The sequence below is a fragment of the Stappia indica genome, from assembly GCF_009789575.1.
GTDB classification, from domain to species: Bacteria; Pseudomonadota; Alphaproteobacteria; order Rhizobiales; family Stappiaceae; genus Stappia; species Stappia indica_A.
Window position 1 is genome coordinate 1235285 of sequence record NZ_CP046908.1, and the last position, 114182, is coordinate 1349466.

Sequence of the window (114182 nt, forward strand, 5' to 3'; positions counted from 1 at the left end):
CGGCACCGCGAGTGGCGTTTTCAAGCTCCGGCTCGCTGTCGTCGATCATCGCCGCCCATTGGGCCGCCATATCGTCGCCGCCGGCGACGCCCTGCTCCTCGAGCGCAGCACCCCAGGCCGCGGCAAGGTCTTCTTCCTCGCCGTCGCCGTCCATCTGCTCGGCCAGGGCCTCGCCCCATGCCTCGTCGAGATTGCCGAGATCGTCGTCGTCAGCCATTGGAGACCTTACTGGACCAGAATTTCCTTGAAGAGCACACCCTCAATGCGGGCCGGATAAACCGCCGTATTGATGCGTCGCAGCAACTCTTCCTTGAGTCGGAACAAACCGGAAGACCCTTCGAGATCCGCCGGGCGAAGCTCGCGCAGATAGACCTGGAAGGCATCGAGAATGCGCGGCAGGTAAGGCTCGATCTTCTGCACCATGTCCCGGTCGGAAACCTCCAGCGAAATGCGAACGCGCAGATAGGTCGCACGCCCCTCGCTCGACAAGTTCACCGTCATTTCCGGCAGGTCGAAGAACACCGCAGGGCGCTGCTCGACCGCAGCATCGGGTGCCGCAGTGCCATCGGGAGCCACCGACTCGCCGCCGCCCATGAAGAAGTAATAACCGCCGCCTCCGGCCGCGGCCAACAGGACCAGACCTGCGACCCCGAAGATCAGCAGCTTCTTTTTCGACCGGCCGGCCCCCTCTTCCGGGGCGCCGGCTTCGGCTGCATCCGCATCCGCCGTCATGGTGGCTTGACCTCTCTGCGCTGCCCCTCCCGCGCGTATGATTAATTTCTAAAGCCACAATGGTTAACGAGAGGTTACCGAACCGTTAACGCCTCGCAAAATGCGGCAAATTTTGCCGGGCGGTAACCATCGATGGGGACAAACCTGCCGCCCCACCCTTTAGCCAACCCGAAAACACCAACAAAATCAAAGTACCACAAACTGGCACGCTCCCTGCAAGAGGGTTAACGAGCATCCGCTCTGGGGAGGGTGGATGTTCGCTGGGGAGCACAGGAACGGTACGTTATGGAGAATTCACTGCTCATCGGGCTGTCGCGCCAGACGGCCCTGCGCAACCAGTTGAGCGTGGTGGCCAACAACCTGGCCAACATGAACACGACGGGCTTCAAGTCCCAGCGTCTGCTCTTCGAGGAATACCTGATGCCGGTGGCCGAGGCCTCGTCCTTCGAGCGCCCCGACCAGAAGTATTCCTACGTCCTCGACTACAGCGCCTCCTCGGACTTCGAGGCCGGCGCGATCTCGCTGACGCAGAACACCTTCGATGTCGCCATCGAGGGCGAGGGCTTCTTCGTCGTCGGCGATCCCGAGGGCGAGCGCTACACCCGGAACGGTGCCTTTCACCTCGACGCGACAGGCCAGTTGGTGACGGCCGACGGACGCCCGGTCATGGGTGACGGAGGCCCTCTCGTCTTCACCGCAGACGATGGCGACGTGACCATCGCCGAGGACGGAACCGTCTCCACCGAGCTCGGCGTCAAGGGCCGCCTGCGCGTCGTCCGCTTCGAGGACCCGCAGACGCTGGAGCGTGTCGGCGACAACCTGTTCGCCGGCGAGGCGCCGCTGGCGGCCGAGCGCGTGCGGGTCCAGCAGGGCGCCATCGAGAAGTCGAACGTCTCCGGCGTCGTCGAAATGACCCGGATGATCGAAGTCACCCGCAACTACACGACCGTGTCGAAGATGCTGTCTGACGGCGACGAATTGCTGCGCAAGGCAATCGAACGCCTCGGCTCCGTCCAGGCCTGAGCGAAGCGGAAGAAGGAACACTCGTCATGAAGGCACTTCATATCGCCGCCACCGGCATGCGCGCCCAGGAGCTGAACGTCGAGGTCATCTCGAACAACGTCGCCAACATGCGCACCACCGGCTACAAGCGCCAGCGCGCCGACTTCCAGGATCTGCTCTACCAGAACCTGCGCCGCATGGGCACGAACTCCTCCGCAAACGGCACGATCGTGCCGACCGGCGTGCAGATCGGCTCGGGCGTCAAGACGGCCTCCACCGCCCGCATCATGAGCCAGGGCAACCTGGCCCCGACCAACAAGGAACTGGATGTCGCGATCCGCGGCGAAGGCTTCTTCCAGATCCAGATGCCGGACGGCGGCACCGCCTACACCCGCGACGGATCCTTCGAACGCGACCCCAACGGCCAGCTCGTCACCATCGACGGCTATTCCGTGCTGCCGGGCATCGTCATTCCCGAAGACGCCCGCGACATCACCATCTCGAACGATGGCCAGGTGCAGGTGCTGGACGCCAACAATGCCGTGCAGGTGCTCGGCCAGATCCAGATTGCCCGCTTCATCAACAAGTCGGGCCTGGAAGCCATCGGCGACAACCTGTTCCTGGAAACGGAATCCAGCGGCGCGGCCATCGTCGGCAATCCCGGCGAGGCCAGTTTCGGCGACCTGATGCAGAAGCATCTCGAAATGGCGAACGTGGAAGCGGTCAGCGAGATCTCCGATCTCATCGCCGCCCAGCGCGCCTACGAGATGAACTCGCGCATCATCAAGGCGGCCGACGAGATGTCCGCCACCACCTCGAACCTGCGCTGACGCGCCGGCTGACCGGAAGGATATCCGCGATGTTCGCCAAACTCCTCCTTGCCGCCGCGCTGGCTGCCGCCTCTGCCGTTCCGGCACTGGCGGGCACGCTGCGGTCCGAAGTGGCAGTGACCGGCCCGGTCGTCACCATCGGCGATTTTTATCCCGATGCCGGCGCCCATGCCGCAACCCCGCTGTTCCGCGCCCCCGATGCCGGCACCCGCGGCGCTGTGCCGGCCCACATGGTGGCCGAGCGGGCCCGCGACGCCGGCTATGCGGCGGCCGGCACCGACGGTCTGCGTCAGGTCGTCGTCGAGCGCCTCGCCGTGACCGTCGGCGAGAACGAGGTGACCGAGGCCGTGCGCCATGCACTGCTCGCCCGCGAAAGCGATCTCGACGCCGAGGCGCTGGACGTCACGCTGACGGGATTCCGCGGCCCGCTGCTCGCCGATGCCGGCGGCACCGAGCCGGTCAGCGTCTCCGACCTTGCCTGGGACCGCTATTCCGGCCGCCTGTCCACGACGCTGCGCATCCGCACAGTCGAGGGCACCACCACGGTGCGCCTGACCGGCGTCGCCCGCGAGATGGTGAACGTGTACGTGGCCGCGCGACCCATCGAGCGCGGCACCATCATCGCCGCCTCCGACCTCGAGCCGCAGCGCGTTCCCGGCAACCGCCTGACGGCCCGCCAGATCACCGACCCGGCACAGGTCGTCGGCCAGTCCGCGCGCCAGGCCCTCCAGGTCGGCCGGCCGCTGCGTGCCGCCGATTTCGAGCCGCCGGTGCTGGTGCGCCGCGGTGCCAAGGTCACCCTGGTCTATCGGACGGCCGGCATGACGCTGACCACCGTCGGCCAGGCCATGTCCAACGGCGCCGCCGGCGACATGATCGACGTCCTCAACCTCCAGTCCCGCCGTACCGTCACGGGGATCGTCCGTGGCCGCGACCAGATCGAGGTCGGTTTCGCACGGCAGCGCCTCGCCCAGCTCCAGGAGACGAACTGATGGCTCCTCGCATGACCTTCGTGAAGCCCGCGCTGGCCGTTTCGCTGGCGCTCGCCACCGCCGCCTGCGGCACCGCCGACAAGCTGTCCCAGGTGGGGCAGCCCCCTGCCCTGTCGGCGATCCAGGACCCGACCACGACGGCCGGCTACCGCCCTGTGCAGATGCCGATGCCCATGCCCCAGTCGGACCACTACAACTCGAACTCCCTGTGGCGGTCCGGTGCCCGCGCCTTCTTCAAGGACCAGCGCGCTGCACGGGTCGGCGACATCCTCACCGTGCTGGTGACGATCTCCGACAAGGCCGAGTTCGACAACAAGACCCAGCGCAGCCGCACCGGCTCCTCGTCCTCCGGCACCGGCGGCGCCGTGGGCGCTGCGATCAACACGTTCCTGCTGCCCGGCGGCACCAGTGCCGATAACCTCGCCTCCGCCGAAGGCGCGTCCACGTTCCAGGGCAGCGGCAAGGTCGATCGCGAGGAGAAGCTGCAGACGCGCGTTGCCGCTGTCGTCACCCAGACCCTGCCGAACGGCAACATGGTGATCGAGGGCCGCCAGGAAGTGCGCGTCAATTTCGAGGTGCGCGAGTTGATCGTCGCCGGTGTGGTGCGACCCGAAGACATCGCCGCCAACAACACGATCGAAAGCGAGAAGATCGCGGAAGCTCGTATCGGCTATGGCGGCCGCGGCCAGATCACCGACGTCCAGCAGCCGCGCTACGGCGCCCAGGTGCTCGATATCGTCCTGCCGTTCTGACGCTGCCTCTACGGTCCGCGGCCCAGCTCCCCGAAAGGCGCCGCGGACCTCTCCCCTCCCCAAGCCGCTCCACGCTCCCCAGGCACAGGACGGCAGGCGGGCACGGGATCCCCCCGCTCCCCAGCGGACCCGTGCCCGCCGCATTTGCTTCCCGCACGCACTACCGGAGGTTCTTGAAAATCAGCAGTGCAGATCGGCACTCACGCTGCCTGTCAGGCTGCGTCTTCCCGGTTCGCCCGGTCGAGCGGGTGCCTACCGCTCTTGAGGCAAGGCATCATGACGCCGTCACCCTCGCCCTGCTCGCCGCGCTTGGTCGTGAACACCGGCGCCAGCACCATGGAGCGGAACGCGGTGAACAGACGGGCATCCAGCTTGCTCTTCATCTCGCTCATAATCGCCAAGGCCTGACGCGGCGACATCGCCGCCTTGTAGGATCGTTCCTCGGTCAGTGCGCTGTAGATATCGGCAATGGTGACGATGCGGGTCAGCGGTCCGATCGAGCTGCCGCCGATGCCGTTGGGATATCCGCTGCCGTCGAGAAACTCGTGATGGTCGCGCACCGCCTGGATGACCTCGACCGCGCTGCGGCCGCCACGCTGAAGCGCAAAGGCCCCGCGGGCCGGGTGAGTGTTGATCAGCCGCTTTTCCCCATCGCTGAGCGGGCCGTCCTTTTCCAGGACGGTGATCGGGATGAACAGCTTCCCGACATCGTGCAACAGGCACGTCTCGGTGATCATCGCGATATCCGTGTCATGCAGCCCCAGGAACTGGCCGAAGGCACTTCCATTGCCCGCAACGCTCAGCATGTGACGACAGGTGCCGCTGTGATGCAGCTTCACCGCGTCGAGCCAACCGCCGAGCCCCTCCCGGCGCGTCGCCTCGCTGATCGCCCGGGTGGTCGCGTCGAGGATCTCGGGCGGCAACGGCCGGTCGGCACGCATGGCGGCGCCGATCTGGCGATACAGCACGTCGCCGTTCTCGATCGCCTTGGCCACCTGGGGAGAGCGCCCCGCGAGGTGGATCGCCAGGTCTCTGTTGAGAATGGACTGCACTGCCGTGCGGATATCGCCCGGCGGCCGAAAACTCGGAATGATCCTCTCGATCCCGAGCGCCTCTGCCTGGACCAGCCCTGCCCGGCCGCTGCACGGAGCAACGTAGATCGTGTCGCTCTTGCGACGCTCCTCGGGGAGGATCGAGGCAAGCAAAGACACCTCGCTCTGGCGTCGCAGAGAACTGTGGAGGATCACGACGCGGGCGTCCGCGAGCTGATCGGCATTCGCGGTGGCAAGCGGGATACGCGCAACCTTGAAGGCGAGCGCCAATGCATTGGCGAATGCCGGCTCTGCGTTGTCCTGGTCCAGGAGAATGATGACGTCGATCATGACAACCGCCAAACTGGAGTGACGCTGAATTTCCTCTGCGTCACTCTTACCCGGCGCAACTTGTCGAACCCTTAATCAACTCAAACAGAAAATATTAACGAGCTGTGAACGCCGCCCCCTCGCGAGGCCCCCGCCCGAAATGAAAAGGCCCGGACTCTGCCGGGCCTTGCAAGTTGGTCAGACGAATGCCGTCGGCAATGCCGGTGCGGCATCAGTCGTCGCGATAAACTTTTTCACGGCGCTCATGGGCTTCCTGCGCTTCAAGCGACAGGGTCGCGATCGGGCGGGCTTCCAGCCGCTTGATGGAAATCGGCTCACCCGTTTCGATGCAGTACCCGTAAGATCCGTCCGCGATACGCTCCAGCGCTGCGTCGATCTTTGCGATCAACTTGCGCTGACGGTCGCGGGCCCTGAGCTCGATCGAACGATCCGTTTCGGAAGACGCCCGGTCGGCAATATCGGGGTGATTCTGGCTTTCCTCCTGGAGGTTTGCGAGCGTTTCGCGGCTTTCCTTTAGGAGCTCTTCCTTCCACCGCAAAAGCTTGTTCCGGAAATACTCGCGCTGACGCTCGTTCATGAAAGTCTCGTCCTCGCTGGGACGATACTCGGCATCCAGCTCAACCGTCATGTTCTACTCCGGCTCCCGTTAGGCCGCGCGGAATATAGCGATCCTGCGGGCGATGGACAACGCCGCCGACGTCGAAAAGTGCGCCAAATTTCTGTAATATTTTTCATATACTTAGACCGGCTGCCTCGAATTTTGGCACAAGTCCGGCCCGATAGGGCGGCATCAGCGGGCGTTCAATTCCCGTACAGTCCCAGCTTTGCCAGCTCCACTTTAGCGCGAAGCTCGATCTCGTCGATCACCTTCTCCAGCGCAGGATTGCCGCTGTCAGCCCGTCGCTCCAGCATCATCGCAAGGCGATTGAGCCGCTCCGGCGAAACCCGTCCGGCCAGCAGATCCGCCTTCATTCCCTCCAGCGTGTCGAGCAAGTCGTGGCCCCGCGCCGTCGCCTTGCGCCGGCCGGTCAACGGGTCGTCCACCTCCTGCAGCGCCAGCAGCGCATCGATGCCGGCAATGCCGCCAGCCCCTCCTGCGGAAGAGGCACTCTCCGAACGTCCCGTGCCGCCGAGATCGAAACTCGAACCCGAACCGTCGGTCCGCTTCTTCTGGTTTCGTCCGCCGACCCCGGACAGGGGCGCGTAGCCTGAAATTCTCATGGTCGAAAACCGGATCCTGCTGGAGGAACTCTCAAGGCTACACAATTTTCCGAGTTGGTAAACGAAGCGTTAACAACCCGGCAAATCCTGCCGGGTGAGCCGATGCGGATCATCGCAGACCTGCGCGCCATATGAAAGGCAAATTAAATTCTTTCATTGAAAACAATTAGATAAGAAATATGTCACAGCAGCAGACATTCTGGCACGCCGCTCGCATAAGGAAACGCGGGCAAGCCGCCCACGCCATCTGTCGAGCGATCGAGACACGCAAGAATGACCCTGCCCGGCCTCCTTTCACGCCTCTCCGGCCTCCTGCAGATCCTCTGCCTGGCCTGGACGCTCGCCCTTGTGATGATGCTGGCAACCCCGGCAAGCGCCGCTTCGCGGATCAAGGACATCGCGGATTTCGAAGGCATTCGCGACAACCAGCTGATCGGCTACGGCCTCGTGGTCGGCCTGCAGGGCACCGGCGACAGCCTGCGCAATGCACCGTTCACCCGGCAGAGCCTGGAGGCCATGCTCGAGCGCCTCGGCGTCAACACCCGCGGCTTCAACCTGAACACCCAGAACGTGGCGGCCGTCATGGTCACCGCGAACCTGCCGGCATTTTCTACCCAGGGCACCCGGATCGACGTTTCGGTCAGCGCCCTTGGCGATGCCGACAGCCTGCAGGGCGGCACGCTGCTGGTGACGCCGCTGCTCGGCGCCGACGGCGAGGTCTATGCCATCGCGCAGGGCCCGCTCGCCATCGGTGGCTTCTCGGCACAGGGCGACGCGGCCTCGGTCGTGCGCGGCGTGCCGACTTCCGGCCGGATCGCCAACGGCGCCCTCGTGGAGCGCGAGATCGACTTCAAGCTGGCCTCGATGACCAGCCTGCGCCTTGCCCTGCGCAACCCAGACCTCACCACCGCCCGCCGCATGGCCCTGGCGGTCAACGAGCTGATCGGCCTGCCCACCGCCGAGCCGCTGGACCCGGCGACCGTTCGCATCGACCTGCCGCGCCAGTTCAACGGCAACATCGTCGACCTTTTGACCGACATCGAGCAGCTGATCATCGAGCCCGACCTGCCGGCCCGCATCGTCATCGACGAAAATTCCGGCATCATCGTCATGGGCCAGAACGTCAAGGTCTCCACCGTTGCGATCGCGCAAGGAAACCTGACGGTCACCGTCGCGGAAAGCCCGGAAGTCGTGCAACCGCTGCCCTTCGCGAACGGCCAGACAGCATTCGAGCCGCGCACCGACATCCTTGTCGACGACCAGAGCGACAACAAGCTGGCGGTCGTGCGGGAGTCTGTGACGCTGCAGCAGCTGGTCGACGGCCTCAACGCCCTCGGCATCGGTCCCCGCGACATGATCTCGATCCTGCAGGCGATCAAGGCCGCCGGCGCGCTCCAGGCCGAAATCGAGGTGATGTGATGAGCATGCCCGGCATCGACACCGTCCTCGCCGGCGCCCAGGGCCTCTACGCCGCCAAGGGCGGCGCCCTCAACGCCAACCCGGCAAATCCTGCCGCCCTGACCCGCGAAAACGCCGAGCAGTTCGAGGCCGTGTTCTTGAACACCATGTTCCAGACCATGTTCGCCGGCCTGGAAGAAGGCGGCGCCTGGGGCAGCGACACCGGCTCCGAAGCCTGGAGCGGAATGCTGGTCGAACAATACGCCAACACCATCGCCAAGGCCGGGGGCATCGGCATCGCCGACTCGGTCCAGCGAGAACTTCTTGCCCTTCAGGAGACGGCCGGACAATGAGCCTCGACACCAAACAGCTCGCAGAAATTGCCCCAGAGTTCTTTTCCGGCTCGATAGCCGACCGCCAGGCGGCGGAAGCCACCTGCAACCGCCTCGAAGCCGCGATGGGGGACCTCCTGGCCGTCATCGAGCGCGAGACCGAGTTGGTTCGCCTCGGCAAGCTGGACGCGGCCGGCGACCTCCAGCCGGAGAAGGCAAAGCTCGTCAGCATCTACATGCGCGGCATGACCTTCGTGCGCGACCAGACCACCTCGCTCGGCAACCTCGCCCCCGAGGCTGTCGACCGGCTGAAGCGGCGCCATGCGGAGTTCCAGCCGGTGCTGCGCATCAACCTGGCGGTGCTGGCCACGGCCCGCGAGGTTGCGGACAACCTCTTGCGCAAGGTGGCGCAAGGGGCGGCAAGCACCCGCACGCCCTCCACCTATGGCCCCGGCGGCAGCGCTCCGCGCACGCCCGCCCTGGCCGACGGCATCGCCGTCAACCGGGCGCTCTGACTCCCTTCCGTTTCCCTTCGCGTCAGCCCCGGATCCAGTCCCGCCGCCCGCGCCCATGCGCGGGCGGCGCTGTCGTTTGGCGCGGAGCCTTGGTCCTGCCTGTTAACTCTGACGGAACGAATCAGGATCAGACCGCATCAAGCGCAAAACCTAATGAATTCGTTAACACGGGATTCACAGTTTTCCGATAAGATGCTTGCCACGATATGGAAGTTGATCCTCCTGAATGCAGTCGATCGACCTGCGTATCGAAGAACCTGAACAAGGTTAATGTGTGAAAGGCGATATGCTCGACGAACGACGTTGATACCGGGCGCGTGGCGTTCGCGGATATGTCCGGTGGAGAGGTAAGCAAATGGAAGCGACACCTATCAGGACTGCGTCCTATACGCTCGTGCCGACGGCGCCGAGACCTTCGGAGGCCAGCGCATCCCCGGCCGCGCGAACGGACGTACCTCCCGAGAAGGCGGTGCAGCCGCCGAACGAGACAGCGGCAAGCCGCCCGGCGGCCGAGAACAGCTTCGCCAAGGCCGAGGCCAACATCAAGCGCGAGGAATTTCGCGACAAGGTCACCGATTCCATCGTCTTCCGGGCGGTCGACCTGACCACCGGCGAGGTGGTGCAGCAGATCCCGGAGGAATCGATCCTGCGGCTGCGCCGGGCATTCGCCGAGACGACCCAGAAGAACATGACCGGCCTCTCCTTCAGCCGCAGCCTTTGACGAGACGCGGGGCGTACGCTCGCCCCGCCGGCACCCCGCAGGGGTTTTCGAATCGGCTATAGTCCGCGCTCACTGACCTCGAGCCGGACACGCGGATGCCGCCCTCCCCCCAGACGATCCTGGACCAGATGCGCAAGGCGCTGCTCCTGCAGCGCGACGGAAAGTCGGCGCGCGCGCGGCCGATCTACGAAAAGCTCCTCAAGCAGGACCCCGGCAATGCCGAGGCGACCAGCCTGCTCGGCCTTTGCTTTCTCGAGCAGGGCTATCCGAAGCGCGCTGTCGCCCTCTTCGAGCGCGCCATCTCCCTTGCCCCCAGCGAACCGCGCTACCGGATCAACCTGATCGATGCGCTCGAGGCGCTTGGCGACACCGAGGCATTGCTCGCCGCCTCGTCGCAGGCCGCAAACGCGATCCCCGACCCGGCCCTGCTGCATCGCCAGGCCAGGCTCTTCAGCCGGGCGGGCCGGTTGCCGGAAGCTCTGGCCGCCTATGACGCAGCCTTGCGCGCGGCGGCCAACGCCCTTCCCGACAATCTCGACATGCTGGTGGAGTTCGGCCAGACGCTGATCCTGGCCGGCAAGCACGAGGAAGCCGTCCGCGTGCTGCAGTTCGCAGTCTCGTCCGCACCGGAGCACCGCCTCGCCCTTCTCAGCCTTGCCGATGCGCTGAACCAGCTGCACCGCGGCGATGAGGCGCTCGAGCTCCTGCTCGGCAGGTCGGATGCCTTCGAGGCAGAGACCGACGCCGCCTACCGGCTGAGCCTTGCCAATGCGCTCTGGAGCACCGGCGACTATGCCAGGGCGCTCTCCGAGACCGACCGTGCGATCGCGCTCGGCATCGGCGGCAGCGATGCGCGCCTGCTGCGCGGCAAGGCGCTCTATCATCTCGGTCGCTTCCCGCAGGCCGTCAAGGAGCTGGAGCAGGCACTGGCCATCGACCCCGCTCGCCACGAGACGGCGATGACGCTCGGCCTCGCCTGCCTTGCCAGCGGTGATCTGGCGCGCGGCTGGAAGCTCGCGGAGCGCCGCGTCGAGGCAAATCTCAAGGGACTGATCCAGCGCCGCTTCTCGCGCCCGACATGGCAGGGCGAGCCGCTTGCCGGCAAGACCCTGATGATCTGGGACGACCAGGGCATCGGCGACGTGTTGCGATCCGCATCCATGTTTGCCGAACTGGCGGAGCAGGCAGGCCGGCTGATCGTCGAATGCCATCCCAAGCTGGTGCCGCTGCTTGCACGCAATTTTCCGCAAGTGACCGTGCGCCAACGCGGCCATGAGGGCCTCAACGCCTTGATGGGCGGCGAGGACTTCGATTTCCAATGCGCCTTCGGCGGCCTGCCTGCCCTTCTGCGCCCGGACATCGCCGCTTTTTCGGCAACCGCTGCGACCCTGTCGGCGGACGCAGGGCGCGTCGCGGCCTTGCAGGAACGCGCGCCGCTCTGCACCCCGCGGCCGAAGGTCGGGCTGTCCTGGACCAGCGGCAACCGTGTCGGCCAACGCGGCCGTTCCTATCTTGCCCTGGAAGACCTGCTCCCGCTGCTCGCCATCGAGGAGGTCGATTTCGTCCTTCTCGATTATACCGACCGCACTGCGGAGATCGCGGCGCTGCAGGAGCGAACGGCCTTCACCCTGCACCGGTGGGACGATCTCGACCTGTTCGACGACCTGGAGACCGTCGCCGCGCTGACCGCCTGCATGGATCTCGTCATCTCGGCGAACACGTCCGTCGCCGACATGTCGGGAGCGCTCGGCGTTCCGACCTGGCGCTTCGGCCCGGTCACCGGAACGATCCTGCTGGGCCAGGAGAACCCGCCCTGGGCACCGGCGACACGCTACCTGCGGCTCGATCCCGAACGCCCGGCCGCCGATATCGTCCCGCAGCTCGTGGCGGACCTTCGCAACTGGCTCGGCGGCCGCTGACGGACCGCGCGGGCTCGCGCCGTTACATCTGGATCGGATGCACCGCGAGATTGCGCTGAAGCCGCTCCAGCATCAGTTCGGCAACGGCGATGTCCTGCGGCTCGTCGATCTCGACGACTTCCTCGTCGCTGGTTTCCCAGAAGCCGATGCGGCCGGTCAGACGGCATCCGGTCTGCTCGAAACTTTCCGTGCGGAACAGGTAGAAGTTGCCGGTCTCGCGATAATAGCGGTCCTCGGCCGGGATCTGCTGCCGCATCAGGCGATTGTGCGGATCGTAGAGCGGCTGCGGCTCCGGCATGTTGCGCCAGATATAGTTGCGGATGAGCCTTGCCGAAAAGAGCGAGTCGTAGCCGCCTTCCGTGAAGTGCCGGAAGGCATCGGCCAGCGTGTCCTTGCGCCGGACCGGCGAGGTCACCTGCGGAAACAGCACCGACTGCGGCTTCTCGTCCCGGCACATGTGGGCAATCGCATGATGCAGCGAGGCTTCGGCGGGGGAGGTGTCGGTGGCGAACTCGTCGGGACGCAGCACCGGCACCCGCGCTCCGAAGGCGCGCGCGGTGTCGGCGATTTCCTCGCTGTCGGTCGAGACGATGACATCGCGCACGAAGCCGGCGGCCTGCGCCGCCTCGATGGTCCAGGCGATCAGCGGCTTGCCGAACACCGGCACGAGGTTCTTGCGCGGGATCCCCTTCGAACCGCCGCGGGCAAGCACGATCGCATCACAAGTCATCATCTCTTTTCCGCAAAAACCGTCACGAAGGAGCCCCAGAAGGCCGGCGAAACGCCGGTCTCCGGCGCCTGCATCCGCTCCCAGGCCTCCTGGGTGGCAAACCGCGTCCCGAAGAACGGATACTCCACCGAGGCGATCCGGAAGCCGCTGTCGCGCAGCAGGCGCATCAGCGAGTCGTCGGTAAAAAGGCTGACATGCGTCGGATCATGGAGCAAGCGGAAGCGCTCGCCGAAGATACGCGCCGCAGCACTGGCGAAATTGGGCGTACCGACCACGAAAAGCCCGCCGGGCCGAAGCGCTTCGTGGGCCAGCCTGACGAAGGAAACCGGGTCGTCGACATGCTCGATGACATGATGCGCGACGATGGCATCGCAGGACGCCGGCTGAAAGCGGCCGGGTTCCAGCACGCCGCGGATCGTCGTGGCGCCGCTGCGCTGCGCCGCCATCTCCACCGCCTTTTCGGACGGATCGAGCCCGATCCGCTCGTGGCGCAGGTCGATCTGCTCCAGCAACTCGCCGAGGCCGCAACCGATGTCGACCACCCGGCCGGGAGCGCGCGCATTCACGGCCCTAGCGATATAGGCAAGATCCGCCTTGCGCATCTCGCGCTCGGCGGCGATGTCCCGCAGCCGCCCGTCCGGATCGCGCTTTTCGTCCCAGTACTCACCGGCTGCGACACGGGCCGGATAGGGCACGAAATAGTCCGCCGAGCCATAGAGCGCGAGGCAGCGGTCGATGATCGAGCTCACGCCTGCCCCTCCACGCGCGAGGAAAGCCAGACGGCAAGATCTTCATGATGCCGTTTCAGCACGTCCCGTTCGCGCGCCCGCGCCGCCGCCAGCTGCTTTCGACTCGCATCGGGGGCGGCAAGGTCGCGCGCAACCGCCTCGAACAGCGCCGCAAGGTCGCTTCGTTCATCGAAGGCATGGCAGCGGTCGGAAAACCCCATCGCCGCGAACTGGCCCTCGATCTTGTGATGGGTGGAAATGCCGAAGACCGGCGCACCGAAGCCGATGGAGGCGAGCCCCGCGTGATAGCGCATGGCGATGACGGCCGAAGCGCGGCGATAGAGATCGAAGCTGGCCGACCAGCCCCCCTCCCCCTGTGCGAGGCCGGCGACGACGACACGCTCCCGCCGCAGCCTGTCGCCGAGCACGTTGAGCACGGCTCCGATCGGTCCGAAGTCGCTATAGATATGAGGCACGAAAACGCAGGTGAGCGTTTCATCCGCCGCCAGAAGCTCCTCGATACCGGATGCGATCGCGGCAGCGAAGCGCTCCATGAGGTCTTCGCCATCCACCCCCGTATAGCGCTTGTCCGGCATGTCGCCGGCAAGGTTCACGGCAATGAAGCGGCTGCCCTCGGGCAAGCCGGGATGCGGCCAGGCCTGCGGCGCGGCGAAAAGACCGCCGTCCGGCACCACCTGCATGGCGTCGGCATAGGCTGCGCCCAGATGGTCGCGAATGAAGTCGCAGGACCCGTCGTTGCGCAGCGAGAAGCGGCAATGATCGAAGCCGAGCATCTCGTCGAGAAACGCCCGGGTTCGCGCCACGGCCACGGGACTGATGCCGCGCGTCGCATCGACGCCGAGCCCGTGGAACAGGATCGGCCGGCGGATCGCCGCAAAGAGATCGGGGCCGGCTTCCAGATAGGTGCCGGAGGACGTGTTCTCGCGCCAGAGCTGGAACAGGCTGAACCCGCCGACGACCACGATGTCGGCGGCGTTCGCCTCCGCGACGAACGTCTCGTCGAAGGCCCGTCTGCGCCAATGGATGAAGTCGCGCACCTCGCAGGCGCGATGCGCCAGCGTCCAGGGAAGGTCTTCGTCTCTCGTGCGGTACTCGCCGTCATGCATGGCATTGTCGCCGAGATTTCCGACGAAGGAGGCCAGATGCAGAGCGGAAAGCGGTCGCATGCGGGCGGCAGTCACGGCGCGGCGGTCAAAGCGACGCCAACGTGTCCTTGCGGCGCAGCTTCTCCATCACCGGCCGCTCGCGGGCATAGATGTCGATGACCCCGTCGCCGCGCACCTTCTCGGCCAGACGAATGCCGGCGATCATCTCCTTCATCTGCGCCACGTCGATGGACGCCGACTGATCGGAGCCCCACATGGTGCGATCGAGCGTGAAGTGACGCTCCACGGACACTGCGCCGAACGCAATCGACAGGATGCTCGGCAGGATCCCGTCCTCATGGCCGGAATAACCGATCTTGAGATGGGGAAACCGCTCGCGCAGGGTCGAGATGCCGGCAAGGTTGATCTCTTCCGGCAGGGCCGGATAGGTCGAGGTGCAATGATAGAGGCACGCGATCTCGCCGCCCGCGTCCTCGATGGTTTCCACCACCGCTTCCACCATCTTGAGATTGCACATGCCCGTGGAGATCAGCAGCGGAACGCGGCTGCGGGCCGCATGCACCAGCAAGGCGCGGTCGGTGACCGACGCCGAGGCGATCTTCAGATAGGGCACGTCCAGCGCCACCAGGAAGTCGACCGACGCCTCGTCCCAGGGCGAGGCGTACCAGGTGATGCCGAGCTCGCCGCACAGCGCGGCGATGCGCTCGTAGTCCTTGCGGCCGAATTCCAGCCCGCGCTTCAGGTCGCCATTGGTCTCGCCGAGCGGCGACTTGCGCGGCTTGGCCAGCTCCTCGGCCGAGTAGACGACGTCGACGGTGCGCTTCTGGAACTTGACCGCATCGCAGCCGACGCGGTGGGCGGCGCGGATCATCTCCAGCGCAAGGTCGATGCTGCCATTGTGATTGATGCCGATCTCGGCGACGACAGTGCAGCTGTCGAATGTAAAGAGGCTCATCTCGCGATCTTTTCGGGCTCGCGGCAAGCGCTGAACCGCCTGTTGGCGGCCTGAAGCGCTTGCGGGTTTCGCTGTCCGTCCCTCGCCGCACGGCAATCCCTTAACCGCCGGGAGAGGCAGGCCGGCGCCGATCCATCGGCGGCAGCCTTCGAAGCACGCCCGCAGTATCCCCGTTTCGGCGTGATTCGGCGAGCAAATTTAAGGACCTGTCGCAAGATGCGAGACTTTGCGGCACCGGTAACCAGCCATTTACCTTAACACCGGTTAACCACTTGTTTTTACGAATGATTCCGAAACGGAAACGTAGGTTGGCGGGGCAACGAGGATGCGTTGCGTTAGTTGTTACCAGAAAGGTACACCACAATGAGCGTTACTCTCTCCGCTGGCGTGCGCCAGAACCTCCTGTCGCTGCAGAAGACTGCCGACATGATGTCCCAGACGCAGAACCGGCTCGCCACGGGCAAGAAGGTCAACTCGGCCCTCGACAACCCGACCAACTTCTTCACCTCGCAGAACCTGAATTCGCGCGCCAACGAGCTGTCCAGCCTGCTCGACGGCATCTCGAATGCGACGAAGACCCTGGAAGCTGCCGACAACGGTATCAAGGGCATCACCAAGCTGGTCGAGAGCGCCCAGTCGACGGCTCGTCAGGCGCTTCAGGCCGGCGGCGGCGGTTCCGGCACCGTGGTGGAGAGCTCCTCGTCGATCTCGACCAACGGCCTGACCCCGGCCTCGGGCGAGACGATCCAGGACCAGGCCAAGCGCCAGACCCTGTCCAACCTCGGCTTCACCAACGGCGACACGATCACCGTGCAGGCGACCGACACCGACACCGGTGCCGTCTCCGAGATCGAGATCACCGTCGGCACCACCCAGAAGGCTGACGGCACGGGCGCGGTCGCGACGGTTCAGGACGCTGTCGACGTCATCAACGCCTCGGGCGTTGCAACGGCGGAAGTCAGCGATGCCGGCAAGCTGAAGATCTCCGGCTCCGACACCGAGACGGTGAACCTTCAGATCGGCGACAACGACGGCGACGCCGACACGGCGACCACGCAGGCGACCTCGCTGGCCGCGTCGCTCGGCTTCGGCACCAACACCTCGGTCGACCTGTCGAGCCCGGCGGACGGTGACTACACGGATGCCGGCGAGACGGCCGTCACCTTCACCAATGGTGCCTCTGCCGGTGCAGCCGACACCTTCTCGATCACCACCACGGCCAACCCGGCCTCGAACTCGTCCTCGCGCCAGAAGCTGGTGTCGCAGTTCAACGAGATCCTGGGCCAGATCGACAAGCTCGCTGCCGACTCGTCCTACAACGGCGTCAACCTGATCGACTCTTCGTCCTCGAAGCTGACCGTCGCCTTCAACGAGAAGCGTGACGCAGCCAACAAGTCGGAGCTGTCGATCAGCGGCAAGGACCTCACCTCCTCGGGCCTGGGCCTGGGCAGCGTGTCGAGCCTCAGCGACGCCGAGGCGAACGCCACCCTCGACAAGCTGAGCGGCGCCCTGACGTCCCTGCGCGAGACGTCGTCCACCTTCGGTTCGAACCTGAACACGGTCACGATCCGCAAGGACTTCACCAAGGACCTGATCAACACCCTGCAGACGGGCGCTGACAACCTGGTGCTGGCCGACACCAACGAGGAAGGCGCGAACCTTCTGGCCCTGCAGACCCGCCAGTCGCTGTCCACCACGGCGCTGTCGCTGTCCTCGCAGGCCGACCAGGCCGTGCTGCGTCTCCTCTAAGACGCCCGCCGCAAGGCACGAAACAACAAAGGGCGGCGGGTCGCGACTCGCCGCCCTTTTTCGTGCCTCTTTCGATATGGTTAACGAACCTCTTGGAAGGACAGGCAAATTGAGAACGGGGACAAGGAGCCGTTAACCTTAATTTAGCGTTTCCGGGACAGTCTGGCTGCGAGCCTCAGGACGAGGCCATGCATAGCTTTGGGCAGCCAGAAAGGATTTCCGAATGTCCGACATCACTCTCTCCGCCGGTGTGCGTCAGAACCTGCTGACGCTGCAGAACACCGCCGACATGATGGCCACCACCCAGAACCGCCTTGCCACCGGCAAGAAGGTCAACTCGGCCCTCGACAACCCGACCAACTTCTTCACCTCGCAGTCGCTGTCGGCCCGCGCCAAGGACCTGACCAACCTGCTCGACGGCATCGGCAACGCGATCAAGACGATCGAGGCCGCCGACAACGGCATCACCGCCATCACCAAGCTGGTGGAGAGCGCCCAGTCGACCGCCCGCCAGGCGCTGCAGGACGGCTCGGCCGGTTCGGGCACCGTGGTGGAAAGCTCTTCGTCGATCTCGACCAACGGCCTGTCGCCGGTGGCCGGCGAATCGATCCAGGATCAGGCCAAGCGTCAGACCCTGTCCAACCTCGGCTTCACCAACGGCGACACGATCACCCTGCAGACGACGAACACCGACACCGGTGGCGTCGCCCAGATCCAGATCTCCGTCGGCACCACCCAGAAGACGGACGGCACCGGCCCGGTCTCGACCGTTCAGGACGTCCTCGACGTGATCAACGCCTCGGGCGTTGCCACGGCTGAGGTCACCGACGCCGGCAAGCTGAAGATCACCGGCTCCGATTCGGAGACCGTCAATCTCAACATCGGCGACAACGACGGTGACGCCAACACGGCGACCACGCAGGCGACGTCGCTTGCCGCTTCGCTCGGCTTCGGCACCAACACCTCGATCGATCTGTCGAGCCCGGCGGACGGCGACTATGTCGACGCCGGCGAGACGGGCGTCACCTTCACCAACGGCGCCTCTGCCGGTGCAGCCGACACCTTCTCGATCACCACCCAGGCCAACCCGGCTTCGAACTCGTCCACCCGCCAGAAGCTGGTGTCGCAGTTCAACGACATCCTGGGCCAGATCGACAAGCTCGCTGCCGACGCCTCGTTCAACGGCATCAACCTGATCAACTCGTCGTCCTCCAAGCTGACCGTTGCCTTCAACGAGAAGCGCGATGCGGCGACGAAGTCGGAGCTGAAGCTGCAGGGCGAGGACCTCACCTCGTCGGGCCTCAACATCACCAAGACGTCGAGCCTGAACGACACCGAGGCGAACAACGCGCTCGACGAGCTCTCCGAGGCGCTGATCACCCTGCGCGAGGCCGGCTCCAAGTTCGGTTCGAACCTGTCGACGGTGCAGATCCGCAAGGACTACACCAAGGCTGCGGTGAACACGCTGCAGACCGGCGCCGACAACCTGGTGCTGGCCGACACCAACGAGGAAGGTGCGAACCTCCTCGCCCTGCAGACCCGTCAGCAGCTGTCCACCACGGCTCTGTCGCTGTCCTCGCAGGCCGATCAGGCGGTCCTGCGTCTGTTCTGATCAAGAGCGATACGAAGCAACAAGCGGCGGGCGAAAGCCCGCCGTTTTTCGTTTCAGAATTCCTTTTTGAATCCCTAACATTTTTATCGCGATATGCGACATGGTTAACCACTCGTTAGGAATTTCGCGCCAATTATTAACGCGTTCTCAGGATGAGATGCGCCTGACTGCCAGGCGGTGCGAAAGGATTTCCGAATGTCTGACATCACTCTCTCCGCCGGTGTGCGCCAGAACCTGCTGACGCTGCAGAACACCGCCGACATGATGGCCTCCACCCAGAACCGTCTCGCCACCGGCAAGAAGGTCAACTCGGCCCTCGACAACCCGACCAACTTCTTCACCTCGCAGTCGTTGTCGGCCCGCGCCAAGGACCTCACCAACCTGCTCGATGGCATCGGCAACGCGATCAAGACGATCGAGGCCGCCGACAACGGTATCACCGCCATCACCAAGCTGGTGGAGAGCGCCCAGTCGACCGCGCGCCAGGCGCTGCAGGACGGCTCGGCCGGTTCGGGGACCGTGGTGGAAAGCTCCTCGTCGATCTCGACCAACGGCCTGACCCCGGTTGCCGGCGAATCGATCCAGGACCAGGCGCGTCGTCAGACCCTGTCCAACCTCGGCTTCGCCAACGGCGACGTGATCGAGCTGTCCACCTCGAACACGGGCAACGGCGCGATCGCAGGCATCTCGATCACCATCGGCACGACCCAGAAGACCGACGGCACCGGCCCGGTCTCGACCGTTCAGGACGTGCTCGACGTCATCAACGCCTCGGGCGTTGCCACGGCTGAGGTCACCGACGCCGGCAAGCTGAAGATCACCGCCTCCGACGCGGAAGATCTCTTCCTGAACATCTTCGACACGGGTGGCGACGGCAACACGGCGACCACGCAGCAGACCTCGCTGGCCGCGTCGCTGGGCTTCGGCACCAACACCTCGATCGACCTGTCGAGCCCGGCCGACGGCGACTATGTGGATCCGGGCGAGACGTCGGTCTCGTTCACGAACGGCGCCTCTGCCGGCGACCAGGACTCGCTCATCATCGCTGCACGCGCCAATCCGGCCGCGAACTCGTCCACCCGCCAGAAGCTCGTGGGGCAGTTCAACAACATCCTGGGCCAGATCGACAAGCTCGCTGCCGACGCCTCGTTCAACGGCATCAACCTGATCAACTCCTCGTCCTCCAAGCTGACCGTTGCCTTCAACGAGAAGCGCGATGCGGCGACGAAGTCGGAGCTCAAGCTCCAGGGCGAGGATCTCACCTCCTCGGGCCTCAGCATCACCAACGTGTCGAGCCTGAGCGATACCGAGGCCAACCAGGCGCTCGACGAGCTCTCCAACGCGCTGATCACCCTGCGCGAGGCCGGCTCCAAGTTCGGCTCCAGCCTGTCGACCGTGCAGATCCGCAAGGACTTCACCAAGTCCTCGATCAACACCTTGCAGACGGGCGCCGACAACCTCGTTCTGGCCGACACCAACGAGGAAGGTGCGAACCTTCTCGCCCTGCAGACCCGTCAGCAGCTGTCCACCACGGCTCTGTCGCTGTCGTCGCAGGCCGATCAGGCGGTGTTGCGTCTGTTCTAAGGTAAATACTAGGCAACTATTTCCAGGCGGCGGGTCTCCCGCCGCCTTTTTTATTCTGGAAGCGCTTAAACTCTTGCTTGAATCACTGCGCTATGAGAGTATTCGACCATGGCACTGAAGATCGAACTACGCCCCAAGGAAAGGTTTATCGTCGGGTCAACCGTGATCACCAACGGCGACCACCGAACGCATATCTTCATCGAGGGCAGCGAACCGATCCTTCGCGAGAAAGACATCTACACCGCCGAAACTGCGAATACGCCCGCGAAACGGATCTATCTTGCGGTGCAGCTCATGTATCTCAACCAGGATATCGAGCGGCACAGGAAGGTCTATTTCGATCTGATCAACGACTTCATTCAGGCGGCACCGAGCACCATCGGCCTGATCGACGCCGTCAACAATGAGATCTTAACCGGTTCTCTCTACGCTGCCTTGCGACGGGCTAAGGAACTGGTCGAGTACGAACGGGAACTGATCGCACATGCACAATCTGGCCACCGCAGCATATCAGCAGACGACGCAATCGACCGTGAGCCCGCGCGAGCTGGAGGCCACGCTGCTTCTCAAGGCGGCAGCCAGGCTTCAGGCCGTCAAGGATGATTGGGGCAACGACGGCGGTCCGGTGACGCTGGACGAAGCGCTGTCCTACAACCGTCGCCTCTGGACGATCCTCGCGACCTCGGTCACGAGCAACGACAATCCGATGCCGATGGAGATCAAGCAGAACCTCGGTTCGCTCGGCGCGTTCATTCTCAAGCACACGCTTGATGTGATGACCAATCCCAGCCCCGAGCGGCTGACGACGCTGATCCAGATCAATCGCAACATCGCACAGGGCCTGCGAGGCACCTGACGCCGGGAGCCTCTGGGCATCCCCTCCCTGCCTTCCGAACGCCGGCCTTGTGCCGGCGTTTTGCGTAGCGGCAAACGGGCGCCGCATGGCCGGCGCCAGACGTCACGCCAACAAGCAGAAACCCCGGAGAACAGTGTTCCCCGGGGTTTCTGCTTGTATATTCAAGCCACTGCGAAAGAGCGCGGCAGACCCGATCAGCGTGCGGTACTGTTACAAGTACTTCGACAGCGACATCTGCAGCGTGATGCTCGTCGCCTGATAGCTCACTTCGAGGTTCGTCCGCAGGGTGAGAAGCTTGGCCGCGACCTCTTCCCGGTTGATGCCTTCGATCTCGTCGATCATCAGCTTCAGCGAGCCTTCCTCGACCCGATGGCGATCCTTGGCATCCGCCATGGTCCGCTGAACGGCGGCAAACTCCATGTGGTTCTTGCGGATCCCCGATGCCTCTGCGCCATCCGGGGTCAGCACCGCGTTCGACCGGTCGGCCATTGCCTGGTAGAACTCTTGGTTCTCGGGCTGCGACGACGAGAAGTCGGACGCCACGAAGGCGGCCAGCGCCTGCACCACCTGGCGATAGCCGTCCTCGTTGGCACGCGCTCCGTAGCTGACCGTGAGGTTCTCGTCGATGGTCGCGCGCATGTCCGTGCGCGGATCCCCGCCCGAGTTGTCGCCGACATACCAGGAGACCGTGTCGGACGTGCCGTCGCGCAGCGAGGTGGCGGTCGCAAAGTCGCCGGCATTCGGCACGACCCGCGCCTGCGGCAGGTAGCCGGGCGGCACCGGCGACTTCGGAGCAGTGTCGAAGAAGCTGTCCGACGCCCGGACGGTCGAGGCGGCCTTCAGCTCGGTGCTGGCCACCTTCTGGAGCGCGGTGTCCAGCGTCGCCTTGAAGTTTGCCGCCGTATCGGCCGGCGTCGCGCCGCGCTGGAAGGTGAATTCGGGATCGTTCTCGCTGCCCTGGACGCCGATGGTGATCTCGGTGCTGGTTCCGTCGGGCAGGTCCATGAAGATACGGATGCCCTGCCCCGGCTCGGGCTGGCCGGTAAAGTCCACATCGAGCGATGCCGGCGGTCCCGCGGTCTGCGTCACCGTGGCATTGCTGAGACCCGAGGAAACGTTGTCGATCTTGAAGCCGAACGGGTGTGCCCCGTCCTCCGACAGCGTCGCCGTGGTGCCGGCAACGGCAGTGGTGGTGCGTCCGTTGCCGAGCGCGCCGAGATCCGCCTGATTGTACTCGCTGATCACCGTCTTGAGGCCGGCATAGTTGCCGTCCCCCGCCAGGACGTAGTCGAGGCTCTGGACCGGCAGCTTGTCCGCCGTCTTTCCGGAAAACAGATAGCGCCCGCCGACATCCGTGTTCAGATGCGCCATGAACTCGCGCAACGAGATCTCCGCAGACGTCTGCGAGGACGTTCGGCCATTGCTGAACAGCTCGAAATTGTTCCTGTCCGTGGAGGCTTTGGACTCGATCCGGATGGCCTCCATCCGCGCACTGGTCTTGTCGAGCGTGTCGAGCCGCAAATCGGCGATCTGGATCGTCTGGTTGTACACCCCGACCGAGGTGAGCTGCTGGCGCAGCGACAGGTCGAGCACGCGCTCGGAGCCGAGCCCGCCATAGGTCTGCGACTTCAGGCCGGTACCGAGCTGCCGTTGCAGATCGTCCATCTGCGAACGCAGCGAAGTCAGGTAGCTGGCCTGCCGCGGCATGTTGAAGCTGCTCGAATAGGGATTGATCGCCATCGCTCTCGCTAGCTCCGCATCAGGATGTCATAGAGTTCCCGCACCACCTGCATGACGCGGGCGTTGGCCGCGTAGGCATTTTGCAGGGTCACGAGCTGCGCCAGTTCCTGGTCGACATCGACCTTCGAGCTGTCATCCAGCCGGGTCTTCAGGTTGGCGGTCACCACCTCCTGGCCGGCAAGGGTTGCCTTGGCCTGGGCGGAGCGGCCGCTCTGGTGCGACACGCTGGCCGTCACGAAGTCGGCGATCGAGCCCTTGAAGACGGAACTTGCGCCGCCGATCTTCGTGCCCGGCGAAAAGGCCGTGGAGGTGCCGGTCAGCTTGTCCAGAATCGCCTGCGGCCGCGTCGTGTCGCCGCTGGCGACGCCGGGCGCATACTCGACCAGCAGCGACGGGTCGTTGAGCAGGTCTTCGGAAATGCGGATGCGCGATGCGAACCCGGTGACATTGGGACGCCCATCCGCCATTCCCGTGAACGGCTGCCCCGCATCATCCACGAAGAGCGAGAACGCGTCGCCATAGGCGGACGGACCGCTCGCCGTCTCGAAGGCGCTGAGGCCCTCGATGCGCTGGCTCGCGGGCGCCGTGCTCTCCAGACGCAGCGTGGACCCCGCCGGATTGGAGGCGGCGAAAGCGCCTGCGCCGATCCGCGGATCCCCGTCCAGCGCCGCCTGGATATTGCCGGCAATGGTGTTGTAGTCGCCGCTGGAGAAGTCCACGGCGAGGAAGATGTCGTTGGAATCGTTGGTCGAGGTCAGGGCCGGCGGAACCGGGCCGTCGCTCCGGTAGATCGTCACCGACTTGGTGCGCCCCGTCGCAAGGTCCTTGAACTCGAAGCTGAGATTGTCGCCCGGCTGCAGGTTGCCAAGGTCCACCTCATAGCCGGTCTGGACGCCGGCATTGACGTAAGGGGTTCCCTGCTGCTCATGGGTGGAGAAGGCCCTGGCGATCGAGCCTGCGAGCTCGTCGAGCTGGTTCTGCGCGTGCACCAGCGCCTCGTCGCGCATGTTGACGAGGCCCGCAATGGAGCCGCTGCGCAGCGTCCGCGTCGACAGCAGGTCGATCCGGCTGCCTTCCGAATTCTCCAGAACCAGCGTTCCGACACCGCGCTCGTTCGAATTGAGCGAGTAGAGCGAGTCGGCGTTGACGCTGCCCCGGGCGTCGAACTTCAGCTTCATCACGTCCACATCGTAGAGCAGCGTGCCGCCGCCCATGTGGATGCGCACGCCGCCCTGCTCGGTCGGCTTGACGGTGATGTCGATATAGCCGGAGAGCTCCTCCAGCATCATGTCGCGCTGGTCCATCAGGCCAACGGGATCGGCGCCGTCCTGGGACGAGGCCACGATCTGGCGGTCGAGTTTCTGGATATCGCCGAGCAGCTCGTTGACCCGGTCGACCTGATCGGAGATCTGATACTCGACTTCCTGCCGCATCGACTGGATATCGGACGACATCGCGTTCAGCTTGCCGGCAAGCTGGTCTGCCATTCGCAGGACTTCCAGCCGGTTGGAATAATCCTCCGGCCCGGAAACCAGGTTCGACATCGACGCGACGAATCCATTGTAGGAATTCGACAGCGATCCTGCATCGCCGATGGTCCCGAACATCGTATCGACGCGGGACAGATACTGCTGCGAGACGGACGCATACTGGTTTTCGGCAAGCGACGTGCGGTACTGGCTTTGCACGGCAACATCGAGATAGCGCCGCATGCTGTCCACGTCGACGCCGGTAATGCGCCCGTTGCCGTCATAGGACGCGGACGCACTGATCGACTTGCGCGTGTAGCCGACATTGCCGGCATTGGCGATGTTGCCCGCCGTCACATCGAGCTGGCGCTGGTTGAACCCCAGCCCGATCAATGCAGTGTTGAGAGCGCTGCCCAGTCCCATGATCTCACCCGGCGTCTAGTCTTCGCGTCCAAAAGACCGGGCGGCGCGTTTCGCGCCGGCCGGCTGGTCCCTGGCCCACGTCAGCGGATCATGTTGATCGCTTCCTTCAGCATCTGGTCGCTGGAGCTGACGATACGGGTGTTCGCCGAATAGGCCTGCTGGGTCACGATCAGCTTGGAGAACTCGTCGGCGATGTCCGTGTTGGACGCCTCGAGCCGCTTGCCCACGATGCTGCCATTGGCGCCCGCAATCGGCTCGCCGGACGCCGGCGTCACCTCGAAGGCGCCGCCGTTGACGCGCTCCAGCCAGGCTTCGCCCGAGAACGACACGAGCGAGATCTCGTAGAGCTCGCGGGTACGGCCGTTGGAGTAGGAGGCAACCAGGCGCCCGGCCTCCGAGACGGCCACGCCGGTCAGGTCGCCGGCCGGATAGCCGTTCTGGCGCAGCTTGGAGATCTTGGCAGCGCCGTTGCTGTCGGCAAACTGCGTCAGCGCATTGGTGCCGAAGTCGAGCGTCACGTCGCCCACGGGCTGTCCGTCGACGGTGAGGTTCGTCATCGTCATGTTGCTCGTCGCCGGGACCGCCATCCGGCCGTCGGAGCCGAACTGGGCGTCGGAGACCTTGGTCCACTTGGGGTCGGTGCCGGTCGCATCGGAATCGGAGAGATAGTAAAGCGACCAGGTGTCGGACTGCGCGCCGTCATCCTCGAAGGTCTTGGCCCAGCGCATCTGGACGTTCACCGGCGTGCCGCTCGAGTTGTAGACCGTGATGGCCTCACCGGCGATGGAGCTGTTCAGGAAGTTGACCTCGTCATCGGCGGAAATCGCGTTCACGCCGACCACCTGGGGGGCAGGAACCGCATCCGGAGCCGCACCGGTCGAGGCCTTGGTCAGGGACGCATCGAGCAGATCCGACCCGCCGGCCAGACGGGCGCTGGTCTGCGGCGTGGTCGGCAGGTTGCCCTCATAGGTGATCCGGTCGGTCACCACCGCCGGGATCACCGAGCTGTCGATCGTGATGATGGACGGCACCGAACCGGACACGTTCTTGGTGACCGGGTCGATCGGCTGGCCCATCAGGTAGTAGCCGGCGCCGTTGACCAGGCGGCCTTCCTTGTCGATCTCGAAATCGCCGCGGCGGGTGTAGAGGTCGTTGCCGGTGAAGATCGACCGCCCGTCGACCTCGCCCGCGCGGCCCTGCACCACGAAATAACCGCTGCCGTTGATACCCATGTAGGTATCGACCTGGCTCTGCTGCAGGTCGCCCTGGATACCGTTGGTCGCCCGCGAACTCGCCGAAACCGTGCCGGCGATCTGGCCGGGCTGGGCGCCCTTGCCGCCGCCCACCAGGTCGGAGAACGACGTATCGAGCCGCTTGTACCCGACGGTCGCCGAGTTGGCGATGTTGCCCGAGATGTTCTCCAGCGCATAGGCCTGCGCGGAAAGGCCGGACACGGCCGCATTCAATGCACCAAAAACACCCATGTGAACCTCCAGAACGGATCGGATGGCGTGACGGGCCCACCAGGCGGACCACGATCTTGATGTCTGGAGTTGGCAAGTGTCGTGCCAGTTTCGGAACAGCTCGCAAGCCCTTGAAAAACAACGACCCAGCTTTTCAACTCGGCGCGATCGGGGGTTCAGGGCGGCAGCTTTGTCCCTGCCTCCCGGCAACAAATGCCGGGCGCCGGCAGCAACCGGGCAGGTCTTGCGCAGCCCCGCACCGCCCCATACTGTGCAGCGCAACGAGATCAGTCTTGCGGGGAAATCCATGCGCTTCGAAGGCACGACCGGCTATGTCGCCACCGAGGATCTGCGGATCGCGGTCAACGCGGCGATCGCGCTGCAAAGACCGTTGCTGGTGAAGGGCGAGCCGGGAACGGGCAAGACCGTGCTGGCGCAGGAGATCGCCTCCGCCCTCGGGGCGAACCTCATCGAGTGGCACATCAAGTCGACCACCAAGGCGCAACAGGGCCTTTACGAGTACGACGCCGTCTCGCGCCTGCGCGACAGCCAGCTCGGCGACGACCGCGTCCACGACATCGCGAACTACATCCGCAAGGGTCGGCTGTGGGAGGCCTTCACCGCGGATGAGCGCCCGGTGCTGCTGATCGACGAGATCGACAAGGCGGACATCGAGTTCCCGAACGACCTGCTTCGCGAGCTCGACCGGATGGAGTTCCACGTCTACGAGACCGGAGAGACCATCGCCGCCCGCCAGCGCCCGGTCGTGATCATCACTTCCAACAACGAGAAGGAGCTGCCGGACGCCTTTCTGCGCCGCTGCTTCTTCCACTACATCACCTTCCCCGACAACGGGACCATGTCCGAGATCGTCGAGGTGCATTTCCCCGGCCTGAAGCAGGAGCTGCTGCGCGAGGCGCTGAAGGTGTTCTACGACATCCGCGACACGCCGGGCCTGAAGAAGAAGCCCTCGACCTCGGAGCTGCTCGACTGGATCAAGCTGCTGCTCAACGAGGACGTGGATGCGGCGACGCTGCGCGAGCGCGACGGCCGCAAGCTGATCCCGCCGCTGCACGGCGCACTGCTCAAGAACGAGCAGGACGTGCAACTGTTCGAGAAGCTGGCTTTCCTCAACCGGCGCGACGGACGCTGAGCCATGGGCGGGCCGACGGTGCGCAGGGCTTCCGTCGCCTTCGCCGCGCTGGCGCTCGCCGGGGCATGGACGCCGCCTGCCGCCGCGCAGGAACGGGGAACCGATGCCGGCTGGACCAATGTCGTCGACGGCATGCGGCATTTCACCGGCCTCGTCTGCCCCGACACGCTGGCCACCCTCAACCGCACGCGCGTGCTCGTCGGCTCGGCCGACCGGCTGGCCGGCTGCGTCTACCAGAACGCGGAAGGGATTTCGGCCGTCCTGCGCAGCCATCCTTCGGGAACCGGGGAACAGGCCGCACGGTCGTTCCGCGACCGCTTCCGCGCCGCCGGTTTCAAGCTGGTCGCCACCACCGGCGCCGCAGCCTCGGGGATTTCCTTCCTGACCGGCAAGCGGGGAACGACGGATCGCTGCGAGACCCTCTGGCGCTTTAGAAACGGCAGCGCCGACTACACGCTGTGGATCTCCTACTCCCTTCCGGACGAAGCCGGCGAGATCGGGCCGCTGGTCACCGCCTTTGCCGGACTGCTGGCCTCGCGCTGAGGCGAGGCTCCAACCTGGAGATTTTACCGAGGCATTGCAGGCGGCATGCCGCTAGACTTGCCGACATCGACACTGCCGGGGAGCCAAGCCTGCCATGCTGCGACTGCTGTTGCTGAGACACGCAAAATCCGACTGGGGCCATCCCGGCCTTTCAGACTTCCAGCGCCCGCTCAACGAACGCGGCCGCCAGGCGGCCCCCGAGGTCGGCGCCCATATGGCGCGGCACGGCCTGCAGCCCTCGCGCATTCTCTGCTCCACCGCCCAGCGCACGCGCGAGACCCTCGCCGCGCTCCTGCCGGCCCTTGCGGGCGAGACCGATATCCGCCTGACGCGCGCGCTCTATGACGAGTCCGATCTCGACTACCTGAAGATCATCCGCAGCCATGGCGGCACGGCGCGCAGCCTGCTCGTGGTCGGGCATAACCCGGCAACGCAGGACACCGCCCTGTCGCTGATCGGCACCGGAAATCCGGCGCTGCGCGAGGCGATCGCCGCGAAATATCCCACCGCTGCCCTGTCAGTGATAGACTTCGATGCAGCGGACTGGTCGGCGGTCGAACCGGGCTCGGGGCGCGTCGTCGCCTATTGTCTGCCGCGCCATCTGGCGGCCACCACATCCATGTCCGCCCTGCCCGAGGCGGCGAACGACGGCACGCCCGCGCAAGACCGCTGATCCGGGACGCGCTTGCAAGCCCCGCCTCGCTTCCCCACATGGGTCGGCGGAGAACCATCTTGACGAAACGCAGCTTTCTGACCCGCGTGACCGACGAGGTCCGCTATTCCATCGAGAACATCACGGAGACCGCATCGACGCTCGGCACGCCGACGCTGCGGCTCGGCGTTACCGGCTTGTCGCGCGCCGGCAAGACGGTGTTCATCACCGCGCTGGTGCACAACCTGATCCATGGCGGACGGCTGCCCCTGTTCGAGGCCGCGGCCGGCGGGCGGATCGCCCGCGCCTATCTCGAGCCGCAGCCGGACGACAACGTGCCCCGCTTCGACGTCGAGGCGCATGTGGACACGCTGCTGAAGGAGCGGATCTGGCCGCAATCGACCCGCCAGGTCTCCGAGCTGCGCCTGACGGTAGAGTTCGAGTCCGCCCATTTCCTGTCGCGCGCCCTCGGCCGCGGCAAGCTGCATCTCGACATCGTCGACTATCCGGGCGAGTGGCTTCTCGACCTGCCCCTGCTGGAAAAGGACTTCCGCACGTTCTGCGCAGAAGCTCTGGTGCGGGCGCGCGAGCCCGGCCGCGAGACGGTCGCGGCCCCCTATCTCGCGATCCTCGGCGAGACCGATCCGGGCGCGGAAGCGGACGAGCAGCAGGCCCGGCGCCTTGCGGCGGCCTATACCGACTATCTGCGCGCCTGCCGCGAGGACGAGCGGGCGCTCTCCATGCTGCCGCCCGGCCGGTTCCTGATGCCGGGAGACCTGGAGGGCTCGCCCGCCCTCACCTTCGCCCCGCTCGATCTTTCCGGCCACGACGGCCCGCTGAAGCCCGGCTCGCTGGGTGCGATGATGGAACGCCGCTATGAGGCCTACAAGAAGCACGTGGTCCGCCCGTTCTTCCGCGATCACTTCGCCCGTCTCGACCGCCAGATCGTGCTGGTCGACGCTCTCAACGCGTTGAATGCGGGCCCCGAGGCTCTGGCGGATCTCGAAGCCGCGCTGGCCGAGATCCTCTCGGCCTTCCGGCCCGGCAAGGTCGCGCGGATCTTCTCGATCTTCGCCCGGCGCATCGACCGCATCCTGTTCGCCGCGACCAAGGCCGACCACCTCAATCGCGCCGATCACGACCGGCTGGAGGCAATTCTCAAACGTCTCGTCGGACGGGCGATCAATCGCGCCGAATACGGCGGTGCCGAGGTCGACGTGCTGGCGCTCGCCGCCATCCGTGCAACGCGCGAGGCGAGCCTCACCCATGACGGCGAGACCATGCCGGCGATCCTCGGAACCCCGCTCACCGGCGAGCGCGTCAACGGCGAGACCTATGACGGGCGCACGGAAATCGCACTGTTCCCCGGAGACCTGCCGGACGATCCGGACGTGCTGTTTGCCGCCGATGCGCCCGCCTCCTCGGTCCGCTTCGTGCGGTTTCGCCCGCCCGAGCTGCAGGTGACCGCCGAGGGCGTGAAGCTGTCGCTGCCCCATATCCGCCTCGACCGCGCGTTGCAGTTTCTCATCGGAGATCGTCTGGCATGACCTCAAGGAACGACAGGCCACGGCAGGACCGCAAGCCGGCGGCCTTCCGCCTGGACGACGCCCGCGTGCGCATGACCGCCGACGAGGACCCGCAGCCGACGCTGGCCGGCGAGGCAAGGATCGTTCCGACCCGCGAGGGGGATGCCGCCGGGCTGCCCGCGCCCGAACGCAAGGCCGGCATCCGCTGGGGTCGCTGGTTCGCCGTCGGCCTCGGTGGGCTCGTGTCGCTGGCGGTGGGACTGTCCGTCGACGCGCTGATCCGCGACCTGTTTTCCCGCAACGACTGGCTCGGCTGGCTCGGCATCGGCCTTGCCGCCCTTGCAGCGCTCGGCGCATTGGGGCTGATCTTCCGCGAAATCTTCGGGATCCTGCGCCTGCGCCATATCGAGGGCCTGCGCAAGACCTTCGCCGAGGCGGCGGAGGCCGACGACCAGGACAAGGCGCGCGCCGGCATTCGCGAGCTCATCGCCCTCTACACGGCGCGTCCGGAAACCGCACGCGGGCGCAATGCCTTGAGCGGCCACATGCGCGAGATCATCGACGGGCGCGACCTCGTCGTCCTGGCCGAGCGGGACCTGCTGAAGGAGCTGGACGCACGCGCCGTGCGCATCGTCAGGGACAGCGTCAAACGCGTGTCCGTGGTCACCGCCGTCTCGCCGCGGGCCGCGCTGGACCTTGCCATCGTGCTGATCGAGAACCTGCGGATCATGCGCCGCCTCGCCACGCTCTATGGCGGGCGCCCCGGCCTCATCGGCTTCCTGCGGCTCGCCCGCCATGTCGGTGCGCATCTGGCCATGACCGGCGGCATGGCGGCCGGCGACAGCCTCGTCTCGCAGCTGCTCGGCCATGGCCTTGCCGCGCGGCTCTCCGCCCGCCTCGGCGAGGGCGTCGTCAACGGGCTGCTGACCGCCCGCGTCGGCATCGCCGCCATCGAGGTCTGCCGTCCCATCCCCTTCATCGGCAGGTCCGGCCCCGGCGTGTCCGAAGTGATGGGCGAGTTGTTCCGGGCCGATCCCGAAGCCAAGGCCTTGCTGGAAAAGGCGGAAGGCCGCCCGCAAGGCGAGCACCCCTGATCCGCCCCTCCCCCCCAAACGTCCGCTCGACAAGCCCGCGCGTTGTACTTAACCTTCGCTCATGTTCCTGACCTTCCTCACCAATCTGCGCGCCGCCGGCCTGCCCGTCTCCTTGCGGGAATACCTGACGCTGATGGAGGCGCTGAAGGCCGACCTCGCCGACAAGAGCGTGGATGATTTCTATTATCTCTCGCGCGCCTGCCTGGTGAAGGACGAGGCCAATCTCGACCGGTTCGACAAGGTGTTCGGCCAGACCTTCAACGGGCTGGAGCTGGGCGGCGGGAGCGGCACCGAGGCGCGCGAGCTGCCCGGGGAATGGCTGCGCAAGCTCGCCGAAAAGCACCTCACGGAAGAGGAAAAGGCGCAGATCGAGGCGCTCGGCGGCTTCGAGAAGCTGATGGAGACGCTGCGCGAGCGCCTCAAGGAGCAGAAGGACAGGCACCAGGGCGGCAGCAAGTGGATCGGCACGGCCGGCACCTCGCCCTTCGGCGCCTACGGGTACAACCCGGAAGGCGTGCGCATCGGCCAGGCGGAAAGCCGCCATCGCCGGGCGGTCAAGGTCTGGGACAAGCGCTCCTTCCGCGACCTCGACGGCACGGTGGAACTGGGCACCCGCAACATCAAGGTCGCCCTCAAGCGGCTGCGCCGCTTCGCGCGCCAGGGCGCCCACGACGAGCTCGATCTCGACGACACGATCCGCGCCACCGCCCATCGCGGCCTGCTCGACATCCGCATGCGGCCTGAGCGGCGCAACGCCGTGAAGGTGCTGCTGTTTTTCGATATCGGCGGGTCGATGGACGACCATATCCGGGTCTGCGAGGAACTGTTTTCCGCGGCCCGTTCCGAATTCAAGGTGATGGAGTATTTCTACTTCCACAATTGCCCGTACGAATTCGTCTGGAAAAACAACGCGCGCCGCCATTCCGAGCGTATCCCGACCTGGGACGTGCTGCACAAGTACGGCCCCGACTACAAGCTGATCTTCGTCGGCGATGCCTCGATGAGCCCCTACGAGATCGCCTATGCGGGCGGCTCGGTGGAACACTGGAACGAGGAAGCCGGCTCGGTCTGGATCGACAGGCTTGCCAGCCACTATTCCAGAAGCGTCTGGCTCAACCCGGTGGCCGAGCGGCACTGGGGCTATACCCACTCGATCCAGATGATCAAGGAGCTGATGGACGGGCGCCACTATGCCCTGACGCTGAACGGGCTCGAAGCGGCCATGAAGGAGCTGTCGCGCTAGCGCAGAACGAGCTGTTCTCTCGCCGAGCCCCGCGCATTTATCAGAATATTTTGCCCTGCTAGTTTTACCGAGGAAATTAATTCTTACGCAACGGAAATTCGCCATAACAGACAGTGTCACCAATCAGCGTGGTAGCACTGGCATGAAGTCCCTCCGCATCTCCCACAAAATCCCCCTGATGGTGGCAGTTGCCGTCGCCATGGCGACGGCCATCACGGCCGTCGTCGGGTATGACGCCTCCCGAAAAGAACTCTACCAATCCTCTCTCGAGGCGATGCGGGCGACGGCCGCCTCTCGCAAGTCGGAGCTTTCGAGCTATCTGGAAAGCATCGACGAAGATATCGCCGTGCTGGCCAGCAACGCGACCGTGCACGATGCGCTCGCACGCATGCGCGATGCCTATGGCGAGGTGCTTGCCGCCTCCGGCTCCAACGACGCGCTCCGCAAGGCCTATATCGACGGCAACCCGCATCCCGCCGGCGAAAAGCAGAAGCTCGACAACGCCGACGACGGATCCGCCTACTCGCAGCTCCACGCTGCATTGCATCCGTGGTTTCGAAAGGTCCAGGAGGCCCGCGGCTACTACGACATCTTCCTGATCGATGCGTCCGGCAACGTCGTCTATACCGTCTTCAAGGAGGCGGATTTCGGCACGAACCTGCTGAGCGGCGAGTGGCGCGGCACCGGGCTCGCCGAGGCGTTCGCGAAGGTGCGCGACAACCCGCAAGCCGAGAATGCGGCATTCGTGGACTTTGCGCCCTACGCCCCCTCGGCCGGCGTCCCGGCCAGCTTCATCGCCTCCCCGCTTCTTGACGCAAACGGCGGTTTCGACGGCGCGCTGGTGTTCCAGATGCCGATCGACCGCATCAACGCCGTGATGACGAACGCCATCGGCCTGGGAGAGACGGGCGAGACCTACATCGTCGGTTCCGACTTCCTGATGCGCTCCGAGAGCCGGTTCCGCAAGCAGGGAGAACCCTCGGAAATCCTTGTCCGGAAGTCGGACACGCCCTCGACCCGCGCCGCTCTGGCCGGCGAGACCGACGTTGCCGTCTCCACCGACTATCGCGGCCATCCGGTCGTGGCCTCCTACACGCCGGTGCGCTTCCACGAGGCACAATGGGCGCTTCTGTCCGAGATCGACCTTGCCGAGATCCAGGCTCCGATCAATGCGATGGCCCTGCGCTTCACGCTGATCGGTAGCGTCGTGGTCCTGGTCATGGGCATCGGCGGTTTCCTCTTCGCCCGCACGATCTCCCGGCCGATCACCCGCATGAACGTTGCGATGCGCGAGATCGCCGGAGGCGACCTGTCCATCGAGGTGCCCGATACCCATCGCAAGGACGAGATCGGCGAGATGGCTGTGGCGGTCCAGGTGTTCAAGGACAACGCGCTGGAGGTGAAGCGGCTGGAAGCGGAGCAGGCGGAAACCCAGGCGCGGATCGATGCCGAGGCGCGCGCCGCACGGGCAAAGCTGGCGGACGATTTCCAGAGCGCGATCGGCGGCATCGTCGAGACCGTCGCCTCCGCCGCAACGGAGATGCTGGCGGCCGCCAACAGCTTGTCGGAAGGGGCGGCGGATACCTCGCAGCGCTCCCAGGTCGTGGCCTCCGCGGCCGAAGAAGCCAGCAGCAACGTGCAGGCCGTCTCCAGCGCGGCAGAGGAACTTTCGAGCTCGATTTCCGAGATCGGCCGCCAGATGGAAGAATCCCAGTCGATCTCCCAGACGGCCGTCGAGAGCATCGATACGACAAACGCGAAGGTTGGCGAACTTTCGACGGCCGCCGACCGGATCGGCGAGGTCATCGCCCTGATCCAGGCGATCGCCGAGCAGACCAACCTGCTGGCGCTCAACGCCACCATCGAGGCGGCGCGCGCGGGCGATGCCGGCAAGGGTTTTGCGGTGGTGGCCGCCGAGGTCAAGTCTCTCGCCAACCAGACGGCGCGTGCGACGGAAGAAATCGGAGACCAGATCAAGGACATCCAGAACTCGACCCGAGGAACGGTGTCGGCGATCACCGAAATCGGCAGAACAGTGCGCGAGATGAACAAGGTCTCGACCGCCATTTCCGGCGCCGTTACGCAGCAGGATGCGGCGACGCAGGAGATCGCCAGCAACATCTCCCAGGTCTCCTCCGGCATGACCGAAGTCAGCTCGACCATCGTCATGGTCAATACGGCCGCCCAGGAAACCGGCGCGTCGAGCAGCCAGCTCCTGGCCTCGGCCAGCGAGCTCTCGAACCAGGCCGAAATGCTGAGAAGAGAGGTCGACACCTTCCTGTCGACCGTACGCGCGGCCTGAGACAGGACGTGAGGAAAGCCGGCAACCGCGGGGCAACGCGGTTGCCGTAATCCCCGTTTGGTGCGGCTCGCGGCAGCCGGCTATCCCCGTTTTCGCGCTGAAACCGCGAATAACGAGTAATCCCCGGTGAGGAGCCCTATGCCCGCGCAACGCCCGCCGGAACCTTCAGGTGCCGCCGGTCCACGCGATCCTGTCCCCCGCCAATCCCCGCCGGCGGGCAGAGGCGTGATCGCGCGGAATTGCCGGAATTTCGGCGAATTTCGAGACTCCGACATCAAAATCCGTCTCAATTCGCTGCAAACCGGCGCAATTTTCGAGAAACCGGCGCGTTTCGCCCGAAGGCGCCGGGGATAAGCCGCAAGCGCGCTGCAAACAGCATCGGCGGGGCGTCGACAAGGCACTCTGACCGATCCGTCAGTCCCCGAAATAGCGCCCCGGCGTGACGCCGAAGGACTTCTTGAACGAGGCGACGAAGGCGCTCGGCCCCTCGTAGCCGAGCCGGTCGGACACCTCGCCGACAGACAGACCCTGCGACAACCACTCGACGGCCTTCATCAGCTTGGCCTGCTGCCGCCAGGCGCGGAAGGAGAGGCCCGTCTGCGCCGGGAAATGCCGCTCGAAGGAGCGCAGCGACAGATTGGCCCGCGCCGCAAGCTCGCTGGCCGAAAGATCGACGGCCGGATCGTCGATGAGCGGACGGATCGCCTCGCGCAGGCGCGGCTCCTCGGGGATAGGCAGATGCAGCGGCGCGACACGCGAGGCGGCGATCTGGTCGACGAGCACGGCAGCCAGGCGCCCGGTCGGACCGTCCGAGGGATAGTCCGGCGCCGCCCCCATGAAGGCCAGGATCAGCTCCCTCAGCAGCGGCGTCACATGGACCACGAAGGGCGTGTCCGGCATCGTCGGCAGGCCTTCGGGGCGCATGTAGAGAAACCGGACGTCGGTCTCGGTGTGGTAGTTGGAGTGATGGACGATGCCGGGCGGGATGAAGATCGCCCGCTCGGGCGGCACCACGAAACTGCCGCCCTGCGTCACCACGGTGACGGAGCCGCGCAGGATGTGAAACAGCTGCGCCCGCCCATGCGCGTGCGGCCTGGTCACCGCACCGGCCGCTTCGGTCCCCACGAAGGAGATGATCGGGTCCGGATGCTCTTCCGGAAACTGGTTGAGGCGCAACGGGTGTATCATGGGACCGCGGATCTCGGGATGCCGGCCAGGCATCATACAGGCAATGCACCGCCCCTGCCACGCCCCGAAAATGCGGCGCGGCACCCGCTTTTCGCCCCTCGTGCGCCCGAAATACGAAAATAAAAACGCGGAACGGCCGGCAAAAATATTTCAGGCCTCAAAATAAAAAGTCAGAAAATCTCAGAAAAATACGATCCAGCCTTGATTGAAACTCAATTCGGCAGCATGATGGATTTCGCAATTCAAAAGATGCCCGGCAAAAAACGATAGCCATCGGGCTCATCGCAGCGGCACCACCAGAAAAATCACGACGACCGTTCCCGGATCGCCTGGCCCGACCCGGAAGAAGCCGGGATTGCATTCCAGGCCCGTTGAGGTCGTTCCCATGACCACGCGCACCACGCAAACCGTCGTCCATTTCCAGACATCCTTCCTTGTGTCCGACGTCGTCGAGCCACAGCCGCCGGGCGACTACCAGGTGGACCGGGAGGACGAGTTGATCGAGGGACTTTCCTGGATCGCCTGGAGACGGGTCGGCACCTTCATCCACTTGCCGGCAATCGGCGTGCGGGCAGCGATACGGCAGTTGGTGCCGATCGACCCGGCCGAGATCGACGCCGTTACAGAAAAGGACCCTTTCAGATGACCGCAACACTCTTCACCCGGCGCAGAGCCGGCCCGCCCGCCGCCGAACAGGGGCAGCACCTGCTGACGATCGGACAGGACGTCCGCCTGAGGAGCACGAGGGGCAGGCAGGCCACCAAGGGCGATATCTACCGCATTACCGGCGTCATGCCCGTCGAGGCAGGCGCCCCCCAATACCGCATCCGCAGCGCCGAAGAGAACCACGAGCGCGTGGCGATGCAGGACGAACTGGAGCCGCTCGATGCGTCGGGCTCCGGCGCACAGGCAACCTTGATGGAAAGGACATTTGGATATGGCCAAAGGACAAAAGCGTAGCACCCGGGAGATCCGCAAGCCCAAGCAGGTGAAGGCGGAGGCGAAACCCGAAGTCCCCTTCGCCAACCGGGTCAAGCTCTCCGCCATGGAGGCCGCCCCGCGCCAGAAGGGCAAGAGCTGACGAACCGGCGGCCTGCCTGCGAGACGCGGCGATGAAGATCGTCATCAGGTTCTTCCGGGTCCGCGAAGCGGACGGCGCGCATGCCATCGTCGGCTGCGAGATGGCCGAGGCCGTGGACCGGGACGATGCGATCGCGCTTGCAGCACGCCTGCTGGCCAGCCTCGACATGCCCCAGCGCCCCGACGGCGTCACGATCACCGATGCCGCCGGCGCGCCCCTCCATTCCGCCCTTTTCACCACCGGGCGCGAGACCACAGAGGCCGACAGCCATGAGCACCATCAGGCATGACCCAGGGCACGACACAGGCCGCATGGCGATCAGCGTCTGGGAAAACGAAGGCGGCGCCGCTTGCCGCAGCCGGATGGACGAACAGTTCGGCCGGCGGATCGAACAGGACCGGACCTGGACGATCTACCACGTCTATACCGGCGTGCCCGCCTCCTCCGACGGCAGCGACATGACCGGCCTGAGCCGCATGGACGCCACCGACGGCATGCTGTTCCTCAACAATCGCAATTCCGAGCGCAGGCTGCGCCGGAGCACCCGGCGGGAAACGCCGCAGAACAGGCTCTCCGCCTTCCTGCTGTCAGCCTGGCGCAAGACGGGAGGCCTGTCATGGCATTGAACTTCCCAAATCCCAGCCGCAGCTTCGATGAGGGCCGCAAGGGCGTGCGCTTCGTCGGTCACGACGGCGTCTTCGAGGTGCCCTTCTTCATCGAAGCCGACGCCCTGGTGAAGGCGAGCAAAGCGGCCCGCCCGCTCGATGCTTCGCAGGACGACTGCCTTTCGGCCTTCGACCGGCTGAGGCCCGCCATCCACGACGTCGCGCGGGAGATCCATGGCAACCGTCGCCGGTCCTCCTACACGCTGAACGCCTCCGACTTCCGCTAGTCACCCGAATCTGAAGTTCGTCACATTTGGCAGCAAGCTCTGTACGAACTTCAGATTCAAAAGGGTGACTAGCATGTTTATGTTTCTAGTGTGGTTTTCGAATTTGAAATACGCTCCGACGGTTGCCGCAAAATGAGGCGTATTTCAAATTCACCACACTAGGTCGTGGACTCATAATTGTGCCGGAAACGGCGTCTGGCCCGGCAATGATATGCCAGGAGGAGCGTGATGGCCGGGGCAAGTCCCCCGGCCGAGCGGTCCGACGCCGCAGATCGAAGTCGGGCCGACGCCCTTCGGGTCTGCGCAAACCTGCCGGCAACAGCGTCGCAACACCTTGAAAACCGGACGGTTTCCTGCGGACTTGCTCCTTGTATCCGATCAGGTTCGCGCAGACCGTTTCTCGCCAGAATCATGAGTTCACGACCTAATGGAGGGAGCGATCCCGAACATGCTCATTCGCTGCGGCTACGAGATCAGGCTGGAATGCCAGCAACCGACCGCGCTGGTCTGCCTGATGTCCATCGAGGACGCGCGCACCGCCGACATCCGGTCTGCGGAGACCTTCGACACCTCTCCCGCCGTGCCGACGGCCCTTTATCGCGACCTTTTCGGCAACCGGTGCCGCAGGATGATGGCACCAAGCGGCGAGTTCACCATCCGCAGCGATGCAACGGTCGCAGACAGCGGCCGCACGGACAGCATCCGGCTCGGCGCCCGCGAGATGCCGGTCGAGGACCTGCCCGACGGCTGTCTCGTCTTCCTGATGGGCAGCCGCTACTGCGAAACCGACCATCTGAGCCAGACGGCGTGGGACCTGTTCGGGTCGCTGCCGCCGGGATGGCAGCGGGTGCAGGCGATCTGCGACTACGTCCACCAGCACCTGCAGTTCGACTACATGCAGGCCAGGGCCACGCGAACCGCCTTCGAGGCCTTCAACGAGCGCGTCGGCGTGTGCCGCGACTTCGCCCATCTCGCCCTGACATTCTGCCGCTGCCTGAATATTCCTGCCCGCTATGTGAACGGATATCTCGGCGACATCGGCGTGCCGGTGGTCGATCCCATGGACTTCAGCGCCTGGATCGAGGTCTTCCTGGACGGGGAATGGCACACGTTCGACCCGCGCAACAACACGCCCCGGATCGGCCGCATCGTCGTGGCAAGAGGCAGGGATGCCGCGGACATTCCGCTGATCAACTCCTTCGGCCCGCATGTGCTGAAGGAATTCCGGGTCTGGGCCTACGAGGACCGGGTCCCGGCATAGCCGCTCACCCCTGCCGGAATGCCCTCGCCTCGCGCGAAAGGCCCGCCAAAACCCGGTCGAGCTCGGCCTCGTCGCAGCAGGCGCGCAGCGCCCGCGCGACATCGCGGATGCAGGTGTCGGGTGCGAAATTGTGATGCCGGCGCAGGGCCTGCACCTCGCGGGTCAGGGTCTCGCGATCCTCGAAGGGACGCGGCGGCGCCTCGACGTCCCAGTCGGCGACGAACAGGGCACGGGCGAGCGCCGGCAGGACCTGCGAGAAGCGGATCGCATCGGCAAGCGCCAGCCGGCGCCGAAAGACGATAAAAACACCCTGGACCATCGTGTAGGTCTGGTTGCGGGTGGCGAGCCCGGCATTGTCGCGCGCGATCTCGAGCAACCGGTCGAAATCGGCCGCGGCATGCTGGTAGTCCGGCGGCATCGGCATGGCAGCTCTCTTACCACGCCTTTCTGGCCTGGCCGGGCGGCATTCCGGCAATGCGCTTGTAGGCCCGGCTGAAGGCCGCCTGCGACTGATATCCCAGACGATGGGCGATCTCCTCGACCGGCACCCGGTCGCGGGTCAGCCACTGCGCGGCAAGACGCATCCGCAAGGCGGCGACATAGCGCAGAGGCGTGGTGCCGGTGGCCGCGGCGAAACGCTCGGCGAAGACCGAGCGCGAGCTGCCCATCGTCGCGGCCATGTCCGCAAGCGTCCAGTTTCGCCCGGGATCGCGGTGCAGCGCCACCAGCACCCGGCCGAGCCGCTCGTCGCGCAAGGCCGCGACCCAGCCCGTGGCATCGCCGCACCCGCACTCGACCCAGTTGCGGATCACCGACACGGCCACCACCTCGGCCAGCCGCGCCAGGATGCTCGCCGATCCCGCCCTGCTCGCGGTCATCTCGCGCTCCATCGCATCCAGCAGCGGCCGCACCTCGGGCTGCTGCCCGCACGGGGCGCTGACCAGCAGGAAATCGGGCATCAGCTCGATCAGGGGATGCAGCGTGTCGAGCTCGAGCTGCATGCGGGCGGAAAACACCAGCACATCGCGCGAACGGCACTGCTGCTCCTGCAGCGCATCGACGCAGTAGATGTCCGGACACAGCGGCACCGATTCGAAACTGTCGAACGGGCGGATGCCGACGCCGGGACCGGAGGCGATGGCATGCGCGTCCCCGCGCGGCAGCAGCAGGGCATCGCCGCAGGAGACGGGAACCATCGTGCCGGAGGGCGTCTTGAGAACGGCCTGACCGGCGGCAACGAAATGGAACCGGGCTTCCCGCGCCTCGGCAAAGCCGATACCGAAGGGCGGGGAAAACCGCATCTTGCTGTAGCTGGCACCGCGCAGCCGCATGCCCATCAGCAGTTCGCTGACGGGGTCGGGGCCGGAGGAACCATCAATTTCGGACGATCGATCAAGCATGACGGAAATTGTGTCATGGATCGTCCGGCAATTCCAGCCATCTTGTGGTCAACTCTCACCAAGTGTGGATCACACAGATGACTGACAGAAACCTCTCCGCCGGCGCGCCGGCGGCCTCGACCGTGCCCGCATGGTCTGCCGTGTTCGCCATGAGCCTCGGCGTCTTCAGCCTTGTCGGGGCGGAATTCCTGCCCGCCAGCCTGCTGACGCCGATGGCCGAGGACCTCGGCATCACCGAGGGGCTGGCCGGCCAGGCCGTGACGGCAACGGCCGCAATGGGCGTGGTCGCCAGCCTGCTCGTCGCCGCCCTCACCCACCGGATCGACCGGCGCACCGTGCTTGCCGGCTTTTCGGTGCTGCTGATCCTGTCCAATCTCGTCGTCGCCTTCGCCGGCAGCGTCGAGGTGCTGCTGGCCGGCCGGCTGCTGCTGGGCGCAGCGCTCGGCGGCTTCTGGTCGCTGTCCACCGCCGTGGTCATGCGCCTGGTGCCGGAGGCGAGCGTGCCCAAGGCCCTGTCGATCATGGTGTCCGGCGTCTCGGCCGCCACGATCTTCGCCGCGCCCGTCGGCAGCTATCTCGGCGATCTGCTCGGCTGGCGCTACGTCTTTGCCGGTGCGGCCGGCCTCGGGGTCGCCGTGCTCGCGGTGCAACTGGCGACGCTCCCGGCTCTGCCGCCGCGCGGCCGGTCCCGCCTGTCGACGCTGGTGGAACTGATGTCGCGCCGGCATATCGCGCTGGCGATGCTGGCGGTGCTGCTGGTCTTCGCCGGCCACATGTCGCTGTTCACCTATATCCGGCCGTTCCTTGAGACGGTGACCGGCATCGGCGTGACGGCGATCTCGGCAACGCTGCTGGCCTTCGGCATCGCCAACTTCCTCGGCAACTACCTCGGCAGCCTGCTGGTGGCCCGGTCGCTGCGGCTGACGCTGGCGCTGGCGCCGCTGGCCATCTCGGCGCTGGCCTACCTGCTGACCAACCTGGGTGCCTCGTTCCCCTCCGCGCTCGTCATCATCACCGTGTGGGGGCTGGCCTTCGGCACCGTGCCGGTCGCCTGGTCGGCCTGGGTCTCGCGGGCGGTCGCGGACGAAGCGGAAAGCGCCGGCGGGCTGCTCGTCGCCGCCATCAACCTGGCAATCGCCGCCGGGGCCGCCGTCGGCGGGCTGGTGCTGGATCTCAGCGGCGTGGTGAGCGTCTTTCTCACCAGCGGCGCGGTGCTGGTGCTTGCGACCCTGACCGTGCTGGCCGGGGTCCAGACCGCAAGGGTCCCCGCCCGGGCCTGAGCCTCAGACTGAGCTTGGGCCTTGAGCCAAACGCCTGCCGCGCAATCGTGCGGCAGGCGCCTGGCGTCTCAAGAACATAAATTGACAAAATAGCGATAACACGCAAGCCGCAGCTCGCGGTAAGGAAGGACAACAGGGGCCGGCATCCTGTCGGCCCGCGCTTGCGGACCGGACCGTTGCCGGGTCCCGGTCCCTCCTTCTTTCCTCATGTCTTGCGGATACCTGCGATGCGAGAGCCTGCCCCCAACACCCCGCCGGACCCTGTTCCGGCCTTCGCCGCCGCGGAAGCGGGCGCCGCCATTCCCGGCACGAGGCCGGCCGGCGGAGCGCCGACCGGCACCGGCTGGCGATCGCCGCTGATCCTGCTGATGATCATGGCGGCGGCGATGCAGCTGTCCTTCGCCGCCTGGTGGAACCTCATGAACAATTTCGCGGTTCATGAACTCGGCTTCACGGGCCGCGAGATCGGCATCCAGCAGTCGATCCGCGAGATCCCCGGCCTGCTCGCCTTCACCGCGATCTACCTGCTGCTGTTCCTGCGCGAGCAGACGCTGGCCTATCTGTCGCTCGGCCTGCTCGGCATCGGCGTCGCCGCGACCGGCTATTTCCCGACGATCTGGGGCTTCTACCTGACCACGCTCGTGATGTCGGTGGGCTTCCACTACTACGAGACGATGAACCAGTCGCTGTCGCTGCAGTGGCTGCCGAAGGAACGGGCGGCGGCCGGCATGGGCAAGATCCTGTCCGTCGGCGCGGCCGCGCAGCTCGTCGCCTACGGGTTGATCTTCGTCGCCTGGAAGACGTTCGAGCTGAGCTTCACCACCGTCTTCCTGGTCGCCGGCCTGCTGACGCTGGTGGTGCTGGCGTTCCTCGTCGTCGCCTTCCCGCAGTTCCGCGAGGGCGTGCCGCAGCGCAAGCAGCTGGTGCTGCGCAAGCGCTACTGGCTCTACTACGCCCTCACCTTTATGGGCGGCGCCCGCCGGCAGATCTTCACCGTCTTCGCCGGCTTCCTGATGGTCGAGCGCTTCGGCTACGATGTGCACGAGGTCGCCGGGCTGTTCCTGCTGAACGGCGTGGTAAACATGCTGCTGGCGCCGAAGATCGGCGCCTGGATCGGCAAGGTCGGCGAGAAGACCGCGCTGACGATCGAGTATATCGGCCTGATCGGGGTGTTCACGACCTATGCCTTCGTCACCAACGCCCATCTGGCCGGCGCGCTCTACGTGATCGACCACGCCTTCTTCGCGATCGCCATCGCCATGAAGACCTATTTCCAGAAGATCGCCGACCCGGCCGACATCGCCCCGACCGCCGGCGTCGCCTTCACCATCAACCACATCGCCGCGGTGTTCATCCCGGCGCTGTTCGGCCTGATCTGGCTGGTCTCGCCGGCCGCCGTCTTCCTGATCGGCGCGGCCATGGCCTGCGTCAGCCTGGTGCTGTCGCGGCTGGTGCCCGACGCGCCGGTCGAAGGCAACGAGGTGGTGTTCTTCTGGCGCAAGCCGGCGGCAGCTCCCGCGGAGTAACCCTCATCCGGCGGCATTGCGCCGGCGAGAAACGACAGAACGGCCGGGCCAGGTGCCCGGCCGTTTCGTTGTGCAAGGGTGTTTCGTTTGCAAAGGCCGTTTTGTTGCAAAGACCCCGCCGGCTGCGACAGGGTGATCTGGTGGTGATCTGGCGGCCGGCAAATGCGCAAGTTCTGTCAGGCGGCATCCTGTAGCACTCGTCCCTGCACCAACCGGGATCGGACAGACATGCAACGCCCCTCGACCGGCCTCGACTACGCCCAGCGCATCGCCCGCGTGGTCGACCACATCGCCCGCCATCTCGATACGCCGCTGGATGTGGCGAGGCTGGCGGAGATCGCCTGCTTCTCTCCCTTCCATTTCCACCGGATCTACCGGACCCAGACGGGCGAGACCATCGCCCAGACGGTCAGGCGCTATCGCCTGCACCGGGCAGCGGCGGAACTGGTGGGGGAGGCGTTGCCCGTGCCCCGCATCGCGCGGCGCGCCGGCTACGCCAGCACGGAGGCCTTCACACGGGCGTTCGCCGCCCATTACGGCATCCCGCCGGCGGCCTTCCGCGCCCTGCCCCGCGACCCGGTGCTGTGCTACCAGACGCAACAGGGAGACGAGACCGTCATGGAAAACCTTCAGGTCCGGATCGAGGACATGGACACGCTGCGCCTTGCCGGCATCGCCCACAAGGGGCCGTATATCGAGATCGGCAGCACCTTCGAGAAGACCTTCGCCTTCGCCGGCGGGGCGGGCCTGCTCGGCCCCTCGATGCGGATGATCGGGCTGTATTACGACGACCCGAACTCGGTGCCCGCGCGGGAGCTGAACTCGTTTGCCGCCATCACCCTGCCGGATGGTTTCGGGGACGGGTTCGCGGGCGACCTGCCCGCGGGGCTGGAACTGCGGGAGATGCCGGCCGGGCGCTACGCGGTCGCGATCCACAAGGGCCCTTATGCGGACCTGCACGTGACCTGGGACAGGCTGTTCTCGGCCTGGCTGCCGCAGAGCGGCGAGGAACCGGACGACAGGCCGACGATGGAGGAATATCTCAACAATCCGCGCGAGACGCCGCAGGCGGATCTTCTGACAGCCGTCTGCCTGCCCCTGAAAGGCTGAGGGGCGCGCAAGGCGCAAAGAAAAGCGCGAAAGAGAAGACGAGGGGCCGGGCGCGCGAGCACCCGGCCCTTTCGTCAGGCCTGGCGCTCGGGAATGCGGACGACGAGGCCGTCCATCGCGTCGGTCACCTTGATCTGGCAGGACAGGCGCGAGCTCGGCTGGACGTCATAGGCGAAGTCCAGCATGTCCTCTTCCATCGGCTCGGGCGAGCCGGTGACGCCGGTCCAGGCATCGTCCACGTAGACATGGCAGGTGGCGCAGGCGCAGGCGCCGCCGCACTCCGCCTCGATCCCCGACACCATGTGCTTGATGGCGTTTTCCATCACGGTGGAACCGACGGGAGCATCCACGACAGTTTCGGCACCGTCGGCGGCGATATAGGTGATCTTGGGCATTGGCGGCTGGTCTCGGCGCTGGAATGGCACGGGAATATCTCGCCTTCGACATAACCAATCGCGCCGAAACGTCAAGCATCCTGCCGCAGATCAAAGCCGCCGCCGCTCAATCGCGCAGCAATGCCTCGATGAAGGCCTCGGCCTCCTCGACGGTGCCGGCCAGCACCGGCAGGTCGGCCGGCGCGCCCTCGTCGAGCGCCGCCTGCTGCCGTTCTGCCGCTCCGGCAACGCTCCAGGCACCGATCCCCTTGGCGGATCCCAGCAGCGTGTGCAGCAGGCGCCGCAGCACGGCCTCGTCCTGCGCATCCTGCATGCGGGCCACCAGCATCCGCGCCTGGACGGCGAAAAGCCGCAGCACCTCGCGCTCCAGGTCGCGATTGCCGAGCGTGTGGCGGGTCAGGTGAACCAGGTCGACCGGGGCATGCGTCCCGGGCTCGGGGTCGGCATGCCGGGCGTCGGCATCGGACTGTCTCGCTATTGCCTGCATGACGGCAGCACCTCCTGTGGCTGGACGAGGCTCGCGGGAGCGCTCGCGCATGGATCTGCCATCCAGGATCGTCAAAAGGCGCGAAAACCGGGTTAAGCATGCCGGCGATTTCCACCGGCCCGGCCAACAAAGTGAATCCTTGGTTAACGCGCGTAAACACTCAGGCTGCGACCAGGCGCCGGCCGGGCCCGGCCTTGCCGCCCCGCATCGCCCCGAAGCGCCGCAATCGCGACAGGCCGGAGACGCGCAGCCCGCCGCCCTCAGCCTCAGCTTTCCAGCGCGTTCTCGGCCACCGCCCGGCCGGCCTCCGTCAGCCGGCAGACGAGCCAGTCGGGCTTGATCGGGTTGCAAAACCAAGGCTCTGCCCATCCTGCGGCTATGCAGGCGCGGATGGTCTTTTCCGCAACGCGGCGTCCGTCCGCATCGAAAAGCGGCAGCTTGCCGCCGGCCTGATCGAGCCCCCTGGCGAGCCACGCGGCCTGCACTGCGGACGGCGCCCGGCCGCCCCTGTCAGGCGCACTGCGTGCATCATCGCTTCCTGTGGAGGATCCGCGTCCTCCCCTTGCCGCTGCCCTCGCCATCCCCCTCATCTCCTTGTCATGACTCTGCAAATTGTTGTTCGCCTCGGCAGATTGTGTCATTAGCTTTAGGTGTGCGGCAAGTTTGGGAGAGCCGCGCCCAGCGACCAGAGGCCGGTCGGCGGCGCGAACAGCAGTCCTCTTCCAGAAGCGATTCAGGCGCATCGCCGAATCCATGAAGCCGTGCAAGGTCTTGCGGCGACGTGTTTTGCGCCGCGGCACCCGATGTGTAACGAGTACGGACGCGAGGCGAGTTAGATATGGCACATCCCCCGAAGGCGAAGGATCCCGCCGAGGCTGCCCTGTCGGCTGTCGAGGAGGCGCTGAAGATCGATTTCGGCGACCTGGACGAAAGCGACAAGGCCAGCGGCAGCGGGTCCGAGACCGCGAGCGCGGGACCGGCAAGCTCCGAGCGCAGCGACCGCGAGCGCTCCGGCGACCTTGCCGCGACCTCTACCACCTCCGACAGCCAGCGCGCGCCCGCCAAGCGCGGTCGCGGCGGCGGACGGCCGACATCGGCGGCCAATGACGACCGCCGGACCATCGGCAACCTCATCTATGCCCTGCAGCGGCGGCCGAGCTCGGCCCCGTTCTGGTTTGCCCTCGCCCTCAGCGTCGTCTGGGTGGCCGTCGGCTGGTGGCTGGCCTCCGCCATCTTCAGCACCGAACTGTCCAGCGTCCAGAGCGCCGGCGACATCGCGTCCTCGCCCTCGCTCATCCTGCTGTCGGTCGCCGTCGTCGTGCCGGTGCTGTTCTTCTGGGCCATGGCCCTGATGATCTTCCGCGCCCAGGAAATGCGCATCGTCGCCCGCGGCATGACCGAGGTCGCCCTGCGCCTCGCCGAGCCCGAGGACGTCGCCAAGGAGTCCATTCTCAGCGTCGGCCAGGCCATCCGCCGCGAAGTCGCCGCCATGGGCGACGGCATCGAGCGCGCCATCGCCCGCGCCAGCGAGCTGGAAGTGCTGGTGCACAACGAGGTCTCCTCGCTGGAGCGCTCCTACAACGACAACGAGCTGAAGATCCGCGCGCTGATCGACGAGCTGGTCACCCAGCGCGAGGCGGTGGTTTCCAACGCCGACCGCGTCCGCGACAGCATCACCGGCGCGCATGAGAGCCTGGCGGCGCAGCTGCAGGCCACCTCCGAGAAGATCGGCGAGATCACCGACACCGCCACCGACCGCCTCACCGGCGCCATCGAGGCGCGCGTGAGCGAGTTCAACGCGACCGTCGACGGCCGCGTGCGCGAGATCACCGACACGTTCAGCACCGCCGGCGGCGAGCTGATCGAGAACCTCGCCTCGCATGGCGAGAGCTATGTCGCCCGCCTCACCGGCACCGGCGAGACGCTGGTCGACAGCATGAGCCGCACGGGCCGCGAATTCGCCGAAACGCTGGAGACGCGCGGCGGCGAGATCAACGACCGCTTCGCGGCGACCGCGACCGAGTTCGTCGAGACCCTGTCGCTGCGCGGCGGCGAGATCAACGACCGCCTGGCGGAAACCTCGTCCAACCTCTTCGAGACGCTGGACAGCCGCGGCACGGAGATCAACGACACGCTGGCGAGCACCGGCGCGTCCATCGTCGACACCCTGTCGATGCGCGGCCACGAGATCACCGAGGCCCTCACCTCCACCGGCCAGACCGTCGGCGACACCATCACCCAGCGCGGCGAGGAGATCACCGCCAGCCTGTCGCTGACCAGCGGCAAGCTGATCGACACGATCACCACCCGCACCGAGAACCTGCTGTCGACGCTCGACAGCCGCGTCACCGGCCTCGACGCCTCGCTCGCCGAGACCGGCGACCGGGTGGTCGAGAGCATCTCGCTGCGCGGCCAGGAGGTCACCGACACGATCTCCGTCAAGGGCGCCGAGATCGTCGAGACCCTGTCCTCGCGCACCAACGAAGTGGCGGAAATCCTGCGCGGCACCGGCGAGTCCATCGTCGTCGACCTGTCGCTGCGCGGCGGCGAGATCGCGTCCAAGCTGGACGAGACGGCCGGCAGCCTCACCGAGACGATCACGGTGCGCGGCACCGAGCTGGCCGACCGCCTCGGCTCCGTCGGCGACAAGATCCACGAAGCCATCTCCGTCAACGGCGAGGCTTTGGACCACCGCCTGGAGACCCGCAGCCAGGAGATGGCCAAGCTCATCGACGGGCAGACCCGCGCCTTCCGCGCGGCGCTCGACGAGGCCTCCGCGACGCTCGGCACCTCGCTGTCGATGCATACCAGCGACTTCGCCCGCACCCTGTCGGAGACCGGCACGGAGCTCGCCCATCTCATCGGATCGCGCGGCGAGCGCGTTGCCGGCGAGCTGACCTCCATCGGCGACCGCCTCAGCCAGACCCTGGACGAGCGCGGCACCAGCCTGCAGAGCGGGCTCGGCAGCCATCTTGAGCAGATGGAGCACCTGATCGGCGAGCGCGGCACCGAGCTGGTCGCCTCGTTCGAGCGGCGCACCAGCGAGCTGGGCGAAACGCTCGACGGCCGCATCGAGTCGCTGAACTCGACGCTGGACCTGCGTGCCTCGACCATGGCGGAAGCGCTCGACACCCGGATCGAGGGCTTCGACCGGACCCTGTCCGGCGGCATCGAGACGCTGAGCTCCACGCTGGACCTGCGCGCCTCCACCATGGCGGAAGCGCTCGACACCCGGATCAGCGGCTTCGACCAGACGCTCACCGGCGGGATCGAGACGCTGAGCTCCACGCTGGACCTGCGCGCCTCCACCATGGCGGAAGCGCTCGACACCCGGATCAGCGGCTTCGACCAGACCCTCGCCGGCGGCATCGAGCGCCTGTCGACGACGCTCGACGCGCGCACCGGCCAGTTCGAGAAGACGCTCAACGAGCGCACCGTCGCCCTGTCCGACCTTCTGGAAGACCGCTCGCAGGCGATCACCCTGCAGCTGTCCGACAAGGTCGACCAGGTCGGCGAGACGCTGGGCAGCCGCGCCGAGGAAATCGGCACCAGCCTGTCGGAGCGTTCGCGCCTGATCGGCGAGGCGATCGAGCAGCACCTCGTCACCTTCGAGGGCTCCATCGGCTCCAAGGTCGAGCAGGCGGCCAACGCCATGTCCGACAAGGCCGAACACCTGGCCAACACCATGTCGCTCGGCACCGAGCGCATCGACCAGGCGCTGGATGCGCGTGCCCGCCAGATCAGCGAGACGCTGATCGCCCGGACCCGCGAGATCGCCGCCGCCTTCGTCGACGGCCAGACCGAGATGTCGAAGTCGCTCGACCAGCGCCTCACCGATGCCGGCGAAGTGCTGTCGCGCCAGAGCCAGGACCTTACCGACACGCTGTCCGACCGCATCGCGGAGATCAACGTGTCGCTCGGCTCCAAGGTGTTCGAGGTTGCCGAGACGCTGGACAGCCGCTCTGCCGAGCTGGAGCGGATGCTGGCCGAGCGCCTTGCCGCGATCACCGGCACGCTGACCAGCGAGACCGAGCGCGCCCGCGAGACCCTCTCCGAGGTCGTCATCGAGGCCGGCGGCACGGTGGATCGCCTGAGCGGCACGCTTTCGGGCGAAAGCAGCAAGCTCAAGGAGATCATCGAGACCACGCTGGACGAGGCGACCACCAAGCTGGAAGGCGAAGGGGCGCGTCTGCGCCAGATCGTCCTCGGCTCGGTCGGCGAGGCCCGCGGCGCCCTGCAGAGCGAGAGCGAGAAGGCCGCAGAGGCCATCGTCGCATCGCTCACCGGCGCCACCGGCAACCTGTCGAGCGAGAGCGAGCGCCTGCGCGAGCTGCTGCTGTCGGCGGTCGGTGAAGCCGCCCGTTCGCTGGCTGCGGAAAGCGAGAAGGCCCGCACCCTGTTCGTCGGCACGCTCGGCGAGATGAGCGGCGCCCTCGGCAGCGAGAGCGACAAGGTCCGCGAGGACCTGACCCGCACCGTCGCCGATGTCGCAGGCACCCTGTCGGCAGAGAGCGAGCAGGCCCGCATGGTGCTGGCCCGCACGGTCGAGGAGATCCGCAACACCGTCTCCGGCGAGGCGGACAGCGTCCGCTCGCAGGTGGCCGGCGCCGTGCGCGCTGCGGCCGACCTGCTGGCCGAGCGCGGCAACGCGGTCGCCGAGGACCTGGTGTCCCGCGCGGATGCGCTCAACCAGGCGCTGGACGAGCGCGCCGGCACGCTGTCGCAGCTGCTCGGCACGGACGGCAACGCCATGGTCAACGCCATCGAGGAGCGGGCGCATGCCCTCACCTCGCGCGTGTCGGAGATCCACGACGCGATCCTGGAGGCGATCACCGTCAAGGGCCGCGACGTCACCGACAACTTCGCCCGCACCGGCCTCGACGCCACCCGCAAGCTGGTGGAAGCCGGCGACGCGCTGGTCGCGACGCTGGACGAGCGCAGCGCTTCGGCCGCGGAGGTGCTCGGCAGCACCAAGACGCAGCTGGAGAGCGACATCACCGCGCTGCTGGACCGCCTGACCGAGTCCAACGCCCTGCTCAGCGACGTCGTCGCCAATGCCGGCGACAATCTCGGCAAGGTGGAGACGTCCCTGTCGCGCAGCGCCGGCGAGTTCCGCACGGCCATCGACCGGGCGCTCAGCGAGACCACGGCCTCGGCCGGATCGCTCGACGCCCAGACCTCGGTGCTCAAGCAGGTCTCGCAGGAGGTTCTCTCCGACATCTCCTCGCTGGCCAGCCGTCTGGAAGACCATGGCCGCATGCTCAGCGAGGCGGCGCAGCACCTGGACGAGACCAACCGCGAGGTCGACGCCCGCGTCGGCGAGCGCAAGACCGCCATCGAGGAAGTGGCGGACACGCTGCTCGCCAAGACCGAGGCGGTCGACAGTCTGATGCGCACCTTCTCCAAGCAGCTCGAATCGGCCCTCACCGGCGCCGACCAGAAGAGCCGCGAGGTGACCAGCATGCTGACGGCCGCGGCCGAGGCGGCAACCGCATCGGTGAGCGAGCAGTTCGAGTCGATGCGCCTGTCGGCAGGCCTGGAAGGCCAGAAGGCCCGCGAGGCCGTGCGTGCCGCCCAGGACGACATCGTCGCCGAAATGTCGAAGACCCTGTCGGACGCGTCCGAGCGCTTCACCGAGGCGACGACCCGCATGCGCGACGTCGCCCGCGACGTGCACCGCGAGCTGGAGAAGACCCGCGCCGAACTCAAGCGCGGCATTCTCGACCTGCCGGAAGAGGCGGAGCAGTCCGCCTCGGCCCTGCGCAAGATCGTCAGCGAGCAGGTTCGCGCGCTGACCGAGCTGTCGGAAATCGTCGCCCGCCAGTCGAACGTGCTGGACACCTCGCGCGCCGGTGAGCGTGCAGCGACCGGAACGCTCGCCAATGTCGCGGCGGCTGCAGCACCGGCCCGCCAGGCCCCGGCTCCGGAGCCGGCGGCCCCGCGCCAGCAGCAGCCTGCGGCCTCCGCACGCGGCGGAGAGCTCCGCGGCGAGCTGCGCCGCAAGACGCTGAGCGACTTCGACGCGCCGAAACAGCAGGCCCCGCAGCAGGCCGAGGCCCCGCGCAGCGGCGGCCAGAGCAAGGGCTGGGTCTCCGACCTGCTCCGCCGCGCCTCGCAGGACGAGGCCCCGGCCGGTGACGAGCCGCAGGGCCGTTCGCCGCTGCAGATGGTCGAGTCGCTGAACTCGCTGTCGATCGACATTGCCCGCGCGATCGACCACGAGACGTTCATCGACCTGTGGGACCGCTACAAGCAGGGCGAGAGGCACGTCTTCACGCGCCGCCTCTACACCCTGCAGGGTCAGCAGACCTTCGACGAGATCCGTCAGAAGTATGCGCGCGATGCCGAGTTCCGCTCGGCGGTCGACCGCTACCTCGCCGATTTCGAGCAGCTGCTGTCCCAGGTCGCCCGCAACGACCGCGACAACATCATGAGCCAGACCTACCTGACGTCGGATACGGGCAAGGTCTACACCATGCTGGCGCATGCCAGCGGCCGGCTCGACTGATCGAAGCGGGCGAGCCAGCGGGGCGGCCGGGCCGCCCTGCCCTTCGCAGTCACGGTTTCACGACAAGGCGAACGCGGTCCCTCGGGGCCGCGTTTGTCGTTTGGGGGGTGGGGCACAACCTCTCCCGCGTCTTCCCGGAGGGCGCGAAGCGCCTTGCCCGGTGTGACGAACGGAGAGGGCTGTGTCCCGGAGGGTGCGGGGAGAGGCGGAAAGGCGGAAAGCCTTCGCAGCCGCTCTGGGAACGAATGGCCCCCGGCGCGCGCTGCGCTTGGCCGGGGTGACGGCAGAGGGGAAGCCAGGGCCGGCGCCTCCCCTCCGAGGTCATCAACTCTGTTGTTGGCTTTGGTCTCGGAGCCTTGCGTTGAGGATGACGACGATCTTTCTCATGAGCGCGGCGATGGCGACGATGGGCTTCTTTCCGTTCTGGACAAGGCGTTGATAGAACAGGCGCAGGTCGCCCTTGGCGCGGCTTGCGGCGAGGGCTGCCATGAACAGGACGGGACGGATGGTTGCCCGTCCGCCGCGCATTCGCCGGTAGCCTTTGAGGGTGCCGCTATCCCTGGGATGCGGGGCGACGCCCGCAAGCGAGGCAGCCTGCCGGCGTGTGAGGCTGCCGAGTTCGGCATCATGGCGGCGAGGGTTATGGCGGTGCGCGGTCCGACGCCCGGCAGGGAGCGGGAGACGGCGATGCGCCGGGCCAAGGACGGGCTCTTGGCCAGCAGCGCTTCGATGGCGGCATCGATCCGGGCGATCTGGCCTTGCAGGCAGCGCAGGACGACCTTGCAGGACGCCCGCACCGCCTTCATGCCCGGCGCCTTGAGGCGGTTGGTCTCCGCCACCTTGAGATCGACGAGATCCTTGCGGCGGGCGACGAGGGCGGCCAGTTCGGCCTGCCTGGCCTGCGACAGGGCGACCAGGGCGAGGAGCTGCCACCGCTCCTGGGCATAGCGGGCCAGGGCGCGGGCATCGATGGCATCGGTCTTGGCCAGAGTGCCGAAGGAGCGCAGGAAAGCCTTGACCTTGAGGGTGTCGGCCCGGTGGCAGGCGATGCCTGCGGCAGCGAGCTCTGCCAGCACCGCGGCCTCGTATCCACCCGTCGGCTCGCAGACGACGAGCGTGCCGGGGCGAAGGTCTTCGCACAGCGCCTTGATGGCGGGGGCTGTGTTGTCGATGACAGAAAGCGTGCCGGCCCGGCTGTCGAACACGGTGAGCGTCGCCTTGCCGACATCGATGCCAAGCACCCGGTCGGGAGCGTCCTTGAGTCTGGTCATGGGACTGGTATCCTGATCGTGCTTCGGATTGTTTGCGGGCGTGGTGTTGGCCAGAGGCCCAATCAACTCTCCAAGCGGGAAAAGGAAGCGGCCGGGAACCTTGATGACTACGGGTACAAACCCGATCCCGGCACGGTCGCCGGCCGCTGGTCTCCCGGACGGGCGTGTCCGGGAGACCACCCAAACTCTACCACCAAAGCAAACAAACAATCCCGGCCGCAGGCGAAGCCGGAGAGCCGGGGGCCATTGGCAACCCCGGCAGGTGTGAGGCAGAAGGCGTTCACCCCACCCTCGGCTGTCATGCCTGCGAAGGCAGGCATCCAGTATCCGCCGGGGCGGGCAGGTTTGCGCAAGCAGGTCCCCTCGACGAGGGGGCTCGCGGCGACGCCGAGGCCCGAGCCGACCGTTTGGGGGTTACTGGATCCCGGTCTTCGGCTTCGCCGAAACCGGGACGACAGGCCGAGTGTGGGCGCGCGGGCGTGTCCTTACCGCCGCTCTGGGAACGACTAGGTCGTGAACTCATAATTCTGGCGAGAAACGGTCTGCGCGAACCTGATCGGATACAAGGAGCAAGTCCGCAGGAAACCGTCCGGTTTTCAAGGTCTTGCGACGCTGTTGCCGGCAGGTTCGCCCAGACCCGAAGGGCGTCGGCCCGACTTCGATCTGCGGCGTCGGACCGCTCGGCCGGGGGACCTGCCCCGGCCATCACGCTCCTCCTGGCATATCATTGCCGGGCCAGATGCCGTTTCCGGCACAATTATGAGTCCACGACCTAGGCCCCGGCGCGCGCTTCGCTTGGCCGGGGTGACGGCAGAGAATGGAGGAACGGCCGAGGAGATTCGGGCGGTGCGCGCCGGTCAGACGTTGGACAGGACCCAGGCCGAGATCTCGCGCAGCACGCTGTCCGCCGCCGCGTTCATCGCATCAACGGCATCGCGCACATTGGTGCTGCGGGCCGGGGCTTCCGCCCGGAAGACGCGGCTCGCCTTGGTGCGGCCGTTGCGGTCGTTGACCAGGCGGGCCATCACCTCGACCACGGCGCGGTCCTGGCCGTCGATCTGCAGCTGGAAGGACCTGAGGTCCGTCTGCAGCTGGTAGTCGATCAGCAGCCCCTCGCCCGGCAGGCCGACGCCGCGCAGGCCGCGGGTGTTCTCCAGCGACTGCACGATCTTCGACTGCACCACCTTGGGCAGCGTGTCGGTCCAGGCGGCCTTGGGGAAATAGGTGTAGACGGGACCGGCATCGACCACGGCGATGGACGCCGTGTCGAGCGCCTGCAGGGCGCGCGGCGCCGGCACCAAGACCTGGATGGTACCGCTGCGGCCTGCCGCCGCCTTTTCGGCGAGCGCCGGCGTGGTCAGCCCGTAATAGGCATCCGGCGTGCTCGCCGAGCCGCACCCGGCAAGCACGAGCGCCAGCGAAAGCCCCGCGGCCGAGACCGCCCCCTTGATGCGACCCTTCCCGCGCATCCGCAACTCCAGTTTTCGCATCATCGCCGCTGTGCCCCTCCGAAGGTCGGCTTGTCCGGCCCGCCGAAGATCACGCGCTGCGGATCGCGGTTGAGATCGGACGCCGTGCGCTGGATCTCCAGCAGCGTGCGGCTGAGCTGCGCCATGGCATTCGAGAAATCGGTCGAGCCGCGCGCGGTGAAGCGCTCGAGCCCGCTGGTGATCGGCCCGACCCGCTCGGCCAGCACGTCGGCGACCTTGCGGATCGAGGCGGCGGCCTGGGTCGCCTCGGCGATCAGGCCCTCGCCGTCCCCTTCCACCATCGCGTCGACCTTGTCGACGACGCTCTGGACACGGGTGCCGGTGGCATTGAGCTTCGACGCCAGTTCCTGGGCATCGCGCACGATCTGGTCGATCTGCGGGCCGCGCCCCTTCAGGCTCTGGCTGAACTCGTTGACATTGTCGACCGCCTCGCCGGCCTTCGCGATGGCGTCGGTCACGATCTTCGTCTTGCCGGCGATCTCGCCGGAAAAGCGCTCCACCGATGCAACGAGGCTCTTGACCTGCTCCGGGTCGACGGCGGCAACGACCCGGTCGATCCGGTCGACGGTGGCGACGAGCTGCGTGCCGATGGTGCGGGCATCCGCCAGGACCTGGCGAATGTCTTCCTTGCCCTCGGCGAGCGACGTGCTGACCTCGTCCAGGTTCTCCATCGTGCGGGTCGAGGACACCACCAGCCGGTCGATATCCGCGGAGCGCTCCTGAAGCACGGTCGCGAAGGCCGACGCCCCGTCGACGATCCGCGTGACCGCCTCGGGCCGGACGGTGTCGATCACCGCGTCGACCTTGGCAAGGCTCGAGGTCAGGCCGGAGGCGAACTGCTGCAGGTCCTGCGCCGCGGTCTCGGCATTGGCGACCATACCCGTCAGCCCGTCCGCGGCCTCTGCCGCCTTCGACGTGACCTCGGCGGCATTGTTGACGATCTCGGTCACGCGGCCGGGGGGCACCGCATCGACCACGGCGGTCGCGCTGTCGACCAGCCCTTCAAGCCGGCCGGACAGGCTCTGCAGCGCCTCGCCGGTGCTGGCGACGCTGGCCATGAAATTGTCGACGCCATCGGCATTGCTCGCCAGCGCATCGGAGAAGACGCGGGCATTGACGATGATCTTGTTCACCTCTTCGCGGTTGTCGTTCACCACGCGCTCGATGGAGGCGAGCGTCGTGTCGGCGCGGCTGAGAATGTCCCGCGCGCCCTCCACGATATCCTCGAAGGCGGATTTCTCGGCATAGATGACCGGCGGTTCCTCGGCATCGGGATCGAGCAGCAGCGGCGCATTGGTCGACCCGCCGGACAGGTCGACATAGGCGATGCCCGACAGCGTCTGGAACCCCAGCGTCGCCTTGACGTCCGTGCGCAGGGGCGTGTTCGGGCTGACGCGGATCGTCGCGATCACCACGCGCGGGTCCTTGGGATCGAAGCCCAGTTCGCCGACATCGCCGACCTTGATACCGTTGAAATTCACCGCCCCGCCGACGGACAGGCCGGTCACCGCCCCGTTGAACACGACCTTCAACGGCAGCGCACGCGGGCCTTCCGCGCGGGCGCCGAGCCAATAGATGAAAACGAAGCCGATGATGAGCGTCGCGAAGACGAACGCACCGATGGCAATATAATTCGCGCGGGTTTCCATGCTTACGCCTGTTCCTGCCTATACCCGCCGCAACGCCCGTTCGCCGTTGAAATAGGACTGCACCCAGGGATTGTCGAATTCCATCAGTTCGGCGACCGTCCCCGTCTTCAACACTCTCTTTTCTCCTAATACCGCGACGCGGTCGCAAATGGAATGCAAGCTGTCGAGATCGTGGGTGACCATGTAGACCGTGAGGCCGAGCGTGTCGCGAAGCTTGCGCACGAGATCGTCGAACGCAGCGGCACCGATGGGATCGAGACCGGAGGTCGGCTCGTCGAGAAAGACAAGGTCCGGATCGAGGGCCAGCGAACGCGCAAGGCTCGCCCGCTTGATCATGCCGCCGGAGAGTTCGGAGGGGAACTTCTCCGCCGCATTGCGCGGCAGGCCGACCATTTCCAGCTTCAACAGGGCGAGCTCGTCCATCAGCCGCTGCGACATGCGCATGTGCTCGCGCATCGGCACCTGGATGTTCTGCCGCACGGTGAGCGAGGAGAACAGGGCACCCTGCTGGAACAGCACGCCCCACCGGCGCTCCACCGCCTGCCGCTCGTCCGGCGAGGCCTTGTCGAGATCGACGCCGAACACCTCGATGGTGCCGGCCCGCTTCGGCGTGAGGCCGAGAATGGCGCGCATCAGCACCGACTTGCCGGTGCCCGATCCGCCGACGAAGCCCAGGATCTCGCGTGTCCGCACGTCGAGGTCTAGATCCTTGAGGACCACCGTCGAACCGAAGCCGACCGTCACGCCGCGGGCGCGCAGGATCACCTCCTCGCCGGGCGCGTTGGTCTCGTCCGCGGTCGGCGGCGCAAGGGTTGTCTCGGACGGCATTCAGATCCCGATCGAAGAGAAGAAGATGGCGAACAGGCCGTCGACGACGATCACCATGAAGATCGCCTTCACGACGGACATGGTCGTGTGATGGCCGAGCGACTCGGCCGAACCCGAGACTTTCATGCCTTCCACGCAGGCCACAAGGCCGATGATCAGCGCCATGAAGGGCGCCTTGACGATGCCCACCATCAAGGTATCGACCGTGACCGACTGCTGCATCAGGTTGATGAAGACCCGCGGCGCCATGTCGAGATAGAGCCAGGAAATCAGCCCGGCGCCGAACAGAGCAGCAAGGTTCGACAGGAAGGTCAGGATCGGCAGGGCGAGAATGAGCGCGAAAAGCCGCGGCAGGATCAGCACTTCGGTGACCCGCAGCCCGATGACATGCAGCGCGTCGATCTCCTCACGCATCTTCATCGAGCCGATCTCGGCGGTGAACGCGGAGCCGGACCGGCCCGCGACCATGATCGCCGTCAGAATCACGCCGATCTCGCGCAGCACCAGCACGCCGGACAGGTCGACCACATAGACCTCGGCGCCGAACTGCCGGAGGTAGAAGCCGCCCTGCTGGGCGATGATCGCGCCGATGAGGAAGCTCATCAGCATGACGATGGGCACCGCGCCGATGCAGGCCCTGTCGAACTGGGTGGCGATGGAGACGATGCGAAGGCTGCGCGGGCGCAGGAACACGCCCGACAGCACGCTGACCAGCGAGCCGACGATGTGCAGGATGGCGAGCGAATCGCGCCCGATGCCGACGACCTCGCGCCCCGTCGTCTCGAGAATGCTGAACAGCGACAACTTGTGACGCGCCGGCGCCCAGGGAGTCGGGTGGTGCTGCTCGACCTCGGAAATCAGCGCATCGAAGGACGGCCGCACCCCTTGCAGGCTGACGCGCGCGCCGTGGAACTCCAGGTCGCCGCGCAAGCGGTGGATCAACCAGGCGCCCGCCGTATCCATCCGCCCGACCTGCGACAGGTCGAAATGAATGCGCCGGGCGTCGGGCACACCGATGCCGTCGACGGCCTGCTCCAGGATCTCGCTATGCTGGATCGTCCAGGGCCCGGCCAGCACGAGGATCAGGTCGCCGTCCTTCTCCTTCGCCGAGATACGCGGTATCTCCTGTGCTGCCTCAACGGTCATGCCAGCTGTCGTCCCGTCCCGGTTCATCCTGCATCCGGCAGCAAGGCTGCCTGCCCCCTCGCGTGACGGGGCGGATTCGGGACGCCCCGCCCCCTTGCCGAGCCTCCCAAGGTCCACGTATACCTTGGCGCCGATGCAAGCGTCCAGCCGGCCACCGCTTTCGCCCCCGCACATGTGTGCCAGCGACGGGCCAGCCAGACCGGAAATTCCGACTGTCAGGAGACCATGATGGAAATTGCCCATCCCTATCTGCTGTTTCTCGGCGACGTGCCGGACGCGCTGGCCGCCAAGACGGGCCTCGGCATCGTCGACTGGCGCCGCGACTGGTGCATCGGCCAGCATCGGCTGGAGGGGTGCAAGGCGGACGCGAAACTGCCCGAGATGTCGCCGCAGGACGCCGCCAAGGCCGGCGCGCGGACCATGGTGATCGGCGCGGTGAATGCCGGCGGCGTGCTGCCCGAGCACTGGGTGGCCTCCATCGTCGCGGCGCTCGATGCGGGCATGGACGTGGCGAGCGGGCTGCACATGCGCCTCGGCGCCGTCCCCGCCATCCGCGAGGCGGCCGAGCGCAACGGCCGCAAGCTGTTCGACGTGCGCCATTCCGACATCCGCTTCGACACCGGCAAGGGCACCAGGCGCAGCGGCAAGCGGCTGCTGACGGTGGGAACCGACTGCTCGGTCGGCAAGAAATACTGCGCGCTGGCGCTGGAACAGGCGATGCGGGACAAGGGCTTCGACGCCGACTTCCGTGCCACCGGCCAGACCGGCGTGTTCATTTCCGGGCGCGGCGTCTCGCTGGACGCGGTGATCGCGGACTTCATTTCGGGCGCCGCGGAATGGATCTCGCCGGCCGCCGACGAGAACCACTGGGATCTGGTCGAGGGACAGGGCTCGCTGTTCCACCCGTCCTTTGCCGGCGTGACCCTCGGCCTGCTGCACGGGTCCCAGCCCGACGCCTTCGTCGTCTGCCACGAGCCGACCCGCACCAACATGCGCGGCGTCAAGACGCCGCTGCCGACGATCCAACAGGTCATCGACATGACCGTGGCGCTCGGCAAGCTCACCAATCCGGACATCCGCTGCGTCGGCATCAGCATCAACACGGTGGCGCTGGACGAGCCGGAAGCGCGCAAGCTGCTCGCCGACACGCAGGCCGAATACGGCCTGCCGGCGACCGATCCCGTCCGCTTCGGCTGCGAGGCCATCGTCGAGCGGATCGCGGCCGAGTTCGGCAAGCCATGACGCTCAAACTGAGCGTTGCCACCGACAGTTGGCCGATCGAGGGCGGCTTCACCATCTCGCGGGGAAGCCGGACCCACGCCAATGTGGTGATGGTCACGCTGAGCGAAGGGCCGCATCGCGGCCGGGGCGAATGCGTTCCCTACGCCCGCTACGGCGAGACGGTCGAGGGCGTGATGGCCGATATCGAGCGGATCGCGCCCGACATCGCCCGCGGGCTCGACCGCGCCGGGCTGCAGCAGGCGATGCCGGCGGGCGCGGCGCGCAACGCCATCGACTGCGCCTTCTGGGACCTGGCCGCCAAGCAGGCCGGCACGAGCGCGGCCAGCCTCGCCGGCATCGGAGAAATGAGGCCCGTCACCACCGCCTTCACCATCAGCCTCGGCACGCCGGAAAAGATGGCCGCCGACACGGCGAAGGCGAAGCACCGCCCGCTGCTGAAGATCAAGCTCGGCGGCGACGGCGACGACGAGCGGATCGCCGCGGTGCGCGCTGCCGCACCGAACGCCCGGCTGATCGTCGATGCCAACGAGGCCTGGAGCGAGGCGCTGTTTGCGCGCAACATGGAGGCCTGCCGCGCGGCCGGGGTGGAGCTGATCGAGCAGCCCCTGCCTTCCGACGCGGACGGGGCTCTTGCCCACCTGCCGCGGCCCATTCCGGTCTGTGCCGACGAAAGCCTGCACACTTCGGCGGACCTGGAACGCCTTGCCCCGCTCTACGACGCGGTCAACATCAAGCTCGACAAGACCGGCGGCCTGACCGAAGCGCTGCTGCTTGCCCGCAAGGCCCGCGAGATGCGCTTCAAGGTGATGATCGGCTGCATGCTCGGCACGTCGCTGGCAATGGCGCCGGGCGCGCTGATCGCGCAAGGGGCCGATTATGTCGATCTCGACGCGCCGCTGCTGCTGTCCAAGGACCGGGAGCCTGGGCTCGTCTTCGACGGCAGCCTGATGCATCCGCCGCGCCCCGAGCTCTGGGGCTAGCCGGCGCGCTTCGCCCGGTTCGAGACGACGAGGCCGGCGACCAGGCACACCCCGCCGATGCCGGACAGCACCGACATCGCCAGGAAAGCCGAGACCGGGCTGGAGGCGTAGAGCACGCCTGCGGCGGCGGAGGCCAGCGCCGTCACCGCACCGATCACCATCGAGTTGACGCCCTGGGCAGCGCCCGCCCACTGCGGCGGCGCCATGCGCGCGACGAAGGCGACGGCGCCGAGATGGGTCGCGCCGAAGCTGAGCCCGTGCAGCAGCTGCACCAGGACGATGGAGACGGGATCCTCCACGAAGGGAAACAGGATCCAGCGCAGGATGGCGCCGGCAATGCCGATGGCCAGCAGGCCGTTGACGCCCAGCACCGCCCGCACCCGCGCCGAGGCGGCGAACAGGCCGATCTCGGTGATCACCCCCAGCCCCCAATAGATGCCGACGGCCGCACCGGAAACGCCGGTCTGCGACCAGTGGAGCGCGCTGAAGGCGTAATAGGCCGCATGGCTGGCCTGCGCGCAACCCGCCGCCAGGATCACCAGCAGGAAGCCGGGCGTCACGAAGGCGCCCTCGCGCAGCAGCGCGGCCAACCCCTTTCGGCGGGCAGGAAGGGCGCGCGGCGCGCCCTCTTCCATCACCTCGGCGAGCGCGGTGTCGGGCGAGGCGATCGAGACCGATTCGTTTTCATCGACCCGGATTCGCGGCAGCTTGACGCTGAGCGCGGCGACCCCGGCCGCAACCAGCCCGGCGACGATGCCGCCGACCACGACCCCGGTCGTCCACTCGCCGATCAGCACGCCGCCGATCACGTTCGCCACGATGAAGGAGACCGAGCCCCACAGCCGCATGCGGCCATAATCGCCCTTGCCCTCGCGCTCGACGCGGGCCGCCAGCGCGTCCCCCAGCGGCATCAGGGGCGACCAGGCGATGGAGATGACCACCAGCAGCACGGCGCTGGCGAAGAAGCTCTTGGCGAAGAAAAAGCCTGAAAACGCAATGGCGGCGAGAATGCTGAGCAGGGCCACGGCCCGGCCCGGCGTGCCGAAGCGGTCGACGGCCGCGCCGATCAGGGGGTTGGCCGCAAGCCGCACCAGCATCGGGATGGCGAGCAGCGTGCCGATCTCTCCGGGGCTCAGGCCCGCCTCGGACAGCACCAGCGGAAAGAACGGGAGAAACAGGCCGAGGCCGAAGAAATAGGCTGCGAAGATCGCCGCAACCCTTGCGTGAAGGGGCATGTGGAAGCATCCGCCATCCGTGGGGAACTGCCTTCTATACCGATTTTAAGGATTTGGCGATTAAGCATGACCGACGGTCTTCGGACGAGCCGAAACCGAGACGGATCAGGAACGCGGAACGACAGTTATGGCTGAAATGGGCACGCCGAGCGCGATCCGGGAAAGCGACTACGAAGCGCTCCTGAACGCCTTGACGGACACGGATCGCGGTCGCTGGTTCCTGGACGAATACATGCGCCGGAACCAGAAGCCGGAGACGCAGATGGTGCTGGACGCCATCGCCCGCCTGGAAAAGGTCATGGTGCGCGAGCGCACCATCCCCAGCATGGACCGCATCCGCCTCGACATTGCAGAAATGCAGGAGGCGATCGAACGCACCAAGCGCGAGATCTCCAACATCAAGCACGAGCAGGAAGAGGGCAACCGCTTCATCGAGGCCTCGAACGAGCTCGACGCCATCGTCACCAAGACCGAGAGCGCCACCCAGGAAATCCTCGCCGCCGCCGAAGCCATCCAGGAGACCGCCTGGACGCTGCGCGAGAACGGCGCGGACGAGGAGAGCTGCGACGACATCGATGCGCGCGCCACCGAGATCTTCATGGCCTGCTCGTTCCAGGACCTGACCGGCCAGCGCACCCAGAAGATCGTCCAGGTGCTGCAGTATCTGGAATCGCGCATCAACCTGATGGTCTCGATCTGGGGCATCGAAGGCAGCCGCGCCGAGGACACCACGTTCGTGGAGGACAGCCGGCCCGACGCGCATCTGCTGAACGGGCCCCAGCTCGACGGCAAGGGCGTGTCGCAGAACGCGGTCGACGAGATGTTCGACCTGGAGGCGGTCGATTTCGACGCCCTGGACGTTGGCGGCGATGCGGCGGACGAGACCGCCGACGAGGCCGGCGCCTTCTCCGGAGAGACGGCCTCGGCCGACGAGATCGACGCGCTCTTCGCCTCCGCCGACACGGACACGGAGACGGAGACCGACGCCGATATCTTCGACGCCGGCGCGCCGGCCGGCAAGCAGGACGAGAGCGCCCGCCAGATGGCCGGCCTCGAATTCGACGATGTCGACTTTGCCGATGCGGACGTCTTCGAAAAGCCGGGCCAGCCCAAGCCCGACCTTCCGGCCGGCAACGACTTCGACGATGTGGTGATGGTCGACGACGAGGACACCGCCGCCTGGGAAGCCGAATTCGAAGTGGTGCCCAACGCCGAGACGATGCCCGCGCCGAAGAAGGCCCGCACCGAGAGCGCGGACGAGGGCGAGGACCCGCTCGACCGCCTGTCCCCCGGCGAGAAGCAGTCCCTGTTCAGCTGATCCGGCCCGCGGGTCCGGCGAGGCGGCGGGAGGCGGCGCGTCGCGGATTTCTCTTTGACCTGCAAATATTTACAAGTAACTCTGCAAGACTGAATTCAGACGCCGAAATGGATGGAGGGGCATGATCCGCGAGCGGCTCGAGGAACTGGCAAGGGCGCATGAACCATCGGCGCGATCCGAACTGGTGCGCCTGCTCAGTGCCCAATATGCCGACAAGCTCGAGCGTGAGCCGACCGAAGCGGAACGCCATCTGTTTTCCGGGCTGGTGCTGGACGTCTTCGACCAGCTCGACCACTCCGTCCGCCTCGACATCGTCGTGCGCCTCGCCCGCACCGGGCGCATCACCCAGCCGCTTGCCGACCGCCTGACCGAAGAGCCCTTCGACATCTGCGAGCCCGTCCTGGAGCACTCTCCGGTCGTCAGCACGAGCAAGCTGCTCGAGGTCTCGCGCAACCGGTCCGACCGCCATCGCCTGGCCATCGCCCGCCGGATGCAGGTGCCCAAGGAGATCGTCGACACGCTGATCGCGCGCGGCGCGTTTCCGGTGGTCAACGCCCTGCTGCAGAACCAGGGCGCCGAATTCGCCGTCCGTGCCCTGCTCGCGGTGCTGATCCTGTCGGCGGCGGACCAGCGGCTGCTCGGCGCCCTCGCCCGCCGCTGCGCGCAGGACGAGGGCTTTCTCGGCGACATGAAGATGATCTCCCAGACGGACTGTCCCTTGATGCCCGGCGATCTGGAGCGCGCGCTCGAGAACCAGGACGAGCTGGACCGGCTGGCGCTGACGGCCGTCGACGACGACCGGGACGCAGGGCTGGAAGTCGGCGGCGAGCAGCTGTCCCGCCACGAGATCCAGATCCAGATCGCATCCGGCGAGCTCGGCTTCGAGAGCATTTTTAGGACGCTGATCGAGCGCAAGGACATGAACGCCATCATCTGGCTGGTGTCCCGCCACCTGTCGCTGCGCGACTCCACCGTGCGCGACACCTTCGCCTCGCAGGCGGGCGGCGCCGTCGCGATGCTGATGAAGGAGACGGGGATCGGCCACAAGACCTACGGCCAGTTCCTGAAACTGAGATGCGACTGGCTCGGCATCGGCAGCAAGACCGTGGCGCAGGACGTCTTCACCTACCGCACGATGCGCCATCCCGGCAGCAAGCGCGCCTTCAACTGAGGGCGCTTGCCGCTTTCCCCGACTAGCCGGCCAGCGCCTTCGCCATCATGTCGGCGTCGATATTGCCGCCGGACAGGGTGAGCGCGACGACCCGCCCCTTCACCGGCAGCCGGCCCGACAGCACCGCGGCAAGGCACACCGCCCCGCCCGGCTCCACCACCAGCTTCAGCTCGCGAAAGGCGAAGGCGACCGCCGCCAGCGCCTCGGCATCGCTCACGGCAAGGCCGCGGCTCGCCCGGCGGCGGGTGATCGAAAAGCCGATCTCGCCCGGCTGGCGGGCAAGCAGGGCATCGCAGACCGATCCGGCCTCGCTCGGATTGGCGACCACCGTGCCGCCTGTGAGCGAGCGGCCGTGATCGTCGAAGCCTTCCGGCTCCACCGGCAGCAGCTCGCAGTCGGGCAGCAGTGTCTCCAGCGCAAGGGCGATGCCGCCGGTCATGCCGCCGCCGCCGGCGCAGGTGAGCATCGCCTCCGGCACCAGTCCCAGGGCCGCCGCCTGTTCGGCGACCTCGGCCCCGATGGTGCCCTGGCCGGCAATGACGCCGGCATCATTGTAGGGGTGAACCATCGTCGCGGCGGTCTCGCGGGCGATCTCCAGGGCCAGCACATCGCGGTCGTCGACGCCGCGGCGATAGGTGACGACCCGCGCGCCGGAGCGGCGCGTGCGGTCGAGCTTTGCCTGCGGCGCGTCCTGCGGCATCACGATGGTCGCCGGCATCCCCAGCACCCGTGCCGCCTCCGCAACGCCCTGCGCGTGGTTGCCGGACGAGCAGGCGACGACACCGCCCGCCCGCGCATCCGCCGGGATCATCGACAGGCGGTTGAAGGCGCCGCGAAACTTGAAGGAGCCGGTGCGCTGCAGGTTCTCGGCCTTCAGCAGCACGGTGCCGCCGGTCAGTTCGTCGAGAAACGCCGAGCGCAGCAGCGGCGTCACCACCGCCTCGCCGGCAATGCGCTGCTGCGCATCGCGAATGTCCTGGAATACCGGGGAAGAGACGGGAATCGCGTCCATGAAGGCCTCCTGCAGAAGGTTTGAGTCCTACATGATCGCCATGCCTGATTGAAGGGCCCGGTTGAAGCGCGCTCGACAGCAAAAAGGCGCTCAGGCAGCGCCCCGCGTCTGCGTCTGCGTCTGCGCTTGGCCGCTCGCCTGCAGGCAGTTGCGCAGGAACTGGCGGGTGCTCGCCTCCCAGCTGTAGGACAGGGCCAGTTCGCGGCAGCGCTGGCGCGGAATGGCCAGTGCCGCAACGGCCGCCTTGCCGAGATCCTCGTCCAGCACGCCGGCACCCGTGCCCTGAAGAATGTCGAGCGGTCCCATCACCGGATAGGCGGCAACCGGAACGCCCGCCGCCAGCGCCTCCAGCAGCACATTGCCGAACGTGTCGGTGCGGCTCGGGAAGACCACCACATCGGCGGAGGAATAATGCCGGGCGAGATCCTCGCCGGTCTTCGATCCGGTGAACAGGACCTGCGGGTAGCGCGCGCGCAGCTCCGCCAGCTGCGGTCCGTCGCCGACCACCACCTTGGTCCCCGGCAGCTCGAGATCGAGGAAGGCGGCAATGTTCTTTTCCACCGACACCCGGCCGACATACATGAAGACGGGCCCGACCAGCGTTTCCGGCAGCACGCTGCCCTCGCGCGGGCAGAACAGCTCGTGATCGACGCCGCGCGACCAGCGCATCAGGTTGGCGAAGCCGCGCGCGGCGAGATCCTGCTCCAGCGTCGAGGTCGCCACCATGCAGCCCTGGCCGGCATTGTGGAAGCGGCGCAGCCAGGCATAGGACCAGGAGACCGGCACCGGCATGCGCGCCGACAGATATTCCGGAAAGCGCGTGTGGTAGCTCGTCGTGTAGGCGAGATCGAGCATCCGGGCGACGCGCGCGGCCATCAGGCCCAGCGGCCCTTCGGTGGCGATGTGCAGATGATCGTACCCGCCGGCGACGATCCGCCGGCGCAAGGCGTACGGCGTCGTCAGGGACAGGCGGATTTCGGAATAGGTCGGGCAGGGAACGGTGAAGAAGTCGGCCGGCGAGAGCACCTCGACCGGCACGCCCATGCGGCGCAGCTCGTCCACGGTGCGCTCGATGGAGCGCACGACACCGTTGATCTGGGGATGCCAGGCATCGGTGACGATGAGCAGCGACTTCATGCGGCGGCCTGCGCCCGGCGCGGCTCGCCGGTTTCCAGCACCCGCACACGCTCTGCCCGGTCCGCCCAGCGGATGATCTCGAACGTGCCGTCATGGTGCTCGGCAACGGCGGTGCAGCTCTCCACCCAGTCGCCGGTGTTGATGTAGTGGGTGCCGAACTCGGTGTGGTCGGCGGCGTGGTGGATATGGCCGCAGATCACCCCGTCGACGCCCTGGCGCTCGGCTTCGCCCGCCAGCGTCTCCTCGAACTTGCCGATGAAGTTCACCGCGTTCTTGACCTTGAGCTTGGCCCAGGCGGAGAGCGACCAGTAGGTCAGGCCGAGACGGCGGCGCAGGATGTTGAGCCCGGTGTTGAGGTTGAGCGCGGTGACATAGGCCCAGTCGCCGAGAAAGGCGAGCCACCTGGCATGGCGCACCACCACGTCGAAGCGGTCGCCGTGGATGACCAGATAGCGGCGCCCGTCGGCGGTCTCGTGGATGATTTCCTCCACGACTTCGATGCCGCCGAAATGGGTGCCGAGGAAATCGCGCAGGAACTCGTCGTGGTTGCCGGGCGTATAGACGATGCGGGCGCCCTTGCGCCCCTTGCGCATCAGCTTCTGCACCACGTCGTTATGGGCCTGCGGCCAGTACCACATGCGGCGCAACCGCCACCCGTCGACGATATCGCCGACCAGGTAGATGGTTTCGGCATCGTGATACTTGAGAAAGTCGAGCAGCATGTCCGCCTGGCAGCCACGCGTACCAAGATGAATATCGGACAGGAAGATCGCCCTGAAATGTCTCTGGGTCGGCTCGGAGGACATGACACGCTCCTGACAAGTCTTTGAGCGTCTAAATGCGCGATTCCGGTCTCAGAAATATGACAAGCGGCCGGAACGACGCGAGAGGCGGAAAGAAAACGCCGCCGTACGTCTGCGGCTGGACGGAGCGCGGGCGGCTCCGCTATCACTTCGGCAACGACGTCCGCCGGCCCCTGCCCCGGACGAAGCAGATCGGGAGATACGACATGGATCTTGGACTTTCCGGCCGAAAGGCCATCGTCTGCGCCTCCAGCCGCGGCCTTGGCCGGGGATGCGCCGAAGCGCTGGCGCAAGCCGGCTGCGACCTGGTGATCAACGGGCTGGACCGGCTGCGCCTGGAGACGGCCGCAAGCGAAATCCGCTCCCGCTACGGCGTCGACGTCGCCTCGGTCGTCGCCGACGTCTCGACGCGCGAGGGGCAGGACGCCCTGCTCGCCGCCTGCCCCGAGCCCGACATCCTGGTCAACAACAATGGCGGCCCGCCGCGCCGCGACTATCGCGAGCTCGACCGCGAGGCGATGATCGGCGGGGTGATCCAGAACATGATCTCGCCGATCGAGATGATCCAGCGGGTGGCCGACGGCATGGCCGAGCGCGGGTTCGGGCGCATCATCAACATCACCTCGATCACCGTGCGCATGCCGCTGGAGGGGCTCGACCTGTCGAGCGGCGCGCGCGCCGGCCTCACCGCGTTCCTGGCCGGCGTCTGCCGCACCTATGCGGGGCGCAACGTCACCATCAACAACCTGCTGCCCGGCAAGATGGACACCGACCGCCTGCGCGGCGGGCTGGAGCGCACCGCCGGCATGACCGGGCAGAGCGTCGATGCGGTCGGCAAGGCGCAGCAGGCGGAAATCCCGGCCGGCCGCTTCGGCACGGCGGAGGAGTTCGGCAGGATCTGCGCCTTCTACTGCTCGACCTCGGCGGGCTATGTGACGGGGCAGAACATCCTCGTCGACGGCGGGCTCTATCCGGCAGCGTTCTGAACGCGGCCACCTGTCCGAACACGCAAAAGCCGGCGGGGAGCCCTCCCCGCCGGCTTTCGTCGTTCGAGTGCGGGCGGCTCAGTAGCCGCGCGCCACGTCGTATTCCGGACGCTCGGCAGGACCGCCCCAGCGATAGCGCATCGATGCCGAGATGATGTTCACGTGCGCCTGCGCCTTGCCGACATAGCTGCCGACATTCGGATTGTAGTCCTGATGGCCGGGGCCGATGTTGATGTCGGCATCGCCCGCGTGGATGTAGGTGTAGCCGAGGTCGAACGACAGGTCGTCGTTGAACTTGTAGCTGGCGCCGGCCGACAGCCACAGGCGGTCGGTGTCCGGCAGGCGGGTCGAGCGGATCTCGTCGGTGATCGGCGAGATCTCGTAGCCGATGCCGGCGCGCATCGTCAGGTCTTCGGTCACGTCGTACTCGCCGCCGATGGCGAAGAACCAGCTGTCGCGATAGTTGAAATGCAGGGTCTGGACCGTCGCTCCGGTCGCCTGCGAGGTCACGCGCGGCGACTTGAGGCGGCTCCAGTTGGCCCATTCCACGGTGCCGAAGACGCGGAACGCATCCGTCACCCGCTGCTTGGCCGAGAAGTTGATCGTCTCCGGCGTGATCAGCGAGGCGTCGATGTCGGTGAAGCCGGCCGGCGTCTGGATGTCGCCGTCGAGGGTCTGGCTGACGCCCGAGCGGAAACCAAGGCCCAGCTCCGTGCCCTCGAACGGCTTGAACGTCACGCCGGCGGTCACGCCGAAGCCGATGTCGTCGCCCTGAAGAATCGCGGAGGGATAGCCCGGCACGTTGGGCAGGGCGGACTTGAGCGTCACCTTGAAATACTGGACCTGCACGCCGAAGGCGAAGGACAGCATGTCGTTGAGCTTGTAGCCGATGGTCGGCGTCACGTTCACCGACATCACCTTGGACGTCCTGGAATAGAACTGCCCCGCCCAGTTCTGATGCGGCTTGGTGGCAAGACCGTAGGGCGCGTTGATGGCAAGGCCCAGGAAGATCTGGTCGGTGAGCTTGTAGGCCGTGTAGGAGGCCGGAACATAGCCTTCGCTGCCGATGTCGCCGGAGGGCGCGGTGCTCGGCGTCAGGCCGAGTACGCCCGCGCCGATGGCCGAGGGCGTGAAGGCGCCGGTGATCTCGGCGGTGGGAGCGACCAGCGTGTGGTGGCTCTCGAAGGTGAACCCCTCCCCGGCGCCGGTGATCGTCGCCGGATTCCAGAACATCGACGAGATCGAGGGCCCGGTCGTGCCGTTGCCGGCGAACGACATGCCCTGATAGTAGGCGCTCTGCTCGCGCAGGGCGAAGCCGCCGGCAAGGGCGGCGGACGAAGCAACCACCACCGAGATTGCGGTAAACGACAGTAGAAGGCTCTTGCTCTTGGGTGCCATGTCTCGACCATTCCTCCCCGGACTGCAGGACGAAGCAAAGCCCCGGTGCCCGTCCTGTTGCAAAGAGGATGAAAAAGTCGCGGCAGCTAAGCAATCGCCATGAGCGAGCGGAATTTACCGTGTTTCCCTTGCTCGAAGCCGGGTTTTGCAGGTTCCGCTAAGGCACCATTCCGCAAGGGAAGCGGTTCTGCGCGCTCAAAACCCGCTGCTGCGTGACAGTTTCGCGACAGCTGCGCACAGCCGGTGCGCATTTGCATATTTTTTGAGCAATTCGCTACCGCCAGGCAACACCCTTCCCTTTTCGGAAGGGTGTTGCCCAACTGCAACGAAAGTGGCGGCGGAGAAACGGGGGGATGTCACTCCGCCGCCTGAGGCAGAGCCGGCGCGGGGGCCGTTGCACGCTCTGCCACATCGGTGTTGGCCGCCTCGGTATCGGCCTTCCCTGTGTTGGCTGCCTCGCGCCGTGCCTGCCTTGCGGCCATCACCTCGGCCTCGGTCTTGTCGAGGCGGTTGCGGAACCACAGGGCGTAGAGCGCCGGCAGGAAGACGAGGGTCAGCACGGTCGCAACCGTCAGGCCGCCGATCATCGCGATCGCCATCGGACCCCAGAAGATGTTCATCGTCAGGGGAATGAAGGCGAGAACCGCGGCCAGCGCCGTCAGGATCACCGGCCGCGCGCGGCGGACGGTGGATTCGACGATGGCGCGCCGCATGGTGGCGCCGGCATGCAGGTCGTGGTCGATCTGGTCGGCCAGGATCAGCGTGTTGCGCATCACCATGCCGCCGAGCGCGATGACGCCGAGAATGGCGACGAAACCGAAGGCCGCATCGGCAATCAGCAGGGCGGCCACCGCCCCGATCAACCCGAGCGGGAAGGTCAGGAACACCAGCGCCATCTTCGAGAAGGACTGCATCTGCAGCATGATCAGCACGGCCATGGCGAGGAACATCAAGGGGAACACTGCGGCAAGCGCCACGTTGGCCTTGGCCGATTCCTCCGCCGCGCCGCCCGTGTCGATCCGGTAGCCCGCCGGCAGGGTCGCCTCGATCTCGCGCATCTTCGGCAGCAGCGAGGCGGTCACGTCCGGCGCCTGCAGGCCCGGCGCCACATCCGCCCGCACGGTCAGCACCGTCTCGCGATTGCGCCGCCACAGGATCGGGTCCTCGGCCGTGTAGACGATCCGCGCCACCTGCGAGACCGGAATGGCCCGCCCGTCGCGCACCTGCAGCACCATGTCGCCGATATCGCCGAGCGCGGCGCGCTCCGTCTCGTCGGCCCGCACCACGACGCCGACCGAATGGCGGCCCTCGCGCAGCGACGTCACCTCGTAGCCCGACAGAAGCGTCTGCAGCGACTGGCCGATCTCCGAGGTGGACAGCCCCAGCGCCCGCGCGCGGTCCTGATCGACCTCGAGGCGCACCGACTTCACCTTCTCGCCCCATTGCAGCTCGGTGTTGCGGGTGTCGGGGCTGGCCCGCATCGCATCGCGCACCTTGGCCGCGGCCGCCCGCACCTCTTCCAGGTCCTGGCCGACGACGCGGAACTGCACCGGATAGCCGACCGGCGGGCCGAGTTCGAGCTTGTTGGCGCGGCCGCGCACCGCCCCTTCCGCCTCGGCGAAGCGGGCCTGAAGCTCATCGACCAGCGCATCGGCGTGCTCGCCGCCCTTGGTCTGCACCAGGACCAGCGCATAGCTCGGATTGGGCAGGGCCGGGTTGTAGGCGAGGAAGAAGCGCGGCGCGCCCGCTCCCACATAGGTGGTGAAATAGTCGACATGCTCGTTGGTCTTGAGCCAGTCCTCGATGGCCTTCGCCTCGCGCTCGGTCGCCGCGAAGGACGAGCCTTCCGGCCCCTTCAGCTCGACCAGCACTTCCGGCCGCGAGGAGTTGGGGAAGAACTGCTGCTTGACGAAGCCCATGCCGTAGCCGGCCAGGACCAGCAGACCGACGGTCCCCAGCACCACCGGCACGCGGAAGCGCAAGGCAGCGGTGACCATCGCGCGCAGGCGGTTGTAGGAGGGCGTGTGATAGATCGCTTCCTCGTCGATATGCCCACGCTCCGCCGCATGGCGCTCCAGCGAGCGCGGCAGCAGCTTCAGCCCGAGATAGGGCGTGAAGACGACGGCGACGAGCCAGGAGATCAGCAGCGCCGTCGTCACCACCCAGAAGATGCCGCCGGCATATTCGCCGGCCGCCGACGCGGCGAAGCCGACGGGCAGGAAGCCGGCCGCCGTGACCAGCGTGCCGGTCAGCATCGGAAAGGCGGTGGATTCCCAGGCGAAGGTCGCCGCGCGGAAGCGGTCCCAACCCTGCTCGATCTTCACCACCATCATCTCGATGGCGATGATCGCATCGTCGACCAGAAGGCCGAGCGACAGGATCAGCGCGCCGAGCGAGATGCGCTCCAGGTCGATGCCCATCAGCATCATCACCACGAAGGTGGCCCCGAGCGTCAGCGGCACGGAGAGCGCGACGATGATGCCGGTGCGAAAGCCCAGCGACAGGAAGGAGACCAGCAGCACGATGGAAATGGCGACGACGAACTTCAGCAGGAACTCGCCGACGGCCTCCTCCACCACTTCCGGCTGGTTGGAGACCTGGTGCAGCTCCGCGCCGACCGGCAGGCGCGCCTTGATCTCGGCCGCCTTTTCGTGCAGGCGCTCGCCGAGCTCCAGCACGTTGCCGCCAGCCGACATGGCGGCGCCGAGCAGGATCGTGTCCTCGCCGTTGTAGCGCGCGACATAGCTTTGCGGATCGGCAACGCCGCGGCTGACCGTGGCGATGTCGCCGAGACGGAACACCCGGCCCTCCGCCTCGACGGGAACGGCCGCCACCGCCTCGACGCCGGTCAGGCTGCCGCTGACGCGCACCTGCACGGTCTCGCTCGGCGTGTCGACCGAGCCCGACGGCACGACGGCGTTCTGGGCGGCGAGCGCATCGAAGATCGCGCTGGCGGGAATGCCGAGCGTCGCAAGCTTCGCATAGGAGATGTCGACATGGATCTTCTGGTCCTGCTCGCCGAAGAGCTGGACCTTCTCCACCCCCGGCACGGCCAGCAACGACTGGCGCGCCATCTCGGCAAGATCCGACAATTCGGTCCAGGTGGCACCGGGCGCGGTGAGCGCATGGACCTGGACATAGACGTCGGCATATTCGTCGTTGAAGAAGGGACCGCGAACGCCCTGCGGCAGCTCGCCGGAGATGTCGCCCACCTTCTTGCGGGCCTGGTACCACAGCTCCTCGACCTCGGAGGGCGGGGTCGCATCCCCCAGGACGATCTGGGTCGCCATGAAGCCGGGGCGGGTATAGGTCTCCAGCCGCGACAGCCAGGGCAGGGTCTGCAGCCGCGTCTCGACGCGGTCGGCGACCTGCTCCTGCATTTCCTCGGCACTGGCGCCCGGCCAAACGGCCGTCACCACCATCACCTTCACGGTGAAGGCGGGATCCTCGTTGCGGCCGAGATTGCCATAGGCGTAGACGCCGGCAATGGCCGTGACGAGGATGAAGAAGAGAACCAGCGTCTGGTGACGGATGGCCCAGGCGGACAGGTTGAAGCCGCTCATCGCAGCGCACCCACCTGCACCGGCTCGCGCGACTGGCGCAGCACCGCCTTCAGCGTCAGGCCCGGATCGATCCGGTGCACCCCGAGGCTGACGACATGTTCGCCGGCCGCAAGACCGGAGACGACGGCCCGCTCGGCCTCGATGCGGCGGACCGTGACCGGCACCGCCGCCACCTGCTCCGCCCCCGGCGCTGCCCGCCAGACATTGGCCGTCTCGCCGGAATACCAGACGGAGGTGAGCGGCACGGCAACCTCGTCCCCGGGCACGGCCTGTTGCAAGTGAACGGTCGCGGTCATGCCGAGCCGCGCATCGGCGGTGGGGTCGTCGATGGCGAAGCGTGCGGTGAAGGTCCGTGCGGCCGTATCGGCGACCGGCGAAAGCTCGCGAAGCCGGGCCTGATAGCGCCGGTCGGGATCGGCCCACAGCGTCACGCTGGCCCGCGCCTTTTCAAGGCCGGCGACCTGCGCCTCGGGAATGGCGACTTCCACCTCGCGCTCGCTGTCCCCCGCGATGCGGACGATCCCCTGCCCGGCGGCGACGACTTCGCCGGGTTCCGCCGTCACGGCGGTCACCACCCCGTCGCGATCCGCGCGCAAGGTGGCATAGGCGAGCTGGTTTTCGGCGAGAATGCGCTGTTCGGACGCCGCCTTCAGCGCGGCGGCGGCGGCATCGTCCGCGGCAATGGCCTGGTCGAGCGCGGATTGCGAGACATGCCCCTTGGCCTGAAGCGCGGCGATGCGGGTGCGGTCCTCGGACGTCTTGCGCGCCTGCGCCTGTGCGGCCCGCTCTTCCGCCTCTCGGGCACGCAGGCCGGCGCGCAGGTCTTCCTCGTCCAGAGTGGCGATGGCCTGGCCGGCGGAAACCCGGTCGCCGACATCCACCAGGCGTTCGGAAATCTTGCCGCCGACGCGGAAGGCGGCGGGCGCGTCGCTGCGGGCGTGGACGGTGCCGGAGAAGGTGACGCCGTGGCCGTCGACCTTCACGGCCGGCTCGACCCATACGACACGAGGCGATGCGGCGGAGGTGTCCGCGTCCTCGGCGGCCTGCGGCTGGCAGGCGGCGACCAACACGGCCGTCAACAGGACCGCGCCGACCCGCCCCGCAGGACTGCCGAGACTGAACCATGAACCAGCAGGAAGACGATACGCCGGAAATGCGGAGGCGAGAGATGCGGGGAAGCTGCTCATCACGTGAGGCCTTTCAGGCGCAGTATCGTCGGCACCGAGCCGACCGGCTGGAAACATGGAACAAGCGCGAACACCTCCGCGCGACCCTCAATATGGATGACAAGTGACGATTGTCAATAAACGTCAGTGAACATATATTAGTCGTCAGGAGACGGCGACGCCCGGCAGGCATGGCCCGGCGCACGCGCTTCTGCCTGCCCTGCATGCACGCCGCCCCGAGGGGCTTCGCCTCGCGGGCCGGGCAGCAGGGACGAGTTGACGCAGGCGGCCATGACTCCCATTGTGAGCCTGAGTTGCCGCCCTCGTTTTCGGGGGTATGCGGGCAACCAGGCCGCAGGCTCAAGAACCAGAAAAGACCGGATCAGTGCATCATGAGTGACTTGCTGGATATGGAAGAGGCAGCCGCCCGGGACGGGACGAACAGTCCCGCGACCCGCGAGACGCGCAGGCGCATCGTCGAGAAGGCCAGCGAGCTGTTCCATCTCTACGGCTACCAGAAGACGACCGTGGCCGACATCGCCCGCGAGCTCGGCATGTCACCGGCCAACGTCTACCGCTTCTTCGCCTCCAAGGCCGAGCTGACCAAGGCGGTCACCGTGCTGGTGACCAGCGGCCTTCGCGCCGCCATGGAGCACGATATCGAGGGCTGCTGCGGCGGCAGCAGCGAGAAGCTGCGCAAGATGGTTCGCCAGCACTTCCACCATGTCCGCGACCACTACACGGACAACAGGAAGATCCACGACCTGCTGGAAGCGGCCATGGACGAGGCGTGGGACGAAATAGAGATCCACAAGGCCGAGATGCGGGAAAGCTTCGCGCACCTGATCCAGGAAGGCATCGAGAAGGGCGAGTTTCCCCCGCAGGACGTCGACACCTCGGCCCTGCTGTTCCAGCACTCGCTGGTGATGTTCTTCCATCCGGCGCTGGTGGCGCAAACCTGCCGCTGCCTGCCCGAGGGGCATCAGGACCTGATGTTCGAACCGATGGTGGATTTTGCGCTCGCAGCGCTCCGGGACGGGCGTTTCCGCAACGTGCCGGCCGAAGTCCTTCATCCCGCGGCAGCGTGCTGACACGCGGCAGCCGCCGCGCCGGGCGCAAGCCTCAGGGCGCGCGGCCGTCGAGCATCTGCCGGTCGCTCACCTCGCTCCACGGCGTGAGCCGCTGGAGCGCCTGGGTGTAGCTTTCATGGATGTCGCGGGCGACGTCGCCGGAATTCGCCAGCGCGGCCACCACATCCCTGGACGTTGCCCGCAGCGCCTGCATGACCGGCTCGGGGAAGCGCCGCAGCTCCACTCCGTCCTCTTCCACCAGCTGCCGCAGGGCCTCGGCATTGCGCCAGGAATTCTCGGCGATGGAATGCAGCGTCTCCATGCGGCAGGCAGCGGCGATCACCCCCTTCAGATCGTCCGGCAGCCCCTCGTAGGCCACCTGGTTGATCAAGGTCTCGCTCGCTCCGTTCGGCTCATGGAACCCGGGCGTGTAGCAGAGCTTGGAAACGGTCTGGAAGCCCATCGCCCGGTCGCTTTCCGGCCCCAGGAACTCCGCCGCATCGAGAAGCCCGCTCTGCAGCGCCGGCACGATCTCTGAAGGCGGCAGCGAGACCGGCGTCGCCCCCAGGCGCCGCATCACCTCGCCGCCGAGGCCCGTCATGCGGATGCGCAAGCCGCGAAGGTCCTCCAGCGTCAGGACCGGGCGCATGAACCAGCCGCCGAGCTGCGGACCGCTATTGCCGCCCATGAACGGCTTGATGCCGAACGGCGCATAAAGCCGCTCCCAAAGACCCATGCCGCCGCCCTGTTCCAGCCAGGTCACATGCTCGTACGGCAAAAGACCGAAGGGCACGGCGGAGAAGAAGACCGCGGCCGGCAGCCGGTCCTGCCAGAATGCCGGCGAGGCATGCCCCATCTGCGCCGTTCCGGCCGAGACCGCATCGAACACCTCTCCGCCCGCGACCAGGCCGCCGGCGGGAAACAGGCGCACGCGCATGCGCCCGCCGCTGAGGCGTGCGATCGTGTCGCAGATCCGCGATGCCGACACTCCCGGCCCCGGCTGGTCGGCCGGCCAGGTGGTCACCATCTTCCATTCGATCGTCGTCTGGGCAAGCGCCGGCCTTGCCAGTCCGCCGGCAAGCGCGAGACCGGTAAGGCCCAGTCCCGTGAGACCGAGCGCAGCGCGCCGCGTCACATCGGCCGGCCGAGGATCGGCCGGACCGGAGGAAGGGGAGGATGACTTGCGATGTTTCATTCGGCGTCTGGAACCATGTCTGCGGAACGTGCCGTGCCCCGATCGTGCCGTTTCCGCACAGGCGATGCGAACCGGTGTTTCATGGCAGAGTCCGACATGGGGGGCAACTGCGCAAGTCCCGCAAGATCAAAGTTTCACAACCGCCTGCAACAGGACGCGACGAGCCGCGAGCGGCCATGGTTGCCCTTGCCCCATGGGTCCGCATCCGCTTCACTGTCGCGATGAGTCGCGGCGCCTGCCGCCCTGCCAGCCGGAGATGTCCATGGTTCCGTTTTTCGTGATGATCAAATGCCATCTCGGCAAGGCCTACCAGGTGGCCAATGCCATCGCCGACGCGGAGATCGCTTCCGAGATCTATTCGACCGCCGGCGACTTCGATCTGCTGGTCAAGTTCTACGTCGACGACGAGACCGACATCGGCCATTTCGTCAATGAGAAGGTCCATCCCTTCGACGGCATTCTCGACACCAAGACCATGATCACGTTCAAGGCGTTCTGACGCGCCTTGAACGTGCCGTGCCGGCTCAGGCCTTGGACGGGGTGACCGTGCTGCGTTCGCGGGACCTGTCGAGGCCGAGCCGGTGCTCGCGGAAGATGACGAAGACGCCCGCGCCGATGACGATGATCGCGCCGCCGATCACTTCCAGCGTCGGAACTTCCGCAAAGACGATCCAGCCGACCAGCACCGTCCACAGCATCGTCGTGTATTCGAAGGGCGCGATGGTGGAGGCGTCGGCGTAGCGATAGCTCTGGGTCAGCAGGATCTGGCCGACGCCGCCCGACAGGCCGATGGCGACGAGGATGATCGCATCGTTGAGGTCCGGCAGCACCCAGCCGAACGGCGCCGACATCAGCGCGAAGACCGAGGTCACCGCCGCGAACCACACCACGATGGTGGACGTGCGCTCCGTTCCCGTGAGGCGGCGCACCGTTATCATCGCCAGCGCCATGAAGATCGCGCTGGCGAAGGCCAGCATCGCCCCGAGCGAGGCCTCTTCCGTCGGTGCGACGCCGGACAGGTGCGGCGACAGAATGATGAGGATGCCGAGAAAGCCGACGACGACCGCGCTCCAGCGATAGGCGCGGACCTTTTCCCGCAGGATGATGGCGGCCAGCGCCACCGTGACGAGCGGCGCGGAGAAGCTGATCGCCGTCGCATCGGGCAGCGGCAGGCGGGCAATGGCGGCGAACCACAGCGACATGGCCGTGCCGCCGACGATGGCGCGGCTGATATGGCCCCAGGGACGCTGCGTGGAGAAGGCCTCGGCGAGCTTGCCCTGCCAGGCGATGACCAGCAGCACCGGCAGCATGCCGAAGAACGAGCGGGCGAAGATCACCTCGCCGACCGGATAGGCCCCGTCGAGCAGCTTCACCATGGCGATCATGCCGGTGAAGACGAGGGCCGACACGACCTTCAGCGCAATGCCGAGCCGGGGGTTGTAGGCGTTGAAATCTTTGGCGGCCGGCACGTTCCCGGTCGTCTTTTCGGCAAGTTCGGAGGCCATTGCGTGTCAGGATCTGCCGGTGACACCGGCCTGTCTGACAGCCCGGAGAAGTGGAACATCCTCTATTTATAGGATGAATCGCGCAGGAGCGCCCATGGGAATTGCACGGGCACCCCTGCGCGAAACACATGACCTAACGTCAGCGCGTCCGCGCGTCAGCTGTTGGCGGCCCGGATCGCCTCCCACACGCGCAGCGGCGTCGCCGGCATGTCGATATGGGCAACGCCCGCCCCGCGGCGGAGCGCATCGCCGACCGCATTCATCACCGCGGGACCTGCGCCGATGGTGCCGGCCTCGCCCGCGCCCTTGATGCCGAGCGCGTTGGTGGTGGAGGGAATGTTGTTGGTCTCGAAGCGGATGCCGGGAATGTCGGCCGCCCGCGGCATCTGGTAGTCGAGGAAGGAGGCCGTCAGCAGCTGGCCGTCCTCGTCGTAGACCGTGTGCTCCATCAAGGCCTGGCCGATGGCCTGCACGACGCCGCCATGCACTTGGCCGGCCAGCAGGATCGGGTTCACCGTGACGCCGAAATCGTCGACGATCACATAGTCCAGCAGCTCGATGTCGCCGGTCTCCGGATCGACCTCCAGCTCGCAGATATGCGTGCCGTTGGGATAGGTCGCCTCGGCCTGCTTGACCTCCTCGCTCGCCGTCAGCTGCTCGGGCGCGGCGGCCGCGATCTCGGCCAGGGTCACCGACCTGTCGGTGCCGACAACACGCACCTCGCCGTCGACGAGCTCCAGATCCTCCGGTCCCGCCTCCAGCTTGTCGGCGGCAAGGTCCTTGATCTTCTTCACCAGGCTGCGCGAGGCCTCCAGCACAGACGGCAGGCCGATGGGGATCGAGCGCGAGCCGCCCGTGCCGCCGCCCTTGCGCACCCGGTCGGTGTCGCCCTGGATCATGGTGATGCGGTCGAGATCGACGCCGAACTGCTCGGCCATGATCTGGCCATAGGCGGTAGCATGGCCCTGGCCGTTGGTCTGCGTGCCGATCAGCAGGGTCAGCGAGCCGTCGCCGCCCAACTCCACCGTCGCCTCCTCGGAGCCGGCAAAGGCGCAGGCCTCGATATAGGTCGCCATGCCGATGCCGCGATAGCGCCCGCGCGCCGCAGATTCCTCTGCCCGCTCGGTGAAGCCGTCCCAGCCGATGGCCGCCATCGCCTTGTCCATATGGGCGGAAAAGTCGCCGGTGTCGTACATCCGGCCCGTGTGGGTGGTGTAGGGCAGCTGCTCGGGGCGGATGAAGTTGCGGCGGCGGAATTCGGCCGGCGACATGTCCATCTCGGCCGCCGCCCGGTCGACCAGCCGCTCCAGCAGATAGGCGGCCTCGGGCCGGCCCGCGCCGCGATAGGCATCGGTCGGCGTCGTGTTGGTGTAGACGCCCTTCACCACGCCGTACATTGCCGGAACGTGATAGAGGCCGGTCGCCATCGACAGGCCGAAATTCGGGATCATCGGGCCGTACTGGTGCAGATAGGCACCCATCGCCGCGACGATCTCGACGCGCAGCGCCAGGATGCGCCCTTCCGCATCGAGCGCCACTTCCGCCACCGACAGGTTGTCGCGCCCGTGGGCGTCGGCGAGGAAGTGCTCGGTGCGCTCGCAGACCCACTTGACCGGCCGGCCGAGCCGCTCCGCCGCCACCAGGCAGACGGGGTATTCGGGATAGACGAAATTCTTGGTGCCGAAGCCGCCGCCGACATCCGGCGTGACGACCCGCAGCCGGTTGCGCGGAATGCCGAGGATGTCGCCGGCGATGATCGCCTGCATGCTGTGGCCGCCCTGGGTGCCGGCGGTCAGCGTGTAGCGCCCGCTCTCGGCGTCGTATTCGCCGATGCAGCCGCGCGGCTCCATGTAGTTGCACACCAGGCGGTTGTTGACGATGTCGATGCGGGTGACGTGATGGGCGGTCTCGAACGCCCGGTTGGTCGCCGCCGCATCGCCCGCGTCATAGGTGAAGGCGAGATTGGTGCCGGTCTCCGGCCACACCAACGGCGCATCCGGCTTCAGGGCATCGCCGGTGTCGACCACCGCGTCGAGCGGCTCGTAGTCGACCTCGACCAGCTCCGCCGCCGACTTGGCATTGGCGAGCGTGTCGGCAACGACGAGCGCGATGGGCTCGCCGACATGGCGCACGGTGTCGGTCGCCAGAACCGGGCGCGGGGGAACCGCGTGGCGCGTGCCGTCGGTCTGGGTGAGGATCGCCTTGGTCGGCATCAGGCCGAGATCGGGAATGTCCGCCGCGGTCATCACCATGGCGACGCCGGGCGCCGAGCGCGCGGCCTCCAGGTCGCCGAGGGTGATGCGCGCATGGGCCACGCTGGAGCGCACCACGAAGGCGCGCAGCATGCCGTCCGACTGGACGTCGTCGGTATAGTGCCCCCGGCCGGTGACCAGTGCATCGTCTTCCTTGCGGCGCACCGGCGCGCCGATGCCGAACTTGGCGTGCACCATCTCGTTCATTCGAATGCCTCGTTGCTAACAGCCGGGCACGGCCCGGAGATCGCTGCGGTGATTGCGGAAAGCGTTGCGTGCGACATGTGGCGCAGTGCCGGGAGGGTCAAGGCCGAACATGGCGGGTCAGGCGACGCGACGATCGCCGCCGCTGTGTGGATGGGGAAAGCTTAGCGGCAAAAGCGCCCGTTCGCCAAGGGGGAGCGGAACACCGGCCGGGCCCTTTCGCGATTGCTGCCAATGGGACTATGCTCGGCCTCTCACCTTCTTGCGGCGGCGCTCGTCGCCTGCCCGCCCACGGATAGCCCGATGCCCCCACCTTCCGAGCACACGCCCCCGGACCCTCCCGATCCCGGAGAGGGACGCAGCCTCGCCCAGCGCTACCGCGACACGGGCGACAGGCTGTCGCTGCTGCCGGGCAACATCCGCGGCATCCTGTGGATGCTGGTCGCCGGCATCTTCTTCACGGCGATGGTGACGCTCATCAAGATCCTCGGCGAGCGGCTGCATGTCGCCGAGATCATCATGATCCGCCAGGTCATCATGACGATCATCGTCGCCCCGGTGATCCTTTCCGGCCTTCCCGGCTCGCTGAAGACGCAGCGCCCGGGCCTGCATGTCATCCGCGTCGGCTGCGCCTCCGTGGCAATGCTCGCCGGCTTCACCGCGATCATCCACCTGCCGCTGGCGGACGCCACCGCAATCGCCTTTTCCAAGACCTTCTTCCTGACGATCTTCGCGATCCTGTTCCTCGGCGAGACCGTCGGACCCCACCGCTGGGCGGCGACCGCCGTCGGCTTCCTGGGTGTCGTCATCATCCTGCAGCCGGGCGGCGACACGGGCTTCAGCATCTATGCCGCCATGGCCGTCGTCGGCGCGGCGGCGGCCGGCATCGTCATGATCATCATCCGCAAGCTGTCGCAGGTGGAGCGTCCGGTCACCATCCTGACCTACCAGGCGTTCTTCGTCGGCCTGATCATGCTGCCCATCGCCATCTACTACTGGAAGACGCCGACGCTGGAGGAATGGGGCCTGCTGCTGCTGGTCGGCATGGCCTCCTGGGCCGGGCAGATGTGCAACATCCGCGCCTTCCGCGCCGGCGAGGCCTCGGCGCTCGCCGCGCTCGACTATGCCCGCCTGATCTATGCGACCATCATCGGCTTTCTGGTGTTCGGGGATCTGCCCGCGCCCGTGACCTATGCAGGCTCCGCGCTCATCGTCGCCGGCGCGCTCTATACGGTCTGGCGGGAAAACCGGCTCGGCCGGCACGTCACGGCGCGCACGGGCGTGCGGGCCGACCCGCCCTGACCTTGCACCGAGGGCCTACGCACCGTTGAAATGCGGCGTCCAAATCCCGTCGACGCGGTAACCGCCGAGGGTGGCTGCCATTTCCGCGAAGGCCGGTGTTCTCGTGAAGGCGATCAGCGCCTGGAACGGGGCCTCGAACCAGTCGCGCCGCGACACCAGCAGGTCGAACCGCTCCTCGCACACGGGCACGAAATCCAGCTTGAACTGCCGCGCCGAAGCGGCAAGCCCGAAGGCCGCATCCGCCCGCCCGTCGAGCACGGCGAGCGCTGCCTCGCGCTCGTCCCGCGCCACCGGGGCGCCCTGCGGCACGGCAATGCCGGCTTGCGCGAACATTCGCTCCATCAGGTGCTGGCTGCCCGCCTGCGGCTGGCGCAAGACCATGCGCGTGCCGGCAAGATCTGCGATGGAGCCGATGCCGAGCGGATTGCCCGGCGAGACGATGATGCCGCGGTCGCGCCAGGCCCATTCGGCCAGCACCACGGGGCGGAAGCGAAAGCGGCGCGAGACGAGCTCGGTGTTCCAGCCCTCGTCCTGGATCATGTGCAGGCCGGCGGCGACGCCTTCCAGATGGTCGAACCGGTCGAGCCCGTCGAGGCTGCCGTCGAAGAAGGCGGCGAGGCCCGAGCCGCTCTCGCGCAGCGCCCATTCCAGCAGCGGGTCGTGACTGCCGAGGATGACGGCCGGCCGCGTGCCCTCGCCGGTCGGTGCCTCGCTGGCATTCTCGATCCAGGCCAGCACCACTTCGCGGGGGAAGAGCAGCTTGCCGGTGGCACGGCTGTGCGGGATCTCGCCGGCAGCCGCCAGGTCGTAGATCTTTCGCTCCTTCACCCGGAGCAGGTCGGCCATTTCCTTGGTCGTGAGATAGGTCGGCAGGTCGGCCGTCATCTTGCCGGGTGTCCTGTTGCAGGTGGCGGATAGGATCATTGCCGACAATGCCAAGTCGGCCCGCCCGCATCAAGCACCGCCGACGCAAGGACTTGCGAACACGAGGAGACCGTCAGCCTTCAGGGGCAGCGGCGGCGGCGGCCCGCTTCGCCTTCTCCTCCTCCACCAACTCCTTCTTGGACAGCTTGCCGACCATCGTCTTGGGCAGGGCGTCGCGGAACTCGATCTCCTGCGGCAACTCGATTGGCGACAGGTGGCCTTTCAGGAACTGCCGGAGATCCTCGGCGGAGACGTGCTCGTCCGGCTTCAGCTTGATGAAGGCCTTGGGCGCCTGGCCGCGATAGGGGTCGGGAATGGCGATGACGATCGTCTCTTCCACCGCCGGATGCTGGTAGATCGCCTCCTCGATCATCCGCGGATAGACGTTGTAGCCCGAGCACAGGATCAGGTCCTTGATCCGGTCGACCAGATAGACGAAGCCGTCCGGATCGCGGTAACCGACATCGCCCGTATGCAAGGCGCCGTTCTCGATGGCCCGGGCCGTATCTTCCGGGCGATTGTAGTAGCCGGCCATCACCTGCGGCCCGCGCACCACGAGTTCGCCCTTCTCGCCCTCCGGTACGCATTGGGACGGGTTTTCCAGGCTGCGGAATTCCAGCACCGTGCCGGGAATGGCAAGGCCGATGGAGCCCGCCCGGCGGTTCTCGTTGAGCGGGTTCGCCGCAACCACGGGCGAGGCTTCGGTCAGGCCGTAGCCTTCCACCAGGATACAGCCGGTCAGCCCCTCGAACTGGGTCTTCACCTCCACCGGAAGCGGCGCGCCGCCGGAGATGCACAGCCGGATCGTGGTGAGATCGTAGCCCTTGGTCATCTCGGAATTGTTGATCGCGGTGTAGATGGTCGGCACGCCGGGAAACAGCGTGATCTTCTTTCGCCGGATCGTGTCGAGCAGCATCTTCAGCTCGAAGCGCGGCATCAACACCATCTCGGCCGCCAGCACCACCGAGAGGTTTTGCGCCACCGTCATCGCGAAGACGTGGAAGAACGGCAGCACGCAGAGCATCTTCTCCTCGCCGACCTTCGCCTCGCAGAAGATCGAGCGCATCTGCTCGATATTCGCGGCAAGGTTGGTGTGGGTCAGCATCGCCCCCTTGGGAACGCCGGTCGTGCCGCCGGTGTATTGCAGCACGGCGATGTCGGTATCGGGGCGGATGTCGGCAACGCGCGGGCTGGCGCCGTGGCCGACGACTTCCGAAAAGCGCGGATGCGCGGCATCCTGCGGCACGCGCGCCCGGTCGCCGCGCTTGAACAGCTGGAACAGCAGCTTCTTGGGCTGGGGCAGGATATCGGCCATCGGGCAGACGATGACGCGGTCGAGCGTTCCCTCGCGCCGCACCGCCTCCACCTTGTCGTAGATGACCTTGAGATCCATGGTCACCATGATGCGCGTGCCGCTGTCCCGCGCCTGGAACGACAGTTCCCGCTCCACGTAGAGCGGGTTGAAGTTCACCACGATGCCGCCGATCTTCAGCACCGCGAAATAGAAGATCGTGTAGTAGGGCGTGTTGGGCAGGCACAGGCCCACCTTGTCGCCCTTGACCACGCCCATCGCCTGAAGGCCGGCCGCCGCCCGGTCGGTCAGCGCCGCGATCTCGGCATAGGTCCAGCCCTTGCCGAGGAAGTCCATGGCCGGTCGCCGGCCATGCTCCCTGGCGGCCGTGTCGAGATAGGTGTGCATCGGCTGCGGACGAAAAGCGGCAAGCCAGACCTGCGGTTCGCTCACGATGGTTCCTCCCGGACCCGGCACGTGGATCGTGCCCTGTTGTTGCACGGCGCCCGCCCCTCCCGCAGACCCGCGGCCGGCTTCGCCGGCACAGTCAACATGGGCAAGCCTTCCCTTTACGTCAACGTAAAATCCGACTCTCCGGCGGCGCTCCGGCCTTGCGCCAGTCTACCACGCGGCGACTCTACCACGCGGCGGCCGAGATCGGCATCGCGGCAGTCGCCACGCTCAACCGAGCAGCGCGAAACGGTCGACGTCGAACATCCCGCGATCCGTGATCTTCAGATGCGGGATGACCGGCAGCGGCAGGAAGGCGACCTGCAGGAACGGCTCGGGCAGCGTACAGCCCAGCGCACGGGCGGCGATCCGCAGCGACTCCAAGGCATGGCGAACCTCCTCGAACGAGGCAAGGCTCATCAGCCCGGCAACGGGAAGGGCAAGCTCCGCCATCACCGTGTCGCCGCGCGCCACGACGAACCCGCCCTGCAGCTCGGCGATCCGGTTGACCGCCGTCGCCATCGAGGCGTCGTCGCAGCCGACAACGCAGATATTGTGGCTGTCATGGCCGACGGAGGAGGCGATCGCCCCGCCCTGCAAGCCGAACCCGGAGACGAAGCCGCGGCCGATATTGCCGTTCTTCCCGTGCCGCTCCACCACCGCGACCTTGGCGACATCGGCAGCGGGATCGGCCAGCAACCCGCCCTCCCCCTCCGGCAGGCTGCGGGACAGGTGCTCCGTGATGATCCGGCCCGGCACCACGCCGATGACGGCGCGCTCGTTCGAGCCGGTCGCCGCAATGCGGAAGTCCTCCGCGGTCACGGGACGCTGCAGGCGCACGCTGTCGAGCCCGACCGGCTGCAGCGACTGGCGCGCGGCGAAGGCCGCCTCGTCCACCGGACGCCCCGCCGCGATGACCGAATGGACGCGGCAGTCCTCCAGATCGTCGAGAAGCACGATATCGGCGCGCCAGCCCGGCGCCACCTGCCCCCGGTCGCGCAGGCCGAAGGCGACCGCCGCCGACCAGCTGGCCGCGCGATAGGCGTCGCAAGGCCGGGCGCCGCGGGCGATCAGCCGCCGGATCATGCTGTCGAGATGGCCTTCCTCGGCAATGTCGAGCGGATTGCGGTCGTCGGTGCAAAGGCACACGAAGGAAGATGCGTCCGGCGTCAGGATCTCGGCCAGAGCCTCCAGGTCCTTCGACACCGAGCCCTCCCGGATCAGGATGGTCATGCCCTTGGCGAGCTTCTCGCGCGCTTCCGCCGCCGTGGTCGCCTCGTGGTCGGTGCGGATGCGCGCTGCAAGATAGCCGTTGAGATCGAGCCCCGACAGCAGCGGCGCGTGCCCGTCGATATGACCGTCCTGGAAGGCCGCCAGCTTGGCGATGGCGCCGGGATCGCGCGCCAGCACGCCGGGAAAATTCATGAATTCCGCCAGGCCGATCACCTTCGGATGGTCGCGGAACGGTTCGAGATCCTCGATCTCGAGCCGCGCGCCGGCCGTTTCGAATGCGGTCGCCGGCACGCAGGACGACAGATTGACCCGCAGGTCCATCAGCGTGCGCTCGGACGCATCGAGGAAATAGCGGATACCCGCCGCGCCCAGCACATTGGCGATCTCGTGCGGGTCGCAGATCGCGGTCGTCACGCCGTGCGGCAGCACGCAGCGGTCGAATTCGAGCGGCGTCACCAGCGACGATTCGACATGCAGATGCGTGTCGATGAAGCCCGGAACCACGATGCGCCCGCCGCCGTCGATTTCGCGTTTCCCGCGATAGCGTCCATGCGTCCCGACGATCCGGTCGCCGACAATCGCCACATCCGTCTCCGTCAGCGACCCGTCGATCACCGAGAACAGGCGCACGTTCCGCAGGACGAGATCCGCAGGCTCCTCCCCGCGCCCGGCGGCAATCGCCCGTTCGAGAAAGGCCCGTGTTTCCATCGTGTTCGGCATGTCGCGCTCCCTGCCGTGCGATCCCTGCACCTTGCCTTGCACCCAAGCATGGCACAAGCACGGCAGGGCGCGCCAGCGCCACCGGACGTTGCGGATTCCGCGCTGCAGCACGGAAAGCGGATTGACAAGCGCCGCCCGTCGATAATTAATAAATCAACTTAAAGAAATAAATCGTCCAACCGCCCGGCAGAGGCGGGGCGGTCGGTGAGGGAGGATTTCTCGTGGCAAGGCGCCCGCTCGTCGGACAGGGATCGAATTCCGTTCAGTTGCGCCGCTACAACGAGCGCATCGTGCTGCAGGTGCTGCGCCGTGTCGGCGACGCGTCCAAGGCGGATCTGGCGCGCCTCGCCCAGCTGACCAACGCGGCCATCGGCGGCATCATCCAGGACCTGACGGCCAGCGGCCTCATCGAGACGCTGGGCAAGCGGCACGACGGCGGGCGCGGCCAGCCGGCGACCATGCTGCGCCTGTCCGCCACCGGGGCCTACGGTTTCGGCGTGCGTATCGACCGCACCTCGATCGAGACGGTGCTGGCGGATTTTTCCGGCCGCATCATCGGCCGGCAGTCGCACGACCGGTTCCTGCCCGAGCCCGAGCGGGTCGTCGACATCGTCGCCCGCGACATCGCCATCCTGCTGCGGCTGATCTCGCCGCAGGAGCATGCGCGCATTGCCGGCGTCGGCGTCGCCATGCCGTTCAACCTCGGCTCCTGGCTGCACGAGCTCGGCCTGCCCAAGGCGAATTTCCACCTGTGGGACGACATCGACTTCAAGCAGATGCTGGAAGAGACGGTCGACTTCCCGGTCTTTTCCGAGAACGACGGCACTGCCGCCGCCATCGCCGAGCTGTTCTCCGGTGCCGGCCGCCATGCCGACGACTTCCTCTACCTGTTCCTCGGTCCCGCCATCGGCGGCGGCGTCGTCTATGGCGGCGACTGCGTGAAGGGCGTCCAGGGCAATGCCGGCGACGTCGCCATGATCCCGGTGCCGCGCAGCCGGCTCGCCTCCGCCCCCGCCCCGCGCGGGGAGATGGACATCCTGCTGACCCGCGCCTCTCTCTCGGCGCTGAAGCGCCACCTTGCCCATCACGGCATCGTCGCGGAGACGCGGGACGACCTGGAGCGCGCGGCCGAAAGCGGCCACCCGGCGGTAGAAGAGTGGCTGGAGGATTGCGTCGCCGCGCTGACCCCGGCGATCTGGTCGGCGATCTCGCTGATCGACGTGCCGCTGGTGGTGATCGACTTCGACATCGACGGCGGCCTGCCGCAGCGCCTGATCGACGACCTGACCCGCTCGCTGGCGCTGGCCGCGCCGCAGTCGCGCGTGCCGCCGCGCCTGCGCCGCGGCTCCTTCGGCCAGGACGCGGGCGCTGTCGGCGCCGCCAACCTGCCGATCTTCTTCAACTATTCGCCCCGTACCGCGATCCCGACCGCGAACGAGGGCAAACGAGGTGCTGCCGATGCCGCCGCGCGCAAGGCGCGCAAGGACGTCGAGCCCGCACAGGATGGCCGCCCGGCTTGAGGGGCCGGACGGCCTGCGATCCGATCGCAAGCCAACTGGGAGGAACTGACAATGCTTAGGAAACTCATGCTCGCCGGCACCGTGCTCGGCATGGCCGCGGCCACTCCGGCGCTCGGCGCCGACATCTCCGCGTGCCTCGTCACCAAGACCGACACCAACCCGTTCTTCGTCAAGATGAAGGAAGGCGCCACCGCCAAGGCGGCAGAACTGGGCATCGAACTGAAGTCCTATGCCGGCAAGATCGACGGCGACCACGAGAGCCAGGTCGCGGCCATCGAGACCTGCATCGCCGACGGCGCCAAGGGCATCCTCATCACCGCCTCCGACACCAAGGGTATCGTCGACAGCGTCAAGCAGGCACGCGATGCCGGCATCCTGGTGATCGCGCTCGACACGCCGCTGGAGCCCGTCGACGCGGCCGACGCGACCTTCGCCACGGACAATTTCAAGGCCGGCGAGCTGATCGGCCAGTGGGCCCGCGCCACGCTCGGCGATGCGGCCGCCGACGCCAGGATCGCCATGCTCGACCTTGCCGTCAGCCAGCCCTCCGTCGGCGTGCTGCGCGACCAGGGCTTCCTGACCGGCTTCGGCATCGACGTGAAGGACCCGAACCGCTGGGGCGACGAGGACGATCCGCGCATCGTCGGCAACGACGTGACCGCCGGCAACGAGGAAGGCGGCCGCCGCGCCATGGAGAACCTCCTGACCAAGGATCCCATGGTCAACGTCGTCTACACGATCAACGAGCCCGCCGCCGCCGGCGCCTATGAGGCGCTGAAGGCGATGGGCCGCGAGAACGACGTGCTGATCGTCTCGGTGGACGGCGGTTGCCCGGGCGTGAAGAACGTCGTCGAAGGCGTGATCGGCGCCACCTCGCAGCAGTATCCGCTGCTGATGGCCTCGCTCGGCATCGAGGCGATCAAGACCTTCGCCGAGACCGGTGCCAAGCCGGAGCCGACGCCGGGCAAGAATTTCTTCGACACGGGCGTCGCGCTGGTCACGGACAAGCCGGCGGAGGGCGTTCCCTCCATCGACACGAAGGAAGGCATGGACAAGTGCTGGGGCTGATGCCCCGCATCGCAGACTGACGACGGCTCCGCGCGGGACGGCAACGCCCCTCCCGCGCGGGCCATCTTAAAGTCCAGGCATTCCAGTCCAGGCACCGTTGCGGGGGAGGAGACCCAATGAGCGACGCACAGACATCCGCAAAACACGACTTCGAAAAGGGCCTCGACGGAAGCTCCTCGGAGGTTGCCGCCTTCGAGCGCCCTGCCCGCCCGCTCATCGACCGGATCCAGCACCGGCTGCATGCCCGCCCCGAATTCGTGCCGCTGATCGTCCTGGTGCTGTCGCTGGCGGTGTTCGGCATCCTGCTCGGCTCGAAATTCTTCTCGCCCTTCGCCCTGACGCTCATTCTCCAGCAGGTGGCCATCGTCGGCATCGTCGGCTGCGCCCAGTCGCTGGTGATCCTGACCGCCGGCATCGACCTGTCGGTCGGCGCGATCATGGTCCTGTCCTCGGTGGTGATGGGCCAGTTCACCTTCCGCTACGGGCTGCCGCCCGAGATCGCCGTGCTGTGCGGCCTTGCCTGCGGCACCTTCTGCGGCTTCATCAACGGCGCTCTGGTCGCCTGGATGCGCCTGCCGCCCTTCATCGTCACGCTCGGCATGTGGCAGATCGTGCTGGCGGCCAACTTCCTCTACTCGGCCAACGAGACGATCCGCAGCCAGGACATCGAGGCGCAGGCCCCGATCCTCCAGTTCTTCGGCGAGAAGTTCAGCATCGGCGGCGCGGTCTTCACCTATGGCGTCATCGCCATGTTCCTGCTGGTGCTGATCCTCAACTACGTGCTGAACCACACCGCCTGGGGACGGCATGTCTATGCCATCGGCGACGATCCGGAGGCGGCGGAGCTGGCCGGCGTGCGCGTCGCCCGCATGCGCATCTCGGTCTACACGCTGGCCGGCCTCATCTGCGCCATCGGCGGCTGGGCAATGATCGGCCGCCTCGGCTCGGTCTCCCCGACCACCGGCCAGTTCACCAACATCGAATCCATCACCGCGGTGGTGATCGGCGGCATCTCGCTGTTCGGCGGGCGCGGCTCGATCCTCGGCATGCTGTTCGGCGCGCTCATCGTCGGCGTGTTCTCGCTCGGCCTGCGCCTCATCGGCACCGATCCGCAATGGACCTACCTGCTCATCGGCATGCTGATCATCGGCGCCGTCGCCATCGACCAGTGGATCAGAAAGGTTGCAGCATGACCCGCGAACCGATCCTCACCGCCCGCGGCCTCGTCAAGCGCTACGGCCGCGTCGTCGCCCTCGACCGGGCCGACTTCGACCTCTATCCCGGCGAGATCCTCGCCGTGATCGGCGACAATGGCGCCGGCAAGTCGACCCTGATCAAGGCGATCTCCGGTGCCGTCGTTCCCGACGAGGGCGAGATCCGGCTGGAAGGCAGGCCGGTCAACTTCTCCTCGCCGATGCGGGCCCGCGAAGCCGGCATCGAGACGGTCTACCAGAACCTTGCCCTGTCGCCGGCGCTGTCGATTGCCGACAACCTGTTCATGGGCCGCGAGTTGCGCAGCCCCGGCTGGATGGGCAAGTACCTGCGCAAGCTCGACCGCAAGGCGATGGAGAAGATCGCCCGCGAAAAGCTCTCCGAACTCGGCCTGATGACCATCCAGAACATCAACCAGGCGGTGGAGACCCTGTCCGGCGGCCAGCGCCAGGGCGTTGCCGTGGCACGCGCTGCCGCCTTCGGCTCCAAGGTGGTGATCATGGACGAGCCGACCGCCGCCCTCGGCGTCAAGGAAAGCCGCAAGGTCCTCGACCTGATCCGCGACGTGAAGGCGCGCGGCCTGCCCATCGTGCTGATTTCCCACAACATGCCGCATGTCTTCGAGGTCGCCGACCGCATCCATATCCATCGCCTCGGGCGTCGTGCCTGTGTCATAAGGCCGGACGATTTCTCCATGTCCGACGCTGTCGCCATCATGACCGGCGCGATGGAACCGCCGCAGGCCGCGGCGGCCTGACGATGAGACAAGACCCGCCGATCCCGATGCCTCGAAGGAGCTCCGTTCAATGATTCTCGTCTGCGGCGAAGCGCTGTTCGACCTGTTTGCCGAGGACGGCGGCGGCGGGCAGCTGACGCTCGATGCCCGCATCGGCGGCTCGCCCTTCAATGTCGCCGTGGGCCTTGCGCGGCTCGAGGTTCCGGTCGCCTATTTCGGCGGCCTGTCGCGCGACTTCTTCGGCCGCCGTCTCAAGGGCGCGCTGGAAACGGAAGGCGTCGACACCTCCCTCGTCGTCGACAGCGACGCGCTGACCACCCTCAGCGTCGTCGGCCTCGATGCCTCGGGAAGCCCGGCCTATTCGTTCTACGGGGAAGGCGCGGCCGACCGGCTGGTCTCGCCGGACGACCTGCCCGTGCTTCCGGAGGGCGTCGACACGATCCATCTGGGCTCGTTCTCCGCCCTGGTCCCGCCGGTCGGCGACAGCCTGCTGCAGCTGGTCCGGCGCGAGCATGGGCGTCGCCTCGTCGCCTATGATCCGAACATCCGGCCCACGGTCGTTGCCGACCTTGCCGCCTGGCGCGGCCGGCTCGACGACCTCCTGCCGCATGTCGACCTCTTGAAGATCAGCGCCGAGGATGCCGAGACGCTGTTTCCCGGCGCCGATCCGGCCGAGCTGGCGCGCGGCTGGCTTGCCCGCGGTCCCGCCCTCGTCATCGTGACGCGCGGGCGAGAGGGCGCGAGCGCCTTCACCGCGACCGCAAGCGCCAGCGTGCCCGGGCGCAGCGTTGCCGTCGTCGACACGGTCGGGGCCGGCGACACGTTCCAGGCTGCCCTGCTGGCACGGCTCGGCGAGACCGCCGCCCGCAGCCGCGCGACACTCTCCGCTTTGGGGGAAGACGCGCTCGCCGATCTCCTCGATTATGCAGGCAGAGCCTCTGCCGTCACCTGTACCCGGCGTGGAGCGGACCTCCCCCGCCGCGCCGAACTTCTCGCCTGACAGCGAAACCGCACAAGTGAAAGGACCGCCATGGCCGCGCGTGTCATCGAAGTCGCCCCGTTCGACCTGATCGTTTTCGGGGCCACCGGCGATCTGGCGCACAGGAAGCTGCTGCCCGCCCTCTATCACCGCGATCTCGACGGGCAGATCCCGCTGGATGCCCGCATTCTCGCCTGCTCGCGGCGCGACATGTCCGACAGCGACTATCGCGAGTTCGCCCGCGAAGCGATCAGCGAGCATGTCTCGGACATCGAGGACGAGGCGCTGGCGCGGTTTCTCGACCGCCTCTCATACCTTGCCGTCGATGCGGCAGGCGAGCGGGGCTGGACCGAGCTCGCCTCCGCCCTGACGGGCCGCGAGGACGTGGTGCGCGCGTTCTATCTCGCGGTCTCGCCCGACTTCTTCGGCCCGATCTGCGAGCGGATCGGCGCCCATGGCCTGACCACTGAGCTTGCCCGCGTCGTCATCGAGAAGCCCATCGGCAAGGACGGCGAGTCGGCGCGCAAGGTGAACGCCGCCATCGGCGCGGTGTTCCGCGAGGACCAGATCTTCCGCATCGACCACTATCTCGGCAAGGAGACGGTGCAGAACCTGATGGCCCTGCGCTTCGCCAATGCCCTGTTCGAGCCGCTTTGGAACGCCGCCCATATCGACCATGTGCAGATCACCGTGGCCGAGGCGCTCGGCGTCGAGGGCCGCGCCGGCTATTACGACACGGCCGGCGCGATGCGCGACATGGTGCAGAACCATATCCTCCAGCTGCTGTGCCTGGTCGCCATGGAGCCGCCCGAGTCGATGGACGCGGATTCGGTGCGCGACGAGAAGCTGAAGGTGCTCAAGGCGCTGAGGCCGATGGATGCCGATCTCGCCTCCCGCACCACGGTGCGCGGCCAGTACCGGGCCGGAGCTTCGGCGGGCGGCGCGGTGCCGGGATATCTGGAAGAGCTGAGCAACCCCGCATCCGAAACCGAGACCTTCGTCGCGGTGAAGGCCGAGATCGCCAACTGGCGCTGGGCCAATGTTCCCTTCTACCTGCGCACCGGCAAGCGCCTTGCAACCCGCGTGTCGGAGATCGTCGTGCAGTTCCGCCCGATCCCGCACTCGATCTTCGGCGAGGAAGCCGGCGCGATCCCCCCGAACCGGCTCGTCATCCGCCTGCAGCCGGACGAGGGCGTGCGCATGCAGGTGATGATCAAGGACCCCGGCCCCGGCGGCATGCGCCTGCGGCAGGTGCCGCTCGACATGTCCTTCGCCAAGGCCTTTGCCGTGCGCAACCCGGACGCCTACGAGCGGCTGATCATGGACGTGATCCGCGGCAACCAGACCCTGTTCATGCGCCGCGACGAGGTGGAAGCTGCCTGGGCCTGGGTCGACCCGATCCTGCAGGCCTGGTCGACCTTGAAGGAACCGCCGAAGGGCTACACGTCGGGAACATGGGGACCATCGGCGGCCATCGCCCTGATCGAGCGCGACGGGCGCACCTGGTTCGAGGACCTGATCTGAGCTGACTGGTTCGGCCGGGATGGGGCACCCTCATCCCGGTTGAACGGGGAATTAAATCGATTTAAACGTCGTGCCGGAACAGGCGTTCGCCTGCCGGTCCACAGGATCGCCGGTCGTCAGAGGCAACTCATCCGGAGCACTCCCGCCGGACAGACCGCAACCGAAAGGACGGAAACCGCCATGAGCCTTCATTCCACGATCGCCGCCGTGACCGAGCGCATCATCGAGCGCAGCCGTGACAGCCGCACCCAGTATCTGGAGCGCATCCGCCTTGCCGCCGAAAACGGCCCGCGCCGCTCGACGCTCTCCTGCGGCAACCTTGCCCACGGCTTCGCCGCCTGCGGGGTCACCGACAAGGAACGGCTGGCCGGCGACGTGGTGCCGAACCTCGGCATCATCACCGCCTATAACGACATGCTGTCGGCGCATCAGCCCTACGAGCGCTTTCCGGAGCTGATCCGCGATGCGGCGCGCGAGGTCGGAGCGGTCGCCCAGGTCGCCGCCGGCGTCCCTGCGATGTGCGACGGCGTCACCCAGGGCCAGGCCGGCATGGAGCTGTCGCTGTTTTCCCGCGACGTGATCGCCATGTCGACGGCCATCGGCCTGTCGCACCAGATGTTCGACGCCGCCGTCTTCCTCGGCATCTGCGACAAGATCGTTCCCGGCCTGATGATCGGGGCGCTGTCCTTCGGCCATCTGCCGGCGGTGTTCGTTCCGGCCGGCCCGATGCCCACCGGCATGTCCAACGACGAGAAGGCCAAGACCCGCCAGCTCTATGCGGAAGGCAAGATCGGCCGGGCCGAGCTGCTGGAGGCTGAGAGCAAGTCCTACCACTCGCCGGGCACCTGCACCTTCTATGGCACCGCCAATTCCAACCAGATGCTGATGGAGATCATGGGCCTGCACCTGCCGGGCGCCAGCTTCGTGCATCCGGGCACGCCGCTGCGCGATGCGCTGACCCGCGAGGCGGCAAAGCGCGCGCTGGCGCTCACCGCGCTCGGCAATGCCTATACGCCGGTCGGCGAGATGATCGACGAGCGCGCCATCGTCAACGGCGTCGTCGGCCTGCACGCCACCGGCGGCTCCACCAACCACACCCTGCATCTGGTCGCCATCGCCGCCACCGCCGGCATCCGCCTGACCTGGGACGACATTTCGGACCTCTCCGACGCCGTTCCGCTGATCGCCCGGATCTATCCGAACGGAATGGCGGACGTGAACCACTTCCAGGCGGCCGGCGGCATGGGCTACCTGATCGGCGAGCTGCTGGAGGCCGGCCTGCTGCACCGCGACGTGCGCACGGTCGCCGGCACCGGCCTCGACGCCTATACGGTCGAGGCGCGGCTGACCGAGGAAGGCGGCGTCGCCTGGGTGCCCGCAACCCGCGACAGCGGCGATCCCAAGGTCCTGTCGACGGCGAGCGAGCCGTTCCAGAAGAACGGCGGCCTCACGGTGCTTGAGGGCAATCTCGGCCGCGCGGTGATCAAGGTCTCCGCCGTCGCGCCGGAACGGCGCGTGGTCGAGGCCCCGGCCCGCGTCTTCGCCTCGCAGGAGGCCCTGCAGGCCGCCTTCAAGGCGGGAGAGCTCACCTCCGACTTCATCGCCGTGCTGCCTTTCCAGGGCCCGCGCGCCTGCGGCATGCCGGAACTGCACAAGCTGACGCCGGCGCTCGGCGTGCTGCAGGACCGCGGCATCAAGGTCGCGCTGGTCACCGACGGGCGCATGTCGGGCGCCTCCGGCAAGGTGCCGGCGGCGATCCACGTCACGCCGGAAGCCGTCGACGGCGGCCCCATCTCCCGCATTCGCGACGGCGACCTCTTGCGCGTCGACGCATCCGCCGGCCGGCTCGAAGTGCTGGTCGATGCGGCGGAGTTCGCCGCGCGCACGCCCGCGACCGCCGACCTTTCGGCCCACCAGCACGGCGTCGGCCGCGACCTCTTCGCCGCCTTCCGCGCCTTTGCCGGCCCGGCCGACCAGGGCGCCCACGTATTCGGCAATCACGGGTTTGCCGCCTGACGCATGCCATTCACGGAGAACGACTTCATGGCCACAAGCCAGAACACCGAACGCCTCGACCAGATCATGCAGGCGGCCCCGGTCATTCCGGTGCTGATCGTGGACGACCCCGCAAGGGCCGTGCCGATGGCGCGCGCACTGGTGCGCGGCGGGTTGCCGGCCATCGAGATCACCCTGCGCACCCCGAAGGCGCTCGAGGCGATCCGCGCCGTAGCACACGAGGTGGAAGGCGCCTTCGTCGGCGCCGGCACCGTTCTCGATGCCGCGCAGTACCAGGCGGCCGTCGAGGCGGGGGCCACCTTCGTCGTGTCGCCCGGCGCCACCGACAAGCTGCTGGCGGCCGCATCGGGCCACGACGTGCCGCTGCTGCCGGGCAGTTCCACCGCCTCGGAAGTGATGAAGTTGCTGGAGGCCGGCTACTCGCGCCTGAAGCTGTTCCCGGCCGAGGCGGTCGGCGGCGCGGCGCTGCTGAAGTCCCTCGCCTCGCCGCTGCCGGCCGCGCGCTTCTGCCCGACCGGCGGCATCACCGAGAAGACCGCGCCGACCTATCTCGCGCTCCCCAATGTCGTGTGCGTCGGCGGCTCCTGGATCGCCGGGCCGGACGCGATTGCCGCCGAGGACTGGGACGGCATCGAGGCGCGGGCACGCCAGGCGGCAAGCCTGTCGGCCTGAGACGATGACGGGCGGGCAAAAGGGGCAGGCCGTGGCGGAAAATAAACTTGCCGCGCGCCCGCTGCCCGTCTTGAAGCGGATTTTGCCCGTTCCCATCTGCTTCGGGCTGCGGACCCGTTCGTCCGCACCCCATGAGGCATCCATCCATGTCACAGTTGCAGGATACCGCCACCCCGGCGGTTTCAGCCCGCCGGACGAAAGTCCGTCCGGGCCTGACCTTCTTCATTGTCGTCGTCTCCGCAACGTTTCTCTTCGCCGCCGAGATCTGGGCAATGACCCTCGGCTTCCTCTGGGCGTTCATCGGCATCATGTCGCTGGGGCCGGTCGGCACGACCCTGCTGTCCGCCGTCCTCCTGCCCGCTGCCGCCTTTGCCACGTGGCGCCTCGCCGTTCTCGCCGTTCGCGGCGAGCTGAACCTGCTCCCGGCCCCTTCCGATCCATCGCAGCGCGCCCCCGCCATCCGGGCCGACTGACCTCTTCGTCGCCCGGACCGCGTGCCGTCTCGCCTCCACCGGAGGCGGGCGCTGCCGGATGCCCTGTCCCGGCCGTCGCGACCGGGGCTCCTCCAAGGCCTCGCCGGGCGGTTTCGTCCTGCAAGTGCCCGGATCGGTATGATCATGCTCATCGACATCGCCCTTGTGGGCCTCGGTCTCGTCCTCCTGTTCTTCGGCGGCGACCTTCTCGTGCGCGGCGCCGTGGCGCTGGCGGCCCGCCTCAGCGTTCCCCCGCTGCTGATCGGCCTCACCATCGTCGGCTTCGGCACCTCCATGCCGGAACTGCTGGTCTCGCTGAACGCCGCCTTCGCCGGCCTGCCGGACATCGCCGTCGGCAATGTCGTCGGCTCGAACACGGCCAACATCCTGCTCATCCTCGGCCTCGCCCTGCTGGTCGCACCGCTGCCCACGCGCCTGCCCGGCCTTGGCCGCGACCTGGTCGTGATGCTGGCCAGCGCCGGCCTTCTGGCGCTTGTCGCCATGGGCGGGCGGGTCGCCGGCTGGCAGGGCATGCTCTTCCTGGCGCTGCTCGCCGCCTATCTCGTCTACGGCGCCATGCGCGGGCGGGCGCAAGGGGCGGATCTGCCCGACGCCGGAGCGTCGATGGCGCCGTGGCAGATGCTCGGCTTCCTGGCCGCCGGTCTTGCCGCCCTCGTCTTCGGAGCGGATTTCCTCGTCGACGGGGCAACGAGCCTTGCCCGCGGCATCGGCATCTCGGATGCGGTCATCGGGCTCACCATCGTTGCCGTCGGCACCAGCCTGCCGGAACTCGCCACCTCGGTCGTCGCCGCCTTCAAGCGCCAGCCGGAAATCGCCGTCGGCAATGTCGTCGGGTCGAACATTTTCAACATTCTCGGTATTCTGGGCGTGACCGCCGCCATCTCACCGGTTCCGGTGGCACCGCAGATGGTGTCCTTCGACATCCCGGTGATGGTTGCGGTCAGCGTCGCCATCGCGGCGCTGCTGACAGTCACCCGCCATGTGCCGCGGCTGGCCGGGCTGGCCCTTCTTGCCGTCTACGGCTGGTACTGCACCGTGCTGTTCGTCTGACGCGCGGACCGGTCCTGGCGGCATCGCCGACACCACGAGGAGGAGTACAGCCATGACCGGCCCCGCGTTTCCGCAAGACCTGAGGCAGAAGGCCGAGGCGTTCCGCAGCATCGGCCTCCGCCGCCTCTTCGCCGACGATCCCGGCCGCTTCGACGCCCTCTCCTTCCGCTTCGAGGACTTGCTGCTGGACCTGTCGAAGATGCACTGGGACCGCGCCACCGTCGCGGCCCTTGCCGCCTTCGCCCGCGAGCGCGGCATGGAAGAGCGCCGCGCGGCGATGTTCGCCGGCGAGGCGATCAACGAGACCGAGGCCCGCGCGGTCCTGCATGTCGCCCTGCGCAGCCGGGGCGAGGCCCCCGCCCTCGTCGACGGGCGCGACGTGATGCCGAGCGTGCGCCAGACGCTGGCGCAGATGGAGGCCTTCGCCCGCGGCATCCGCGACGGCTCGATTCTCTCGGCCGCCGGGCGCCCCTTCACCGACGTCGTGAACATCGGCATTGGCGGATCGGACCTCGGCCCGGCCATGGTCACCGCCGCCCTCGCCCCCTTCGCCGACGGCCCGCGCCTGCATTACGTCTCCAATGTCGACGGCGCCCATATCGCCGACACGCTGAAAGGCCTCGACCCCCGCTCGACGCTGGTCATCGTCGCCTCCAAGACCTTCACCACCATCGAGACGATGACCAATGCCCGCACCGCGCGGCAGTGGATCGTCAGGGCGCTGGGGGAAGAAGCCGTCGGCGCGCATTTTGCCGCCGTCTCCACCGCGCTGGAGAAGGTCGGCGCCTTCGGCATCGATCCGGCGCGCGTCTTCGGCTTCTGGGACTGGGTCGGCGGGCGTTATTCGGTCTGGTCGGCCATCGGCCTGCCGGTGATGATCGCGATCGGCCCGGACGACTTCGCCCATTTCCTGGAAGGCGCCCATGCGCTGGACCGGCACTTCCTGGAGGCCGAGGCCACGGCAAACCTGCCGGTGCTGCTGGGGCTGGCCGGCATCTGGCATCGCAATTTCTGCGGCTTTCCCGCCCGCGCCATCCTTCCCTACGACCAGCGCCTGGCGCGGCTGCCCGCCTATCTGCAGCAGCTCGACATGGAATCGAACGGCAAGCGCGTGACGCTGTCCGGCGATCCGGTCGACTGCGCCACCGGGCCGCTGGTCTGGGGCGAGCCGGGCACCAACGGCCAGCACGCCTTCTACCAGCTGCTGCACCAGGGCACGGACGTGATCCCGTGCGAGTTCATCGTCGCCGCGCGAGGACACGAGCCGGACCTTGCCCATCATCACGCCCTGCTGGTCGCCAACTGCCTCGCCCAGTCGGAAGCCCTGATGAACGGCCGCACGCGCGAGGAAGCCGAGGCCCTGCTTGCGAGCGAAGGCAAGTCGGCGGCGGAAATCGCGCGTCTCGCCCCGCACAAGGTGTTTCCCGGCAACCGGCCGTCGCTGACCATCGTCCACGACCAGTTGACGCCGCGCTCCCTCGGCCGCCTCATCGCCCTTTACGAACACCGCGTCTTCGTGGAAGGCGCGATCTGGAACATCAATTCCTTCGACCAGTGGGGCGTGGAGCTCGGCAAAGTCCTGGCCAACGAGCTGCTGCCGATGCTGGACGGGCGCGAGGCGGCGACGGGACGCGACGGATCCACCCTCGGCCTCCTCGCCCGCCTGCGAAGCCGTTGATATCGGATCGTTAACCGGCATGCGACAAGAACGCCTCTCCAATGATCTGCGTCACAGCTTCGCCTCAGCGTCCTGCTAGACTGACTGCGGTTTTGGTGCTCAGATAGGCGACAACGCAGGGACAACTTCCCTTCGCCCTGTCGCGGCGCCTTCCGGGAGGCGACATTCGCCGGAACCATGTGACACGTGAGGAGTTATAGGATGGTCAGGATTGTTCTTGTGGGCGCAGCTGCGCTTCTGCTGGCGGCGTGCCAGTCCGACAGTCAGCGCGATCGTGCGCTGGTCGGCGGCGGCCTCGGCGCCGCAACGGGTGCAGTGATCGGTGCGGCGGCGACGGGTGATGTCGGCGGCGCGCTGGTTGGCGGCGTCATCGGCGGTGTTGGCGGTGCCATGGTCGGTTCGGCCACGACACCGAAGAACTGCATCGCACGCGACCGCTACGGCCGCCGTTATCGGGTTGCCTGCCCGTAAGGGCCGACAATCGCCTGCCCGAGAGGGACATGCCTGACCGCCGCAACGGACGCTCCGGCCAACCGTTGCGGTGGTACATGCGTTTCGACGAAGCGCAGTCCGGCCAACCAATCGGAGGCGAATTTCATGTCTAAACTCGTGATCGTTGCGGCCACAGCCCTGCTTCTTGCCGCCTGTCAGTCCGACAGCCAGTCCGACCGCGCCCTCGTCGGCGGCGGTCTCGGGGCTGCCACCGGTGCAGCCATCGGCGCTGCCACGACCGGCGATGTCGGCGGTGCGCTCGTCGGCGGCGCCATCGGTGCAGCCGGCGGTGCGGTGGTCGGTGCGGCCACCACTCCGAAGAACTGTGTCGATTACGATCGCTACGGCCGCGCCTATCGCGTCGCCTGCCGGTAAGCGAAACCATCCTTCGTGAGGCAAAACAGCCGGCCAGGAACTCCTGGCCGGCTGTTTCTCGTTTCAGTGCCGATTGCGCCGATCAGGCGGCGGCGGCCGTCGCCTTGCCCAGCGCCTTGGCCGGAGCGACATAGTCGTAGCCGAGCGCGGTCGCGACCGCCTCGCACGTCACCTGCCCGGCATGGACGTTCAAGCCGTTCATCAGGTGCGGATTGTCCGCCAGCGCCTTGGCGTAACCGTTGTTGGCCAGCGCCAGGGTGAAGGGCAGCGTCGCGTTGTTCAGCGCATAGGTCGAGGTGCGCGGCACCGCCCCCGGCATGTTGGCGACGCAGTAATGCACCACGCCGTCGACCACATAGGTCGGCTCGGCATGGGTCGTGGCATGCGAGGTCTCGAAACAGCCGCCCTGGTCGATGGCGACATCCACCAGCACCGAGCCGGCCTTCATCCGGCGCACATGGTCGGCCGTGACCAGCTTCGGCGCCGCAGCCCCCGGGACCAGCACGGCACCGATCACCAGGTCGGCTTCCAGCACATACTGCTCCACCGCCGAGCGGGTGGAATAGACCGTGCGCAGGGCAGCGCCGAAACGGGCGGAGAGGCTGCCGAGCACATCGATGGAGCGGTCGAGCACCGTGACGTCGGCACCAAGGCCCAGCGCCATGGTGATCGCATGGGCACCGACGACGCCGCCGCCGATCACCACCACCTTGGCCGGGGCAACGCCGGGCACGCCGCCGAGCAGCACGCCAGCGCCGCCATGGGCTCGCTCCAGCGCGGTCGCACCGGCCTGCACCGACAGGCGGCCGGCGACCTGCGACATCGGCGAGAGCAGCGGCAGGCCGCCGCGCGCATCCGTGACGGTCTCGTAGGCGATGCAGGTTGCGCCCGACTTGACGAGGTCGGCCGTCTGCGGGGCATCCGGCGCCAGATGCAGATAGGTGAAGAGCAGGTGGTCGGGCCGCAGCATGGCGCGCTCGGACGCCTGCGGCTCCTTGACCTTGACGATCATCTCAGACGCCTCGAAGACCTGCGCCGGGGTCGCGGCAATCGACGCGCCGGCGGCCTCGTAGACGGCATCGTCCGCACCGATGCCCTGGCCTGCGCCGGTCTCGACCAGCACCTCATGGCCGTTGGCCACCAGTTCCCGGACGCTGTCCGGGGTCAGGCCGACGCGATACTCGTGGTTCTTGATTTCCTTGGGGACACCGACGCGCATTTCGAACCTCCTCCGTACTCGGCCGCCATGCGGCCGGCATGATCGGAAACGTTACGGCAAATGCCGTCGAATTTGCTTGCTTTGTCGCCCTTCTCTTCACAATCTGCGCAATATCCAGGCGCAAAATCGGCAAGTGATGAAACAATCTTCGAAGGAAACCGCAAGACTGGACCGGATCGACCGGCACATCCTCTCCCTGTTGCAGGTGGACGGACGTATCGCCAATGCCGATCTTGCCGAGGCCGTCGGCCTGTCGGCCTCGGCCTGCCTGCGCCGGGTGCGCATGCTGGAGGAGAGCGGCGTCATCGATCGCTATGTCGCCCTGCTGGACCAGGCCCGCATCGGCCGGCGCATGAACATCTTCGTCGAGATCTCGCTGACCTCGCAGTCGAACGACGTGCTGACCCGTTTCGAACAGGCCGTCGCCCGCTCTCCGGAGATCATGGAGTGCCATCTGATGGCGGGCGATGCCGACTACCTGCTGCGGATCACCGCCGCCGATCCCATCGACTTCGAACGCATCCACCGCGACCATCTCGCCCGCCTGCCGGGCGTCTCGCGCATGCGCTCGTCCTTCGCGATCCGCACCATTTCCCGCAGCACGGCCTTTCCGCTGCCGGACGACGACGACCGCTAGGTCGTGAACTCATAATTCTGGCGAGAAACGGTATGCCCGAACCCGTTCGGATACAAGGAGCAGGCCGCAGGAAACCATCAGGTTTTCAAGGGCTTGCGACGCTGTTGCCGGCGGGTTCCGGCATACCCGAAGGGCGCCGTTCGAGCTTCGATCTGCGGCGTCGGATCGCTCGGCCGGGGGACCTGCCCCGGCCATCGCGCTCCTCCTAGCATATCATTGCCCGAACGGACGCCGTTTCCGGCACAATTATGAGTCCACGACCTAGGGCCCTCTCGCTGCTGCCCAAAAGGTCGGCATCCGTCTTTATGGCACCCTGTCTAATTTACTGATAGACTGTTGCGGCGTTCCCGAAATTTCGCGAGCTATCGCCTTGGCAGCCCAGCTATGAGAGCAGCAGCAGTTTCTGCAGGCAGATCCGGCTTGACGCTGATGATCGTCGACGATGATCCGGACGACCTATGGATGTTCGGCCATCTGTTTCATCGCGCCTGCCCGGAGCCTGGAGAGCTGTCGCTGGTCACCGCCGCCGACGGCACGGCGGCCCTTGCCCGGATCGAGCGGGCGCTCTCGGCCGGCGAGCCGCTGCCCGATGCCATCCTCCTCGACATGAACATGCCCGGCCTCAGCGGCCTCGATGTCCTGGCCGCCCTTCGCGCGCGCGCCGGCCTCGATGCAACGCCGATCATCATCCTGTCCACGGCAGAAGACGCGGCCATGGCCGAACGCGCCCTTGCCGCCGGCGCGGACGCGGTCTTCACCAAGCCGGACTCCATGGACAGCATCGCGCGCCTGGCGGCCGGCATCTTTCGCACCGCGCTCGCGCGCCGCACGCCCCGGCCCTGCTGCACCAAGGCACGGGCCTGAGCGGTCCTGCCTCCCCACACGCTCCTCCCGGACTGCCGCAAGGTGCTTGATCGCGCGCGCCTGCCGTCCGAAAACAAAGACCCGTTTTCCAGTCTCAGGAGCACCGTCATGGCCCATGCGATTTCCCGCCTCAGCGACACGCGCTGCGAGCTTGCCGAGGGTCCGACCTGGGACGAGCGGCTGGGCCGCCTCTACTGGTGCGACATCCTCGGCAAGCGTATCCACGCGCTCGACTGGCAGACCCGACAAGAGCAGCACTGGGACCTGCCGGACGTCGTCGGCTCGATCGGACTGACGCAGGACGGCGACCGGCTCGTCGTCGCGCTGCGCGACCGGGTCGTGCTCTTCACCCTGTCGGGCGGCGCCATCGAGACCCTGGCCGAGATCGAGGCGGACGATCCCCGCACCCGCCTCAACGACGGCAAGGTCGGCCCGGACGGCGCCTTCTATGTCGGCACCATGGACGACCGCCCCGACCGCCAGCCCATCGGCGCGCTGTACCGGGTCGCCCGCGACGGCACCACGACGCGCCTCGTCGAGGGCGTGACCGTCTCCAACGGCCTTGCCTGGTCGCCCGACGGGACGGTGCTCTATCATGCAGACAGCCGGCCGGGGCATATCGAGGCCTGGGACTTCGACGCAGCGCGCGGCGCGATCTCCGGTCGCCGGCTGTTCGCGCAGCTGACCAACGAGACCGGACGCCCCGATGGCGGCACGGTGGATGCCAAGGGGCGCTACTGGTCGGCAGGCGTTTCGGCGGGCGTGCTGAACTGCTTTGCGCCCGAAGGCACGCTCCTCGAAGCGATCTCGATGCCGGTGCCGCGCCCGACCATGCCCTGCTTCTGCGGCCCCGCGCTGGACGAGCTGGTGGTGACGAGCCTGCGCCCCCACACCGCCCCGGATCTGCTGGCAGAGTTCCCGGACTCCGGCTGCCTGTTCACCCTGAAGCCGGGCGCCACCGGTCTGCCGGGCTGGCGCTTCAGCCTTTAGCCGCATCCTCGCGCGCTGTATCCGCGATGTCGCGCGGCAGCACGGGCAGCGCTTCGTCCGGCGCGTTGCGTCCCCAGGTCGGGCGCAGCGCGTGGTCGACGGCGATCCGCTCGTCGAAGACGAAGCAGTCGCCGCGCCACAGGCTTTCCTCCTGCGGCACCTTTTCCAGGTAGTTCAGGATGCCGCCGTCGAGGTGATAGACCTCCTCGAAACCTTCCGAAAGCAGCAGTGCCGTCGCCTTTTCGCAGCGGATGCCGCCGGTGCAGAACATCGCCACCTTGCGCGGAGCGGAGGCCTCCTCCCGCTGCTGGCGCAGCCACCGGGGGAAGGCGCGGAACGAGCGGGTGTCGGGCGAGCTCGCCCCCTCGAACGTGCCGAAAGCGACCTCGTAGTCGTTGCGCGTGTCGACGACGAGCACATCCGGGTCGCTGATGAGCTCGTTCCAGTCCTGCGGCGCCACATAGGCGCCGACCTGCCGAGTCGGGTCGATGCCCGCAACGCCGAGGCTGACGATCTCGCGCTTCAGCCGCACCTTGAGCCGGGCGAAGGGAATGCGCTCGGCCCAGGAGGCCTTTTCCCGGAGGCCGGCAAGACGCGGATCCGACCGGAGCCAGGCCAGCACCTCGGCAATGCCCGCCTCGGTTCCCGCAATCGTGCCGTTGACGCCCTCGCTCGCCAGCAGGATCGACCCGCGCACCCCGGCCGCCCCGGCCGTCTCCAGCAGCGGCTCGCGCAGGGCTTCGAAGTCCGGCAGGGGCGCGAAGTGATAGAAGGCGGAAATGCGGGTGTCGGTCATGGCTGCGTTAGGGCTCGTCGGCTAAGGTCTCGGCCTGCCGAGCCTTCTACACTTGCCCCTTCCTCGCTGGCAACATCCGGGCTTCGCCCTACCAGGGCAGCCTTTCGCCGTCATGCGAGAGGAACGCGCCGCTGTCCTCGCGTCCCGTGCCGTCGATCACCGAGAGCAACCGGCCTGCGGCCTCGTCCGGCGTGCGAACGGTGAGGCCGGCGCGCGCGAACGGCCGCGACAGTCCCGTATCCACGGTGCCGGGATGCAGCGCCAGCAGCACCAGATCCGGCTGGCGCCGGGCCAGCTCGATCGACGCCGTGCGCACGATCTGGTTCAGCGCGGCCTTGGATGCCCGGTAGCTGATCCAGCCGCCGAGCCGGTTGTCGCCGATGCTGCCGACCTTGGCCGACAGGGTCGCAAGCACGCTCTTGCCCTCGCGCGGGAACAGCGGAGCGAAATGCTTGATCATCAGCGCCGGTCCGATGGCGTTAACGCGGAACGAACGCTCCATCGCGGCCGGGTCGATCTGGCGCAGCGCCTTTTCCGGCTGCATCTGCGCATCGCTCAACAGGCCCGTCGCATCGATGAACAGCCGCAGCGCGCCCATCGCGCCGATCCGCCGTGCTGCAGCGGCGATGCTCTCCTCGTCCTCGATGTCGAAGCCGGGCGTCAGGCTGCGCGCGAGCCGCTCCACCCGCTCGAAGCGGCCGCTCGCCTCGATCTGCCGCGCAAGGGCCGAGCCGATGCCTCCGGTCGCGCCGGCAACCACGGCAATGCCGCCTTGGGGGAAACTGGTGAGATCAATGGTCATGCCGGGTCATACGCTCCGGCGGCCTTTGCGGTTTTGTCGAAACCCGAGCAGTTAACGAAACGTTAGCCTGCGATGCAGCGCCGGTCACTGGCAGGTTGGCAAGCGGCGCCCGGCCATGCAACAGTCTCGCCGTCGCCGGCTGGACCGGCGCAACGCGAAGTCCGGCAAGACGAAACGACGCCACCGTCCAGCAGGGAAACCTTACGATGCCTCTACGTTTCTTCGTCCTCGACGTCTTCACCAACCAGGCGCTCGCCGGCAATCCGCTGGCCGTCGTACTGGACGCCGAAGGGCTGTCGGACGCTCGCATGCAGGCGATTGCGCGCGAATTCAACCTGTCGGAAACCGTCTTCGTCCTGCCGCCGGAAAATCCCGCCCATTCGGCGCGCCTGCGCATCTTCACGCCGGCGCGCGAACTGCCCTTCGCCGGACATCCCACCGTCGGCACCGCCATCCTGCTGGCCAAGGAACGCTTCGGCGACATGGAATCCGATGCAGACCGCAATGCCATGGTCGTGCTGGAGGAGGCGATCGGCAACGTGCGCTGCGGCGTCGTGCTGAAAAACGGGGCCGCCGGCTTTGCCGAATTCGACATTCCCCGCCTGCCCCGCCCCTGCGATCCCCTGGGCGACCGGGAGATCATCGCGGCGGCCGTCGGCCTGGAGCCGAACGAGATCGGCTTCGAGAACCACCGCCCCTGCGCCTTCGAGGCGGGCGTGCCCTTCGCCTTCGTGCCGGTCGCCAGCCTCGATGCCCTGTCGCGCGTGTCGCCGGTCCATCGCCATTGGGAGGACGCCTTCGGCCGCGGCGGGGAGATGGGCGCCTATCTCTACTGCCGCCAGACGAATTCGCAGGACAGCACCTTTGCCGCCCGCATGTTCGCCCCCCACATGGGCATCGGCGAAGACCCTGCGACTGGCTCGGCCGCAGCCGCCTTTTCCGGCATCGTCCGCCATTTCGACAAGCTGACGGACGGAACCCACTATCTGCGCATCGAGCAGGGCTTCGACATGGGCCGCCCCTCGATGATCGATCTGGAAGTCGATATCGCCGCTGGCGCCCTCAAGGCGGTGCGCATCGGCGGTCAGGCCGTCATCGTCTCCAAGGGCGAACTCTACCTGTAACGGCCCGCCTGGTGCCGCCCGCTCAGTGCAGCCGCTCGCGGTCCCGTTCCCGCTCCCGGTCGAGGATGCGCGGGCTGTCGAGCGACGAGATCGGCGTGTCCAGATCGCGCGGAATGTCGCCGCTCAGCTGCAGCGCAAGGTAACGCCCGCAGCAGACCCGCAGGAACGAGGCGAAATTGCCGAGGTCGTGCCCGGCCTCGATGGATTCGTGATGCAGCCGGGTGATCAGTTGCACCAGGTTCATGCCATCGCGGGTGGCGATCTCCTCCAGAACCGTCCAGAAGAAAGTCTCCAGCCGGACGCTGGTGACCATCCTGTCGATCCTCAAGGACTTCGTGGTGCTTTCCCACAAGGTCGGGTCGGCTTCGATGAACAGCTTGCACATGTGCATCCTCCCTGCGGCATGCGGTCGGGAGCTTGCGGCCGCTTGTGCACGGCCGCAAGTCCTCGGCTCGATGATTTCGCAGGCGCCTCAGGCGGCGAGCACGGTCATGAACTGCGACAGCCATGCCGGATGCGCCGGCCAGGCCGGTGCCGTCACCAGCTTGCCGTCGGTCACCGCGCCGTCGATGGCGATGTCCGCATAGGTGCCGCCGGCCAGTTCCACCTCCGGGCGGCAGGCCGGATAGGCAGAGACGGTCCGCCCCTCGATCACCCGCGCAGCCGCCAGCAGCTGCGCCCCGTGGCAGATCGCGGCGACCGGCTTGCCCGCCTCGAAGAAATGCTTCACCGCGGCGATCACCTCCGCATCCAGCCGCAGATATTCCGGCGCCCGGCCGCCGGGGATCACCAGCGCGTCGTAGTCGGCCGGATCGATGTCGGCGAACGTCGCATTGAGAGCGAAGTTGTGCCCGCGCTTCTCGCTGTAGGTCTGGTCGCCCTCGAAATCGTGGATCGAGGTCGCGACCGTCTGTCCCGCCTTCTTGCCCGGGCACACCGCATGCACCTGGTGCCCGACGGCAAGCAGCGTCTGGAACGGCACCATCGTCTCGTAGTCTTCGGTGAAATCGCCGGTGATCATCAGGATCTTCTTCGCGGCCATGCTGCAGTCCTCCCTTGCACTACGACACCGGCAACGGATATTCCGCAGGGGCGAAGCGCCGTCCCGGTGGGCCTTTCAGGCCGCGCGAACCCTAGCAAGCCCGCACGGGCAGCGGGTATTAGGTCGCTACTACAGGTGCTGGGAAGGCGAGCGCGCCGCGGCCCGGGCAGGAGACGGCCGGCGATCAGCGCAAGGGCGGCCCGTAGAGCCACTGCACGCCGGAAATGTCCGCCGCCTGAAGGCCCTGGAAGACCTCGCTATACTTGAAATGCATGATCGACAGGCCCTTCAGGTGATGGTCCAGGCCGATCGCGTGGCCGATCTCATGCGCGAAGGTGTAGCGCAGGTCATAGGCCGCAAGATTGCCGTCGAAGCCGATCTTCCAGTCGTGCCTAGGGTTGAGGCAGATGGCCGAGCGGGTGATCGGCGCAACCCGAGCGGCAACCGGCACCGTCCTTGCGCCCTCTCCCGTTCCCGCAATCGGCAGGCTCAGACCCCGCCCGTCGGAGCCGCCGGCCTCCATCACGCCGGCCGCATCCTCGCGCGCGAAATCCACATTGGTGAAGGCGAAGCCGCGCGGCATCGCCTGGGCGCCGAGCAGGATGTTCGCGGCGTCTGCGTCCGCAATCTCCTCGAACACGAGCCCGCTCACCTCGCTCCACATGCGAAAGGCCGCCGCAGCTTCTGCGCGGATCGCCTCCGCCGTCGCGCCGGTGGCCTCCACCAGGCGATCGAGGCTCTGCATCTGGCGGCAGTTGCGCGCATCGGGACGGCTGACCGGCCCGTCGGCAAAGGCATAGGTCACCCGCGCCGGAGTTCCCACCCGCGGCTCGCCCCACTTGAGGATCGATCCTTCGAGCCTGAGCGGTGTGAACAGGCGCGCCAGCGGCAGCCGTGTCTTGGTACGAGGGGCGGCTTGCTGAAGCGTCCTGGCGCCCAGTGCCGGGGCCTGCGGGCCGGCCGCCAGCGCTGCCGGTGCCGGCAGCGCCACGACGGCTGCAAGCAGCAAGGCGAGAACGGAGGAGGAGATCGTCGCGTAGGTCAAAGCGAGCCGGACCCGTGAACCGGAGTTTCACCGAAGATCATGCAGCGGGTCCTCGCTCTCGCTGGCCGGCTTCGCGCCGGGCCTCATCCAGTGCGGGATGTCGGGACCGTCAATCTGCAGGCCGGGACCCTAGCGCAAACTTGCCCTGCGCCGAATCCGTGTTTCCCCGAAGCACCCCGGAACACCCTGGTCAGTATTGACAGCCTGCGCCCGTTTCCCCTGCGTCGGCAAGGCCCGGACGCCCCCTGCGGCGGATCGTCGTCCCTCCGTGTCTTTTCTGCAACGCCTCTCGTTTCCGTCGGGTCTCATGCCGGTCTGTCGTGCAGATGTCCCCAGCACGGCCGTTCGAAGGCCGCCATTTTCCCTTGACGCGAAGGGGCATCCGCGCGAGTGTGCCCGCCGAACCGTACCGTACGGTACTGAAATCTCCTCAGGCGTTTTTTCCAGCTCCTGCCGGGCCCGCCTGCCACCCGAACCTGCATCGCCCCTATGCCCCCCGTCCCCGACAGCGATTTCACGCCGCGCCAGAACGAGGTCCTCGCCTCGGCCCTGCGCCTTGTCGTCGACGGCGGCGAGAAGGCGCTGACCACATCGGCGGTGGCGCGCGCGGCGAACTGCTCCAAGGAAAGCCTCTATCGCTGGTTCGGCGACCGCGACGGCCTGCTCGCCGCCATCGTCGCGCACCAGGCGGCCAAGGTCCGGGTGCCGAGCGAGAGCGCCGGCGCGCTCGACCTTGCCGAGTTCCGCGGCCGCCTCGCCACCTTTGCCGAGGACCTGCTGACCGTGCTCGCCGGGGACACCTCGCTGGCGCTCAACCGGATCGCCATCGCCCATGCCAGCCGGCACGGCGCGCCGCTCGGCCGCCTGCTGCTGGAGCGCGGCCGCGAGCGCATCGCCACCCGCGCCCGCACCCTGCTGGAGGCCGGACGCGACCAGGGTCACATCGACTTCCAGGACGCGACGGAGGCCTACCGCACCCTTTACGGCCTGATCATCCGCGATGCCCACGGCCGCTGGCTGCTCGGCCAGCCTCCGCTCGAGGAGGATGCCGACTTCGCCGGTCAGGCGCGCCGCGCCGTCGACCAGTTCATTGCCCTTCATCCGCCCCTGCCGCGCAACAGCGTGCGGCCGGGACGGAGCTGACCCCGGCCGGGAACGGTTCCCGGCCCAATGCAAACGCCAAACGGGAGACACCAGATGCGCGTTTATTATGATCGCGATGCCGACCTCAACCTCATCAAGTCCAAGAAGGTCGCCGTCATCGGCTATGGCAGCCAGGGCCGCGCCCATGCGCTGAACCTCAAGGACAGCGGCGTCAAGGACATCGTCGTGGCGCTGCGCCCCGGCTCCACCACCGCCAAGAAGGTCGAGGCCGACGGCCTCAAGGTCATGAGCGTCGCCGAGGCGGCCGGCTGGGCCGACCTGATGATGATGGCCACCCCGGACGAGCTCCAGGCCGACATCTACCGCGACCACATCGCCGACAACATCCGCGATGGCGCCGCCATCGCCTTCGCCCACGGCCTGAACGTCCATTTCGGCCTGATCGAGGCCAAGTCGACCGTCGACGTCCTGATGGTCGCGCCGAAGGGCCCGGGCCACACCGTCCGCGGCGAATACGAGAAGGGCGGCGGCGTGCCGTGCCTCGTCGCCGTTCACCAGGACGCCTCGGGCAATGCCCTCGACCTCGGCCTGGCCTATGCCTGCGGCGTCGGCGGCGGCCGTTCGGGCATCATCGAGACCACCTTCAAGGAAGAGTGCGAGACCGACCTGTTCGGCGAGCAGGCAGTCCTGTGCGGCGGTCTGGTCGAGCTGATCCGCGCCGGTTTCGAGACGCTGGTCGAGGCCGGCTACGCGCCGGAGATGGCCTATTTCGAGTGCCTCCACGAGGTGAAGCTCATCGTCGACCTCATCTACGAGGGCGGCATCGCCAACATGAACTACTCCATCTCGAACACCGCCGAGTGGGGTGAGTACATGTCCGGTCCGCGCGTCGTGACCTCGGAGACCAAGGCCGAGATGAAGCGCATCCTGACCGACATTCAGACCGGCAAGTTCACCTCGGAGTGGATGCAGGAATGCAAGGGCGGCCAGGCCCGCTTCAAGGCGACCCGCCGCCTCAACGATTCCCACCAGATCGAGGAAGTCGGCGAGAAGCTGCGCGGCATGATGCCGTGGATCAAGAAGGGCGCCCTGGTCGACAAGGAGCGCAACTGATCCGCACGCGCGTTCCCGCGCGTTCTGAGAAAAACGGAAACGGCCCGCACCCGCGGGCCGTTTTCTTTTGCGGCCGGCGGCGCTACTACAGGCGCCGATAACACCCGCCAGGAGCCGGACATGACCGCATCCGCAAGACCCGAGATCGTGCTGATCGCCGCCGTCGGCGAGAACGACGTCATCGGTGCGGACGGCGACATGCCCTGGAAGCTCTCCACCGACCTGAAGCATTTCAAGCGCCTCACCCTCGGCCATCCGGTCGTCATGGGCCGCAAGACCTTCGAGTCCATCGGCCGCCCCCTGCCCGGCCGCCGCAACATCGTCGTCACCCGCGATGCCGGCTGGGCGCATGAGGGCGTGGCCCGCGCCGCCTCGCTCGACGAGGCCTTCGCGCTTGCCGGCGAGACCGGCGGCGATGCAGTGATGGTCATCGGCGGCGGCACGATCTACGCGGCCGCACTGCCGCTGGCGGACCGGCTGGAGATCACCCGGGTGCATGCATCGCCCGTCGGCGATACCCTGTTCCCGAAGATCGATCCGCAGGAGTGGCGGGAAGTCGCGCGCGAAACGCCGCCGCGCGGCGAGAAGGACACGGCCGACGTCACCTTCCTGACCTATCGCCGCTGTGCACAGGCGCCGCGCTGAAACAACTGTTTGTCGCCTCGGGCCTTTCGCCCGCCGGCCCAATTTCCTAGGATCGCTGTCCAAAGCGGGGCGGGGCCGGTGTCCTCGCCGCCGCCCGTCCCATAGCCGGAGGTTTTTCCATGGACGTACGTGCTGCAGTCGCCTTCAAGGCCGGCCAGCCCCTGTCGATCGAGACGGTTCAGATCGAGGGACCGCGCGCCTTCGAGGTGCTGGTCGAGATCAAGGCGACCGGCGTGTGCCACACCGATGCCTTCACCCTGTCGGGCGACGATCCGGAAGGGCTGTTCCCCGCCATTCTCGGCCATGAGGGCGCCGGCGTCGTCGTCGAGGTCGGCAAGGGCGTCACCTCGCTGAAGCCGGGCGACCACGTCATTCCGCTCTACACGCCCGAGTGCCGCGAGTGCGAATACTGCCTCAATCCGAAGACCAACCTGTGCCAGAAGATCCGCTCCACGCAGGGCGCGGGCGTGATGCCGGACGGCTCCTCGCGCTTTTCCATCGGCGGCGAGAAGATCTTCCACTACATGGGCACCTCGACCTTCGCCAACTACACGGTGCTGCCTGAGATCTCGCTCGCCAAGGTCCGTCCCGACGCGCCCTTCGACAAGATCTGCTACATCGGTTGCGGCGTCACCACGGGCATCGGCGCGGTCATCAACACCGCCAAGGTCGAGCCGGGCTCCAATGTCGTGGTCTTCGGCCTCGGCGGCATCGGCCTCAACGTCATCCAGGGCGCCCGCCTCGTCGGCGCCAACATGATCGTCGGCGTCGACATCAATCCCGACAAGAAGGCCATGGCCGAGCGCTACGGCATGACCCATTTCGTCAACCCGCTGGAAGTCGAGGGCGATCTCGTGCCCTATCTCGTCGACCTCACCAAGGGCGGCGCCGACTACTCCTTCGAGTGCATCGGCCGCACCGACACCATGCGCCAGGCGCTGGAATGCGCCCACAAGGGCTGGGGCGAATCCATCATCATCGGCGTCGCCGGCGCCGGCCAGGAGATCTCCACCCGTCCGTTCCAGTTGGTCACCGGCCGCTCCTGGCGCGGTTCGGCCTTCGGCGGCGCGCGCGGGCGGACCGACGTGCCGAAGATCGTCGACTGGTACATGGACGGCAAGATCGAGATCGACAGCATGATCACGCACACCATGCCGCTCGACGAGATCAACACGGCCTTCGACCTGATGCATGACGGCAAGTCGATCCGCTCGGTCGTCACGTTCTGATCAAGGCGGGCCGGGAGGCGCTGCGTCCCGGCCCGCGCCACGCCCCGCATGCGGGGCCGGCCGACCTGCGGCCAGGACACAACAACCGGGGGGACCGATGAGCGAGACCGAGACCATGTGGGCCGAGCCCCGCGACGGCGACACCATCGGCGGGCGCATCCGCCGCGCACGCGAGGCGGCGAACTTCTCCGCCGCGCAGCTCGCCCGGCGCATCGGCGTCAAGACCGCGACCGTCAGCGCCTGGGAAAGCGGCCGCTCCGAGCCCCGCGCCAACCGGCTGACCATGCTGGCCGGCTTTCTCGGCGTCAGCCCCACCTGGCTGCTCTACGGCCTCGGCGATGCTCCGGCCGAGACCCCGCTGGCGAGCGAGATGGCGCTGATCGCCTCGAGCCTCAAGCTGCTGCGCGAGACGCACGAGCGCACCGGCGAGGCGCTCGTCCGGCTGGAGGCGCAGGTCGAGCAGATCGGCCGGCTGATCGGCAAGGACGCGCAGGGCCCCGGCGCGTGAGCGCAGCCATGACCGCCCCCACGCTCGATACCGCCCCCGATCTTCCGGCACATCCCGGCAGGCCTCCCCTTTCCGCGATCTGGGCGGAGATGGACGAGCTGTCGCCGCGCCAGCTGCACGCCGTGCTGCGCCTGCGGGTCGATGTCTTCGTGGTCGAGCAGGCCTGCGCCTATCGGGAGATCGACGGCCGCGATCCCGCCGCCCGTCATCTTCTGGTCACCGCTTCCGGCGAGGGCGGCACCAGCGAAATGGAGCTTGCCGCCTGCCTGCGCCTGCTGCGGCCGGAAGCGCCCGGCGCGCCGCTGCGCATCGGCCGCATCGTCGTTGCGCCAGACTGGCGCGGCACGGGCCTTGGCGACTATCTGATGCGCGCAGCCCTTGTCGAGGCGCAGCGCATCGCGCCAGACTGTCCGCAGGCCCTGTCGGCGCAGGCGCATCTGACCGCCTTCTATTCGGGCCACGGCTTCGTGCCCGTATCCGAGACCTATCTGGAAGACGGGATCCCGCATGTCGACATGCTGCGCGATCCCGCTTGCCAACACACCTGATCCCCTCCCCCATCACGCGAAAGCCGATGCCCATGCCCCTCGACCTCATCTCCTCCGCTCGCGCCTTCGGCGGCGAGCAGCGCGTCTATCGACATGCCTCCGCCGCCACCGGCACGGACATGGAATTCGCCGCCTTCCTGCCGGCCGAGGCCCTGCGCGGCGAGGCCTGCCCCACCCTTTTCTATCTCTCCGGCCTCACCTGCACCTGGGAGAATGCCACCACCAAGGCCGGCTACCAGCGTCTTGCCGCCGAATACGGGCTGATCCTCATCGCCCCTGACACCAG

General features: G+C 67.1%; 107 protein-coding genes and 1 pseudogene (2 of these 108 running past the window's edge). 65 read left to right on the forward strand and 43 right to left on the reverse strand.

Translation table 11 applies throughout. The features are described 5' to 3' along the window. Together fliM and GH266_RS05935 are read right to left on the reverse strand one after the other, a co-directional pair. A protein-coding gene (gene fliM / locus GH266_RS05930; protein WP_158193074.1) for a flagellar motor switch protein FliM crosses the window boundary here: on the reverse strand, positions 1-217 show its start. Its footprint begins 1007 nt before the window's first position; 217 of the gene's 1224 nt are visible here — the first part of the coding sequence; its start codon is at positions 215-217; the stop codon falls past the left edge of the window. Between the two features lie 8 nt (positions 218-225). Continuing rightward, positions 226-732: a flagellar basal body-associated FliL family protein gene (locus GH266_RS05935; RefSeq protein ID WP_158193075.1), complete on the reverse strand. Its 507-nt coding sequence runs from the start codon at positions 730-732 to the stop codon at positions 226-228. Positions 733-1017: 285 nt separating this feature from the next. Here GH266_RS05935 and flgF point away from each other — a divergent pair, with 285 nt between their 5' ends. Genes flgF through flgH form a run of 4 tightly spaced genes read left to right on the forward strand, consistent with a single transcriptional unit; the run spans position 1018 to position 4308 of the window. Then, on the forward strand, positions 1018-1755 hold the full coding sequence (gene flgF / locus GH266_RS05940) for a flagellar basal-body rod protein FlgF (RefSeq protein WP_158193076.1): 738 nt from the start codon (positions 1018-1020) through the stop codon (positions 1753-1755). Between the two features lie 26 nt (positions 1756-1781). Continuing rightward, a complete protein-coding gene (flgG, locus tag GH266_RS05945) occupies positions 1782-2564 on the forward strand; it encodes a flagellar basal-body rod protein FlgG (RefSeq protein WP_158193077.1) in 783 nt (260 codons plus the stop codon). A 29-nt stretch (positions 2565-2593) separates the two neighbouring features. After that, positions 2594-3556, forward strand: coding sequence for a flagellar basal body P-ring formation chaperone FlgA (gene flgA / locus GH266_RS05950; RefSeq protein WP_158193078.1), 963 nt, complete (start codon positions 2594-2596; stop codon positions 3554-3556). Further along, positions 3556-4308: a flagellar basal body L-ring protein FlgH gene (gene flgH / locus GH266_RS05955; RefSeq protein ID WP_158193079.1), complete on the forward strand. Its 753-nt coding sequence runs from the start codon at positions 3556-3558 to the stop codon at positions 4306-4308. The genes flgA and flgH overlap by 1 nt, the downstream gene beginning before the upstream one ends. Positions 4309-4520: 212 nt before the next feature. Here the strand turns inward: flgH and GH266_RS05960 are convergent, their stop codons facing one another. The 3 genes from GH266_RS05960 to GH266_RS05970 all read right to left on the reverse strand — a co-directional run bounded on the left by GH266_RS05960 (position 4521) and on the right by GH266_RS05970 (position 6911). Continuing rightward, positions 4521-5690: an HD-GYP domain-containing protein gene (locus tag GH266_RS05960; RefSeq protein ID WP_158193080.1), complete on the reverse strand. Its 1170-nt coding sequence runs from the start codon at positions 5688-5690 to the stop codon at positions 4521-4523. Positions 5691-5901: 211 nt separating this feature from the next. After that, positions 5902-6318: an RNA polymerase-binding protein DksA gene (gene dksA / locus GH266_RS05965; protein WP_120267268.1), complete on the reverse strand. Its 417-nt coding sequence runs from the start codon at positions 6316-6318 to the stop codon at positions 5902-5904. 173 nt (positions 6319-6491) lie between these two features. Continuing rightward, a complete protein-coding gene (locus tag GH266_RS05970; protein ID WP_158193081.1) occupies positions 6492-6911 on the reverse strand; it encodes a flagellar assembly protein FliX in 420 nt (139 codons plus the stop codon). Positions 6912-7184: 273 nt separating this feature from the next. On the opposite strand from GH266_RS05970, the gene GH266_RS05975 reads away from it, so the two are divergent. From GH266_RS05975 to GH266_RS05995, 5 genes are all read left to right on the forward strand, one after another. Continuing rightward, the gene (locus GH266_RS05975) at positions 7185-8330 is read left to right on the forward strand and encodes a flagellar basal body P-ring protein FlgI (RefSeq protein WP_158193082.1); all 1146 of its coding nucleotides are present in this window, start codon (positions 7185-7187) and stop codon (positions 8328-8330) included. 5 nt (positions 8331-8335) lie between these two features. Then, positions 8336-8662 carry a rod-binding protein gene (locus GH266_RS05980; RefSeq protein ID WP_158193083.1) on the forward strand — a complete coding sequence of 109 codons (327 nt, stop codon included), beginning with the start codon at positions 8336-8338 and terminating at the stop codon, positions 8660-8662. Further along, positions 8659-9156: a hypothetical protein gene (locus tag GH266_RS05985; protein WP_209001553.1), complete on the forward strand. Its 498-nt coding sequence runs from the start codon at positions 8659-8661 to the stop codon at positions 9154-9156. Before GH266_RS05980 ends, GH266_RS05985 begins: the two co-directional genes overlap by 4 nt. Positions 9157-9511: 355 nt before the next feature. After that, positions 9512-9877: a flagellar protein FlaG gene (locus GH266_RS05990; protein ID WP_158193084.1), complete on the forward strand. Its 366-nt coding sequence runs from the start codon at positions 9512-9514 to the stop codon at positions 9875-9877. A 95-nt stretch (positions 9878-9972) separates the two neighbouring features. Continuing rightward, positions 9973-11796, forward strand: coding sequence for a tetratricopeptide repeat protein (locus tag GH266_RS05995; protein WP_158193085.1), 1824 nt, complete (start codon positions 9973-9975; stop codon positions 11794-11796). Between the two features lie 22 nt (positions 11797-11818). On the opposite strand, the gene GH266_RS06000 is transcribed toward GH266_RS05995, so the two are convergent. Genes GH266_RS06000 through GH266_RS06015 form a run of 4 tightly spaced genes read right to left on the reverse strand, consistent with a single transcriptional unit; the run spans position 11819 to position 15336 of the window. Then, positions 11819-12526 (reverse strand): acylneuraminate cytidylyltransferase family protein, encoded by a 708-nt coding sequence (locus GH266_RS06000; protein ID WP_158193086.1) that lies wholly within the window; start codon positions 12524-12526, stop codon positions 11819-11821. Beyond that, positions 12526-13275 (reverse strand): class I SAM-dependent methyltransferase, encoded by a 750-nt coding sequence (locus GH266_RS06005; RefSeq protein ID WP_158193087.1) that lies wholly within the window; start codon positions 13273-13275, stop codon positions 12526-12528. Before GH266_RS06005 ends, GH266_RS06000 begins: the two co-directional genes overlap by 1 nt. Next, positions 13272-14441, reverse strand: a complete 1170-nt coding sequence (locus GH266_RS06010) for a polysaccharide pyruvyl transferase family protein (RefSeq protein WP_158193088.1) — start codon at positions 14439-14441, stop codon at positions 13272-13274. The genes GH266_RS06005 and GH266_RS06010 overlap by 4 nt, the downstream gene beginning before the upstream one ends. 25 nt (positions 14442-14466) lie before the next feature. After that, positions 14467-15336, reverse strand: coding sequence for an N-acetylneuraminate synthase family protein (locus tag GH266_RS06015; protein ID WP_158193089.1), 870 nt, complete (start codon positions 15334-15336; stop codon positions 14467-14469). Between the two features lie 363 nt (positions 15337-15699). Between GH266_RS06015 and GH266_RS06020 the strand changes: the two genes are divergently transcribed. The 5 genes from GH266_RS06020 to flaF all read left to right on the forward strand — a co-directional run bounded on the left by GH266_RS06020 (position 15700) and on the right by flaF (position 21137). Then, complete coding sequence (locus tag GH266_RS06020; RefSeq protein WP_158193090.1) at positions 15700-17085, forward strand: flagellin N-terminal helical domain-containing protein; 1386 nt, start codon at positions 15700-15702, stop codon at positions 17083-17085. Positions 17086-17308: 223 nt separating this feature from the next. Then, positions 17309-18697 carry a flagellin N-terminal helical domain-containing protein gene (locus GH266_RS06025; protein WP_158193091.1) on the forward strand — a complete coding sequence of 463 codons (1389 nt, stop codon included), beginning with the start codon at positions 17309-17311 and terminating at the stop codon, positions 18695-18697. Between the two features lie 195 nt (positions 18698-18892). Beyond that, on the forward strand, positions 18893-20281 hold the full coding sequence (locus GH266_RS06030) for a flagellin N-terminal helical domain-containing protein (protein ID WP_158193092.1): 1389 nt from the start codon (positions 18893-18895) through the stop codon (positions 20279-20281). A 108-nt stretch (positions 20282-20389) separates the two neighbouring features. After that, positions 20390-20884 (forward strand): flagellar biosynthesis repressor FlbT, encoded by a 495-nt coding sequence (gene flbT / locus GH266_RS06035; RefSeq protein WP_158193093.1) that lies wholly within the window; start codon positions 20390-20392, stop codon positions 20882-20884. Beyond that, the gene (gene flaF / locus GH266_RS06040; protein WP_158193094.1) at positions 20766-21137 is read left to right on the forward strand and encodes a flagellar biosynthesis regulator FlaF; all 372 of its coding nucleotides are present in this window, start codon (positions 20766-20768) and stop codon (positions 21135-21137) included. Before flbT ends, flaF begins: the two co-directional genes overlap by 119 nt. 210 nt (positions 21138-21347) lie before the next feature. Here flaF and GH266_RS06045 read toward each other — a convergent pair whose 3' ends face one another. The 3 genes from GH266_RS06045 to GH266_RS06055 form a co-directional block, all read right to left on the reverse strand. Next, positions 21348-22877 (reverse strand): flagellar protein, encoded by a 1530-nt coding sequence (locus GH266_RS06045; RefSeq protein ID WP_158193095.1) that lies wholly within the window; start codon positions 22875-22877, stop codon positions 21348-21350. Positions 22878-22885: 8 nt separating this feature from the next. Beyond that, entirely contained in the window at positions 22886-24769 is a 1884-nt protein-coding gene (gene flgK, locus GH266_RS06050) for a flagellar hook-associated protein FlgK (RefSeq protein WP_158193096.1), read from the reverse strand. Between the two features lie 80 nt (positions 24770-24849). Next, positions 24850-26253 carry a flagellar hook protein FlgE gene (locus tag GH266_RS06055; protein ID WP_158193097.1) on the reverse strand — a complete coding sequence of 468 codons (1404 nt, stop codon included), beginning with the start codon at positions 26251-26253 and terminating at the stop codon, positions 24850-24852. Between the two features lie 286 nt (positions 26254-26539). Here GH266_RS06055 and GH266_RS06060 point away from each other — a divergent pair, with 286 nt between their 5' ends. The 7 genes from GH266_RS06060 (at position 26540) to GH266_RS06090 (ending at position 34745) form a co-directional block, all read left to right on the forward strand. Further along, positions 26540-27385 carry an AAA family ATPase gene (locus tag GH266_RS06060; protein ID WP_158193098.1) on the forward strand — a complete coding sequence of 282 codons (846 nt, stop codon included), beginning with the start codon at positions 26540-26542 and terminating at the stop codon, positions 27383-27385. Positions 27386-27388: 3 nt separating this feature from the next. Next, complete coding sequence (locus GH266_RS06065) at positions 27389-27928, forward strand: hypothetical protein (protein ID WP_209001554.1); 540 nt, start codon at positions 27389-27391, stop codon at positions 27926-27928. Positions 27929-28022: 94 nt separating this feature from the next. Beyond that, entirely contained in the window at positions 28023-28601 is a 579-nt protein-coding gene (locus tag GH266_RS06070; protein WP_158193099.1) for a SixA phosphatase family protein, read from the forward strand. Positions 28602-28660: 59 nt separating this feature from the next. Then, entirely contained in the window at positions 28661-30127 is a 1467-nt protein-coding gene (locus GH266_RS06075; protein ID WP_425329564.1) for a YcjX family GTP-binding protein, read from the forward strand. Further along, a complete protein-coding gene (locus tag GH266_RS06080) occupies positions 30124-31200 on the forward strand; it encodes a YcjF family protein (protein ID WP_158193101.1) in 1077 nt (358 codons plus the stop codon). The genes GH266_RS06075 and GH266_RS06080 overlap by 4 nt, the downstream gene beginning before the upstream one ends. Positions 31201-31261: 61 nt before the next feature. Next, positions 31262-32443, forward strand: coding sequence for a vWA domain-containing protein (locus GH266_RS06085; protein ID WP_158193102.1), 1182 nt, complete (start codon positions 31262-31264; stop codon positions 32441-32443). A 178-nt stretch (positions 32444-32621) separates the two neighbouring features. After that, the gene (locus GH266_RS06090) at positions 32622-34745 is read left to right on the forward strand and encodes a methyl-accepting chemotaxis protein (protein WP_158193103.1); all 2124 of its coding nucleotides are present in this window, start codon (positions 32622-32624) and stop codon (positions 34743-34745) included. A gap of 414 nt (positions 34746-35159) precedes the next feature. Here GH266_RS06090 and GH266_RS06095 read toward each other — a convergent pair whose 3' ends face one another. After that, positions 35160-35933, reverse strand: coding sequence for an AraC family transcriptional regulator (locus tag GH266_RS06095; RefSeq protein ID WP_158193104.1), 774 nt, complete (start codon positions 35931-35933; stop codon positions 35160-35162). 385 nt (positions 35934-36318) lie between these two features. On the opposite strand from GH266_RS06095, the gene GH266_RS06100 reads away from it, so the two are divergent. The 7 genes from GH266_RS06100 (at position 36319) to GH266_RS06125 (ending at position 39167) form a co-directional block, all read left to right on the forward strand. After that, positions 36319-36579 (forward strand): hypothetical protein, encoded by a 261-nt coding sequence (locus GH266_RS06100; protein ID WP_158193105.1) that lies wholly within the window; start codon positions 36319-36321, stop codon positions 36577-36579. Next, positions 36576-36893: a hypothetical protein gene (locus tag GH266_RS06105; protein ID WP_158193106.1), complete on the forward strand. Its 318-nt coding sequence runs from the start codon at positions 36576-36578 to the stop codon at positions 36891-36893. The genes GH266_RS06100 and GH266_RS06105 overlap by 4 nt, the downstream gene beginning before the upstream one ends. After that, positions 36871-37014, forward strand: coding sequence for a hypothetical protein (locus GH266_RS23235; RefSeq protein WP_199270453.1), 144 nt, complete (start codon positions 36871-36873; stop codon positions 37012-37014). The genes GH266_RS06105 and GH266_RS23235 overlap by 23 nt, the downstream gene beginning before the upstream one ends. A 31-nt stretch (positions 37015-37045) precedes the next feature. Then, the gene (locus GH266_RS06110; protein ID WP_158193107.1) at positions 37046-37303 is read left to right on the forward strand and encodes a hypothetical protein; all 258 of its coding nucleotides are present in this window, start codon (positions 37046-37048) and stop codon (positions 37301-37303) included. 22 nt (positions 37304-37325) lie between these two features. Next, the gene (locus tag GH266_RS06115; RefSeq protein ID WP_199270454.1) at positions 37326-37640 is read left to right on the forward strand and encodes a hypothetical protein; all 315 of its coding nucleotides are present in this window, start codon (positions 37326-37328) and stop codon (positions 37638-37640) included. Continuing rightward, on the forward strand, positions 37631-37906 hold the full coding sequence (locus GH266_RS06120; protein ID WP_158193108.1) for a DUF1488 family protein: 276 nt from the start codon (positions 37631-37633) through the stop codon (positions 37904-37906). Before GH266_RS06115 ends, GH266_RS06120 begins: the two co-directional genes overlap by 10 nt. 448 nt (positions 37907-38354) lie before the next feature. Next, positions 38355-39167 (forward strand): transglutaminase-like domain-containing protein, encoded by an 813-nt coding sequence (locus GH266_RS06125; protein WP_158193109.1) that lies wholly within the window; start codon positions 38355-38357, stop codon positions 39165-39167. Between the two features lie 4 nt (positions 39168-39171). Here GH266_RS06125 and GH266_RS06130 read toward each other — a convergent pair whose 3' ends face one another. Continuing rightward, positions 39172-39591, reverse strand: coding sequence for a DUF2267 domain-containing protein (locus GH266_RS06130; protein WP_158193110.1), 420 nt, complete (start codon positions 39589-39591; stop codon positions 39172-39174). 10 nt (positions 39592-39601) lie between these two features. Next, on the reverse strand, positions 39602-40567 hold the full coding sequence (locus GH266_RS06135) for an AraC family transcriptional regulator (RefSeq protein ID WP_158193111.1): 966 nt from the start codon (positions 40565-40567) through the stop codon (positions 39602-39604). A 77-nt stretch (positions 40568-40644) separates the two neighbouring features. Here GH266_RS06135 and GH266_RS06140 point away from each other — a divergent pair, with 77 nt between their 5' ends. The 3 genes from GH266_RS06140 (at position 40645) to GH266_RS06150 (ending at position 44483) form a co-directional block, all read left to right on the forward strand. Next, complete coding sequence (locus tag GH266_RS06140; RefSeq protein ID WP_158193112.1) at positions 40645-41847, forward strand: MFS transporter; 1203 nt, start codon at positions 40645-40647, stop codon at positions 41845-41847. Between the two features lie 227 nt (positions 41848-42074). Continuing rightward, positions 42075-43373: an MFS transporter gene (locus GH266_RS06145; protein WP_209001555.1), complete on the forward strand. Its 1299-nt coding sequence runs from the start codon at positions 42075-42077 to the stop codon at positions 43371-43373. Positions 43374-43601: 228 nt separating this feature from the next. Beyond that, entirely contained in the window at positions 43602-44483 is an 882-nt protein-coding gene (locus GH266_RS06150) for an AraC family transcriptional regulator (protein WP_158193113.1), read from the forward strand. Positions 44484-44557: 74 nt separating this feature from the next. On the opposite strand, the gene GH266_RS06155 is transcribed toward GH266_RS06150, so the two are convergent. The 3 genes from GH266_RS06155 to GH266_RS23240 form a co-directional block, all read right to left on the reverse strand. After that, complete coding sequence (locus GH266_RS06155; RefSeq protein ID WP_158193114.1) at positions 44558-44878, reverse strand: 2Fe-2S iron-sulfur cluster-binding protein; 321 nt, start codon at positions 44876-44878, stop codon at positions 44558-44560. 106 nt (positions 44879-44984) lie between these two features. Further along, on the reverse strand, positions 44985-45365 hold the full coding sequence (locus GH266_RS06160) for an Hpt domain-containing protein (protein ID WP_158193115.1): 381 nt from the start codon (positions 45363-45365) through the stop codon (positions 44985-44987). A gap of 266 nt (positions 45366-45631) precedes the next feature. After that, the gene (locus GH266_RS23240; RefSeq protein ID WP_199270661.1) at positions 45632-46120 is read right to left on the reverse strand and encodes a hypothetical protein; all 489 of its coding nucleotides are present in this window, start codon (positions 46118-46120) and stop codon (positions 45632-45634) included. A gap of 83 nt (positions 46121-46203) precedes the next feature. On the opposite strand from GH266_RS23240, the gene GH266_RS06170 reads away from it, so the two are divergent. Then, entirely contained in the window at positions 46204-51873 is a 5670-nt protein-coding gene (locus GH266_RS06170; protein ID WP_158193116.1) for an apolipoprotein A-IV repeat region-like domain-containing protein, read from the forward strand. A 324-nt stretch (positions 51874-52197) separates the two neighbouring features. Here GH266_RS06170 and GH266_RS23445 read toward each other — a convergent pair whose 3' ends face one another. The 6 genes and pseudogenes from GH266_RS23445 to GH266_RS06195 all read right to left on the reverse strand — a co-directional run bounded on the left by GH266_RS23445 (position 52198) and on the right by GH266_RS06195 (position 58257). Then, positions 52198-52806 carry a transposase gene (locus GH266_RS23445; RefSeq protein ID WP_244953877.1) on the reverse strand — a complete coding sequence of 203 codons (609 nt, stop codon included), beginning with the start codon at positions 52804-52806 and terminating at the stop codon, positions 52198-52200. Beyond that, a pseudogene (locus GH266_RS23450) lies at positions 52746-53144 on the reverse strand (IS110 family transposase); the annotation flags it as partial. The gene GH266_RS23445 and the pseudogene GH266_RS23450, both read right to left, overlap by 61 nt. Positions 53145-54001: 857 nt before the next feature. Further along, on the reverse strand, positions 54002-54613 hold the full coding sequence (locus GH266_RS06180) for an ABC-type transport auxiliary lipoprotein family protein (protein WP_199270456.1): 612 nt from the start codon (positions 54611-54613) through the stop codon (positions 54002-54004). A 20-nt stretch (positions 54614-54633) separates the two neighbouring features. Next, on the reverse strand, positions 54634-56283 hold the full coding sequence (locus GH266_RS06185; protein WP_158193117.1) for an MlaD family protein: 1650 nt from the start codon (positions 56281-56283) through the stop codon (positions 54634-54636). A gap of 18 nt (positions 56284-56301) precedes the next feature. Next, positions 56302-57111, reverse strand: a complete 810-nt coding sequence (locus tag GH266_RS06190; protein WP_158193118.1) for an ABC transporter ATP-binding protein — start codon at positions 57109-57111, stop codon at positions 56302-56304. Next, a complete protein-coding gene (locus GH266_RS06195; protein WP_158193119.1) occupies positions 57112-58257 on the reverse strand; it encodes an ABC transporter permease in 1146 nt (381 codons plus the stop codon). Positions 58258-58485: 228 nt separating this feature from the next. Here GH266_RS06195 and dgcN point away from each other — a divergent pair, with 228 nt between their 5' ends. Together dgcN and dgcA are read left to right on the forward strand one after the other, a co-directional pair. Further along, positions 58486-59499: an N-acetyltransferase DgcN gene (dgcN, locus tag GH266_RS06200; protein WP_158193120.1), complete on the forward strand. Its 1014-nt coding sequence runs from the start codon at positions 58486-58488 to the stop codon at positions 59497-59499. Continuing rightward, positions 59496-60479 (forward strand): N-acetyl-D-Glu racemase DgcA, encoded by a 984-nt coding sequence (gene dgcA / locus GH266_RS06205; protein ID WP_158193121.1) that lies wholly within the window; start codon positions 59496-59498, stop codon positions 60477-60479. Before dgcN ends, dgcA begins: the two co-directional genes overlap by 4 nt. Here the strand turns inward: dgcA and GH266_RS06210 are convergent. Beyond that, positions 60476-61714, reverse strand: a complete 1239-nt coding sequence (locus GH266_RS06210) for an MFS transporter (RefSeq protein WP_158193122.1) — start codon at positions 61712-61714, stop codon at positions 60476-60478. The two genes, dgcA and GH266_RS06210, sit on opposite strands and share 4 nt — an antisense overlap. A gap of 127 nt (positions 61715-61841) precedes the next feature. On the opposite strand from GH266_RS06210, the gene GH266_RS06215 reads away from it, so the two are divergent. Continuing rightward, positions 61842-63032, forward strand: a complete 1191-nt coding sequence (locus GH266_RS06215; RefSeq protein WP_158193123.1) for a protein phosphatase CheZ — start codon at positions 61842-61844, stop codon at positions 63030-63032. A gap of 121 nt (positions 63033-63153) precedes the next feature. Continuing rightward, on the forward strand, positions 63154-64203 hold the full coding sequence (locus tag GH266_RS06220; RefSeq protein WP_158193124.1) for a DUF2336 domain-containing protein: 1050 nt from the start codon (positions 63154-63156) through the stop codon (positions 64201-64203). 22 nt (positions 64204-64225) lie between these two features. Here the strand turns inward: GH266_RS06220 and GH266_RS06225 are convergent, their stop codons facing one another. From GH266_RS06225 to GH266_RS06235, 3 genes are all read right to left on the reverse strand, one after another. Next, positions 64226-65215 carry a threonine ammonia-lyase gene (locus GH266_RS06225; protein WP_158193125.1) on the reverse strand — a complete coding sequence of 330 codons (990 nt, stop codon included), beginning with the start codon at positions 65213-65215 and terminating at the stop codon, positions 64226-64228. Between the two features lie 90 nt (positions 65216-65305). Then, positions 65306-66352 carry a glycosyltransferase family 4 protein gene (locus tag GH266_RS06230; protein WP_158193126.1) on the reverse strand — a complete coding sequence of 349 codons (1047 nt, stop codon included), beginning with the start codon at positions 66350-66352 and terminating at the stop codon, positions 65306-65308. After that, positions 66349-67158, reverse strand: coding sequence for a UDP-2,3-diacylglucosamine diphosphatase (locus GH266_RS06235; RefSeq protein ID WP_158193127.1), 810 nt, complete (start codon positions 67156-67158; stop codon positions 66349-66351). The genes GH266_RS06230 and GH266_RS06235 overlap by 4 nt, the downstream gene beginning before the upstream one ends. Before the next feature lie 203 nt (positions 67159-67361). Between GH266_RS06235 and GH266_RS06240 the strand changes: the two genes are divergently transcribed. Beyond that, positions 67362-68141 carry an SDR family oxidoreductase gene (locus GH266_RS06240; protein WP_158193128.1) on the forward strand — a complete coding sequence of 260 codons (780 nt, stop codon included), beginning with the start codon at positions 67362-67364 and terminating at the stop codon, positions 68139-68141. A 78-nt stretch (positions 68142-68219) separates the two neighbouring features. Here the strand turns inward: GH266_RS06240 and GH266_RS06245 are convergent, their stop codons facing one another. The 3 genes from GH266_RS06245 to GH266_RS06255 all read right to left on the reverse strand — a co-directional run bounded on the left by GH266_RS06245 (position 68220) and on the right by GH266_RS06255 (position 74172). After that, complete coding sequence (locus GH266_RS06245; protein WP_158193129.1) at positions 68220-69539, reverse strand: OmpP1/FadL family transporter; 1320 nt, start codon at positions 69537-69539, stop codon at positions 68220-68222. A 356-nt stretch (positions 69540-69895) separates the two neighbouring features. After that, a complete protein-coding gene (locus tag GH266_RS06250; RefSeq protein ID WP_158193130.1) occupies positions 69896-73102 on the reverse strand; it encodes an efflux RND transporter permease subunit in 3207 nt (1068 codons plus the stop codon). Next, on the reverse strand, positions 73099-74172 hold the full coding sequence (locus GH266_RS06255; protein ID WP_244953878.1) for an efflux RND transporter periplasmic adaptor subunit: 1074 nt from the start codon (positions 74170-74172) through the stop codon (positions 73099-73101). The genes GH266_RS06250 and GH266_RS06255 overlap by 4 nt, the downstream gene beginning before the upstream one ends. A 53-nt stretch (positions 74173-74225) precedes the next feature. Here GH266_RS06255 and GH266_RS06260 point away from each other — a divergent pair, with 53 nt between their 5' ends. Next, positions 74226-74396, forward strand: a complete 171-nt coding sequence (locus tag GH266_RS06260; RefSeq protein ID WP_158193132.1) for a hypothetical protein — start codon at positions 74226-74228, stop codon at positions 74394-74396. Between the two features lie 264 nt (positions 74397-74660). Continuing rightward, on the forward strand, positions 74661-75359 hold the full coding sequence (locus tag GH266_RS06265; protein WP_158193133.1) for a TetR/AcrR family transcriptional regulator: 699 nt from the start codon (positions 74661-74663) through the stop codon (positions 75357-75359). 31 nt (positions 75360-75390) lie between these two features. On the opposite strand, the gene GH266_RS06270 is transcribed toward GH266_RS06265, so the two are convergent. After that, positions 75391-76473, reverse strand: a complete 1083-nt coding sequence (locus tag GH266_RS06270; protein ID WP_209001556.1) for a TRAP transporter substrate-binding protein — start codon at positions 76471-76473, stop codon at positions 75391-75393. Between the two features lie 322 nt (positions 76474-76795). Between GH266_RS06270 and GH266_RS06275 the strand changes: the two genes are divergently transcribed. After that, a complete protein-coding gene (locus GH266_RS06275; RefSeq protein ID WP_067217134.1) occupies positions 76796-77032 on the forward strand; it encodes an Lrp/AsnC ligand binding domain-containing protein in 237 nt (78 codons plus the stop codon). Between the two features lie 25 nt (positions 77033-77057). On the opposite strand, the gene GH266_RS06280 is transcribed toward GH266_RS06275, so the two are convergent. Next, complete coding sequence (locus GH266_RS06280; RefSeq protein ID WP_158193135.1) at positions 77058-78038, reverse strand: DMT family transporter; 981 nt, start codon at positions 78036-78038, stop codon at positions 77058-77060. Positions 78039-78193: 155 nt separating this feature from the next. Further along, positions 78194-80497 carry a xanthine dehydrogenase family protein molybdopterin-binding subunit gene (locus tag GH266_RS06285; protein WP_158193136.1) on the reverse strand — a complete coding sequence of 768 codons (2304 nt, stop codon included), beginning with the start codon at positions 80495-80497 and terminating at the stop codon, positions 78194-78196. Between the two features lie 300 nt (positions 80498-80797). Between GH266_RS06285 and GH266_RS06290 the strand changes: the two genes are divergently transcribed. Beyond that, entirely contained in the window at positions 80798-81796 is a 999-nt protein-coding gene (locus GH266_RS06290; protein WP_158193137.1) for a DMT family transporter, read from the forward strand. A gap of 15 nt (positions 81797-81811) precedes the next feature. Here the strand turns inward: GH266_RS06290 and GH266_RS06295 are convergent, their stop codons facing one another. The 3 genes from GH266_RS06295 to ade all read right to left on the reverse strand — a co-directional run bounded on the left by GH266_RS06295 (position 81812) and on the right by ade (position 86414). Beyond that, positions 81812-82681 carry a helix-turn-helix transcriptional regulator gene (locus tag GH266_RS06295; RefSeq protein WP_158193138.1) on the reverse strand — a complete coding sequence of 290 codons (870 nt, stop codon included), beginning with the start codon at positions 82679-82681 and terminating at the stop codon, positions 81812-81814. A gap of 112 nt (positions 82682-82793) precedes the next feature. Next, positions 82794-84419 carry a long-chain-fatty-acid--CoA ligase gene (locus GH266_RS06300; RefSeq protein ID WP_158196070.1) on the reverse strand — a complete coding sequence of 542 codons (1626 nt, stop codon included), beginning with the start codon at positions 84417-84419 and terminating at the stop codon, positions 82794-82796. Positions 84420-84692: 273 nt separating this feature from the next. After that, entirely contained in the window at positions 84693-86414 is a 1722-nt protein-coding gene (gene ade / locus GH266_RS06305) for an adenine deaminase (RefSeq protein ID WP_158193139.1), read from the reverse strand. A gap of 221 nt (positions 86415-86635) precedes the next feature. Here ade and GH266_RS06310 point away from each other — a divergent pair, with 221 nt between their 5' ends. The 13 genes from GH266_RS06310 to GH266_RS06370 all read left to right on the forward strand — a co-directional run bounded on the left by GH266_RS06310 (position 86636) and on the right by GH266_RS06370 (position 100230). Then, positions 86636-87934, forward strand: coding sequence for an ROK family transcriptional regulator (locus GH266_RS06310; protein ID WP_158193140.1), 1299 nt, complete (start codon positions 86636-86638; stop codon positions 87932-87934). A gap of 51 nt (positions 87935-87985) precedes the next feature. Then, positions 87986-89002, forward strand: a complete 1017-nt coding sequence (locus tag GH266_RS06315; protein WP_158193141.1) for a sugar ABC transporter substrate-binding protein — start codon at positions 87986-87988, stop codon at positions 89000-89002. 116 nt (positions 89003-89118) lie between these two features. Further along, entirely contained in the window at positions 89119-90195 is a 1077-nt protein-coding gene (locus tag GH266_RS06320) for an ABC transporter permease (RefSeq protein WP_158193142.1), read from the forward strand. Continuing rightward, on the forward strand, positions 90192-90971 hold the full coding sequence (locus tag GH266_RS06325; protein ID WP_158193143.1) for an ATP-binding cassette domain-containing protein: 780 nt from the start codon (positions 90192-90194) through the stop codon (positions 90969-90971). Before GH266_RS06320 ends, GH266_RS06325 begins: the two co-directional genes overlap by 4 nt. Positions 90972-91020: 49 nt before the next feature. Continuing rightward, the gene (locus tag GH266_RS06330) at positions 91021-91950 is read left to right on the forward strand and encodes a carbohydrate kinase family protein (RefSeq protein WP_158193144.1); all 930 of its coding nucleotides are present in this window, start codon (positions 91021-91023) and stop codon (positions 91948-91950) included. A 30-nt stretch (positions 91951-91980) separates the two neighbouring features. Continuing rightward, positions 91981-93453, forward strand: coding sequence for a glucose-6-phosphate dehydrogenase (zwf, locus tag GH266_RS06335; RefSeq protein ID WP_158193145.1), 1473 nt, complete (start codon positions 91981-91983; stop codon positions 93451-93453). A gap of 180 nt (positions 93454-93633) precedes the next feature. Then, positions 93634-95469 (forward strand): phosphogluconate dehydratase, encoded by a 1836-nt coding sequence (gene edd / locus GH266_RS06340; protein WP_158193146.1) that lies wholly within the window; start codon positions 93634-93636, stop codon positions 95467-95469. 27 nt (positions 95470-95496) lie between these two features. Beyond that, entirely contained in the window at positions 95497-96141 is a 645-nt protein-coding gene (eda, locus tag GH266_RS06345) for a bifunctional 4-hydroxy-2-oxoglutarate aldolase/2-dehydro-3-deoxy-phosphogluconate aldolase (protein WP_158193147.1), read from the forward strand. 146 nt (positions 96142-96287) lie between these two features. Beyond that, positions 96288-96614 carry a hypothetical protein gene (locus GH266_RS06350; RefSeq protein WP_158193148.1) on the forward strand — a complete coding sequence of 109 codons (327 nt, stop codon included), beginning with the start codon at positions 96288-96290 and terminating at the stop codon, positions 96612-96614. Between the two features lie 144 nt (positions 96615-96758). Continuing rightward, positions 96759-97685, forward strand: a complete 927-nt coding sequence (locus tag GH266_RS06355) for a calcium/sodium antiporter (protein WP_158193149.1) — start codon at positions 96759-96761, stop codon at positions 97683-97685. Between the two features lie 52 nt (positions 97686-97737). Beyond that, the gene (gene pgi / locus GH266_RS06360) at positions 97738-99363 is read left to right on the forward strand and encodes a glucose-6-phosphate isomerase (RefSeq protein WP_158193150.1); all 1626 of its coding nucleotides are present in this window, start codon (positions 97738-97740) and stop codon (positions 99361-99363) included. A gap of 201 nt (positions 99364-99564) precedes the next feature. Continuing rightward, the gene (locus GH266_RS06365) at positions 99565-99834 is read left to right on the forward strand and encodes a glycine zipper domain-containing protein (protein WP_067217178.1); all 270 of its coding nucleotides are present in this window, start codon (positions 99565-99567) and stop codon (positions 99832-99834) included. A 126-nt stretch (positions 99835-99960) separates the two neighbouring features. Next, positions 99961-100230 (forward strand): glycine zipper domain-containing protein, encoded by a 270-nt coding sequence (locus GH266_RS06370; protein WP_158193151.1) that lies wholly within the window; start codon positions 99961-99963, stop codon positions 100228-100230. Between the two features lie 82 nt (positions 100231-100312). Here the strand turns inward: GH266_RS06370 and ald are convergent, their stop codons facing one another. After that, positions 100313-101449, reverse strand: a complete 1137-nt coding sequence (gene ald / locus GH266_RS06375; RefSeq protein WP_158193152.1) for an alanine dehydrogenase — start codon at positions 101447-101449, stop codon at positions 100313-100315. A gap of 136 nt (positions 101450-101585) precedes the next feature. Between ald and GH266_RS06380 the strand changes: the two genes are divergently transcribed. The 3 genes from GH266_RS06380 to GH266_RS06390 all read left to right on the forward strand — a co-directional run bounded on the left by GH266_RS06380 (position 101586) and on the right by GH266_RS06390 (position 103940). Continuing rightward, positions 101586-102086 (forward strand): Lrp/AsnC family transcriptional regulator, encoded by a 501-nt coding sequence (locus GH266_RS06380; protein WP_158193153.1) that lies wholly within the window; start codon positions 101586-101588, stop codon positions 102084-102086. Between the two features lie 429 nt (positions 102087-102515). Next, entirely contained in the window at positions 102516-102950 is a 435-nt protein-coding gene (locus GH266_RS06385; protein ID WP_244953879.1) for a response regulator, read from the forward strand. Between the two features lie 108 nt (positions 102951-103058). After that, entirely contained in the window at positions 103059-103940 is an 882-nt protein-coding gene (locus GH266_RS06390) for an SMP-30/gluconolactonase/LRE family protein (RefSeq protein ID WP_158193155.1), read from the forward strand. Here GH266_RS06390 and trhO read toward each other — a convergent pair. After that, a complete protein-coding gene (trhO, locus tag GH266_RS06395) occupies positions 103930-104736 on the reverse strand; it encodes an oxygen-dependent tRNA uridine(34) hydroxylase TrhO (RefSeq protein ID WP_158193156.1) in 807 nt (268 codons plus the stop codon). The two genes, GH266_RS06390 and trhO, sit on opposite strands and share 11 nt — an antisense overlap. A gap of 88 nt (positions 104737-104824) precedes the next feature. After that, positions 104825-105538 carry an SDR family NAD(P)-dependent oxidoreductase gene (locus tag GH266_RS06400; RefSeq protein ID WP_158193157.1) on the reverse strand — a complete coding sequence of 238 codons (714 nt, stop codon included), beginning with the start codon at positions 105536-105538 and terminating at the stop codon, positions 104825-104827. A 206-nt stretch (positions 105539-105744) separates the two neighbouring features. On the opposite strand from GH266_RS06400, the gene GH266_RS06405 reads away from it, so the two are divergent. Continuing rightward, positions 105745-106662, forward strand: coding sequence for a PhzF family phenazine biosynthesis protein (locus tag GH266_RS06405; RefSeq protein WP_158193158.1), 918 nt, complete (start codon positions 105745-105747; stop codon positions 106660-106662). A gap of 22 nt (positions 106663-106684) precedes the next feature. Here the strand turns inward: GH266_RS06405 and GH266_RS06410 are convergent, their stop codons facing one another. The 3 genes from GH266_RS06410 to GH266_RS06420 form a co-directional block, all read right to left on the reverse strand. Beyond that, complete coding sequence (locus tag GH266_RS06410) at positions 106685-107047, reverse strand: ribbon-helix-helix domain-containing protein (protein ID WP_158193159.1); 363 nt, start codon at positions 107045-107047, stop codon at positions 106685-106687. Positions 107048-107134: 87 nt separating this feature from the next. Then, positions 107135-107704 carry a DJ-1/PfpI family protein gene (locus GH266_RS06415; RefSeq protein ID WP_199270457.1) on the reverse strand — a complete coding sequence of 190 codons (570 nt, stop codon included), beginning with the start codon at positions 107702-107704 and terminating at the stop codon, positions 107135-107137. A 184-nt stretch (positions 107705-107888) separates the two neighbouring features. Beyond that, on the reverse strand, positions 107889-108749 hold the full coding sequence (locus GH266_RS06420; RefSeq protein ID WP_158193160.1) for a matrixin family metalloprotease: 861 nt from the start codon (positions 108747-108749) through the stop codon (positions 107889-107891). A gap of 489 nt (positions 108750-109238) precedes the next feature. Between GH266_RS06420 and GH266_RS06425 the strand changes: the two genes are divergently transcribed. The 7 genes from GH266_RS06425 to fghA form a co-directional block, all read left to right on the forward strand. Further along, complete coding sequence (locus tag GH266_RS06425) at positions 109239-109892, forward strand: TetR/AcrR family transcriptional regulator (protein WP_158193161.1); 654 nt, start codon at positions 109239-109241, stop codon at positions 109890-109892. A gap of 54 nt (positions 109893-109946) precedes the next feature. Continuing rightward, the gene (gene ilvC, locus GH266_RS06430) at positions 109947-110966 is read left to right on the forward strand and encodes a ketol-acid reductoisomerase (protein WP_120267185.1); all 1020 of its coding nucleotides are present in this window, start codon (positions 109947-109949) and stop codon (positions 110964-110966) included. Positions 110967-111086: 120 nt separating this feature from the next. Further along, a complete protein-coding gene (locus GH266_RS06435) occupies positions 111087-111611 on the forward strand; it encodes a dihydrofolate reductase (RefSeq protein ID WP_158193162.1) in 525 nt (174 codons plus the stop codon). A 119-nt stretch (positions 111612-111730) separates the two neighbouring features. Next, on the forward strand, positions 111731-112840 hold the full coding sequence (locus tag GH266_RS06440; RefSeq protein ID WP_158193163.1) for an S-(hydroxymethyl)glutathione dehydrogenase/class III alcohol dehydrogenase: 1110 nt from the start codon (positions 111731-111733) through the stop codon (positions 112838-112840). A gap of 97 nt (positions 112841-112937) precedes the next feature. Continuing rightward, complete coding sequence (locus tag GH266_RS06445; RefSeq protein ID WP_158193164.1) at positions 112938-113348, forward strand: helix-turn-helix domain-containing protein; 411 nt, start codon at positions 112938-112940, stop codon at positions 113346-113348. 8 nt (positions 113349-113356) lie between these two features. Continuing rightward, complete coding sequence (locus GH266_RS06450) at positions 113357-113896, forward strand: GNAT family N-acetyltransferase (RefSeq protein WP_158193165.1); 540 nt, start codon at positions 113357-113359, stop codon at positions 113894-113896. Between the two features lie 32 nt (positions 113897-113928). Next, positions 113929-114182: the 5' portion of an S-formylglutathione hydrolase gene (fghA, locus tag GH266_RS06455; RefSeq protein ID WP_158196072.1), read on the forward strand. Its footprint extends 589 nt past the window's final position; 254 of the gene's 843 nt are visible here — the first part of the coding sequence; it begins with the start codon at positions 113929-113931; its stop codon lies beyond the right edge, outside the window.

Coding starts and splice junctions, on each gene's coding strand:
- ald (WP_158193152.1), bottom strand. CDS start 101,449: ATGCGCGTCGGTGTCCCCAAGGAAATCAAGAACCACGAGTATCGCGTC.
- GH266_RS05985 (WP_209001553.1), top strand. CDS start 8,659: ATGAGCCTCGACACCAAACAGCTCGCAGAAATTGCCCCAGAGTTCTTT.
- GH266_RS06085 (WP_158193102.1), top strand. CDS start 31,262: ATGTTCCTGACCTTCCTCACCAATCTGCGCGCCGCCGGCCTGCCCGTC.
- GH266_RS06355 (WP_158193149.1), top strand. CDS start 96,759: ATGCTCATCGACATCGCCCTTGTGGGCCTCGGTCTCGTCCTCCTGTTC.
- GH266_RS06450 (WP_158193165.1), top strand. CDS start 113,357: ATGACCGCCCCCACGCTCGATACCGCCCCCGATCTTCCGGCACATCCC.
- GH266_RS06140 (WP_158193112.1), top strand. CDS start 40,645: ATGACTGACAGAAACCTCTCCGCCGGCGCGCCGGCGGCCTCGACCGTG.
- GH266_RS06185 (WP_158193117.1), bottom strand. CDS start 56,283: ATGGAAACCCGCGCGAATTATATTGCCATCGGTGCGTTCGTCTTCGCG.
- GH266_RS05960 (WP_158193080.1), bottom strand. CDS start 5,690: ATGATCGACGTCATCATTCTCCTGGACCAGGACAACGCAGAGCCGGCA.
- GH266_RS06120 (WP_158193108.1), top strand. CDS start 37,631: ATGGCATTGAACTTCCCAAATCCCAGCCGCAGCTTCGATGAGGGCCGC.
- GH266_RS06280 (WP_158193135.1), bottom strand. CDS start 78,038: ATGGCCTCCGAACTTGCCGAAAAGACGACCGGGAACGTGCCGGCCGCC.
- flgF (WP_158193076.1), top strand. CDS start 1,018: ATGGAGAATTCACTGCTCATCGGGCTGTCGCGCCAGACGGCCCTGCGC.
- GH266_RS05935 (WP_158193075.1), bottom strand. CDS start 732: ATGACGGCGGATGCGGATGCAGCCGAAGCCGGCGCCCCGGAAGAGGGG.
- GH266_RS06110 (WP_158193107.1), top strand. CDS start 37,046: ATGAAGATCGTCATCAGGTTCTTCCGGGTCCGCGAAGCGGACGGCGCG.
- GH266_RS06260 (WP_158193132.1), top strand. CDS start 74,226: ATGAACCAGCAGGAAGACGATACGCCGGAAATGCGGAGGCGAGAGATG.
- GH266_RS06130 (WP_158193110.1), bottom strand. CDS start 39,591: ATGCCGATGCCGCCGGACTACCAGCATGCCGCGGCCGATTTCGACCGG.
- ade (WP_158193139.1), bottom strand. CDS start 86,414: ATGCCGAACACGATGGAAACACGGGCCTTTCTCGAACGGGCGATTGCC.
- GH266_RS06445 (WP_158193164.1), top strand. CDS start 112,938: ATGAGCGAGACCGAGACCATGTGGGCCGAGCCCCGCGACGGCGACACC.
- GH266_RS06030 (WP_158193092.1), top strand. CDS start 18,893: ATGTCTGACATCACTCTCTCCGCCGGTGTGCGCCAGAACCTGCTGACG.
- GH266_RS06170 (WP_158193116.1), top strand. CDS start 46,204: ATGGCACATCCCCCGAAGGCGAAGGATCCCGCCGAGGCTGCCCTGTCG.
- GH266_RS06145 (WP_209001555.1), top strand. CDS start 42,075: ATGCGAGAGCCTGCCCCCAACACCCCGCCGGACCCTGTTCCGGCCTTC.
- GH266_RS06330 (WP_158193144.1), top strand. CDS start 91,021: ATGATTCTCGTCTGCGGCGAAGCGCTGTTCGACCTGTTTGCCGAGGAC.
- GH266_RS06195 (WP_158193119.1), bottom strand. CDS start 58,257: ATGACCGTTGAGGCAGCACAGGAGATACCGCGTATCTCGGCGAAGGAG.
- GH266_RS06240 (WP_158193128.1), top strand. CDS start 67,362: ATGGATCTTGGACTTTCCGGCCGAAAGGCCATCGTCTGCGCCTCCAGC.
- GH266_RS06015 (WP_158193089.1), bottom strand. CDS start 15,336: ATGAGCCTCTTTACATTCGACAGCTGCACTGTCGTCGCCGAGATCGGC.
- GH266_RS06265 (WP_158193133.1), top strand. CDS start 74,661: ATGAGTGACTTGCTGGATATGGAAGAGGCAGCCGCCCGGGACGGGACG.
- GH266_RS06225 (WP_158193125.1), bottom strand. CDS start 65,215: ATGGACGCGATTCCCGTCTCTTCCCCGGTATTCCAGGACATTCGCGAT.
- GH266_RS06325 (WP_158193143.1), top strand. CDS start 90,192: ATGACCCGCGAACCGATCCTCACCGCCCGCGGCCTCGTCAAGCGCTAC.
- GH266_RS06295 (WP_158193138.1), bottom strand. CDS start 82,681: ATGACGGCCGACCTGCCGACCTATCTCACGACCAAGGAAATGGCCGAC.
- GH266_RS06245 (WP_158193129.1), bottom strand. CDS start 69,539: ATGGCACCCAAGAGCAAGAGCCTTCTACTGTCGTTTACCGCAATCTCG.
- GH266_RS06160 (WP_158193115.1), bottom strand. CDS start 45,365: ATGCAGGCAATAGCGAGACAGTCCGATGCCGACGCCCGGCATGCCGAC.
- GH266_RS06060 (WP_158193098.1), top strand. CDS start 26,540: ATGCGCTTCGAAGGCACGACCGGCTATGTCGCCACCGAGGATCTGCGG.
- flgG (WP_158193077.1), top strand. CDS start 1,782: ATGAAGGCACTTCATATCGCCGCCACCGGCATGCGCGCCCAGGAGCTG.
- GH266_RS06090 (WP_158193103.1), top strand. CDS start 32,622: ATGGTGGCAGTTGCCGTCGCCATGGCGACGGCCATCACGGCCGTCGTC.
- GH266_RS06065 (WP_209001554.1), top strand. CDS start 27,389: ATGGGCGGGCCGACGGTGCGCAGGGCTTCCGTCGCCTTCGCCGCGCTG.
- GH266_RS06095 (WP_158193104.1), bottom strand. CDS start 35,933: ATGATACACCCGTTGCGCCTCAACCAGTTTCCGGAAGAGCATCCGGAC.
- GH266_RS06055 (WP_158193097.1), bottom strand. CDS start 26,253: ATGGGTGTTTTTGGTGCATTGAATGCGGCCGTGTCCGGCCTTTCCGCG.
- GH266_RS06320 (WP_158193142.1), top strand. CDS start 89,119: ATGAGCGACGCACAGACATCCGCAAAACACGACTTCGAAAAGGGCCTC.
- GH266_RS06010 (WP_158193088.1), bottom strand. CDS start 14,441: ATGCGACCGCTTTCCGCTCTGCATCTGGCCTCCTTCGTCGGAAATCTC.
- GH266_RS06105 (WP_158193106.1), top strand. CDS start 36,576: ATGACCGCAACACTCTTCACCCGGCGCAGAGCCGGCCCGCCCGCCGCC.
- GH266_RS06425 (WP_158193161.1), top strand. CDS start 109,239: ATGCCCCCCGTCCCCGACAGCGATTTCACGCCGCGCCAGAACGAGGTC.
- ilvC (WP_120267185.1), top strand. CDS start 109,947: ATGCGCGTTTATTATGATCGCGATGCCGACCTCAACCTCATCAAGTCC.
- GH266_RS06365 (WP_067217178.1), top strand. CDS start 99,565: ATGGTCAGGATTGTTCTTGTGGGCGCAGCTGCGCTTCTGCTGGCGGCG.
- GH266_RS05995 (WP_158193085.1), top strand. CDS start 9,973: ATGCCGCCCTCCCCCCAGACGATCCTGGACCAGATGCGCAAGGCGCTG.
- eda (WP_158193147.1), top strand. CDS start 95,497: ATGGCCACAAGCCAGAACACCGAACGCCTCGACCAGATCATGCAGGCG.
- trhO (WP_158193156.1), bottom strand. CDS start 104,736: ATGACCGACACCCGCATTTCCGCCTTCTATCACTTCGCGCCCCTGCCG.
- GH266_RS06020 (WP_158193090.1), top strand. CDS start 15,700: ATGAGCGTTACTCTCTCCGCTGGCGTGCGCCAGAACCTCCTGTCGCTG.
- GH266_RS06285 (WP_158193136.1), bottom strand. CDS start 80,497: ATGAACGAGATGGTGCACGCCAAGTTCGGCATCGGCGCGCCGGTGCGC.
- GH266_RS06380 (WP_158193153.1), top strand. CDS start 101,586: ATGAAACAATCTTCGAAGGAAACCGCAAGACTGGACCGGATCGACCGG.
- GH266_RS06315 (WP_158193141.1), top strand. CDS start 87,986: ATGCTTAGGAAACTCATGCTCGCCGGCACCGTGCTCGGCATGGCCGCG.
- GH266_RS06300 (WP_158196070.1), bottom strand. CDS start 84,419: ATGCACACCTATCTCGACACGGCCGCCAGGGAGCATGGCCGGCGACCG.
- GH266_RS06070 (WP_158193099.1), top strand. CDS start 28,023: ATGCTGCGACTGCTGTTGCTGAGACACGCAAAATCCGACTGGGGCCAT.
- dgcA (WP_158193121.1), top strand. CDS start 59,496: ATGACGCTCAAACTGAGCGTTGCCACCGACAGTTGGCCGATCGAGGGC.
- flbT (WP_158193093.1), top strand. CDS start 20,390: ATGGCACTGAAGATCGAACTACGCCCCAAGGAAAGGTTTATCGTCGGG.
- zwf (WP_158193145.1), top strand. CDS start 91,981: ATGGCCGCGCGTGTCATCGAAGTCGCCCCGTTCGACCTGATCGTTTTC.
- GH266_RS05990 (WP_158193084.1), top strand. CDS start 9,512: ATGGAAGCGACACCTATCAGGACTGCGTCCTATACGCTCGTGCCGACG.
- flgK (WP_158193096.1), bottom strand. CDS start 24,769: ATGGGACTGGGCAGCGCTCTCAACACTGCATTGATCGGGCTGGGGTTC.
- GH266_RS06275 (WP_067217134.1), top strand. CDS start 76,796: ATGGTTCCGTTTTTCGTGATGATCAAATGCCATCTCGGCAAGGCCTAC.
- GH266_RS06025 (WP_158193091.1), top strand. CDS start 17,309: ATGTCCGACATCACTCTCTCCGCCGGTGTGCGTCAGAACCTGCTGACG.
- GH266_RS23235 (WP_199270453.1), top strand. CDS start 36,871: ATGGCCAAAGGACAAAAGCGTAGCACCCGGGAGATCCGCAAGCCCAAG.
- GH266_RS06405 (WP_158193158.1), top strand. CDS start 105,745: ATGCCTCTACGTTTCTTCGTCCTCGACGTCTTCACCAACCAGGCGCTC.
- GH266_RS06190 (WP_158193118.1), bottom strand. CDS start 57,111: ATGCCGTCCGAGACAACCCTTGCGCCGCCGACCGCGGACGAGACCAAC.
- edd (WP_158193146.1), top strand. CDS start 93,634: ATGAGCCTTCATTCCACGATCGCCGCCGTGACCGAGCGCATCATCGAG.
- GH266_RS23240 (WP_199270661.1), bottom strand. CDS start 46,120: ATGGATTCGGCGATGCGCCTGAATCGCTTCTGGAAGAGGACTGCTGTT.
- GH266_RS06125 (WP_158193109.1), top strand. CDS start 38,355: ATGCTCATTCGCTGCGGCTACGAGATCAGGCTGGAATGCCAGCAACCG.
- GH266_RS06250 (WP_158193130.1), bottom strand. CDS start 73,102: ATGAGCGGCTTCAACCTGTCCGCCTGGGCCATCCGTCACCAGACGCTG.
- GH266_RS05970 (WP_158193081.1), bottom strand. CDS start 6,911: ATGAGAATTTCAGGCTACGCGCCCCTGTCCGGGGTCGGCGGACGAAAC.
- GH266_RS06410 (WP_158193159.1), bottom strand. CDS start 107,047: ATGTGCAAGCTGTTCATCGAAGCCGACCCGACCTTGTGGGAAAGCACC.
- GH266_RS06435 (WP_158193162.1), top strand. CDS start 111,087: ATGACCGCATCCGCAAGACCCGAGATCGTGCTGATCGCCGCCGTCGGC.
- GH266_RS06180 (WP_199270456.1), bottom strand. CDS start 54,613: ATGCGCGGGAAGGGTCGCATCAAGGGGGCGGTCTCGGCCGCGGGGCTT.
- GH266_RS06230 (WP_158193126.1), bottom strand. CDS start 66,352: ATGAAGTCGCTGCTCATCGTCACCGATGCCTGGCATCCCCAGATCAAC.
- GH266_RS06115 (WP_199270454.1), top strand. CDS start 37,326: ATGGCGATCAGCGTCTGGGAAAACGAAGGCGGCGCCGCTTGCCGCAGC.
- GH266_RS06100 (WP_158193105.1), top strand. CDS start 36,319: ATGACCACGCGCACCACGCAAACCGTCGTCCATTTCCAGACATCCTTC.
- GH266_RS06390 (WP_158193155.1), top strand. CDS start 103,059: ATGGCCCATGCGATTTCCCGCCTCAGCGACACGCGCTGCGAGCTTGCC.
- GH266_RS06220 (WP_158193124.1), top strand. CDS start 63,154: ATGATCCGCGAGCGGCTCGAGGAACTGGCAAGGGCGCATGAACCATCG.
- GH266_RS06350 (WP_158193148.1), top strand. CDS start 96,288: ATGTCACAGTTGCAGGATACCGCCACCCCGGCGGTTTCAGCCCGCCGG.
- GH266_RS06385 (WP_244953879.1), top strand. CDS start 102,516: ATGATCGTCGACGATGATCCGGACGACCTATGGATGTTCGGCCATCTG.
- GH266_RS06235 (WP_158193127.1), bottom strand. CDS start 67,158: ATGTCCTCCGAGCCGACCCAGAGACATTTCAGGGCGATCTTCCTGTCC.
- GH266_RS05980 (WP_158193083.1), top strand. CDS start 8,336: ATGCCCGGCATCGACACCGTCCTCGCCGGCGCCCAGGGCCTCTACGCC.
- flgH (WP_158193079.1), top strand. CDS start 3,556: ATGGCTCCTCGCATGACCTTCGTGAAGCCCGCGCTGGCCGTTTCGCTG.
- GH266_RS06045 (WP_158193095.1), bottom strand. CDS start 22,877: ATGGCGATCAATCCCTATTCGAGCAGCTTCAACATGCCGCGGCAGGCC.
- GH266_RS06215 (WP_158193123.1), top strand. CDS start 61,842: ATGGCTGAAATGGGCACGCCGAGCGCGATCCGGGAAAGCGACTACGAA.
- flaF (WP_158193094.1), top strand. CDS start 20,766: ATGCACAATCTGGCCACCGCAGCATATCAGCAGACGACGCAATCGACC.
- GH266_RS06135 (WP_158193111.1), bottom strand. CDS start 40,567: ATGCTTGATCGATCGTCCGAAATTGATGGTTCCTCCGGCCCCGACCCC.
- pgi (WP_158193150.1), top strand. CDS start 97,738: ATGACCGGCCCCGCGTTTCCGCAAGACCTGAGGCAGAAGGCCGAGGCG.
- GH266_RS06080 (WP_158193101.1), top strand. CDS start 30,124: ATGACCTCAAGGAACGACAGGCCACGGCAGGACCGCAAGCCGGCGGCC.
- GH266_RS06000 (WP_158193086.1), bottom strand. CDS start 12,526: ATGACTTGTGATGCGATCGTGCTTGCCCGCGGCGGTTCGAAGGGGATC.
- flgA (WP_158193078.1), top strand. CDS start 2,594: ATGTTCGCCAAACTCCTCCTTGCCGCCGCGCTGGCTGCCGCCTCTGCC.
- GH266_RS06210 (WP_158193122.1), bottom strand. CDS start 61,714: ATGCCCCTTCACGCAAGGGTTGCGGCGATCTTCGCAGCCTATTTCTTC.
- GH266_RS06400 (WP_158193157.1), bottom strand. CDS start 105,538: ATGACCATTGATCTCACCAGTTTCCCCCAAGGCGGCATTGCCGTGGTT.
- GH266_RS06155 (WP_158193114.1), bottom strand. CDS start 44,878: ATGCCCAAGATCACCTATATCGCCGCCGACGGTGCCGAAACTGTCGTG.
- GH266_RS06370 (WP_158193151.1), top strand. CDS start 99,961: ATGTCTAAACTCGTGATCGTTGCGGCCACAGCCCTGCTTCTTGCCGCC.
- GH266_RS05975 (WP_158193082.1), top strand. CDS start 7,185: ATGACCCTGCCCGGCCTCCTTTCACGCCTCTCCGGCCTCCTGCAGATC.
- GH266_RS06150 (WP_158193113.1), top strand. CDS start 43,602: ATGCAACGCCCCTCGACCGGCCTCGACTACGCCCAGCGCATCGCCCGC.
- GH266_RS06440 (WP_158193163.1), top strand. CDS start 111,731: ATGGACGTACGTGCTGCAGTCGCCTTCAAGGCCGGCCAGCCCCTGTCG.
- GH266_RS06290 (WP_158193137.1), top strand. CDS start 80,798: ATGCCCCCACCTTCCGAGCACACGCCCCCGGACCCTCCCGATCCCGGA.
- GH266_RS06415 (WP_199270457.1), bottom strand. CDS start 107,704: ATGGCCGCGAAGAAGATCCTGATGATCACCGGCGATTTCACCGAAGAC.
- dksA (WP_120267268.1), bottom strand. CDS start 6,318: ATGACGGTTGAGCTGGATGCCGAGTATCGTCCCAGCGAGGACGAGACT.
- dgcN (WP_158193120.1), top strand. CDS start 58,486: ATGGAAATTGCCCATCCCTATCTGCTGTTTCTCGGCGACGTGCCGGAC.